Source organism: Coleofasciculus sp. E1-EBD-02, assembly GCF_040218245.1.
Lineage (GTDB): Bacteria > Cyanobacteriota > Cyanobacteriia > Cyanobacteriales > Coleofasciculaceae > Coleofasciculus.
Genome location: NZ_JAVJQN010000040.1, coordinates 1 through 115343, shown reverse-complemented (window position 1 = coordinate 115343; position 115343 = coordinate 1). Strand labels below are relative to the sequence as shown.

Sequence of the window (115343 nt, the reverse complement as noted above, 5' to 3'; positions counted from 1 at the left end):
GATGTAAGACGTCAACCCGATAGGCGGCGAGCAAACCATAAGTTTCCCAGACCAAAACCTCCCACACCAGAAGACCTTCATCAACATGCTCAAGATGTTTCTCAAGGTATAACTGAGGCAGTTCAACAAATATCTCAAGTTCGTCAAGGTTGTGGAATAGAGCCTTCCAAACTTTTCGTTTTAGAGTTCAATAGTGTCAATCTTGATCTGCGAGAGATTTTTGAGCAGCGTTTTAAGGCTTGGGTTGTTAGCGAATATAAGGATAAGGTTGGAAACCAAGAACGATATCGGTTTCTTGTTCAATTTCCTACTGAAACGTCTCGTCAGCATTTACGAGAAGAGATTCGACTCTATAGAACAGAAGCTAATAATATTGAAGTTTTGCCTTTAAAGAAGAGGCAAGAATTTTGTGACGCTCTACAAGCCGTGCGTTCTGTATCGCGAGATGAAAGAATTGGAGTGCGTCTCCGTGAAGAGGGATTTCCTGATGTTGAGTCATTCTATGTAGATGTTGATCTTTGGCATCCTGGAGATCCCTCAGATGCTCGCCAAGTGCTAAATGATATCCGCTCAATGTGTGCCAAGTATGGCGGTGCATTAACAGAGGAAGTACGCACATCCAGTTTGCTGCTAATTAAAGTTTATGGTTCTAGACAATTAGCTGAAGTTCTTCTGGAGTTAGACTGGGTTGCTCGTGTTGATCTTCCTCCTAAATTGTCACAAGCTTACTCGCAAATCTTTGGTGAGATTACACTTCCTGACCCTGTACCAATTCCTTTGGATGACGACCCTCTTGTCTGTGTAGTAGATAGTGGTGTGATATCAGGACATCCATTACTGGCAAATTGGGTGATTGAAGAGCGGGATTTTGATACTGGAGAAAACACGACAACTGACTTGAATGGTCATGGAACCTCGGTTGCAGGTTTAGTTGTCCACGGTGATATTACCAAGTGTATCGAAAGTCACCAATGGCAACCTAGAGTTAGGATTTGTAGTGCGAAAGTGCTATGCCATAATCGTATTTCAAAAGAAGTTGATATCCCAGCAAACCGCCGTGCAGAGTTGATTATCGAAGATGCTATTCGATACTTTGTTCATGAAAGGCAGTGTTCAATATTTAATCTTTCAATTGCTTCAAGAGATGAAGTATACCGTCGAGGGGGGCAGTTTCAGTGGGCAGAGAAACTCGATGAATTAGCGAGAGAACTAGATATTGTTATCGTTCAAGCTACTGGGAACCGTCCAGACCCTCCGATACCAGAAGCCGTTTATACAAGAGAGGAAGCTCAGAAAGCTATCCGAGAAAATTTATTAAATGATGAGAATCAAAGAATTTGTAATCCTAGTACAGCCGCTCTTGTTCTTACCGTTGGTGCAATAGCTAGATCAGATGCACTGGGGCATCACCAACAGAATACAGGTCCTCGGTTAAAAGATGCTTTCGCAGGTGTGCCAGCTAATGCACCAGCACCCTTCACGAGAACTGGTCCGGGGCTTGTTTATGGAGTCACAAATTTTGCAGTTAAACCCGAAATTGTAGCCTATGGAGGAAATTGGGCAATTCAGACAATGGCTGGAGGTAGTCCCCGTTGGAATCGGTCTTTCATATTTTTAGGAGAGCCAACCCTGCAAAGAGAGAGCAATGGACGATTTATTACCGCAAGAAATGGCACTTCTTTTGCCTGTCCCCACGTTGCTCATGCTGCTGCCATTGCTGCTGTTAGCTTAAAGGCAACTCTTGGTCAAAAACCATCTGCGAATTTAATTCGTGCGTTGGTGGGTAGCGCAACTATTGCCCCTCCATGTCCTCCAGATTGGTTAGATGATGAGAAAGAAACACTTCGTTTAGTGGGTTACGGAATGTGTTCAGTAGACGACTTAACTTGGTCTAAAAAAAATCAAGTTCGTTTAATTGCGATGGATGAGGTTGAGTTAGATAAACTTCACATCTATCGTGTAGCTGTTCCTCAAGTGTTTCTTTTCACCAAAGGAAAGAGAGGTATCACGGTTGCACTTGCTTATGACCCTCCAGTTCAATCCAGTCGAAAAGAGTATCTTGCCAATACAATGTGGATTGAGGCATTGCATGGACTAACGACTGAAGAGGTGGAAATATATCGAGCTAAAAATGCCGTACAAGATGTTGATCTTCTTCCTCCTGGCAAGGAAATAAAACTACGACCTCCCAAAACTGACGTTCAGTGGTCAACACTGCAAGTTAGAAGGATAAAGTGGTCAAGAAAACCGAAACTAATAATACCTGATGGTGAGACGGAACCAGTTATTCATTTTGTTGTCGGTTGTCAGCAAAGATTCTCGACAGGATTTGACGATAAACAACGATATGGTTTAGTTGTTCTCTTTTGGCATGAATCCGAGGAGATAGAGTTATACCAAGCGTTACGAAATCGAGTAACTCTCAAAGCGGCTCGTGTACGAGTGGGGGCTTGATATAAATGATTTAATGTGATAGTTTTGAGTCAAGAATTTTAGCTAAATCATATCGTAATCCTTGACCCATATAAAACTTTAATAGAGCATCCAATGACATATCTCGACTAGCCGCTACTTTTTTAAGTGACTCCACTGTGTCTGCGGGAATCTTGAGTGATATTGTCTCAGTCACCCGTGGATGCAAGCGCAATTCAAAGGTTTCTTCAGGCTGGTTCATAGAATTTTCGGTTAATACAAGTATCAATACAAGCAGAATTGTCTACACTCTACCTATTCTCTATGATGACGATTCGGTGCAGTTAATCCGACTCACTCAAAAGCCGTGATAGGTATTTCTACTCAGAACCTATAAGGATTTCTGATAAAGCCCCTAGGGTTGATCGTGTAAAAATGAAGAAAATATAAATCGTTTTAATAAACGTTGCTGATACAGGAGTCAACATCAATGGTAGTACTCACCGATCGCACCCAGAAGCGCCTAACCATGCAGACGGGGGAAATCGCGCCAGATACAACGGCGATCCGTTCCTTAGACTGGGATCGCGATCGCTTCGATATTGAGTTTGGGCTGCAAAACGGCACCACCTATAACTCGTTCCTGATTCGGGGTGAGAAAATTGCCCTGGTGGATACCTCCCATGAAAAGTTTCGTGAACTTTACTTAGATACCCTCAAGGGGTTGATTGACCCCAGCCAGATTGATTATCTGATTATTAGCCACACAGAACCCGATCACAGTGGCTTAGTCAAGGATATCGTCCAACTCGCACCAGAGATTACCGTCGTGGGATCAAAAGTGGCGATTCAATTCCTGGAAGACTTGGTGCATCACCCCTTCAAACGGCAAATTGTCAAAAACGGTGATCAACTGGACTTAGGTAAAGGGCATGTCTTGAAATTTGTCAATGCCCCCAACCTCCATTGGCCCGACACGATCTTCAGCTACGATGCTGGAACCCAAGTGATGTTTACCTGTGATGCCTTTGGTATGCATTACTGTTCCGACAGCACCTACGACGAAGACATGAGTGCCATAGAAGCCGACTTTCGCTTCTACTACGACTGCTTAATGGCACCCAATGCCCGTTCCGTTCTCTCCGCCCTAAAACGGATGGATAAACTAGGAGACGTAACCACCGTTGCCACGGGTCATGGTCCCCTATTATTGCATCATGTCGGCGAATGGGTAGATCGGTATCGGCGCTGGAGTAAAGCCCAGGCAAAAGCAGAAACCTCCGTCGTCGTCTTTTATGTGTCCGATTACGGCTATAGCGATCGCCTTTCCCAAGCCATTGCCCGAGGCATTACCAAAACTGGGGTGGGTGTGGAAATGATGGACTTAAAATCGGCTGATCCACAAGAAGTCCAAGAAACCGTCAGTCGCGCCGGGGGAATTGCCATCGCCATGCCTCCCGCCTCGAATAAAGCCGCCACCGCCGCCGTGAGTACCATCCTCGCTGCCGTAAAATCCAAGCAAACGGTGGGTTTGTTTGAATCCTATGGCGGAGATGACGAACCCATTGACCCCCTACTGGGTCAATTCCGCAACCTGGGACTCAAAGAAGGATTTGCCGCGATTCGGGTCAAAGAAACCCCAACCGAAGCCACCTATCAACTCTGCGAAGAAGCCGGAACTGATATGGGGCAACTGCTTACTCGCGATCGCGAAATTAAGCAACGGAAATCCCTGGATAGTGACCTCGACAAAGCCCTAGGACGGATCAGTGGCGGACTTTATATTATTACCGCCCAAAAAGGTGACATTAAGAGTGCCATGTTAGCCTCCTGGGTATCCCAAGCCAGCTTCAAACCCCTGGGCTTAACCATTGCGGTGGCGAAGGATCGGGCGATTGAGTCATTAATGCAAGTTAGCGATCGCTTTGTGCTAAATATTCTAGAAGAGGGGAATTATCAGGCATTAATGAAGCACTTCCTCAAACGGTTTCCCCCAGGTGCCGATCGGTTTGAAGGGGTGAAAACGCAAACAGCGACGAATGGATCGCCGATTCTCACCGATGCGTTGGCTTATGTGGAATGTAAGGTGGAAAGTCGGATGGAGTTGAGTGACCATTGGATTGTCTACGCCTCTATTGACGCCGGACGAGTGTCTAAGGCAGATGCATTAACGGCGGTTCACCATCGCAAAGTGGGGAATTATTATTAAACGCAGAGGAACGCAGAGGTCAACGCAGAGGTTCGCAGAGGATGACTGAGAATGAGGTGTCGGGAAAAGTTATTGGGTTGGCGATGAAGGTACACACGGCGTTAGGACCGGGTTTATTGGAGTCAGCCTACGAAGCCTGTTTGAGGTATGAACTCAACAAAGCAGGCTTAAACTTTGAACCCCAGAAACCATTACCGTTAGTTTATGAAGAGATTCGTCTTGAATGTGGATATCGAGTCGATCTCCTCGTCGAAAACAAAGTCATGGTTGAACTCAAAGCCGTTGACGCCCTGCATCCCATCCATACCGCCCAACTCCTAACCTACCTCAAACTCTCCCACCATAAACTCGGACTCCTAATCAACTTCAACGTCATCCATCTCAAAGACGGCATCAAACGAGTCGTCAATCACCTCTAACCCCCTCTGCGAACCTCTGCGCTTCCCTCTGCGCCCCTCTGCGTTAAAAAAAACCATTCATCCCTAACTCAACCATGAACCTCAAACGAGTCGTCAATCACCTCTAACCCCCTCTGCGAACCTCTGCGCTTCCCTCTGCGTCCCTCTGCGTTAAAAAAAACCATTCACCAATCTACCACGCACTAAACCATGAACTCTCCTACCCCTCGCGACGTTCAAGTTCTCCCCATTGCCTCCGACACCACCGTTCTCCGTTCCCGGACGTGGGATAGACTCAAATTTGAAATCGAATATGCCCTGCAACGCGGCACCACCGCCAATTCCTATCTGATTCAAGCGGATAAAATCGCCTTGATTGACCCTCCGGGCGAATCCTTCACCGAAATCTTTTTAACCGAACTCCAACGCCGGATTGACCCCAAACAAATCGATTATGTCATCCTCGGTCATGTTAATCCTAACCGAGGCGTTACCCTAAAAGCCTTACTCAAACTCGCCCCCCAGATACAATTCGTCTGTTCCAATCCTGGTGCGATCGCGCTGCGTGGTATCTTAGATGCACCGGATTTAAAAATAACGGTGGTACGGGGGGATGAAACCCTAGATTTAGGTAAGGGTCATCACCTGCAATTTATCCCCACGCCTAATCCCCGTTGGCCCGACGCCCTGTGTACCTACGACCCACACACTGAAGTTCTATTTACCGATAAGTTATTTGGTGCCCATCTGTGTGGTGACCAAGTAATGGATGAAGGCTGGACAACAATTAGCGAACACCGCCGCTATTATTTTGATTGCGTTATGGCACCCCATGCGCGACAGGTGGAAAAGGCGCTGGATAAGATAGAGGAGGTGCAAGCAAGGCTTTACGCCACAGGTCATGGGCAATTGGTACGCTATAGCTTAATTCCCCTGACCCAATCCTATCGCCAATGGTGTGAACGTCAAAAAACCCAAGACATAAGCGTTGCTCTGTTGTATGCTTCAGCTTATGGGAATACTGGCACGGTTGCCCAGGCGATCGCACGGGGGATTACTAAGGCTGGAGTTGGTGTAGAATCGATTAACTGCGAAATTGCTGACCCGGAAGAAATTCGCACCGCTGTGGAGAAAGCCGAGGGGTTTGTCATGGGTTCTCCGACGTTAGGGGGTCATGCACCGACCCAGATTCAAACCGCTTTGGGGATTGTTTTATCCACGGCGACGAAAACTAAACTGGCGGGGGTTTTTGGGTCGTTTGGCTGGAGTGGTGAAGCGATTGACCTGATTGAAAATAAGTTTAAGGATGCGGGGTATAAGTTTGGCTTTGAGACAATTCGGGTTAAGTTTAAGCCCACGGAAACCACACTAAAATACGCCGAAGAAGCGGGAACAGATTTTGCCCAAGCCTTGAAGAAAGCCAAGAAATCCCGCACATCCCGCCAACCTGTCAGTGATGCCCAAGTTGCCCGCACCGAACAGGCTGTGGGGCGGTTAATTGGGTCACTTTGTATTATTACGGCGAAGCAGGGAGAACTAACAGGGGCGATGTTGGCAGATTGGATTTCCCAAGCCACGTTTAATCCACCGGGGCTAACCATTGCGGTGGCGAAAGATCGGGCGATTGAGTCGTTAATGTACCAGGGTGATCAATTTGTGGTGAATATTTTAGAGGAAGGGAAGCATTTGGGGTTAATGAAGCATTTCCTCAAACCCTTTTCCCCAGGGGAAGACCGATTTGCGGGGGTGGCGACGGAGGATGCTGACAATGGTTGTCCGATTCTTAGCGATGCTTTGGCGTATGTAGAATGTACGGTGGATAATCGGATGGAATGTGGGGATCATTGGTTGATTTATGGGGTGGTGACGAATGGCAAGGTGTTATCGGAAGGGGTAACGGCGGTGCATCATCGTAAGTCGGGGACACATTATTAGTGCAGGGGGATGGGGGGATAGGGTATTTTTTTAACGCAGAGGAACGCAGAGGGAAAGCGCAGAGGAACGCAGAGGGGGTTAGCGGTTGGGATGCAAGTTTTATCGGTATGGAGAAGATAAAGTTGGGTTGATAATTGAGAGGCGTTCAGGAGGAATGCCTCTATGTTTTAATCACGTCCTGACGATTGCCCATAATTGCAATGCCGTAATAACAAGGGTTTCAGGCGTTTTTATTCGGGGTGTTTGACCGGACATGATATTACTTGCCACGAATGGCTATTACTGGACATATCCTACAGGATGGCGGTTGGGTCAATGTCAAGATAGAGGTTAAGGCTATGGGATAGGAGACTGATGGGATGGAATTGATTACCGGGTTAGGGGAGATGAAGAGTCAGACGGATGGGGCGAATGTTCTCTATCTCCCCCAGTCTTTACCCAATGGCGTTTATTTTATCTTGACAAAACGCCAGACGTATGTTCCATTAACAGTGAATAAGCCCTACCTGTTTAATTTAATGGAGTATGGGGCAGAAAGTTTACAAGACGTACAGCGTTATATTAACCAACAGGTTCAGAAAAAGCCCTCATTACACCAGTAGGTAGAGAATCAGGGACAAGACACAGCCACCTTTATCACCACTCTGGCACAAAAGAGCGATCGCAACTTCATGTATTTGCGCTATGTCCTCGAAGATATCGAATCTGGCGCGTATCAGGATTTAAATCTTGCCAACTTACCCCAAGGCTTACAGCAATATTATTACCAGCATTGGCAACGCATGGGGATGACAGCTAAACCCTTACCGCGAACCAAGATTAAAATCGTCTATGTTTTAGCAGAAGCCCGGAAACCTGTCTCATCGTTACTGATTTCCCAATTTGCCGGAGAAGATGCATTAACGGTGCAGGAAGTCTTGGATGAATGGGATCAATTTTTGCGGGAGGAACGGATTGAAGGACAAACCCGCTACAGTATTTATCATGCCAGTTTCCAGGATTTTCTCCATCGTCAGGATATTGTCCAAGCGGCGGGGATAACGATTCGAGATATTAATACCTTAATTGCCGATAATTTAGCCGAGGAATTAGGATTGTAATTAAAGTTTGTAGTTGCGCTTTAGCGCCATAAACGCTCGAATCTCCCACTATAAGTTAGCGCTAAACTCAAGTCTCACCAACCGCCTTAGGTTCAAACCCAAGGAACCAAAAGCGAAAGTCTACTAAAGTGGACTAAAATCCATATTCAGTCAGCTTTAGCTGACTTGAGCTATTAGCCCGGAGTTTGAACTCCGGGCGGGTGTTCAATAAGCTTTTTAGGAGACACAGCAATCATGACCACCACATCCCAAAAAATGACGCTTGAGGAGTATCTAAACTATAACGACGGAACAGATACCCATTTGGGGGAGGTTGATGGCGTTTGAATTGCCAGGAATTCAGGCACTCTTAGCACAAGCTAAACCACAAAACCCGCCCTGGTTACGTCCTTTAACCTCGAGCTTGATGCCGCCAGGTACACCATTACGGCGTACTCTCACTGGTCATAGCGGAGTGGTAAATGCTGTAGCCGTGACACCAGATGGCAAACGAGTGGTTTCCGGTGCTGAGGATTACACTCTCAAAGTATGGAAGCTAGAAACGGGAAGGGAGCTTTTCAGTCTCCATGGTCATACGGGGATAGTCAAATCTGTGACAGTAACACCGGATGGCAAACAGATAATTTCTGTTTCAAATGATAAAATGCTCAAAGTCTGGGATTTGGAGACTAGAAAGATTGTTGCCAGTTTTAAGGGAGATGGTGCGTTAATCTGCTGTGCTGTTGCGCCCGATGGAGTAACAATTGTCGCGGGTGGTGCATCAGGACGGATACATTTTCTACAGTTAGAAAATAGCAGCGGATTTAGTAGCGAATGTAACGGATAAGTCAATTTTGAGCGATCGCCTGATTGCAGATTAGATCAGCCAAACAAAGATTATCAAACACCGTCTCTACACCTGCCGATCGCGGTATAATATATTCAAACTAAACAGTCGTGGCAGTAATGTCACAAAGAAATGAGCAGGCTGAATTAAATATTACCACCTAATAGTTGTTCAGCCGTAAGTTCGAGGCGAGGAAATATCCCCGATTGAATCAAATCGCTGCAAACAAACTCCACCGCGTCATACCAACCTTCGACTAACGTGAGAACCGTGACTTTAGCATTTAGAGGATCAACAATCCAATATTCAGGAATATCTAAAACGCTATATTCGGCTCGTTTTGCACGATAGTCGGTGCTTTTCGTCGATTCGCTGACGACTTCAACAACGAGTAGAGGTGGGGGTTCATTTAACTCAATAACGGCTTCGCGATTTTGCAGGTTACGCCACTGTTCTAGGGAAATCACAACGACATCGGGAATACGAACGGTATCCCATCGACCAGCGCGGGGAGAACGCACACCGACGACTCCAGCCAAGGCTGTCCATTCTTGTCCTATTTGAGCGCATTGGTTATCAAAGGTGCGTTCCAAGAATTTTAAAATGGCTCCATGTTTTCCAGTACCCAAACTCATCGGGACTAGCTCTCCATTAACCAATTCATAGCAAGTGTCTGTCCCGTCGTCATACTTCAAGTATTCTTCAAGAGTCAGGCGGTTGGTGGTTGTCAGCATGGCAGGTTGGGGAAGAGTATACCAAATAAACTACCCAGACCTGCTATCGCAGAGGTCTGGGTTTTCAGTAGCCCTGAAGTCATCAAACAAGTTAAGCTGAACGTATCTGGGAGTTCTGTTTAACTTGCACGATAACCCCGTGCCTCCAGGCTGGTTTATAGACAGCCCCACAAGTGCAATATTATTGGCTCCATTAAAGTCGGCATCCCCATGCCAACCACAATGACCACACCTGAAAGTCTTGCCACTGCGATAAGACTTTCCCTTTACAGGGTGAATGTGTAGGCAGTTGTGACATATTTGGGAGGTATAGGCAGGGGGGATTGGGGTAACTCGAATCCCAGCACCAAGAGCTTTGTACTCAATAAACATTCGCAGTTGATAAAATGCCCACGAATTTGAGCGTCGCCGCTGTGTCTTGTTTCTCGGCTGCTGGTTAGTTCTGTCCCTGATGCCTGTTAGGTCTTCTATGGCAATTGATGCACTCAATTCAACTGCCCGTTTGACCACTGACTTAGAAATATTGTGATTGAGCCATTGCTGATAGCGCTTTTCCCTCCCCGACAGCCGTTTCAAGATTTCTCGACATCTACGCCGAGTCGTCCTCGTGCCTTTCGGAGCTTTCTTCTGGAGAGACGCTCTAACTCTGGAAAACTTGTCTGTGATTGCACCGATACCAGTACCGTCCCACTTCTCGCCCTCAGATGTTACCGCAATGTCGCGGCGTCCTAGGTCGATGCCCAATACTTTACTGGTATCTTTTGGGTCAGGGGCGTCATCCTTAATCTGAATATGCAGGTAGAACTGACCGTCACGGTGCTTGCACAGTTGAGCTGAGGTAGGGTTCCTTCCTTTAAGTTTTCCTCTTTGGTAGTTGCCTACCTTCAACTTAATCCGTTCTCTACCGTGAATGGTCGCAAGGTTTACCGTCGAGTCTTGTTCTCTGAACCGAAACAAGTCCTTATCACAGTCGATGCTGCTTGGGACAAACCCTTTAACAGGCTTGCCTTTTTGTTTAGCCACCTTTCGGTTAGCCGCTACTCTTGCACAAGCTCGGACTGCCATGTTTGCCACCAAATTAAATTCGCTTTTGATGGTTTGATAAGTCAGAGATTGGATAGCAATTTTGTTGGTCAGCTTTGGGTCTGTGTGTGTGTTCACATAGTTGCAAGCATCCGCAAACGCCTGAAGGGTTGCCTCTAATTTGGCAACTTGTTCAGGAGAGGGTTGAAGCTTTACAACTATCGTGAGAACTTGTTTCATGACTATCATTATACTACCCACCTAGCGGGAAATAATTGGAAATACGAAAGGACATTGAGTCCTCGTATTTCCTGCTCTCCCCCTACCGCTTACCTCCACTTCGGGAAGGTTGAAGCCGTAGCCCCTCGCAATCCCGGTGGCGGTCAACTATAACAACTAGAGCAGTGGGCAAATAACTGGGGACAAGAGACGTTGCATGCAACGTCTCTACTAAATTCTGATACTGCTATTCAAAATTAGATGGTAATTGCTGTACCATCAAACTTAGTCAGCGAGAAACAGCTATCTTCGTTATAGGTCAGCTTTTGCTCCTGCAAAATTCCGATCGCGATCGCTTCTCCTAATTTTACCGATTCGGTGTAGTCTGTCCGCCAGTGTACACCTGCCATATTGCGACCAATGGAAATATTTGCCGCTAGCTTATTCAACTCACCGCCTACGGTGAGAACCTCTGTACCGGGTCCACTATAGGGAATGTAAGACACCAACTGCGTCCCATCTTGATTCGGCACCATTGGCTTTGGTATCTGATAAGACTCATCAAACCACGCCTTTAACATCGTCACACACGCCCCCGCCACTGTCGCATGTCCCGCACCGTAAGCCGGATGAGTCGGTGATCCTTCTGGAAACACTTGCGGTAGCAGATAATTACCATTCTTATCAAACATCGCTTTAAGTGCCTGAGAATTAAGAATCTCTGGATGAATTGGATACTCCGCCCGTCCCGTCATAAGATTGTGAATCAGTCCACCAAAGGCTTCAGGGCGCAACCGCCGATGCACAAACCATTTTTGATACCAAACTGCTTTTAAGGCTCGCGTCGCCACTTCTGTAACTAAACTGAGGATATGCGGTCCACCAAACGTACCAAACCCATCCTGATTGTCTGAGGTAAGATAGAAATTCCCCCGATCAAACGGTGCGCCCATATCCAATAAAATCAAACAAGCATTCAAATAGGCTTGATAGAGGGCATCGAAATGCACATAATTGCCTAAATCCCGCATATTCCGGATATAGCGCGGCACTTTATCAAATTTATACTGACCACTGAAATCAAAGCCATTTTGCACCGCCAACCACATTTTATAATCGGTCATAAAGTCGCTGTTGGGAACAACCGTCCGTTGGCGTTGGTTAATGGTCAGCGTGCCGAATTGGATATCTTTGAGCAGAAATTGTGAGATAAAAGGACCCACAACATCTCCCCGTGTAGACCCTCGGAAAATCACATCCGGTGTCACCTTACCCTCTTCTTTTGGTCCCCGGAAATCCGAGCAGTTTGATAGTTCTTCCGCAGCTTTTTCAATGTCGCAGTTATCGCGAAAGTCAGTAAAATTAACTTCCCGCAATAACGCCATCCAGTAAAGTTCTATGGCTTCACAAGCATTTTCTGCCCCATCGATACGGGGAGCAGGGCGAATCGTGACTGACTGAGCATCGGGTCCTTCTAAATCAAAGGCTAACGCGGCTTGTGGATTGATCAATCGACGACAACCCAGGCGTTTCTTTTCCTCGGAACTGGATTCAGATAACTCTGATTTGCCGCGAGTACAACCCCGTGGTATTGCCTCAAAATCGCCAGGATTGCCACTACACAAGGCTTTGAGCAAGAGGCGGTAAGCTTTTTGGTCTACTTCGCCTAAATCGTTATGAGGTAAACCTTTGGAATAGTTGGCAATATAACTCAGTTCGTTCTCAGCGTTCCGATACGCCGACTCCTCACCATTATTTAAATGCTCAGGATGGGGACGCAAAAAGGCAATTTCAGCCGCTTCTTCACGAACTTGGCGGGATAAGCTGCGACGGGAAAAGATTTTTTTCATATTAATCTATACCTTGGAACAAGAAGCTTTATTCTTCAACAGCAATAGCAACCCATCCGGATACCTTCTAGGTTGGGTTACCCCTAAAATTTTCCAGCTTAACTTTGTCTACCGTTGACCCACGGCAGACAAGGATACGGTTGCTCAGGTTAGAAGATTAGACCAATGGTAGAGGCTTCAATGACTCGCTGTCTATATCCCACATTTTTCTTTACGAAAACGGGATGCCACCTGATGCGATCGCTCACAAAAATATGTATAAGGATAAAGTATTAACTGTTTTAATGCCGTAATAGGGACGCACCTACGTAGTCGGACTGGCGGTAAACTGCTAAATCCAGGTGAACTCTCTCCCGTTTTGGTAGAGATCTCCTGTTTCTAACCCGGTCAGTTCATGGGCAGCAATACCCGGTGCAGCTGAGGAAGAATTCAGGAATCCGAGAAATGCCACAGCCCCCCATTCCTCCTATTCCCCGTTCCCTGTTTCCTCCCCTCACCACACTACTTATTCAGTAACCCCTAAGCTAAAATCACGCATCATCTTCTTAATCTCTATGTTGTGCATTTCCTCCTGGCCAATTTGACCACGAGCAAATTCTTCGAGATAGATGGAAGCATCTTCCACGATATCCAGAAGGTCTTTATAGAGATCTAAGGCTTTTTTCTCATGATTAAGGCTTTCCTGTAAAATATCCTGCACAGAATGTTGGTAGGTTTCCTCGATGGGCGCAATCTTTTGGCTGGGATGACCTTCTAAGCCTGTGATAATTTCTCCCACCTGTTGAGCGTGGAGCAGAGACTCACTAGCCTGTGCCTTAAAAAAGTTGACAATCGGAATTCGGTTGGGACCAATGATCATCAAGGAGTAATGAGTGTAACGCACGACACCAGCCAACTCAAACTCCATGATGGTGTTGAGTACGTCAATGGTCTTTTTCAGGTCAAGTTCTTTCATCATGTTGAGGTTACGGTATGTAGATTCACTCAGATCTGTTTTAGTTTATCCTTAAAGGACTCTAACAAATCAGCTAATCTACAACAGTTGCTAGAGAACATTTCGCAACCTCGGTAAGGGGAGCTGAGGGAGCAATGTAGAGACGTAGCATGCTACGTCTGGGAGTTGGGGGAGCAAGATGCTCCCGTTACGGCGAACCGCTTATTGTTGGGCATTATTCAAGTTCGTCCCATCTAAGTTAGCTCCCGCCATATCTGTTCGGGTGATAGTGGCGTTGTTGAGATTGGCATTTCTTAAATCAGTGTTGCTCAGGTTCGCGCTTTCTAGGTTAGCACTGTCGAGGTTGGCTCCTGCCAAATTCGCTCCCGCTAAATCTGCCCCGTTGAGATTAACGCCATTTAGATTAGCATTTTCTAAGTTAGAATGACTTAGATTTGCCCCTTCGAGATTGGCTCCTGCCAAATTCGCATTGGCTAAATCGGCATTGGTACAATCGGCACCTTTGAGATTTTTGCCACTCAAATCAGCTCCGTTGAGGGTTAAGCCCGCACATTTGAAGTTACTGGGTGCGACAGTGGCATCACTGACTGTAGTGGGCGGGGATATCGCCTCTTGTGTCTGGGCTGGCTGACTGACGGCGGCATTGGTTACACTATTTCTCTGTAACAACCATCCAGCTACACCAAGGGCGATGAGTACCGGAAGTGCGATCGCGACCCCCATAACTAAAGGTTTACCACGTTTAGCTTTGCGGAGTTGAGCTTCAGCTTGGATGTTTTCTAGCTCAATCTGATGAATCGCCTCTTCCATAAACTCTGATGGAATTTGGGCTTCGGTTCCAGCATCGATTAGCTCTTGTACCGAATAGCTTTGGTTGTGCTGGGCATAGAGTTGAGCCGCTCGCGTCAAAACGTCTTGGGCTTGCTCTTCTGGAATTCGATGGTTTTGCAGTTTCATAGGAAAGTTCGTGTGAGTACAATGAGCAATTTCCAGATAAGGTGGCTGGTTCCGAGAAACGGAGAATAAATCGTCGTTAACGGTTTCCGCGTCTGGCGCAATTGAACGGCGATAAAATTTATAAGCAGACAACCTGAAGCTAGGTTGAATGCTTATTTAAATTTAGGCGGGAGTGGTTACTCTTACTATTGAGAATAGCTTGATGTTGAAAAATTTGAAGGGGTTGAGGCGTATTTTTGAGGAAAAATGGTAAAATTTTACTGTTTGCTTAAAAAGGAATCGGTTAGTTAAAGCGTTGATAAAGAAAATCGTGATTCGGGATTAGTCAAATTTAGCGGTTGGGATTAGGGTGGGTTTTGTTGCTTGTTAATCCCTCAACCCGCCTCTCCGTCGTCTTGGGCATGCGATCGCGTATCGGTTACACTTTGAATACCCATAATTACAGTGAGGGGGAGATGGGGTGAGGGGGAGATGGAGAGAAGTTTTTATTATTGGTGATTTGCCGGACATCATATCATCGGGGAAAAAGCCATGAATATCCGTATTGGTAACGGTTACGATATCCATAAACTGGGAAACGGACGCCCTTTAATTCTGGGGGGTGTAAACATTCCCCACGAACTCGGATTGCTAGGACATAGTGATGCAGATGTCCTCACCCATGCGATTATGGATGCGATGCTAGGTGCATTAAGTCTCGGCGATATCGGTCATTATTTTCCCCCCACCGACCCAAAATGGGCAGGAGCGGATAGTCTAGAGTTATTGAGTCAGGTGAATCAGTTAGTGCGATCGCAGGGTTGGCAGATCAGCAATATTGATTCCGTTATCGTCGCCGAACGCCCCAAGCTCAAGCCTCACATCAAAACCATGCGCGATCGTATCAGCACAACTCTAGCATTACAACCCGATCAAATTGGGATTAAAGCCACCACGAATGAAAAATTAGGACCCGTGGGACGAGAAGAAGGTATAGCGGCTTATGCTGTAGCGTTATTAGTTAAAGAGCATTAGTTCTTGGTTGGAAATTATAAACTCAATGTACCTCACCAGCATGGAAAACGCTGTATGAAGCCAGTTTGGGCTTTATTTGGTGTTGATTTTTGTTTAAGTCCCAGAGGGATACTGAAATGATCTTGGGCATTCAAGGATCGGCTTGGAACCTTCTGCATTGTCTTAAAGGCTCAATTTCAAGGGAAAGTGTTAGTCTATCCTCTAGGACTATCAAGTTGATTGTTTACCAATTCTGATGAGCGCCCTTTTACCATACTCTGAAGACATTAAAAAAGCCAGACTCAACACCCAGAGTTTAGGATTCCCCAGTCAAACCCTTTCGGTCACTCCGCGACGTTTCCCTGCCAAACCATTGGGGATCAAAGGACGGTTGACCACAGCGTTAACTGTAGGTATAGCAACGGTTTTGGCGTTCACGAGTCAAGCCGCGATCGCGCTGCAAGTGCGCGTAACCCCAGAAACTCCCCAGTTAGGGGATACGCTGTCGGTGATGATTGACACAGAAACCACGACTCAACCGCCAAGCGTGTCCATCGGGCAAAAAATCTATCCCGCCTTTCCTGTCACCGCCAATCGTTATCGCGCCTTACTCCCAACCACTCCTCTGGATAAATCCGGACGTTTAGAATTTCAAGTCATTGGGGATGGTGAGGTGAGGAACCTGGCTGTATTCCTGAAAAATCGCTCGTTTCCCACCCAGCGTATCAGACTATCGGGTAGTGCCAACCGATCCGCCACAGAACTGGAACTCAATCGGGTGGCTGAGTTTAAAACATTGGTGACGCCTCAAAAGTTCTGGAATGGACCCTTAGTCAGACCTAATGTAGGTCGAGTGTCTACGGTGTTTGGCGTGCGTCGTTATTATAACGGAGTATTCGCCCAGGATTATTATCATCGGGGCGTTGATTACGCGGCTGGAACAGGTTCACCTGTCGTCGCCCCCGCCGCCGGACGAGTGGCGTTAGTGGGACGAGAATCACAGGGGTTTAATGTTCATGGCAATACAGTCGGAATTGACCATGGTCAAGGGGTGTTGAGTATTATGCTGCACCTAAATCAAATCGACGTTCAAGAAGGAGATTTTGTCCAAGCCGGTCAAAGAATTGGTACAGTGGGTTCAACGGGAGCTTCTACGGGACCGCATTTGCACTGGGGACTGTATGTTCATGGCATTGCTGTAGATCCAGTACCCTGGAGGTTTGAAGGTATTGACTAACACAGGGTTTAAGTTTTTTTGAAGTTTTTCCCCATCTTATACACTTGTGGGGTTTGTTTGAGGTAAACTCTGGTAAGTCTCCCCTAATCTGAGCGACGAATGGGCAACACAATCCAACACCATGAGTATTGAAAAAATCGTAGAACAAGCTCTGCAAGATGGTTACTTAACCCCAGTCATGGAAACTGAGGTCGGACGTATCTGTGATACAGCATCAGAGCTTTCGATCGAAGAATATATGGCGTTGGATCGCCTGATGGGAGCGCTGTTGACGGGTGAAGTCGTCGCCGTTCCGCGCAAGCAGTTTATTAATGTGATGGAGGAGTTGGTACTCACCGAAGCGATCGCGCAAGTGGCTGAAATTGAAGCAACTAGCGATCAGGTGCTGGATGTGGGCGATATTGCCGCCTATGCTCTGAATCGACTTCCCCCTCTGTACGCTACCACAGAAGAAGGGGCAAAATACCAACGTCAACGAGCCAAAGAAGAACTGCAAGAGTTGATTACTCAGCAAGTGGATACGGCGATCATGCAAAATCAGCATCGACCCGATTTTGGCTCTGAACGCCAAGCTCTTCGTAGAGGTAGCGGTAAAGATCTGTTCCAGCAGGTGAGTTCCTTACTCCAAGATTACGCGCCCAACTTTGAACCCAAATCTGATCTCAAAAATCCCTAGAGGCGTTGGGAAGATGAGGAAGATGGGGAAGACAACCAATAACGTAGCTTACTTCTCGCTTTGTGAGTGTGACGAATGACAAATGACGAATGACAAATAACGAATCACTTCCTTACCAAGATAGGCGTTCCGACTTGAATCTGTTCATACAACGCCTGAATATCAGCATTTCGCATCCGTAAGCAGCCGTGAGAAATTGGCTTGCCAACTAGATCTTCATCATTAGTGCCATGAAAGCCAATCTGATGGTGTTCGTCAGACCAAAATCCGATCCAGCGATCGCCTAAGGGGTTATCGGGTCCAGTGGGGATTAAATCACCAGTAATCGGTTGTCGCCAGATGGGGTTGCGCTGCTTGCGGAGAACCTTGAAGCGACCTGTCGGCGTTTCCCAACCGGGTTGACCTACAGCAACTGGATAGCTAGCGAGTTCTTGCTCTCCCCAGTAACTATACACCTTGGCATCACTCAAATCCACAACTAATCGCACATCCAAAGCGACTATTGCCTGATTCAGATGGGGAGTCAGGGGTGATACTTGGGCGATCGCGTTTCGCTCAGAAGAACCTGGATGAGGTAGGATTAATCCGGCTAGGGGAACAGGGGCATCTAAACCCCATCCCCAATCAAGGGTCATTCGCTCTCTTATCCATTCACCGTACTTTCCCAGTGGCTGAGGTGAATCTAACTCGCTCTGATCCTCCAATCCAGGAAATGCCCTCTGAACCGATTGGGCAATTTCAGAGGGGGGTGGTATTGATTGACGTTGTTGCCACGCCACTGACAATAGTAATCCTGCTGCTCCAAAGCAAAGCAGCATCAAGCTAGTTTTTAGTGAGAAGGTTCCACCCATAATGACTTAGGAGGCTATCACAACCAGGCTAACTCTACCCTATCTCAACCAGGGAGTCTGAGTTCACAGTTGCTTTAAGGAGAAAACCCGATGCCCGCAAGGGCAAACGTCGGGTGTCTGGGAACTTTGCCGATGCCGTATTGGTTTATCGATAGAAATATGCATATTTTCACATTAAAGTCAATTGTTGAGTTATGATCTAACTCAATCTTCATCAAAACTTCATCAAGTTGATAAATTGGGAAATTCTTATAAATCTGACTGAGCCATTAATCTACCCGCTTTGACCCCCTTAAATTCCCTCTTTAATTTTTAAAGATTCTGTGAAGTTCTCGTCTTCTATCTAGACAACAAATGAAATCTATGCAAATATTTTAGGCACAGACAGAGTTATTCCGCAGCATTCCTAATAAAATATGACTTCATTGGTCTATCTACGTACTATCAGCATCTACCGAGAGGAATCATGACAAGTAAAAAGTGCCTCAAGCTCACTGTCAGCATTGCTTGTTCCGTTGGATTAGCCGGATTAATCGCACCTTCTGAAGCATTTGCTCAAAGCACGGTAACATCAAGTACCCCTGGCGATCAAGTAGACCCAGCTATTTATGATGTGTTTCTAGATACTGGCGACCCACTCAATGTCCCGGTAACGGTGACGGTTCCAGATACCCCCTCTAAGCTTGACCTCTTTTTGAATCTGGATCTTTCCGGTTCCTTCAACAATGACCTGCCTGTTTTGCGAAATAGTGTAGCCCCAGCTTTGATCAGTGAATTCTGTGCGTCATCAGATGCCCTGTGTGGCGTTAGCTCGTTTGTCGATAAGCCTGTAACTCCGTTCGGAGACCCCTTTTCAGATGACTTTGTTTACAACACCGACTTGGCACTAACTTCTGACACGGTGGCATTCCAGAATGCCGTGAATGGACTTTCTATCAGATTTGGAAACAATGCCCCTGAATCACAACTTGAATCGTTGCTACAAATCGCCGTTCGGGCTGACGATATAGGTTTCCGTGATGACGCGCTCAGTGTGGTTGTACTAACGACAGATAACACATTCAACCAGGCTGGCGATGGTGCAGAGGCTTCTGGCGATCCTGATCAGAATGGGATAGCTGGAATCCAAACACCTAACGATGGTGATGATGTACTAGATCTGGGACTCTCTCCTGATGGATTTGGATTCCTACCAGGACTCGGTGAAGACTACCCAAGCACTGAGCAAACAAGAGCTGCCTTAATGGACGCTGGCATCGTGCCAATTTTTGCAGTCACATCGGGCTTCATTCCTACTTATCAAGACTTAGTTGATGATTTCGGATTTGGTACAGTTGTCGAACTGATGTCTGACAGCTCAAATCTGGTAGATGCAATTTCTGCAGGTCTAGAAAATGTCATTAGTGATATCACCCTGTTTGCTATGGATGATGATTTCGGCTATGTGGACAGCATTGTCCCCACTGGCTTTACTGACGTTCCAGCAGGTGAATCAAGAACTTTCGACGTAACCTTGCTATCTGACGGAACTGGTAGCGATGATACTTTGAGCCTAGTCGCTCCGGGCTTCGGTGAAACAGTGGTTAACGTTGATGTGGCAGTAGATGTACCTGAACCGACTTCGATGCTGGGTCTTTTCGCAGTGGGTGCTTTAGGAGCTGGTTCTACACTAAAGCGTAAGCACAAGCAAAAAGCGTAGCAGCACACCTGCAAATTCAGTTTGATTACAGATGTGTCTTCCTAGGGAAGGCACATCGATTTTACTGAAATATCATTTAATGAGGTTCGATTTAGTGATCGCGCTCGTATTTTGACGCGAAACTGAAGCCCAAAATTTAATTTATGCTAACTTTTTAAAATGATGGGCTTTGGTAAGTTGTCAGTACTCTATAATTTTAAAACTAACCTCAAATTGGGCTTTCAGCTTTACGTCGAACTCAAGTTAATCAGTTGGGTGCTACTGCCACAGAAAACCTTAGCAAGGAAGGATGGCGTAATTGTTACCTAAGTTACGAAGTGCAACGAAAGTCTCCTCCTGGATTTTAAATATAACAGTAGTGGCAAGCATGGCAACGGCGGCTAGTCAGGCTGATGCTGCCTGTTCCAATAAATTGGTTTACCTCAAGACCTGCCTCTCCCATGAAACTTCAGTATCTCATTTACGACAGCGGTACGATCAGTGGCAACATTACCCATCTGATCCTGAAAATCCCCATGTTTTAATCCTTACCGATACCAGTAAGCTAGACCAAGACTCCTCTAATATTGAACCCCCAGCAGCAGATTCCCCAGAAGTTCTGCGCTTTCCGATCACAGAATTCCGCCTCCAAGGTAACACCTTGCTCTCAGATGTTGTATTGCAAGCTCAACTTCAAAACTATTTAGGTGATCATCAAACCCTTGCTGATTTAATTGCAGCACGAGAATCCCTAATTGAAGCTTATCGTCAGGCTGGTTATTCCCTGGTGAGCATTAGCCCGCCTCAACGCTTAACACTCGATGGTGTGTTCCTGATTGACATCACCGAAGTTAAGGTTTCTGATATTACGATTAGTGGCAATAGCCACTTCAGCGATGAGAGTATCCGCGCTGCTTTACCGGAACTGCGAGAAAACCAGACTCCTAACCTGAATGTCCTCTCTGGTCAGTTATTTCTGGCAAACGACAACCCCTCCCGCGAACTCATCCTGGATTTTCAACCTGTAGCACCAGGACAAACTAACATCGAAATCAACGTTGAAGACCAAAACCCCCAACGTTGGTCACTACGATTAGATAATACTGGCACCGAAGAGACAGGACAGACTCGCTTGAGCCTGATCACCCAAAATAGCAACGTTTGGAACAGAGGTCATCTTGCTGCCTTCAGTGTTAGCGTATCTCCAGAAAAGTTGGACAGAGTTATACAGTTAGGACTGTTTTATCAAGCCCCTATTCCCCGTTGGGGTGATGTAATTAATTTCAGCGCTAGTTACTCCGATGTGGATAGTGGTCGCATTGCTGATATCTTTGATGTATCGGGAGAGGGATTTGCCACAGGTATTCACTTGTTACACAATATCAGCCGCACGGCATTAGACCGCCAGGTGTTAGATATTGGCTTAGACTATCGCTTGTTTGAGAATACGGTGGCGGTGGACGTTGTTGGCATAGATTTAGGCGTGGATGTTGCTGCTTTGCCGATAAGCTTAGGCTACCAATATACCGCTCGTCGAGGTCAAAACGGTTTCTCCGCAGGCGTTCGCTATGTACGGAACATTCCAGGGTTGGTGGGTAGGAATGACGATGAAACGTATCGCGAAAGTCGTTTTGGTGCAGATGCAGATTGGGACTTATGGGAAGTTAACGGCACCTATCAGTACACCTTTGCCAACGGTTGGCTGCTAAACCTTCAGGGGGAAGGTCAATATGCAGGAGAACCCCTCATTTCTGGGGAACAGTTTGGGTTAGGCGGGTTACGTTCTATTCGAGGCTTGGAGGAACGCGAGATAGCTGGGGATAACGCCCTGCGAGCAAGTCTAGAAGTTTACACGCCAAGGCTGGGAAAGGGTCACCGCTTCTTGGCTTTTACTGACATTGGGCAATACTGGCGTGAAAATGCCTTGCCGGGAGAACCGGATCAAGACAGTATTTGGACTGTTGGGTTAGGCTGGCGTTGGGATGACCAAAACCGTTTCAGTAGTGCTGTGGATTTAGGTTATGTACTGGATGGAGCTGTGATTAGCGATTCCGGTAATCTCCGCGTACATTTCAGCCTAGTGTATTCGTTTTAGGAGTAAGAATTATGACAGGCTACGCCAAATTTAAACGTGTACTCATTGCTCTAATACTTGCTAACCTCTGCACTCCAGCTCATGGGAATCCTACCAACCCCACAGTTGTCAATGGCACTGCTACTTTCGCCAATCCTAGTCCTGAGATTCTGGAGATTACGAACTCGGCTGGAACAATTATCAACTGGCAGGAATTTTCCATCAATCTGGGTGAGATTACCCGTTTCCTCCAGCCAGATTCTAGCAGTGCTATTCTCAACCGTGTTATTGGTACTGACCCATCCCAGATTTTAGGGACATTACAGTCTAATGGGCGAGTATTTCTGATTAATCCTAACGGTATCGTTTTTGGCGCTGATGCCCTGGTAGACGTGCAGGGGTTAATTGCCTCTACTCTAGACCTATCTAACCAGGATTTCCTGGACGGAAACTATCGCTTTGGGCAAATTGGTGCTGGTACTCCGATTACGGTGGAAAATGGAGCGCAAATTACCACCGCAACGGCTGGGGATGGAGGTCAGGTGTGGCTAATGGCTAAGACTATCCAGCAGGCAGGTAATATTACGACACCGGGCGGTCAGACGGTTTTAGGAGCGGGTACAGAGGTCGTCTTAGCTGAATCGCCTCTGGGCAATATGATCTTCACTGTAACCACAGACGGCACAAACGATATCCAGAGCTTAGGAACCATTGCTGCCCAACGGGGAGTCGCTGGATTATTTGCTGATAATATCACCCATAGCGGTACGATTAACGCTCAGAGTGCAGTTGGGACTCAAGGACTGGTAACCATCAATGCTGAGAATAACCTCACTATCCAGGATGGCGGTGTCATTAACGCTAATAGCAGCGATGGTAGCAATGCCAGCCGTATTAACCTGAATGCAGGTAACCAGTTAGAGGTGCAGCGTCTTGCTGAAATTTCAGCAGATGGTCATCCCAGTGGTGGAAATGGAGGGGACATAACCCTGACAGCTTGGGATTTGCAGATCTCGCCCGTAGCCAATGGTTACAGTAATTTACACGCTAGCGATCGCGATGGTAACGGTTCAGGAGTTAGCGGTACAGTTACGCTCAACCAAACAGGTGATTCCACATTACAACCCCAAGGAGAATTAACCATCACTGATGCGGTGGAAGTCCAAGAATTTGCCAGTATCACGACTCTAGCTGATGGCGGTTTTGTTGTCGTGTGGGACAGTAATCAGAATCCGCCAATTAGTAACTTTGACGTTTACGGGCAACGCTACGACGCCAATGGTAATCCAGTAGGGGCAGAATTTATGATCAGCAGTGCGACCAATCAGCAGTTGCGTCCTACCGTCACAGCTTTAGTAGATGGCAGCTTTGTGGTAACGTGGCAGAGTAATGAGAATGCTTTCCAAAATGATATATATGGGCGACTCTTCCGAGCAGACGGGACTAACTCGGAGTTGGTCGTCAGTAATGCGACTGGTAATCAGTTAAATCCCACCGTCACAGCATTAGCCGATGGCGGTTTTGTCGTGGTTTGGGAGGATCTGCAAACTGCCAGTAGAAATATTGACGGACGGCGCTATGGGGCAGATGGCATCGCAAGTCCAGAGTTTATTATCAGCAATACGGCAACTCAACAACAGTTTCCTGATGTTACGGCTTTAGCAGACGGCGGTTTTGTCGTAACCTGGGAAAATCGTGAGACTGGCGACCTGAGTAACATTAAGGCACGGCGCTATGGGGCAGATGACACCGCAGGTGAAGCGTTTGTGATCAGCGAGGCAATGGATTCTCAGCGCCATCCTACGATCACGGGTTTAGCGGATGGCGGTTTTGTCGCCACCTGGCTGAGGGATCAGGGTGGTAATCGTAGTCTTTACGGACGGCGTTATCAGGCAGATGGAACGTCAAGCTCAGAGTTTGCGATCGCTGATACACTAATTGGTGGCGTAATCAATTCCACGGATGTTACGGCTCTAGCAGACGGTGGCTTTGTGGCAGCGTGGCAGAGTGCTGGCAACGATAGTGATATTTTCGGACGGCGCTACAGGGCAGATGGAACGGCAGGCTCAGAGTTTGCCATCACCAGTGCAACGGATTTTCAGCTCAACCCGACGATCACAGGTCGATCCGACGGTGGGTTTGTCGGGGCTTGGCAAAGTGGCTTACCGCAGACTGGCAGCGCTGAGGACATCTTCGGTAGTATCTTTGCTCAAGTTCCGGCTCCTTTGACTTCACCAGACAATCGGGTTACTGGTGAAGTCGGTTCAGTAGCTAGTTTTAACACCCGTCCTGGTTTAAGTAATGGTGTATTAAATCCTCCGCCAGATGATGGTGGTATGATGCCTCCTGCCGATGATGGTGGTATGATGCCTCCTGCCGATGATGGTGGTATGATGCCTCCCCCAGATGATAGTGGTATGATGCCTCCTGCCGATGATGGTGGTATGATGCCTCCTGCCGATGATGGTGGTATGATGACTCCCCCAGATGATGGTGGTATGATGACTCCCCCAGATGATGACGGTTTTGTTTCTACTCCCCAGGAGGACAGTAACAGTAATGCAACCACTACCCAGATGTTCTTCCGCCAATCCCCGGAAATTGACCAAGAACTCACTCTGGCTAGTGGTGTATGTCAAAATCTCATCCAGGAACCGAAACGAGGACCATTGCCAGAGGATGGAGTTTATGAGCGCGTTTTGACGACAACCGCAACTGAATTAGACTGCCGAAGACAGTGGGACGATCAGATGCACCCGGAAGCCTTGGGTAAGGGATGGAACAATCTGAATCAACTGCCAGCAGAAGAGCAAGCCTACGCCCAAATGGTAGGTGAGGAGGAATATACCCTAACCCAACAAATGTCTTGGAGAGCCAGACAAGCCTACTGGAGTGAACGCGCTCACAAGCAAGCGTCCTTAAATCCAAAGGAGTTTGCCAGTTATATCAACCAGATACGCAGTCTATCTGAAACCGAGCGCGTGCAGTATTATGAAGAACTGGCTAGGTAAACCTTTTTTCTGATATCTTGCACCTTTGTCAGTCAACCCAGATGAGGGAGATAGGGGAGATGGGAAAGCAGTTAATGCAAGTGGTGCAAGATGTGAGTTTTTCCGGATAGGATGTCTTTCCTCTAGAAGAATGATGATAGGCTTTTCCAGATGCCATATTGAAACTTGACGGGAAACATTACCCGTTTGGAGGATGTACTTGGTAAGTTTGAATAGAGATAATTGAAATTTAGTTTATTCACCCCAACCAAGCCTTTGCTAATCTAAGCGGGAACTCTACGTGAAGTCAGGCGTCTGTGAAAAGTAAGGATGTTCTAGCACCCATTACCATCCATGAGCCAATCGATTTCTCTATCCTGGTCCCCGGTTGAGGTCACACCCAATAATGTGACGGTGCAACCTGAAAAACTCTCGAACTACGATTTAATTTTGCGCTGTCAGGACGGTATTACTCCTGACCGGGCTGCTTTTGCTGAACTTCTACGCCGATATCAGTCCCATGTGGAGAAGGTTTTATACCATCTGGCTCCAGATTGGCAGGACAGACCCGACTTGGCGCAAGAAGTTTGGATTAGAGTTTACCGGAATATTAAGCGCCTCAAGGAACCTGTCAAATTTAAGGGTTGGTTGAGTCGTATCACGACCAATCTTTTCTATGACGAGCTACGTAAGCGCAAGCGGGTAGCTCCGCCATTGTCCCTGGATGCACCGCGTCGGATGGATGATGGTGAGATGGATTGGGAAATTGCTGCTGATGGTCCAAGCCCGGAAGACAATATGGCAACGCGGGAATTTTACGCCCAGCTACGAGAAGCCATTAAAGACTTGCCAGAAGCATTCCGCACGACGATTGTCTTGCGAGAAATTGAAGGGATGGCTTATGAAGAGATTGCCGAAATTACAGGCGTATCCCTGGGAACCGTCAAGTCGCGTATCGCTAGAGCCCGCTCAAGACTGCAATCTCAACTGCAACCCTATCTAGATGTTTAATCGTCTCCGGATTAGAATGGGGAAATTGTTCCCCTAAACCAAAGTTCATTCTATGATGGGATATATAACATCTTGGAGCGAGTAATTCCAAACACTTGAGAGCAATGGAATGAAGGGTGTAGTCGTTCAGTCAAGTCTTGCGTTACCCTGGCTAAGGTCAACTTTCAACTATTATTTTATTTGCCAAGCTGCAAAAGCTGGCAGGTTAACGGTCAAAGTCAAACCTTATCAGCCAATACAGTTTAACAGTGGGGCTGGGCATCTCCTCACTATAAAACGCCAACAGCGTAATTGATCAGATTACGACCAAGGAAGCCCATACGCTCTCTCGAATAGAGTCAGTGTGGGATGATGTCAAAAACGATAACGATCCATAATTGAGCGCTAGTGAAGACTCGGTGGTGATCTAAAATGAACTCTAATTTTGATGCTCATAACTGTTCCGGGCAAAAAGCTGCCAGAGACATGGATAGTCTACAGCGCGATCGCTTTGAACTCATCAGTGCCTACATTGATGGTGAGGTGACAGCAGCCGAGCGCTATCAAGTGCAAGATTGGTTAGCCAATGATGCCAATAGCCAGCGCTTGTATGCTCGACTGATGAAGCTACGCCAAGGGCTGCATCAGCTCCCCGTACCTGCCACTCAGGTAACCACTCAAGAGACGGCAAATCAGGTGTTTAGCCGCATTGATCGCCGCCGCATACGGAACACCATGGTTTGGGGTGGCGCTGCGATCGCCGCGATGTTTGTCAGTGCCTTTGCTGGGATACTCCCTGGTAGTCAGTTTATGCCACGGTTGGCTCAAACTCCTGTAACCGAAGAGGCGGCGGAGCCTCTGATGATCGCCGTGAACCGTCCAGTTATCCAAATCCCCAAGGCTAAAAGTGCCTCGCCGGAAAATTTCGTTGATTCTGCCATCTTCAATCCCTAACTATCCTGTCGCTGGCAAGAAAACAGAAAAATATCTCTCTATTCAACGTAGTCGCGTGAGTCCCCACCTTCAGCGTCAGCAAGGTGGGGAGGGATAGGGGGAAATCGGAGGCACGGAGATTTCCAATATATTTAGTCTGGCAATTGTTTAATCCAGTCTTGGACAATTTCTGACATTGAGACACCCAGCCTATCAGATTCTTTCTTGATTTTTTCTTTCTCTTTGTCGGTCAGTCTGACAATTACCTTATTCGTTCTAGCCATTTTCCGGATTCAGTGTTATCCTGTGAGTGTATACATACAGGATAACTAAAAGTTCAGCCAATGCCAGTTCGACGTGTAACTTTTCGGCTATACCCCAATAAAAAGCAATCTTCAGCATTGCGGTATCACCGTAAGTTGCACAAGGACTTGTATAACGCTGCTGTTTGCAATCGATTTACTCAGTACCAAAGGTTTAACCATCGGGTTGACTATTTTGAACAGCAAAATTCTTTACCTGCTTTTAAAGAGGTTTGGATAGAGTACAAGGAATGTAACTGCATGACCTTGCAAGCCACATTAAAGCGCGTTGATTACGCTTTTAATCGGTGGTTTAAGGGGTTAGCCAAGCGACCTAAATATAAGTCGATTAAGCATTATTCTGGCTGGACATATCCGAGTAAAACGGGTTGGAAGGTACACACAACGGGTGATAATGGTTATCTAGAACTAGCTAAAATTGGTTCAATTCAGATGCGCGGGAAAGCCCGGATTTGGGGTACTCCAACAACTTGCACCCTTGTTTATCGTAATGGCAAATGGTACGCCAGCATAACTGTTAATCTAACCGAATTACAGGCAGCGACAAGGCAGACAGATTTTGGTTCAGTTGGCATTGATTTTGGGTGTAAGTCAGCATTAGCAATAACTGACGGGGAAAACCATTCTTTTATCGAAGCCCCTAAGTTTCTACGAAAAGCTGAAACTAAGATTAAACATCTGTCTAAAGGGAAGCGCCGTAAGGTAGCCCCCAACAGGAGGAAAAAACAGAAAGGCTCTAGTCGGTGGAAAAAGACCCAGGCAAAAATCAGTAAAGTAACCCGCAAGGTAGCTAATCAACGCCAAAACTGGGCACACCAAGTAGCAACAGACATTGTACGCTGTAATAGCTTCGTTGCTACGGAAAAGCTAGAAGTCTCTAAAATGACCCGCTCTTCCAAGAAAGGCAAGCGCAAAAAGCAAAAAGCTGGGCTAAACAAATCCATCTTGGACGTGGGAATGGGAATGCTGAGGTCAGCGATTGAATACAAAGTAAAAGACGTGGGCGGGGTTTTTATCGAGGTTCCTACTCGCAAAGTTAAACCATCCCAAACCTGCCCTAACTGTGGAAATCAGGAGAAAAAGACCTTAGACGAAAGAGTTCACCATTGTCATAAATGCGGATTCACAATGGATAGGGATTTAGCCGCAGCTTTGGTCATGCTTTTGTGGGCGTTAGGAATTCTACCGGGGTTTGGAACGAGCCTCGTAGACGCTGATGTCTCTAGCTCTACTTCAGAAACTCGTGAGAGAAAACGAACGGGAAGCATGAAGCAACTAGGACAAGCGAAGCGTCGGAAACACAGTCCTGCTGGTCTGGTTGTAGAAACCCAGACCTCAACGAAGTAGGTCTGGGTAGTTCATTGCCCCATTTCCTTTCAGATGGGGTATTCATCATTTAGGCTTGCTGAACAAAGCCAAAACCCTTAGCTATCAACACTTGGAGCCGTAGAGAAAGTTGTTCATCTTCAAGGAAATGTGAGACTATCTATCAACACCTCGGCTTCGCTCGGTGTTGAAAACTATGGCGATAGAATCACCGAAAATGTACCATTGCTCCCCCTGCTCCCTCTGCTCCCTCTGCTTCCCCTGCTCTCTAACCCCACCACAAGACTTATTCAGCAGACCCTAATTTATAGGACTCCACCAACCCGAAGAAATGAGTGTACCCCCTAAACGTTGCACTCGCTCAGGTTGCATCAGGTAAATCCAAGCCTCTCCTAACGATTGGTTCGCTAGATCATAAATCGTCACTTGTTGCCGATAATATTCATTGTCCTCTGGGATTCGCTGCGGATTGTAGTCTTCTAGCTTATCCAAGACGGTTAAAAGGGTTGGCTCAGTGAACGTCAGTAAAAATCCTCGCACCTGATTATTACCAGGGATCATCGCCGGATAGCCGATGGGCAAATTAAACAGTTGACCCAACGCGATCGCAGGTTGGGCGGCTATCACTTTTCCTTCACAGTAGCGTTGATAATTGACTTCCCCAGGTTTGAGAGTCCCGTAAACAAACACCCGGATGGACATGTTCCCCTCCTCATCCTTTGACCGTCCTGGACTAAGCTTTGAAAATAATTGATCAGATTTCATGGTAGAGTTTAGGGGTTGAAGTTATGAAAACCGTTCCCTGTTCCCTGTTCCCTTCTCTCACCTTTACCAAAACTAATCATTCACTTCAGAAATTCTATTCCCATAGCTAGACCCCAAGTCAACCCTAGGTCTATGCTAGTTATCAATTTTCAATATCCATCAATATTTCCACCGTGAGATTGCTGAAGGCTTCACATTTTGTTACAAATGTAAAGAGACAACTCGCGTGGATAACAGGACTACTATGCTCGGTGGCTTTGCCGGTTTTACCAACCCGTCTGGTACAGATTGGGGCGAACGGATGCTCAATACCGTCGCCAGCAATACGATTCGCCACCTCTTTACTCGCAGTGAGTCTGTCGAGGTTTCGGTGCGCTGCAATCCCTCCAGTAAACTGTTGCAGGGTAGCATTGACAGTTTTAAGATGCAGGGGCGAGGCTTGGTGATCCGTAGACAGTTTCGGACGGAGGAGATGTCCTTTGAAACAGATGCTGTGTCCTTGGACTTCAGTTCTGTCCTCAAGGGTCAGATTCACCTGAAGCAACCCACCCAAGCGATCGCCCAAGTCGTGTTGACAGAACCCGATATCAACCAGTCGTTTAAAGCTGAACTGGTGCGAAAGCGTTTAGAAAATATTTCCATTCCCGAATTGGAGGATATCACTGGGGGTAAACCAATTTCCTTCACCGACGTGCAACTCAAGCTGCTTCCCAATAACCGGATTCAGCTTTTTGCCAAAGTCAACCTTCCCGATCAGGAGTTAGTCCCGATTAGCATGACTTCAACTTTAGCTGTAGAACGGCGGCGGCGGATTCTGTTCAAAGACTCTAAATTTGAACCGGATACTATTCCAGAGGAATTGCGAGGCAAATCTGAAGCCTTGACCGATGCCCTAGATAAGATTTTGAATAATATGGTGGATCTGGATCGCTTCAATCTTGATGGCGTTACGATGCGAATCAACCGCCTAGAAACCCAAGGACAACAACTGATATTCAGTGGTTACGCCCAAATTGCTCGTATCCCCAATACTCCTTAGCCATTCAGGGGACACAGGGGTGTGGGGTGTAGGGTATAGGGTGTAGGGTGTAGGGTGTAGGGTGTAGGGTGCGGAGGAGACAAGGTGAACAAGGAAAAATTTGCCCTCTTTTCCTCTTCCCTCATCACTAATTGAGCAACTGCATGTCATTGAACGCCTTCTTTTCCTTGGGTGGGGTAGTTATGTTGCCCCTATTAGTGCTTTCTATCTTAGCGATCGCGCTAATTTTAGAACGGATAAATTTTTGGCGGCGAGTCACCCAGCGCCAGAACCGCCTGATGCGAGAGGTGCTGCACCTCTACCAACAAAATCCCCCAGAAGCCTTTCTCAAGCTAGAACAAAACAGTGATCTGCCGATCGCCCGAATTTTTCTAGCGGCGTTGGAACTCAAACGTCCCACTCCCGAACAATTTCGCCTCGCCCTCGAAAGTGCTGTGCAAGCGGAGTTACCGATTCTCAAGCGGTTCAACACAGCATTTGAGACCATCATTAGTGTCTCACCTCTACTGGGACTTTTAGGTACAATTTTAGGATTAATTGACGCCTTTGCCGCCCTACGGATTGGGGATATTGGCGGTCAAACCACGGTAGGTGTGACAGGCGGGATCAGTGAAGCCTTAATTTCCACCGTCGCCGGATTGAGTGTCGCGATCGCAACTCTGATCTTTGCTAACACTTTTCGCGGATTGTATCGGCGTCAACTTGCCTTGATTCAGGAGTATGGGGGAAAGCTGGAACTGATTTATCTCGGTTATTACGAGCGAATTAGATGAAATAGTTTTGAGTTTTGAATTTTGATCCTTCACGAGCTTCGAGGGAATCTGGTTTTGTGTAGGGGCGGGTTTAGGGAATGTCGTGCCAGATTTTGATAATAACGTTTGTGCAAAACCCGCCCTTCCCCCATGTTTCGGTCAGGACTAATTTCTCAATTTTTCAATAAAATACCAGGTTTTGACTAAATTTCCTTGCATCAGGGCAGCAATACCAGAAAGGGCTTGAACTTCTGGCAGATTTGGGCTGAGATTTAAGGCAGGCTTAAGCGCATTTTGAGCATCTTTACCCCGCCATTCATATAAATAAACGAAGGCAAGATAAGCATGAGCATAAGGATTTTGGGGATCAAGCTGGACGACTCGCTTTAATGCTGCGATCGCACTCTGAGAGTCTACTTGTAAAACCCTAGACAAAGCTTGAGCATAAGTCCAGTCTAACCGCTTTGGTTCCAATTTTAACCGATGAGTCAACGCCAAATCTGCCTGCACCAGATAATCTTGAATTGGGTCATACTGATTAATTCGTCCCGTTTGTTCAAAGATAGACTCCAGGGAATCAGAACCATTGGGCAAAGTCGCCGCTAATGTCCGCAATTGGGTGATTAAGTCTAATTCCGGTGCAGGTGTTGCAGATGCTTTTGGATCAATCTTTATCCTCACGGGGGGTACTGATATCGGATAGGTTTCCCCTGTCTCTCGATTCAAATAAATGGCTTTTAACGTATACATTCCGGCTGGAATCTCTGCTGGAGGTAACATCGCCATCCGTTCACTAACCTGGTATTTAGGCGATTGATTGGTGACGGTTGATAGCCGACGGTTGTTTGTTGACTTCGGAAACAATTTTCCCATGGCAATACCATGATCATGTAACCATTGATATTGATCTCCTGCTTCCAGCGAATGCCAGGTTAATAACACAATTCCCGATTGTAACGGTTGCCAATCCCCTGTCCATTCATACGTAACAGGTACAGGGAAACCAGGGGGCGCTGTCTCTGGGACAATCACCTGATTTAATTGAATTTTATCTAACCCTTCGACTACACTTAAGGGCAGGCTGTTGAATAAGGGCTTATTTGGTTGTTCTTTTATTGGCGAAGAGGGCGGGTTTTGTTGAACATTTATTGGTGGGTAGGGTGGGTTTCGTTGTTCATTTATTGGTGAGTATCTGAATTGAGTTCCTAAACCCACCCCTACAATTGGGTCTAAACCCACCCCTACAATTGGGTTTAAATCCGCCCCTACAATTGACTGTTTACTGTTGACTGTTGCGACCTCGAAAAATGGCTGATGTCGGTGATAAAGCTTGAGCAGACTACCATCAGGTAAATTCCAAGTCTTCTGGAGTTGAAACTCTCCCCCTTTTTCAACCTTTTCCACAATAGCCGCTTGCGCTTCAGGGACAGATCCTTGATCACCCGTTTTCGTCACAAACCAAGAGAGCGATCGCGCATCCTGTTCAATCTGCTTTTCTCGTACCCCTACCTGACGCCCATACACCTGAAAATCTCGCAACGCCCCATAATAATTTAAATTATGCTGATTAATTTCCGGCGTTGACGGTAATACGCCTAACGTTGTCTGTAAATTCGGAGAGGTTTGGATAATTTCATCAATTACCTGAACCAGCGGAACAGATTCTCCCAAATCAGGGAAATGTTGAACACGCGGCGCAAGAACCTGAGTTAAAAAAGCACCGCCCAAAGGAAACAAATTCAGCACCATTAACACAGAAGCTAAACCCACCGTTCCCCAGCGAATCGACTTACCCCAACGACCTTGCCAGACAACCAAACCCGATGCTAAAAACAACGAAAATACAGGTAACAATGGCAAAATATAACGGGCATCCTTATTCACATTTAGAGAACAAAGTAAATATCCCCCAACCAAAAACACAGCCAGCCAACCGCAAGAAAAATCCCACCGTAATCCATCTAATCCATATCGTTTCTGAAACCCTCTGCGCCCCTCTGCGTTAACCTCTGCGCCCCTCTGCGTTGAAAAAATATCGTTCCTTTGCCTACCCCAAACTCTCTCTTTTTTCCGCCAATAAAGAATCAAACCCACAATCGGCACAAGCAACAAAACCCACGACACCAAATAAGGTAAAATCTTCCCATAATAAAGCCAAGCCTCTAGAGTATTCAACGCCGGATCACCTTCTGCGATCGCGGAATCTAAAGTTGCTCGTTTCCCAGAGGTTAAAATGAGTAGCCAGTTAATGCGATACCAGGGACCAAATATCAACACAGACACCAACAATCCCGCGATTAACTGAGCCAAACCTGCCCAATCTCGCCGTCGAATTATCCCCGCGATAACCCAGACAATCGGGATAAATAGAAAAAATAGCGCTGTTTGCTTGACCATTAGCGCTAATCCCAGGGATAAGCCAAAGATGATTGCCCAGAGTAGAGATTGAAGCGATCGGCTGCCTATCAATTTTGTAGGTTGGGCTGAGATACGAAACCCAACGCCATCGTTATTGTGAACAGTATCATGTCCGCCTAAACAGTCATCATTTACTTTTACCTTGTCTCCATCCAATTTAACTGATGATATTAAACGTTGGTTTCGCCAAACCGTGAGACAGAAGAAACTAAGTGTAACAACAGCCGTTAGGGGATAATCCAGCAGGAATTCTAAACGATAGCGATAGAGTCCCGGTAAAAGCACCGTTAATCCAGCCGCCCATAATCCAACCCGACGATTGAAAAGTTGGACACCTAAACCATAAACCGAACCGATAAGAATAGCATGAAAGAGTAATAGAACCAGTGTGGCTTGATCCGTTCCCCGACCAAAAACATGTTGAATAATAGCTGTAGCGATATACGTAAACGGCGGTATTTTAGACGAAAGTTGCCATAAATTCGTCCACCATTCGCCAGATAACCACTCCGGATGTTGCAACGCTTGCCAATAGTTTAACGAACCCGTTAAATAATCCGCTTGATCCCAAGCCGGGACAGAATTGTCAAGCGCAAACCACAGGCGATCGCACAACGCGCTGGCTAGCCAAATCAGCCCCAGAATACCTAGATATTTGCGGTTTCCAGTTTTCCACCACTGTAATCGGTTGTTCATGGTTCATCGCTCATTGTCTACTTTCTTTGTCCCATAACCAGTAACTACTCACTATAGCGGAATGTCTTAAGCTAACTTAGAAAGAAAGCTGCCATCTTAACCGAGGTGTGAGGATGCTACAACGCCAAGATGTCGTGCATCAGCGCTATCAACTATTTTTCCCTGAATAAGCAATCAGGAGGCGGCTTACCGTGGTTTGGTTTCGTCCAAGATTACATTCCTGGTGCTTCCTTGCAACAATGGCTAGACCAAGGAAAGCGCTTTACGGAAGTTCAAGTGCGTCAGATTGCGACAGAGGTTCTGGAAAACACGACTGATTTGATTTCAGGAAACGAACTATGAAACGGGATGAGGTACTAGCCATTCTCGCAGCACATCGAGAACAATTACAGGACATGGGAGTAAAATCACTGAATTTGTTTGGCTCAGTCGCACGAGACGAGGCTGATGCAAATAGTGATATAGACTTTTTAGTAGAGTTTAATCGACCAGGGGGATTGTTTCAACTCTTGCAAGTGCAGTATTATTTAGAAGATATTTTAGGGTGTGCTGTGGATTTGGGAACTCAGGAAGCGTTGAAGGAACATTTGCGAGAACCTGTACTTAAGGATTCAATTCGTGCCTTCTAGAGATTGGCGGTTACGCCTTCACGATATTCTACAATCCATAACTGGAATTGAGCAACGTACAGCCAACATAACCTTTAAAGACTTTCAAAATAATGAAACCACTATTAAAGCAGTTCTCTATGATTTTGTTGTGATTGGAGAAGCCACTCGAACTGTCCCTGATGAAATCCAGAATCGCTATCCTGATATTCCTTGGCGTCTGATGGCAGGAATGCGAAATGTTGTCACTCACGAATATTTTCAAATTGATCTAGCCAGAGTTTGGGAAACCCTTCAAGATGATCTACCTCGATTAGTATCCCAACTCCAAGAGGTGCTAGAGTGTGAAGCAAGGGAAGAATAGTTAATGAGATTAGCACTCCTCCCTGGGGGCTTGTAGGGGCGACCCGCTTTTCTTTCATGAACAACTGGAATCCACTCAATTTGCTCGGGTCGCCCTATATCGGCGTGACACAGTTAAACAGGTGGAATAATTTTTACGTTTTTTTTAGGTGCAAGGCTAATCCATTTTATTAAAGGTTAAATCTAGGATTTAAGTAATTTTATCATCTTCACATGAGCAATACCCGCTTCTTCAAATAGTTCTCCCTCTGGTAAAAAGCCGAGTTTTAGATAAAGCGATTTCACATAATCTTGAGCGTGAATAACCACTGTATTGATTTGCTTGTTGGCTGCAATGTTGAGGGCTTCTTCCATCAATCGCTTACCAATTTCTTGTCCTCGGAAATCCGACAAAACAGCGAGGCGTTCAATTTTAGCCGTTTGATGATCCAGATATCTTACCCTGACTGTTCCTACAGGCTGATTCTCCACATACGCCAGAATATGATCGGCGGTTTCATCCTTGCCATCCAAATCCAAACTTGGATCAACACCTTGTTCAATGTGAAAAACCGAGCGTCTCACCCCTTGAATAGCGGCTGAATATTCTTTATAATTAACAGTCTTGAACGTGATATGGCTCATCGCGATCGCTCCATCGTTCGTAGTCAGGGATGCAAGCCTATTCACGGTAACAATTTGAGTAAAGGGCGACCCGAACAAATTGAGTGGACACCATTGTTACACCATTGTTAATTAATGCAAGCGGGTCGCCCCTACAGCAGAATAACTGCACCAGCAAATAGCTTGATCAACTGTGCAATTTACCTATTATGGCAAGGGCAAGGAAATGCGTTGATCACTTACCCTAATTCTGCAAAAATTGAATAAGTTGTTCCAATTTAGACCAAGCCGCCCCACTTTTGAGAATATCCTTTGCCTGTTCAATCCCAGCTTGGTGATCCTCCAACGCCACCACTCCAGCCACTTGCAAGGCTAACGAAGTATTTAACGCCACCACATCCTGTTGGGCGGCGGTTCCTTTCCCCTGTAAAACATTCGTTAAAATGTCCACATTGTCCGCCACATCGCCGCCACGCAACGCCCCTGTGGGTGCTGACGTTAAACCAAACTGTTGCGGATTCAGCGTAGACAGTCGCACCCCACTATCAGATAAAAGTGCCAAGTCGGTTTCGTCAGCCAATCCCGCTTCATCTAGATTTTCTCGTCCATGTAGGACAATTCCCTGATGAATTCCCATTTGTTTTAACGCATGGGCAACTGTTGATACGACGTTGGCGTCAAATACGCCAATCACTTGACCTGTGGGGCGCAATGGATTGACTAGAGGTCCTAACAGATTAAATACTGTCCGCACCTTCAGGGTTTGTCGCAATGGGGCTACCGCTTTCATCGCCGGATGCCATCCCCGGGCAAATAGAAATGTCACGCCCACCTCATCCAAGGCGGACTGGACTTGTTCTGGTGGGGCAGATAAATTGACGCCCAACGCCTCTAAAACATCGGCTGAACCCACTTTCGAGGAGGCGGAACGGTTCCCATGTTTGGCAACCCGTACACCCGCTGCCGCCGCGACAAACGCTACAGCCGTCGATATATTAAAGGTGGATGCACCATCGCCGCCTGTGCCACAGGTATCAATAACTGGCGTTTTATGGTCAATGGCGTCCTGCTGTAAGGATTGATCCTGCAACACTTGAGCCATTCCTGCCAATTCCGATGGAGAGACGCCTTTTGCCTGAATCGCAGCCAGAATCGCCCCCGATAAAACTGGTGGAATGTCCTCGTTGAGCCATCCCTGCATCAGTTGTGAGGCTTGGTCACGGGATAATGATTGTCTGTCGAGGATCTGTTGCAGCAGGTTAGACCAGTTGGTGGGAGTTTGGATCATGTTTATCTGGAAAAATAGGAGCTTGGTGAATGGCGGCTATGAAAAACTGTAATATCGTACCGGATATTATGGAGGGCGATTACTGAACTAAATAATCTAAACAAATATAAAGAAAGTTTTATTAGAGTACAAGCGTTAACATCCTCCCCCTGCCCCTCTGCTCCCCTGCTCGCCTGCTCCCCTGCACCTGTACAGGGTCAATCGAAAACGTTTCCATCTCCTGAATGTTATCATAGGCATTCAAAAACCTGACGGCACGTTAACTGAGTTGAGCGTTAACTCAAAACCCTTGCTTCATTCCCACCCCACCCGACCCAATCCAGCTAGAACCTCTGTTGTGGACACTCCACCCAGACCTGTTGAGGCACAGCTAAATGAATGTGAAGACCGCTTCCGCGCTAGCTTTGAGCAAGCGACAGTTGGCATCAAACATGTATCGACGGATGGCAAAGTCATCCAGGTCAACCCCAAATTTTGTCAGATCGTTGGTTATACCCGTGAGCAAGTTCTCACCCGCACCTGGCAAGACCTAACCCACCCTGATGACTGGGCAAGCGATCGCGCGATACTGGAGTTACTCTTAGCGGGGACTCTCGACTGTCACTGCCAACAAAAACGCTACCGACACCGAGATGGCAGCATTGTCTGGGTGCAAATTACCCTATCCTTAGTGCGAACGCCTCAAGGAGATCCGAAATACTTTTTGCTCGTCGTTCAAGATGTGAGCGCCCGTCAAACGCCTGAATTGGCATTGCAGCCAGAAGAACCCTGGCGCGAAAAAGCTCGCCGCGAAGCCTTGCTTAATCGCCTCTCGACGCAAATCCGCAACAGCTTAGACGTAGATACGATTCTGGAAACAACGGTACTGGAAATCCGCCAGCTATTGCGAATCGATCGCTGTCAGTTTATCCGATATCATACTGAGCAGACGCCGGCTTATTGGAAAGTTGTCACAGAAGATCGAGAGTCTCAGCTTCCCGATTTGACAGACTGCTATTGGGCGGACACCAATGCCGTTCTCACCCAGCAGATATTGCATCTGGACATTGTGCGGATTGATACCGTTGAAACGGTGAGCGATCCATTATTGCAGGAATTTATGCGATCGCTCGACTATCAGTCTCTCTTGCTTCTCCCCCTAGAAACCCCGTCCGGAATCACCGGGATTATCAGTTGCAGCCACTCTCAGGAGACTCGCCCTTGGACAGATAGCGAAGTTGAACTCCTGCAAGCAGTGATTAGTCAACTGCTCATGGCGCTCCAACAAGCTGAACTTTACGCCGCTAGCTGTCGAGCCACAGAACACGCCCGCAAACAAGCCGCCCAATTATCAAAAACACTCCACGACTTGCAGCGCACCCAATCCCAGTTGATCCAAAGCGAAAAAATGTCCAGTTTGGGTCAGCTTGTGGCAGGTATTGCTCACGAAATCAATAATCCTGTCAATTTTATTTATGGCAATCTCATTTATGCCCAAGAATATTACCAAGACCTCATAGCGCTGGTGCAACTTTACCGCACTGCTTATCCTAATCCTCCAGCCGTTATTAAAGAGCGGATGGATAGCATCGATTTGGACTTTATTTTAACCGACTTTGCCAAACTTCAATATTCGATGAAAGTTGGCGCTGAACGGATTCGGGAAATTGTGCAATCGTTGCGGACGTTTTCTCGTTTAGATGAGTCAGGGCGCAAGACAATAGACATTCATTCGGGTATTGAAAGTGCTTTGATGATTTTGCAATATCGACTCAAGGAGAAACCCGGGGCAGCAGGAATCTGTGTGATTAAAGAGTATGAAAAATTACCCCCAGTCGATTGTTGGCCCGGACAGTTAAATCAAGTTTTCATGAATATTTTGACGAATGCGATTGACGCGATCGAGGACAAGGAAAATTGCGATTCGTCTCAAACGGAGGCGGAGTTTTCCCAGGATACTGTCTTATTTTCACCAACGATTACGATTCGTACAGGTCTTAGTCAAACGGACTCCGCACACCCCTCAATAACGGATGGTTTAACCGAGGAACACTCCAGCGGAGAAATGGATAATTCTGAACCGGACAATCCTTATGTTTTTATCCGCATTGCGGATAATGGAATCGGGATGAGTCCGCAGACCCAAAAACGGCTATTTGACCCCTTTTTTACTACAAAACCTGTAGGCTTAGGGACGGGATTAGGGTTGGCGGTTAGTTACCAAATTATTGTTGAAAAACATGGCGGTAAGCTGTGGTGTAATTCAACTCCTGAACAAGGGGCTGAGTTTGTGGTTGAGATTCCTATACGACAACCGCCGCACAAGCGCTGATGGGGGAAAATTGATCCGGTTCCCTCCTTCTGAATCTATGCATTACTCACATTTTTCTTAACAATTCAGAAGGCTGGACATGGCTGATGGGAGAGGGGTTGGGGGTGAGGGCTGATTACTCAATTCGCTGTTACCTTCCATTACATTTTTCGCTCTATCTGAGCAAAATGTTCCAATAACAATCGGTGAATAAAAATATACCCCCCTCCCACCTTCTGTAAAAAAATCTGCTGCGTCGCATAATCCAGAAATCGCGCATAATTCCAGGGAATACAACCACTGAAATAAAGCACTAACCGTAACGTAAAATGCTGAATGCAAGCAATCCCCGCAGGTGAAAACAACCCAAACAGCAATCCAATCACCGCACCAAATAAAATCGGTAGTCCCACGATTTGCGCCAAACCTACCATAGCGACTACCCCAATTAAAGCAAAAATTAAGGTGTTTTGTGCCGATTGCCATATCCCTTGGTTGGGAACTATACTTGTCTCAATTCCGCCCCCCGTTAATCCACGCAATAAGACGAAAATCAATCCCGTTCCTATACCACTCAATCCATAAGTTATCCCCTCAATTATCGCCCCCTGACTCGGCGCAATCAGCCAGAAAATGAGTCCACTGCTGAAGCCAAATATTAATCCTACCGTTAACCCAATTCGCAACCCCGGTACTATATTTCGTTTGGCTTTTACCCATGACCATTTCAACGTTTCCACGGGTTCAATCTGATTCATAACCAACGCGACAATTAACCCCGCCATCAACCCGCCGCCGAGTCCCATAATTAATCCTGCTAATAGAGTAATTTCCCGCCAAAACATAAGCTCGACATTCAGCCCCCCACCTAACCCCATAATTAATCCACCGATTAAACCGACTCCTAGAGAATACAGCCATTTTTGCGCTTTAGTGTCTAACCAACTCGGCTGCAATCGCTCAATTAAAAATACGGTTTCTGAGTCTTGATGCATCCGTTTTGCCAGCCAAGTTAACCCGTTAATTACCTGCTCTTGGCTATACTTGGCTTGACCCCGCCTGCGCTTAAACATCCGCTGAATGTACCGATCAAATAAATGCTTCCGCCAGTCGTCTAAACCACTCCTTTGCGGTAACTCATCCAGGGATATTCCCTGATACGCCAAGGTGATAATACTTAACATTAACGGGGATTGGGCTAAGTCTTGTAAGGTGCTATCCGATCGCAGAACTTGGCGCACTACTGTAAGTTGCGTCCCAGCACTGTTTAGATAGCGATCAATTTGGGCTAAGGTAAGCGGTTGCAGACAAATCGCAGCTTGTAAATTTAGACGCTGCTGTAGGGCTTGATAATCACGAATTCGGCTACAAACCACGAGTTCAGTTGTGCCATGTTCGCTACTAAATTGATTGATGGCGGTGACACAAGCCTCTCTTAACGTAATACTTACTTCGTCTAACCCATCCAATAATAGTAACAATTCTCCGGAATCAATCCAGGTTTGACCAATATCTTTCGACACTTGATATTTGGTATGCAGTTCGTTAACTAACCAGTCAGCAATGGTTTGCTTACCTCCCGTCCAAGAGGATAAATTAAAGACCACAGGAATCGGATGATTACTATCAACATCCGCCTGATCCAATAGATCGCGAGTTAATTCTAAAAGCGTCGTGGTTTTGCCACTTCCCGGTTCCCCTAAAATTAAGAGCGATCGCCCTTCCCCCATCGCCAGAAACTTGTCACTGACTTTGATTCCCGGTAATAGGGTTTGCTGGAATTCCCCGGAACCCTCCCAAACCAATTCCCAAGGGCGTTCGACTAAATCGAGGCGTTCTTCTAAGCCTAGTTCAATTAAGACGCGACCATGCAATGAGGTTTCTAATACCCCTTTGATCCAATAGTTTCTCACTTTATTGAGTAATATGTGGCGAAACTGAACATCCTGGCGTGTCTGTTTCAGTTTGAGTTTGGACGGAGAACGTGTGGGTGAATAGGTTCTATTTTCTGAGGATACAGGTTGAATCAAATAACTCGGTACAGGTTCGGTAATATTTTTTAACGACAAATCACCTAAAAATGTGGTAGGTAACTGTAAATGATTTTTGACCAAATCATAAACAATCTGAGAAATACAAATCCCTCCCGGTTGTGCTTTTCCTTCTAAACGAGCGGCAATATTTACGCCATTCCCCATCACATCCCCTTCACTGACAAAGACATCGCCTAAGTGAATGCCAATCCGATGTAAAATAATGTCATGTTCCGATAAACTCTGGGCAGCTTGAGCCAAGGATTGCTGAATTTCGATGGCACAATCCACCGCCAGAACCGCACTGGGGAAATACATCAATAAGCCATCCCCAGTAGACTTAATCGTCTGTCCAGAAAACTGCTGACATAAACGCCGCATTAACTCTAAATCCCGATGAATTAAGTCCAGAGTATGTTCTTCATCCGCCGACATTCTGGCACTAAAACCCACACCATCCGTAAACGCGATCGCGGCTAGGGTTCGCTGAGTCTGAAGCTGAGACGGTAAGCTGTTTACAGTTCTCATGGGACGAGGTAAAGTCTGGCTGGGTAAGGGGATTGTCGCACTAGAGGGTAAGGCGGCGATCGCGTCTAACACGTCTCTCACATTGTCATAGCGATCGCGGATATCCTGACACACCATTTGCGCTAAAATGTTATGAAACAATGAAGCTTCAGCTACCTGATCTCGCCACAGTATCTCACCAGTTTTCGGATCAGTTGGCAAGTGATGGGGTAATACTCCAGTTAAGGCTTGAATCCCCAACATTCCCACCGCATGAATATCGCTACTAAAACGCGGTTTTCCCGCACATTGTTCGGGAGGCATATAACCGGGCGTACCAATAGCAATCGTCACCTCTGTTGGAGAACTTGTTGCCGTACTCACCTGTTTAACCGTGCCAAAGTCAATTAAAATAATCTTGCCATCTGCTGCCCGTCGAATTAAATTAGAGGGTTTAATATCCCGATGAATAACCTGATGTTGATGAACAATGTTTAAGATTTCTAAGATATCCCAGACTAACCGGATCGCCTGCATCTCATCCAATCGGCGTCCAGCCGCTAACTCATGACGTAAATCATCCCCTTCAATATGTTCTTGAACTAAATAAAATTGCTGATTATCTTCAAAATGGGCTAAAAGCTGGGGAATTTGGTCATGATTGCCCAATTGATACAAAACCCGTGCCTCAGTATCAAATAGGCGGCGAGACGCCTCTAACACAGAGGGATTCGCCACCTGCGGCTTCAGTTGCTTAACCACACAATAAGGATATCCAGGTAAATCGCGATCGCGTGCCAGGTAGGTTTCGCCAAACCCCCCACGCCCCAAAGGTTGGATAATTTCATAGCGCCCCCGTAGTCGTGTTCCAATCATAAGATTTGTGTAGACTCTCAGCAGGTTTTACTGACGGCACAAGTGATATAATTCTGCCATAGCCCCTCAAAAAAGCACGTTCCGTCTCAATCGTAACGCCCTGAATACAGTCCCTGTTCCTGAACCGATTAGTCTCGCGGCGCTGGGACTTGTAGGATTGGGTGCATCAACCCATGCTTGTTGGGTTTCCTTCCTCAACCCAACCTACAAAGATCAAAGATGACGAATGACAAATGACAAATGACAAATGACAAATGACAAATGACAAATCTTTGGACATCGGCTGACCATGCGCTATCTTATTTAGAGCGATCTGATAACCTCCCCCATCGCACTGAAGGTGAAGCTGTTGTCCTGGAAGAGGTTCCTAAAACAGTCAAACGTATCCTCGATTTAGGCACTGGAGACGGACGCCTTTTGGCACTGCTGAAAATTGACCGCCCCCATGTCGAAAGTATCGCGATCGATTTTTCGCCCACGATGCTTGATGCTGCCAAACAGCGCTTTGCTGGGGATGAGACGGTAAAAATCAGGGCACATGATTTAGATCATCCCTTGCCAGAGTTAGGTATATTTGACGCGATCGTTTCTAGCTTTGCCATTCATCACCTAACTCATGAACGTAAGTATTCCCTCTATGCTGAACTCTTCAACTTGCTAGAACCTGATGGTATTTTTTGTAACTTAGAACACGTTGCCTCTCCCACACCAGCACTCCATGAACATTTCCGCGCTTGCATGGGGATTGCTGACAAACCAGACGATCCCTCGAATAAATTATTGGATGTAGAAACTCAACTGAAATGGCTACGAGAAATTGGTTATACTGATGTCGATTGTTATTGGAAATGGTTGGAACTGGCGCTTCTGATTGGTAGAAAACCGAATACAACAGAAAAGCAATAGCAAATTATTGAAGTAAGGAAGGTAGAGAGACGCGCTATGGCGCGTCTTAACCCTTCTTCGCTAGTCGGACATGGTGTGTAGGGGCGGGTTTTACCAATACCGTTCAGGAGACAACCCCTACCTTAACCAAACCCGCCCTTGCTGAAGGTTAAATATCAAGTGAACTCCTCTATCTTCCTCATCTTCTACATCTCCCCTCTCTCCCTCATCAACTGTGAAAAGTTAGAAGAATTTACTGATTCCACACTTCATCAATAGGCGGTGGTTCAGGGGGTAGGGGGCGTGATGAAAGGGGCTTTTCGTTCGTCTCCGAGGACTGATTTAAAGCGTGCATCGGATTGTTACCCCGGATAGTCCCCACCCAATTATTTTGATTTTGGGGTGTCACTGTGGATAAAGCATTGCCTCGATCCAGCAAATAACTAAGATGATGTAGCCCTTCACATAACCGATGTAAATGGGCGCAACGATACTCCGCCGCTTGCCAATCTCCAGCTTCTAAGGCTTCAGCGTATCCGCGCTGTAAAGCTCTAATGAGTCTGAGTTGGGTTTCAATGATGGGATAGTTTAGAGTCATTCCTTTGGCTTATGTTCACAATTGTACTTGGTACATACCCCCTGATGCGCTAATCGCTTTGGACTAGATTTCTATACTGATCGCGGTTCTTACTCGTTATGATGAAATACACCAATTGATCCCCCATCCCTTATCTCTCATGCTTTTCCTGTGAGCGGAGTGTACCTCATCAAATCGCGAACCGCTATATCCTGACTCAATCATAACCTAATAACTATGGGTCATATCAATGATTTGATTCAATTTATCCTATGGATAAAACATCGTCATTTGATAGATTTCACCTGTTGCAGGAAAAACGAGGATTTCTGTCAATGAGTTATTGTACTTATGGGAGCATTGAGCGGTTGTCATACTCACGACGCATCAAGCAAGCTACGCTCTGGATTTCTTATCCCTGAAGATAAATCTATTAAGTTATTGCTAAGTTTAATAACTCCAAGATATAAATCAATTAGAGAATAATAATGCCATCGAAAATACTCTAGCTTGACCTGGATACGAGGTTTAGGACTATCACAAACGAGGAACATCGACTTCTGAGGGCTTGTGTTTAACTTCGATCTATTCCATCGTTCAGAACGTTATAGGTTGTAGCCGGATGATTTTTATCGATTCATCTAAAAATTAAAAACTATCTGATCTATTCTTTGCTGAGAGAGATTTAATGCGGCATAATAAAGCCAGTGGGATGGCTAATACTATACCATCTTTATCAATGTTAAACCTAACCTCTGATCTCGAATGCAGCGAGTTGTCTTTTGTGACTTCGACGGTACGATTACGGCAGTAGAAACCTTTGCCGGGATGTTAAAGGATTTTGCGCCTGAGTCATTTGCCCAAGTGATGCCCGAACTTTACGCCAGACGGCTAACACTACGGGAAGGTGTGCGTCGTGTCTTGACATCAATTCCGTCCTCTCGATACCCAGATATCCTCACCTATACCCAATCTAAACCGATTCGCCCCGGTTTAGTGGAATTACTCGATTTTCTGGACGATCGCGGCGTACCCTTTGTGGTGGTTTCCGGGGGATTGCGCGGTATGGTGGAGACGGTGTTGGGTCGAGAAAAGCGGGGAGGAACGTCGCTGCTAGAACGAGTGGCGGCTGTTTATGCTGTAGATCTGGATACGAGTGGTGACTATCTCCAGCCCTTGTCCGAGTTTGAGGGGGATAGCGAATTGGTTGCCAAAGTTCAGGTGATGGCACAACACCCAGCAGACGAACAGATTGCGATCGGGGATTCGGTAACGGATTTTAACATGGCATTGCACGCCTCTGTCGTCTTCGCCCGCGATCGCCTCAGCCAATATCTCGATGAACGTCAAAAGCCTTACTTACCCTGGAATGACTTTTTTGATGTGCGTCAACACCTATCCCAGCTTTGGGGAAAAACCTAAAGAATAGTAGGGCTGTAGGGGCGGGTTTTACCGATAACATTTTGGCACTGTCCCGATAACTTGACTAAACCCGCCCTTCTCAGGAAATAGGGGGAGAGAAGGTTAAGTTTCAAAATGTAAAGTTTTGTAAAATAAATTTTGCCAAAACTTTATTGAAAAGCTTGTTCAGCTTCATAGAATTGAAAAAATAACATTCATATAATGAAATGGTTTATTGAAAAACGTCCAACTAGGAGTTGCACCATGGTCTATCAACAAAACGATCGCGTAAAAATCATCAAAGGCTCTCTCAAAGGTCATACAGGAAAAATTGCCTCTTGTAGCCATGAAGGTAGCTATTTTATTGCCAGAGACTTGACGCATCAAACAAACGATATGTCCAACCTATACGGACCCCTGCTGGGCGACGAAATTTCACCCTTATCTTATTAAATTGAATTCACTCATACAATGCGAAAACAGGGGGAGAATAAACTTTACCCCCTTGATAATTTGGGTAGTTTTTCCTTTGAACCTTCTTTCCTTAAGCCTTCTGACTTTGGCGATACGTCCTAGCCAAGGGTTAGTAACTGGGGTTTAAATATCATCGCCAGACCAAAGAATAGCATAAATAGTCCTCCAACCAGTTTCAGCACTCTCCCTTGGTTTTCCGTGAGTCGAGTGGACTTAAACGAATAGATAAAGTTCCCCAAAATAGCCAACAGCGGAATAATGTAAATCGCGGCATATAAACCTGTCCACGAGATATGACACAAGCCAATTTCATCGGAGCAATACTGTAACAGCGCCGTCATGTAAACCGCAGGTAGAATCGCAGTACAGCCAAGTTCGACAATATTGACAAAGACAGCTAACAGAACCGTCCCCGCTAATGCCGCCATAAACATCTTGCGATCGCCTTGAGCATTCCTCAAGTTTCTGACAATTGTTCCCGCTCGTTTATTTATCGTTGACTGTTGTTTTTCCGAGAGGGATAAGGAAATCGCTTTTTTGAACCAGAAATAATCCTTGATATTGATCAAACCTGCCCCGGTAATCAGAATTCCCAGAATTTGCATAAATCGAACGCCATAGTTTTCTAGGAAGACTGAACCCGCCAAGACCATCAGCATGATAAAGATAAAATACATCACCGCTGATGTGATAATAAAGGTTGTCCCCACCAAGGTCATATCCTTGCGGCTGCGGGTATAGGTGAGTAACGACAACAGAATGACTAAAACCGTGAACGCACAGGGATTAAAGCCATCGGCAAGGGCAATGGTAGAGACAAATAGGGGGAAGGGAAGCCCTTGGGCAAAGGTTTTAATTACTGCATCAGGGGTAAGGGCAAGAAATACAAATAGACTGATGATCGTTGTTGCCAGCAACCCGCCAATCCAATAGCGTTTAGCTTGTCGTTTCTCAAGGGCTTTTTGCAAAAACGGATAACTACAGAGATACCAGAACGGGATTAAAAAGACCTGCCACGGGGGGCTGGTCTTAGTCTGTTGCTGTTGATCAGTTGTGGGTAAATTGAGTGGAGATCCGACGGCTGTTTCTATCGCTGCAATAATTTGGTTTTTGTAGCCGATATAAGCTTGATGAACTGGAGTGTATTCCAAAGGTCCTTCGGCTTCACTATAGCCAATGAACATTTTGTCCTTAACTACAGTCCTAGGAACAGCGCCGGACGAGATTCCCCGGGCTTTTTGGAATTCCTGCCATTCCCTGGGATTGTCGTTAACCTCAAGCGACGTAACCTCAACATTTTTATTGTGTTGATCAATATAAGTCATTAAGGGCTTTTGCTTGAGGCAATGGGGGCAGGTTTTGCTGTGGAAGAAATAGACATTGACGACATCATCACTAGCCTGGGCAACGGACTGAAGGGAGGTCAAGAATACCAGACCAACCATGATGATAAAGGACAGGATCAGTCGGCGGTAAGATTTAACCATCATTTTTTAGCGTCCTTTTTACTGAGGAGAAATTTAGGAGACTATACTTCTACTGTAAATCCATCACCGGGCAAGGAGCTGCCCTTAGAAAAAAGACGTAATATAGCACTACGCTTTAAGGTTAGGACAAAAGAAGAAAAATTTAAATCGCTCAACACCTCGGCTTCGCTCGGTGTTGACCCTGAATTTCGACAGGACTTCGGCGTGAGCGCGGACCCCTGAGCCTGTCGAAGTTCAGTCGAACGCTCAATTGCCGCGAAGCGACGCCCTGAGTGTGCCGAAGGGTCGAAGGGTCAATCCCTTGATAAGTCAGTGTTTTTCTTCACTATTGCCCATTGCCTAGCGCGTAGCGCTATAGTTCTACCTTGACAGGATGGGCATGATGTTTTATAGCTATGAACCCACGTTTAAAAAACTAGGGTGTCTTGTCCTTGTTTCTCTGCTCTCGATCAGGCAAATGGCACGCTCCTTGTATTCTGGTGGGCAATGCCCACCCTACGATATATCAAGGGTTTTGGCGATCCAAAAATGCACGCTTTTCAGTGCCATTGATCCCAAAGCTGTATTTCCTATAGGGGATCAACGGTGTATACCCAATCCGATGAAGTCACCCCTAGGCATGAACTGGATACCTTTTCCTGGGAACCTTCTGCCCTCTACCATCTGCTCTCTGGCTTATCCGATGGTTGCCCATCGTTCAGACCCCAGTAATACCAACGGTTTCCAGAGTTCTGCGTCATTGTAAGGCATTGCAAACCTGAAAGATTTCTAAAATCTGTCGAAAGATCGTCGCTGATGGTGTAAAACTTTTGTCAAAATACTGTATAAGTAGGAAAAGCTAATTTTTGAACAAATGTGAAACGGAGGGATCACAATGGTTTACAAGCAACATGAACTCGTGCAAATCACCAAAGGCTCTTTAAAAGGTCACACGGGAAAAATCGCGGCTTCCAGCCATGATGGAATCTACTTTATCCAAGGAAACTGGAATAGTCACGAAACGGGTGCTTCCAATCTGTACGGACCCCTGTTGGGAGACGAAATTACGCCAGTGGCGAACTATTAAGCCTCAACTGCTCCTATAGCAGCAGAGGAGTGACGAATTGGTCATAATTCCTTGATTACCTCGATTGATCTAAACGTTTTCAGACCCCTCGACTTATACAGACAACTGAAAGGGTGCAGCCTAAACCGGGTTGCACCTTTGTCATGTTGAGTTTTATCTTCTCTGGTAATAATCTATTTTAATCAGTCAACACGATTTAACAGTATAGAGTAATAAAATTAGCAATTTTAATCTTTTACCTCAATAAAACTTATGTATAGCTCGTGAACCGAGGCATTTCCTTATCGAACGTGGTAACTTCCAGAAGGGCGGGTTTAGTTAAGTTATCGGTTTGGCGCCATAAGTTATCCGTCAAACCCGCCCCTACAGCCCCTATTCCCTGTTCCCTGTTCCCTGTTCCCTGTTCCCTGTTCCCTATTCCCTGTTCCCTGTTCCCTGTTCCTTTTTCTTTATTTTTGAGGACGAAATTGCTGTTCGACAATCTGCACCAGGGTTTTCCTGGGAAAGAATCGGGGCAGATTCACGATAAAATTATTCTGCCACCGCCCTGTCACTACTGTACAATCATCAGCGTCTAGAGCCTGGAGAATTTCCTGAACCACTAGCTCTGGGGAATCGGTTTGTTGCTGTTTTAAACTATCAGGAGCATATTCGGCAAAATTCGCCGTGGTGAAAAAGTTCGTTTCCGTAGGTCCTGGACAAGCTGCCATAATTTTAACACCCGTGTGCTGATTTTCTGCCCAAAGCGCCTCACTGAAACTAATAACAAAGGCTTTAGTTGCTGAATAGATTGATAGATACGGGAGCGGTTGAAACCCAGAAATTGAGCCGATGTTTATAATACTTCCAGAACCTCGCTGTTGCATCTGCGGGAGAAAGTGATGAGTTAAGTCTACCAACGCCAGGATATTAAGCTGAATCATCTCTAGCTGTTTACGCCGAGACGTCTGACTAAAGGCTCCGTAGTCGCCAAACCCAGCATTATTAATCAGTAAATCGATGGAAATATTTTTCTGATTGACTATTTCAAAGATGTGTGGGACGGCATCAGGTGCGGTAAGATCTTGGGGAATAACCTCAACTTGAATCCCATAGGTGGCTTGTAAATCTTGGGCAAGTTGCTGTAGTTTGTCTTGGGAACGAGCCACAATCACTAAATCGGTTTGCCGTTTAGCGAGTTCCTGAGCAAATGCAGCCCCCAGTCCTGCCGACGCTCCAGTAATTAAAGCAGTGGACATTAATGTTCTGTTATTTTTAGAGGTGTTTAGGTTACCATTCTTAACCTAATGTCTAGTTTAACGCATTGCCACTAAAATGATGCCTCAAAGAAGGAAGTCAGCCTCAAGGAATAGTTTGCAATTGTTTGTGGTTAATTAAATAAATAAAGTCTATAATTTATAGTCGTACAAAAATATCGACGTTTATTTTAATTGAGAATGTCCCGATTGAACAAAAGATTTTCAGTTTTGATCGTAGTATTGCTGACGGTGATTTTTACTGTAGCCTGGGGAATTTACCGTCCAGTTACTGGAGACAATCAAACTGAGATTCTTTGGGATACCTGGGGCGTACCGCATATTTACGGCAATAATACCGAGAATCTATTCCAGGCATTTGGCTGGGCGCAAGCGGCGAGTCATGGCAATCTTATTCTAAGGTTATATGGACAGGCACGGGGTAAGGCAGCCGAGTATTGGGGTCAAGACTATTTGGACTCGGATAAGTATGTCCGCACTATGGGTATTCCCGCCAGGGCGCAGGAATGGTACGAGGCGCAAGATCTGACGATGCGGCGTTATCTGGATAGCTTTGCGGCGGGGATTAATCGGTATGCCTCCGAACATGATGACCAAATTGACGATAAGGTCAAGGTGGTTTTGCCCGTGGATGGGGTGGATGTATTGGCACATGTGCAACGGGTGACTCATTTTAACTTTGTGGTGAATCCCCAGCGCTTGGAATCGTTGAAATCGGGGGATTCCAAAGCGGGTTCTAATGGATGGGCGATCGCACCGTCTCATTCGGCGAGTGGGAATGCGATGCTACTGGCGAATCCCCATTTACCCTGGTCAGATTTTTACCTGTGGTATGAAGCCCAGTTAACTGCCCCAGGGATTGATGCGTATGGGGCGGCGTTGGTGGGAATGCCTATGTTATCCATTGGGTTTAATGATCAGTTGGGTTGGACAGCCACAGTCAATACCCATCGGGGTTGGACAGCTTATGAACTTACTTTGGCGGATGGGGGGTATGAGTTTGATGGGCAAGTTCGCCCCTTTGCAACCGAAACCCAAACCCTAAAGGTAAAGCAGGACAATGGGACATTAGCGGAACAGGAATTGGTGATTCGGCAGTCGATTCATGGTTCTGTAGTTACGCAACCAGAAGGGAATGCGATCGCGTTGCGGGTGGTGGGGTTAGATCAACCTCAATTAATGGCACAGTTGTGGGATATGATGCGATCGCTTAACCGCCAAGAGTTTGAGACAGCCGTCGCCCGTTTACAACTGCCCATGTTTACCATTCTGTATGCCGACCGAGATGGGCATATTTTACATATATTTAACGGTCAAGTGCCAGTGCGTTCTCAGGGAGATTGGCAGTATTGGCAGGGTGTGGTTCCCGGCGATACCTCTGAAACCTTATGGACAAGGTATCATCCCTATCAAGATTTACCTCGCATCCTTGACCCAGAAACGGGTTGGTTACAAAATGCCAACGATCCACCCTGGACTACCACATTCCCCCAAGCCATTAATCCTGATGATTATCCGCCCTACATGGCACCCCAATCGATGAACGTCCGCGCCCAGCGATCGGCAAAAATGTTGATGGGGGAGAATTCAATTAGTTTTGAGGAGATGATTGCCCGAAAATTCTCCTCGCGTCTAGAATTGGCAGATCGGATACTCGATGACTTAATTGCTGCAACGCGACAGTCGGGGGATGAATTAGCCAATGAAGCCGCAAATGTGTTAGCCAACTGGGATCGACAGGCAAATGCAGACAGTCGAGGAACGGTTCTATTTGCCACTTGGGTACAATTAATGCCGAATACGAATCAGTTTGCTACAGGTTGGAATCCCCAATCGCCCCTAACTACCCCTGATAGTTTGGCAGATCCGGTGGCGGCGGTGGAGGTTTTAGTAGAAGCCGCCGCTAGGGTTAAAGCAGGGTATGGGAGATTAGATGTCCCTTGGGGTGAGAGGGCGCGATTAAAGTATGGGGATGTGGATTTACCAGGAAGTGGCGCGTCTGGGCAGTTGGGCAGTTTCCAGGTGATTGATTTTGCACCCATGAATGAGACAGGGTTGCAATCAGTAGCTGGAGATAGTTATATTGCCGCGATCGAGTTTTCTGATCCGATTAAGGCAAGGGTACTCACAGTTTATGGCAATGCCACACAACCGGGTTCTAGGCATATTGGAGATCAGTTACCCTTGTATGCACGGAAGGAATTGCGATCGGTTTGGCGGACTCGTCAGGATATCGAGGCAAATTTGGAATCGCGGACGGTGTTTTGAAAGAAAAAACTTCGATCATTTAGGGATAATAGCTGGAATCGACGAGTGACATCCTCCCACACCATAATCTTTGATTTGGTGTGGGCTTCCAACATCGCTGTTAGACATTGCTGCCCTGCGCCACTTATCTAGGGTCAACGCCCCCGATAGCCCGACTTGACAGCCAATTTCTTTCCCCCAGAGTCCCTGGGTACTCAATTGTTCATAGCCTCGGTTACAGATTTCCTGTGCTGAGGCTATATCTCTATCGACTTCATATTTACATTCTGGGCAACTATGCCATCTATCAGATAGTTCTTTTCTGACTTCGATGCGACAATTCGGGCAAGTTTGAGATGTACCTCTGTGGTCAACCTCAGTAATATAAACACCTCGCTGCTTGCCCACATAATAGAGGATATCCCTGAACTGACCAAAACCCGCATCAATTGTATGTTTGCCCAGAAACCCTTTAGCCATGGTGCGGAAATCGATATCTTCTAAGAAGATGGTTCCTGCCATGTCACAGAGCTTATGAGCTAACTTGTACTGATAGTCCTTTCGCTTGAATGCAATATGATTATGCAGTCGCTCTACTTTACGTCTGGCTTTTTCGTAATTCTTGGAACGCTTCTCTTTCTTAGATAATCTGCGTTGCAGCACTTTCAGCCTACGGTGCATATCCTTGAAAAACTTGCGTCCCGGTTCTACATAACCATCACTGGTTGCCAGATAGCTATTCAATCCAACGTCTACCCCGATGAAGTGACCGTGTGGGACTGGATCGGGAATGGAAATGTTGGAGTAAATGCTGATAACTGCTTTCCCAACCTACAGCTTTTTTGATTACCCGAACCTGCTTGATTACAAAACCATCAGGGATTGGGCGATGCAGGTTGATTTGGACTTTTCCAAGCTTAGGTAATTTAATCTGCCATCCGGTCAGAGGATCTGTCTTAAACTGAGGAAAAAGTATAGACTTCATCTGTCCATACTTTTTAAACCTCGGAAACCCATATCCCCGATTCCGGAAAAAATCCCAAGCGTCATGCAATCTTCTAATGGTTGTTTGCAATACCTGAGAAGATACTGATTTTAACCGGGGGTAAACTTTTTTGGCTTCAGGTAGATTGTTCTGCTGTTGCTGATATCCTGGAAAGGGATAGTCAGCAGCCATTATGTATTCTGACTCTAAACTACACCTATCTATTGGACACTTCCTTGAAGCAATCCAATCCTTTATCTCTCTAAGAGCATAATTATAAACGCCTCTGCAAGTTTCAAGCCACTCATTTAGCAGCTCGACTTGTTCGGCGTCAGGATAGATTCGATAAGTGTAATTCAGATTCAGCATGCACTGATTATAGCTCAGTCTACCGTAAGTGGTAATTTAGAGTAGATGTCCTGTTTTGAGAGCATTTTGGGGGAACCCATGTTGTTACTGAGCTTGTCGAAGTATCCCAACGCGCTCATCACAGATTCCAGCGTGGGACTTATAGCTCCCCCAAACCCCCTCGTAAGTTAAAGGTTTATAAAGTCCTAGAAATAAGCCTTGATACGATAAAAACAAATGCACTTATTGAACTGATACAGTAGAGGTTAGAGGTAAAGTTATATAAACACCCCTCAAACCCTTACATAAGACAAATGACAAATGACGAATGACAATCTCCACCGTTAACTTGAATTGTCCCCACCTATTTAACTATTCAACCGGACATAAGGAGAAACCGAAAAATGGATCAAAATTTGCCGAAACTGCTGTGGATGAGTACAGCGATCGCGTTTTGGGTCGTGTGGGCTGGAACTGTTACGGCACAAGAGGTTGAGGTACAAGGGTGTGGGGGTGCGGGGGAGTTTTGTGGTTTAGGGGAAACCTTAGAGAGTCCAGAAACAGTAGGGAATGAGTCGAGTGATCTGACTGAGAACCATTTAGACCCAATTAATCAGTACGGAGATAATAATAGCTTAGGTCAAGTGACGAATGTTTCCCAGTTGCGGGATGTACAGCCCAGTGATTGGGCATATACCGCCTTGCGATCGCTCATTGAACGATATGGCATACTCACAGGGTATCCTGATCGTACATTCCGGGGCAATCGGTCAATGACTCGCTATGAATTTGCCGCCGGATTACGTCAGGCTTTAGATCAAATCCAATCCTTAATTGCCAGGGGAGGCGATGTTCCTTCCACAGACTTAGCCACACTAGAACAGTTAACCAATGAATTTGTTTTAGAAATATCCCTGCTACGGGGTGATGTAGACGCCTTAACCGCCCGAACTCGAGAACTGGAACTGACCCAATTTTCGACAACAACTCAACTGGATGGAGAAGTGATTATTGGCGCGGCGGGGATTGTTTCTGAGGATGATACTGTTACCACATTGGGACATCGTACCCGCTTAAATTTAGACACCAGTTTCACGGGTGAAGATTTACTGCGAACCCGACTGCAAGCGGAAGGATTAGGGCGTCTGGAACGTCGCACAGGTACACCGGAAGGGGAACTATCTTTTACTGGGGCTAGCGATAGTGACTTAGAGATTGATGCTTTATTGTACCGTTTCCCGATCGGGAATCAGACGCAAGTGGTTATCGCGGCGAATGCTGGGGCGGCGGATGACTTTACGGATACGATTAACCCTTACCTGGATGGGGATGGCGCAAGTGGGGCGGTATCTCGCTTTGCTACTCGTGCGCCGATTTATTATTTAGTTAGTGGGGCGGGTGTCGGGGTAAGACACGCAGTAAATGACAAGTTAGAAGTCAGCTTAGGCTATTTAGCTGGGAATGGCGGAAATCCGGAACCCGGTAACGGCTTATTTGATGGGGCTTATGGCGCATTAGCCCAAGTCAAATTTGAGCCAAGCGATCGCGCCACGATTGGCTTGACTTATGTTAATGCGTATAACCAAGACTGGCAAGTCGGCAGTCAGGATACTAATTTAGTCAATCAATTAGATTTGCCCGTCGTTACAAATTCCGTTAACCTCGCCGCTTCCGTACAACTTAATCCCCGATTTGTGGTTGGAGGATGGGCGGGTTATACCAAAGCCAATGTTATCGACGAAGGGGATGCTAATTTGTGGTATTGGGCGCTAACATTAGCCTTACCAGATTTCGGTAAAACTGGCAATCTCGGCGGATTTATTATCGGGATGGAACCCAAAGTTACCGGGAGCGATGGTTTGAAGAATTTAGGCATTGATGATCCGAGTACCTCCCTACATCTAGAAGCATTCTATCAGTATAAGTTAACCGATAATATTACAATTACACCAGGGATAATTTGGCTAACTGCACCGGATCATAATAGCGATAACGATGATGCCTTCATTGGCACAATACGAACCACATTGCGATTTTAAAGTGGCAGAATTGTAGGGGCGCACTGCCGTGCGCCCTAATCAAGGTATGTTGAAAATTGTATAAATGTAGGGTGGGTTAGGCGGAATTGAATTTAGGCGATAATTATTTAATCAACTATCCAACCTAACCCACCGATATTCAGGTGGGAATTGCAAGCTACGTCATACTCGCTATCGCGAGAAGCCAGCTACGTTTATGTAAGGGGTTGAGGGCTATTTACAGAACTTAATATAGGCATGTTTATGGCTATCGACCTAATTATTGGAGCCAAATCGCCATTGAATAAAGGGCGGGTTTTGTTGTTCAGTTATCGGTAACCAGCCCAATTGAGTCCCTAAACCCGCCCCTACAATGGATTAATAAAGTCTGATGATTAAAGGCGCGATCGCACTAACCCGTATAACTCGTAGCCCCTGATCAGGTGGAAGGATTTGTACAATACAATTTAAGATTGCTATAGTAAATACTTATCTATACTAACTATTCTATGCGTTTATCCATGATTAAAACCCTCCCGTTAGCCACCCGCTTTACAACTATCGCTCTAGTTATCCTGCTATGTCTCAGCAATTCCGTGCAAGCCGCCAAGGATCAAGATGTGGAAAAGCTCTTAGATGAAGGAGAATGTCCGACTTGTAATCTGCGGGGAGTGCGTTTGAGGAAGCGGAATCTCAGGGGGTTCAATATTGAAGGCGCTAACTTAGTTGAAGCCGATTTAAGAGAAGCTGACTTACGGGAAGCCCGACTTTCTGGGGCAAATTTAGAGGATGCAGATCTCCGGAATGCTAGACTCGCTAACGCTAATTTATTTCGGTCTAAACTTCTTAAAGTTAATCTACAAGAGGCGGATTTAGAAGACGCTAATCTCCAGAATGCTAATCTACAATTTGCAGATTTGCGGAAAGCGAACCTGATGAACGCTTCATTACAGAATGCTAATCTAACTCGTAGTAATTTACAGGAAACCGATTTAAGACAGGCTAAATTAGCCAATGCATCTCTAGAAGGAGCTAATCTCGGTGACGCTAATTTAGAAGGAACCTCATTAAGAGGGGTAAACCTTAAAGGCGCTAACTTAGAAAATGCCAAGTTATTTCGCACCGATTTAAGGGGAACCCAATTTAATAGTCAAACGGTTCTGAATGACAAATGGTTATTCGTTTGGGAGTTAGTTAATCAAGGAATTGCCGGACAAGCGTTAGCGGGGGCGGATTTGTCAGGTGCGAATTTAGAAGGGTTGAATTTGGAAAACGCAAATTTAGAAAATGCCAATTTAGCTGAAGCATATTTATTTATTGTCAACTTACGAGGCGCTAATCTGCAAGGTACTCAGTTGACTAATACCGAATTGCGCTATGCTGACCTGAGTAATGCCGATTTAACCAATGCCAACTTAAGAAATGCCGAACTTGGAAATGTTAATTTAGCTGGAGCTAATCTCGAAAATGCTAACCTGAGAACTGCCAAAATTAATGAAGAGACTACCCTTGACCCCAAATGGCGTTTGGTTTGGGAAATTGTGAATCAAGGGGCTGAGGAACGTGAACTACGGGGTGCTAATTTATTTAATGCTAATTTAAACGGGGCAAATTTCCGCAATGTAAATCTGAGTGGTGCGAGTCTGTACAATTCTGACCTTCAAAACACGAACTTTGAAGAAGCAACCTTATTTCAAGCCGATTTGAGTAATGCTAATTTAGCGGGGGCGAATTTGCAGAAGGCAAATCTACAAGAGGCGAATCTCAGGGGGGCTAATCTAGAGGGGGCTAATCTTAACCAAGCGAACCTCTGTAACGCCATTCTGCCCGATGGGACACAACAATCTTGTGAATAAAACCGCGATAATCTCTATGATGAATAATTGGCATTAACACAGAAAATCGGTAAGTCCCTTATGACTTTATTTTGTATCGAAAATTTACACATCGCTTATCCGAGTAATCCTGATTATTGGGCAGTGGATGATGTCTCATTTACCCTGAATCCCGGAGAACGATTGGGATTGGTGGGAGAGTCGGGGTGTGGCAAATCTACTCTGGGACGCGCCGTGATGCGGTTATTACCAACAGCAACAAAAATTGAAGGACAAATTAAGTTTAAAGGGCAGTCTGTTTTTGAGTTGAAGCCAACTCAACTGCGCCAGTTTCGCGGGGAAGTGGTGGCGCTGGTATTTCAAGATCCGATGACACGCCTTGATCCGTTGATGACGATTGGGGATCATTGTCTGGAAACCTTACAAGCGCATCAACCTCAGTTATCGCGTTCTGAGTGTAAGCAAAAGGCAATTGAAACCCTAGAAGCGGTGAAGATTCCGGCTAACCGTTGGTCTCAGTATCCCCATGAATTTAGTGGCGGAATGCGGCAACGAGTCGCGATCGCACTCGCCCTCTTACTCAATCCTAAGATGATTGTCGCGGATGAGCCAACCACGAGTCTAGATGTCACCGTCTCCGCCCAGATATTACAGGAACTGACGCGACTTTGCCAAGAACGGGAGATGGCGCTGTTGTTAATTTCCCATGACTTAGCCATGGTAGGGGAATACTGCGATCGCGTGGCGGTGATGTATGGGGGCAAACTGGTAGAAATGGGGGCAGTTGGGGACATTTTGCACCACCCTCAGCATGAGTATACGCGATCGCTCCTGCAAGCGGCGCTGCTTATGCAAACGGTGAATGATGGGGAACAGGGAACGCACAGAGACGGGGTTGTAGGGGCGGGTTTTACCGATAACGATAGCCAAAAAACCGATAACCTAACTAAACCCGCCCTGATGGAGAAACAGGGGGAGAACAATCTCCCAACACCTATTCTCCGAGTGCAACAGTTAAAGCAGTATTTCACCTTAGAACAAAATTTTATTGCCCAATTCTTGTCCCGCGAACCTCAACTGATCAAAGCCGTGGATGAGGTTAGCTTTGATCTGTATCCGGGTCAAGTTTTGGGATTGGTGGGAGAATCAGGATGTGGAAAAAGTACACTATCGCGCACAATTTTGCAACTGATTTCACCGACCTCTGGGATTGTCGAATTCCAAGGTATTAATTTAACCCAACTGAACCGGAAATCCCTACGGGATATGCGGCGACATATTCAAATGATTTTTCAAGATCCGTTGGCTTGTTTAAATCCCTTAATGACAGTGGGTGATAGTATTGCTGATCCTCTATTTATCCACCACCTAGCGACAGCAACAGAAGCGAAACATCAGGTGATGGAAATGCTGGAACGGGTGGGATTAACGCCTCCAGACGACTACTACCACCGCTATCCCAGAGACTTATCTGGAGGACAGCAGCAACGAGTCGCGATCGCACGGGCGTTGATTACTCGTCCCCGTTTGATTATCTGTGATGAACCCGTGAGTATGTTAGATGCGAGTGTGCAGACGCAGGTACTGGAATTAATGCGATCGCTAAAACAGGAGTTTGAGTTAACCTATTTATTTATTACCCATGATCTCTGGGTAGCCCGGTTTTTCTGTGACGCGATCGCGGTGATGAATCGGGGTCAGATTGTGGAAATGGCAGACACGGAAGACTTGTTTACGAATCCCCAGCATCCGTATACCCAAACCCTGTTAAAAGCCGCACCCTTATTGACAGTGTAGGGGCGGGTTTCACTACTATCGTTTCGGTTACACCCAGATATAACTAAACCCGCCCCGATGCAGGTTGCTAGATTTCCCGTGAAAATTGGGAATTCAAAGTGACAGAAGAGTCACGGCGATACTACCGCTAAAACAAATATCAACATCTGTACCTGGGGCGCGATCGCGTTTGGCATATTCTCCTTTATAGTAATAATGGTCTCCCTCTACCACATAGTTAACGGGTAAGGGCTGAATACTCGGTTTACAGAATACGATATCGGGTTCTGGAGAACCGGGTTCTAGGTGCGGTAAATTAACATTCCAAAACATACCGGGAGGAGTGGGACGTTGAAATAATTCCCCTAACACTCGTGTAGTCCAACGACTAGCCACTTGCCAATCAATTACCAAAGGGCGTTTAATCCAGTGGGAAATCGCAATCCCTGGAATTCCCAGAATTGCCGCTTCCCGCACCGCCGCTACTGTCCCGGAAATATGGATATCAACCCCTAGATTACCGCCTGCATTAATCCCAGAGAGTACCCATTGCGGGTTTTGCACCAGTTGATTCAGGGCGAGACGGGTACAATCGACAGGCGTTCCGGCTACCGCGTAGGCAAATTCTGAGCGCTGTTGAACCTGGATCGGCTTATGGGTGGTAACTTGATGACTACAACCGGATAAATGGGTTTGAGGCGCAACGATAACGCTCTTACCCTTAACCGCTTGCTGGAGTGCTTGAATTCCTGGAGCATCTATTCCATCATCATTGGTGAGAATTAAAGTCATCTTATGGGCGCAACTGATAACACCAATGTTCTAGCATAGCGGTAAATTGTTAATTGTTGATTGTCGATTGCTGACAAAACTGTGGCGGGTATATCCCTATCGTTGAGAAAAAATAAATTAATAATCTGTAGGGTGGGTTAGGCGGGTATTTCCTTAAGCCAATAACCTTTTAATCCCGTATCCGCCGTAACCCACCAATAAATATATTGAGATTCATTTTATATTTTTGCTATGTTAAAATTCCATAAGTTAATTATTTAATTATAGATTAAAGTTTGCCAAAAATGATACCATCATCAAAGTCGCTAAATTTCGATGTAGACCCTAAATTAGACTTTATTGTGCCAGATATACCTGGACTAAACTATATCCCCGATTATATCAATACTCAGGAGCAAAATCAATTACTGGAGATTATCGACCAACAGGAATGGTCAACCCAATTAAAACGCCGAGTGCAACATTATGGGTATCGCTATGAGTATAAAAAACGGACATTAGCCTCCGCCAGCTACTTAGGAGAATTGCCAAATTGGGCAAACCAACTGGGACAACGACTGGTTCGCGATCGCGTAACCCCAATTTCCCCCGATCAACTGATTGTTAATGAATACTTACCCGGTCAAGGCATTACCAATCATGTTGACTGTGTTCCCTGTTTTGGCAATACGATTATCTCCCTAAGTTTAGGGGGTCGTTGTGTGATGAACTTGACCCACGCACCAACGAAAACCCAGATTCCTGTTCTTTTATTACCTGGAAGTTTAGTGATTTTGCAAGGGGTTGCTCGCTATCAGTGGCAACATGGCATTCCTGCTCGCAAAACGGATCAGTATCAGGGAAAAAAGTTAATTAGAAGTCGCCGAGTTTCGCTCACATTTCGAGAGGTTTTATTTCCCTATAAGTAATTGTGACAATGCACCCCTTTAAAAGTTTTACCAAGCTTGAGTTGAGCGCGATCGCCGAACGTTTTGACCGCTTGTCGCTTTCAGTTCGAGTTGGATAGTTGCCGTTTGTAATAATCCCAACTCCTCAGCAAGGCGTTCTAATAACTCCCGCCAACGTTTTGAGACAGCACCTTGACTTTTTAATCCCAAATCAGCAATTAGTTCGACTTGGGTTTTACCTTGTACTTTACCCTGCCATAGTTTCTGATACCCTCGATTAGGATAACGTTGATCGAGTGCTGAAATAGCGGCGATGGCTCGGTTGATTAAATCAGTACGCTCCACAGCATCTAACACGTCAAATTCATCCTGGATGGTTTCCAATAACGATAAATTTGTGCCGGGAATCCTTTGGTCTAAACTTGTACAGTGTCTTTGCTTTTCGTGACGCATCAGATCAATAATTGCCAAGCGAGCTACTTTTCTTGACCAGCGGTAAAATTGATTGATTTCTCCGGTACGGAACTTGCCAGCCATTACAGCTTGAAATAATTTAATATGGGCAGTTTGGGCGGCATCTTCCCAGTCAATCGCCGTTCCTCTGGTATTTTTTCGGGCAATTTTATCGATCATCTGGCGATAGTCTGGATGATTTAAAAGTTGGGCAAAAAACTGAGCTGTTCGGTGAGAGGCATAATTCTTGGGTTTAGATTGAGTAATCCTAACTGAAAAAGCATAGGTCATATAAAGCTAGGTTGAATTAGAATTATGTTAGGTTTTGATAGTTTTAGTTTAATCGGCAAAATCAAAATTTAATTTATAAGAATTGAGGATTAAAAGGAAAACGATACCATTAAAACTTGAGTAAAATTCAGGAAAATTCAGTTACAGCAGATTTCAGGTTGATGAGGTACAGCCTTAAGCAAGATCCCCCAGATCCCAGACGTGCCATGGCACGTCTCTACATTGGCTTCCCCAGCTTCAAGAGCTCCCCCTCACCACAAGACTTATTCAGCAGCCCCTAAGGTAGCGGTACCAGGCACTCTATCCCGATAGCGCTGATGAAAGCTGTATCACTATATAAGACTGAAACATACTCTCACAGGGTTCTCTATCCATAATCTCAGCCCTGACTATCATGTATAGCCATTAGTCATGGGTCGTTGACACAAGGGGTTTTACAGAAATGAATTATCAAGACAAGTTGAGTCCGTGGAAAATTGTCCGCTTGCAGTCGAATTTGCAACATGTCATTGTGGGTCGCTTCCGTCGTCGTGGCGATGCTGAAGGTCATTTGCGTATTCTGAAGCGAATGATGCCTGACTTACAATTCGCGATTATGTTTGATGTGGGTCACGCGGAGGAGTCTATTTCTTCCGTTTCTACAACTGAAGCAGAAAATTAATCGTGTAGAGACGTTGCATGCAACGTCTCTACGTTAACATTATCGGTAAAACTTGCCCCTACGCCCATTTCTGTCGTCTGCCTTTTTACGACAAGCGGCTAGGTTCAGGTTGAGCGGAATTTAAGCGCAAACGTTTTACCGCTTGCTGAACAAATCCCTGTAAAAATGCCGTCCGTTGATTTTGTTGGAAAACCGTTTGCAATTTCTCTTTCAAGCGATCAAGATTTAAGGGCTGATCGGCTGCTGTCGGTTCGCTAATCTCTTGGTCTTGGAAATATTCGATTAAACTCAACCCCGCTAATCGAGTAAGATAAGCCGCACTAACGCCTTGAACCGCACCGCCAGCGATATAGGTAAACGCATTGCTTTTGAGAATACCGCCAATGGTTTGGGTGGAGAGTTCAACCAGACCGAGTTTAACCATTAAGCTACCCAAGGTTTTGGCTGCAGATTGGGCTTGGGATAGGGAAAATTTTTGTTGGTAAATGCCTGCTAATTCAATCACTAATTGGCTACTAATTGCAGCCGTGGCGAGTAAATCTAAAGCGGGAACCGGATTCGCAAACGCAGTGGCGGCGGTAATCCATTGATACTGTTCAATCAGGGGTAAAGCGCGATCGCGTCTGGCTTGATTTAAGGCGGTTTTGGCTTCAGCTTTGAGGCTAATCGCGGATCGGAGAGTGGTTCCCCAGATTAACTGTTGGGCGTCTTCAGTTAAGATGGGCTGCAATCGTTGCGTCAAAGCAGTGACATCAGGTGTTTGCGCCTCTAACCATTCTTTGACTGATCCATCAGATTGATGCTGGCGCACTTTTACAGGAGTGGGGGAAGCCGCGATCGCAATGATATCCTCTGGGGGGAAAAGTTGGGCGAGTCGGTGTCGCAGTTGTTGCAATACTAGCACTCGTTCTGGGGGTAAATACTGGTCTTGTTTATTAAAGATAAGCAGAAGTCGCTGATTCTGCGCTTTCAGATGCTGCAAAAGCTGAAACTCGGAATCGGTTAAATCACTGGTAATCACGAACAGGATTAAATCCGAGTTCGGGATCATCTCCTGAGTGCGATCGCCTGGGAATAAGGCGGTAGTTTCGTTTACGCTAACCGTGGGGAATTGTTCGGATAACCTGTTCGAGTTTAAGACGTGTACTAAACAGGATTTTCCGACGCCTTTACCGCCAGTGACAAGCAGTTGCAATTCTTGTCGATCCAATTGGCTGGTTAATTGGTTAACCTGCTGTCGTAATGATGTGCTACTGTCAGACTTCTCGACTTCTGTTTCTAGGCTGGAGATAGCGACTTCAGCTTGAGCGATCGCCTCCTCTACCGTAGCTCGATCTAGAGGCGAGGATATCACAGATAACTCCGCCGAACTTGACCCTCGCTTCTGAAACAACCATACCCCACTACCGAGTGCGATCGCGCCGAGGAGTCCAACTTCTCCCCACTCCGCCACTGACTGATGCACCGTCTCTAGCAGCCATAATCCAAAGGATAAAGCAATACCGCCCACTAAAATAGGTCGCCGTAACTGAACCGCCATATCTTTTTTCTAACCTTACTTTCACTACGATAACGTTTTCGGGGGATTTACAGAATCCCTACAGGCGGATTTTAGAGTTGAGATTGAGCAAGATGCAGTGGTGTCGGAGAGACATTGCAGGCAAAGCCTCTATCGTTCCTGAGCTTTAATTTCTCTGAACAAAGAAAAATATTAACTCCAAGAATCCCCATTCCTCTCCATCAACGGCGGACTCTAAATCCAAACTATCCCGCCCAAAATTTATCTATTTAGGAAGAGTACAGTCTAAGCGCTTGATAGCTAAAATAAAAAGTATAATTATTGTCGTGCTTTATCCGTCTGCCCATGTTAATCAATGAACGAAATTACGAGTGGGATTCCCTCCCTCACTCTCAAGAATATTCTAGCCCAACTTTAACGATTCAAAGCCCGTTACCATCCAATCAGAAAACCGCTAAAAATAAAGCTGATTCAAAAGTTGAAAAAGCAGATAGTCTAGCCGAAGAAGGAGACTATGAAAGTGCTATAAATTATTATGATGAAGCGATAACCATTAAAACCGATTGCACCTCTGCTTGGTATCATCAGGGGGTGGCGTTGCAGCATTTAGACCGTGATGAAGAAGCATTAGCCAGTTTTGATAAAGCGTTAAAATTTAATTCAGATAATTCCAAAATCTGGAACTACCGGGGAATTACGCTCAAGAATTTAAACCGTTATGACCAAGCGATCGCCTCCTACGATAAAGCATTAAACTTAAATTCAGATGATGTTAAAGTATGGTACAACCGGGGCGTAGCGCTGCGGAAGTTAAAGCAGTACGAGGAAGCGATTGACTCATACAATCACGCCTTAGCGCTTAATCCTAACTATGGGAAAGCCTGGATTGATCGGGGGAACACATTACGGAAATTAAATCGCCTACAGGAGGCGATCGCATCTTATGATCACGCCTTGGCAATTCAACCGGATGATGATAGAACCTGCTGTAATCACGGTTTCCTGTTGTATCAGTTACATCGTTATCAAGAAGCGCTGGCATCCTTTGATCAAGCGATCAAGGTGAATCCCAACTCTGATAAAGCTTGGCATAATCGGGCGATGGTTTTAAATCACCTCGAACGTTACGAAGAGGCGGTTGAGAGTTGCGATCGCGCTTTGGCGATTAATCCTGATTATGAATTAGCTTGGAACACTAAAGCTGTTGTACTTTTAAACTTAAACCGCTACGAATCGATGATTGAGTGTTATGATCACTCATTACAGATTCACCCCCAAAATTATTACACTTGGTATTTGCGCGGCAAAACCTTATTTAGGTTAGGGCGCTATGAAGACGCGATTGACAGTTATGATCAAGCCTTAGAACGTAAACAAGATTATCACTACTGGACAGAACGTGGAAATGCGCTTCAGGAATTATACCGATATCAGGAAGCTATTACCGCTTACAATCAGGCGTTAAACTTAAACCCCAATGATGATGAACTGTGGATGCTACAAAACCTGGCGACTAATCGTAGGCGTTGGCAAAAATGGCATCAAAAGCTAGTGAAATTGTGGCAGAGAATTAAAGCCTTGTTTTAGCAACGTCAAAGGAATAATGCCTGTTTAAGCTGACCTGATATGACAAATGACGTAGCTTGCTTCTCGCGAAGCGAGTATGACAAATGACGAATGACGAATGACGAATGACAAATGACAAATGACGAATGACGAATGACAAATTACCACGGACTACCAATCATTATAAATCCCGACCAATAAAAAGGATGGGATAAATCAACCTGTCCCAACTCAGCTAATTGTGGCGGTAACGATACCCCTCCTCGCGTTCCACTTCCGCGCAATTGTCCCCCTTCAATCACGACACTTCCCCGCAACATCGATAACTGGGCTTCTCTTAGCGCCTCTGCCTTAATTTGAGTCTGACCTAATTGGTTATACAACTCAGTCATTAAAGCCAATGTGCCTTGGTCACTCACCTGCCAAATACTACCTAAAGCCGTCTTCACGCCCGACGCCACAGCTAATCCAGCAAAGCCTAACTCCGCCTGATTGTCTCCCACCGCCGTGCGACAAGCCGATAATACTAATAATTCTACAGGCGGATCATCCCAATTCATCTGTTGCATTTGGGCTAAAGTTAGCTTGTCATTCCATAACTGCACATAGGAATTACTCGGTCCGCCAGTATTGAAATCAGCATGAGTTCCTAGGTGAATAATTTCGTAAGGATAACGCTGGCGTTCTTGAATTAAATTTTCTAACGTAAACTCCTGATTGAGAAAAACTTGACCACCCACTTCTTGGGCAATCGTTGATAACTCAACGGGAACCGCTGGTAACGGATTAAGTTCCGTAAATTCTGATGCCCCCATCGCTAAGATTTGCGGATTTGTCATCGGCTGATAATTACTATTCATCAGGCTGAATGTGGGAATCATGCTGAGGCTGTAGTTTTCAATCAAAAACTGTTCACCATCATGCAAGACTGGCATGGGTATTGTCCGCAATCCCGCATCCATGGAAAAGAGTAACGTATCAATTTCAGCCGCTTCCAGTTCCGATGCAATTGGTGCAATTAACCACTGATAAAGTTGTTGCGCGGGTTTCAAATAACCATTCCCCCGACGGCGAAATGCATCCGTCAGTTGGACTCGCAGTTCATTCGTAACTCCTAGAAGTTGGTCGCGATTAACCGGGATAACTTTAGTGACAGGTTCGGCGGCGGCAGTAAAGAGGACTAATTTCACGCCATCCGGTTGGGTTACTGCATAAACCACGGCAGAACGATTCCCGGTTTGACGTTCAATTTCTGCCAACGTCTGTTCAATACTGGCTAAGGAAATTGAATACTGAGAGAAATCTTGCCCAAAGTAATCCGCAAATTCTTTCAGTCGGGCTTGTTCTAAGGATTCAATATAGCGATTCGTCGCCCCTGATGCATCCTGTAGGGTCAAAAGTGCGGTTAATGCGTCTATAATCGGCAGCGCTTGAGTCACATTTTCTGTGGTATCTATAAAGGGCAGAGACTCTCTAAGATTGTCTGAATCAATCCCCTCATAAAGATTGTAAATGTCATTCGGGGCAAGAATTGGGTTTTGGGAAACAGGCATCTGTGGAGGTACAGGCGTCTGTGGAGAACCTGCACTAATAATCTGAATATTTCCTGTCGTTTGAGTTGAGGGGAATGATTCCACCGGAGAAATTGTCGTACTACCCGTGGTAAGGGCAGCAGCTATGCCATTCGTCGTTGCATCACCGATTTCAAAGGGTGTTTCATTTTCTCCGCCATGGCTAATTGTAATATTGCCCCCTTCATTCCCCCCAATGGTGGAGATACTCGCAGGTATGCCATTGGCGGCGGTAAAGATATCGGTGGCACGGAACAAGCTGTCAGTGTTAATATCAACTGCGCCGCCTGTCGTACCCCCTTCTGTATTAATCCAGCTAACTTGAATATCATTAGGGGCATTAAGGCTAACATTACCCCCTCCTCCAGAACCACCAGTGGTGTTAATTTTCCCAGTGGTAATTTCCCGGTTGGCTTCGATGACAAGATTCCCGCCATTCGTATCGCCAGAGGTATTAATATCACCCGTCGTAATCGCCCCATTTTGGCTAGTTAGCGCAATCGTTCCACCATTCGTCGGTGAACTACTATTCAGGATGCCACTACTAGCATCAATACTACCTTCACTGGTTAGTGTAATATTTCCTATCCCTTGAGTTTCAACCGTACCACTTCCCAGCAGAGAAATACCGATATTATCTGAGGCGGTTGTATCTTGACCTATACTGCTAAGAAGAATATCCCCTGTATTAGAACTTACCGTTGTCCCCGAATCCTGAATCTGAATTCCGCGACTGGAAGCCTCTGTTCCCCCTGTACCCTCTAGGGTAATATTCCCTGAACCTGTGGATTCAACCACACCGCCACTCAGCATAAAAATACCAAAGTTATTGTTTCCCGTGGCATTTCCGGCTTCACCACTTAGGAGAATATCACCATTGTTTGAACTTACGGTTCCTGAATTTTGAATCTGAATACCTCGATTCCCATCTGTTCCCGTTCCCGCTGTACCATCTAGAGTAATATTGCCGATTCCTGTGGATTCAACCACCCCACCCAACATAAAAATACCAAAGTTATCGTTTCCGGTTAAGTCTCCACCAATGCCGTTAATTAAAATATCGCCATTTTCAGAACTTACCCTTGTTCCAGGATTTTGAATCTCGATACCGCGAGTCGCACTTGTACCTGAACCCCCTGTACCATTCAGGTTAATAGTACCTGTCCCCGTTGATTCCACAACCGCACCATTACTCAGAAAAATCCCCGTTTTCGCTGCACCGTCAAGACTTCCTCTGCCAGTAATCTCAATCGCACCATCTCCAGAATTGAGAGTTCCACCATTAAGCTGTACCGTTCCGATCGCATCACCGCCAAAGCTTCCCGGTTTTATGGAAATATTACCCCCATTGGTGAAAATTTGCGACCCTGAATTCATCACAAATTGGGCAACTCCGAAGTCTCGCTGGGTGGCTACTGCATTTTCATCATTAATTGTGGCGCTAAAGTTGCCCCCAGTTAAGTTAATTGCCACATTATTAATCGTGATGCTTCTTCCCGCTTGCAGCGTTAACGTGGTATTGGCATTGAAATCAATACTCTGATTAATCGTAATATCATTATTCGCTTGTAAAATAACATTCCCCGTTAGGGCATTAAGTTGAGCCGCATCAAAGGTAACAGAGTTGGCTGAATTCTCGCCAAATTCATTATTTAGATTCAAATCATCCATTCCGCCAGCACTAATCGTGATATTCTTCGGATCAAATAAGATAGTGCCTAAATTTCCGGATGTTGCCCCAACATCAACAACCCCTCGAAAAATCAACCTATCCTTCGCCGATATCTCCACCAAGCCACCATCACCGGAAATGCTGCCCCCTTTCGCACTCACACTGCCATAAAAATGGTTAATCTCATGTGCCCACGCCACAACTTGACCAGCATTTCCAGTTTCGATTCCATCAGCATAAATAACGGAATCTGAACTTACAAATGTCCGTAAAGCATTCGGTATCGTACCTTGTCCTTGAAACCCGCCACCAATCAAAACCGTGCCACCGCCATCACCACCGGACGCATTAATTGTGGCATTGATGACTCCCACTTGTTCGCCCACTAGATAGACATTACCCCCCACTTGTTCACTAGCGGTATCAACCACACCAGATAAAATTGTTGTTCCTGATATAGTGGGAATTACCACATCTGAACCGATGAGTCGCACCGTATTTGCGGAGTCAACAATAACGCCTGTACTCTCTTCATCTTGTCCGGTGAGTAACTCAGCTAATTGTAATGGTGAAATTCCCTCTACTGTTGGCAGGGAATCTTCCGCCGTTGCTGCTTCAATTTCTAAAGACAGTAACATCCCCGCTTGAGAAATCCGGACTAAGTTTTCTCCAGGAACCGCCGTCATTGTAATAGTACCCCCAGGGGCGGAAAGGGTTCCCGTATTAATAACTTGACCCGCCAGCAGGGTTAAATGTTCTCCCTCACTTACTGCCAATTCACCCGCATTAATAATGCTTCCGGGCTGATCCATCGTAAACGCAAACCGATTGGGAGAACCGACCAACGATTGATAGTCCGTCTCGCCACTGAAATTAAACCAACCATTCTCAAACCCAATTCCATTTGCCGTCGTTGCCATAAAACTTCCTGGCACATTCAGACGGGCATCTGACCCAAAAATAAACCCCGATGGGTTCATCAGAAATAGATTCGAGTTACCCCCACTAACCTGAATTAACCCATTAATAATTGACGCTTCGTTCCCAGATACTCTACCCAAAATATTGTGAATCTGTGGATTCGATAAAAAGTTAGCAACTTGATTCGCATCGAGTCCAAACTGCTGGAAACTATGGAACAAATTCGCGCCATCTCCGGAAAGCGTTCCGCCTGTAATATTAAACTGGTTCCCGTCTGCATTAATAATGGTATTCGTTCCATCATCAGCCACCGTTATCGACTCGGCTTGTAGCGGTTCCTGCTTCAGACATACCAATGGGATGAACAATACTATCCCTAACCAACGGCTGAACTGAATCGGTGTAGACATGAGTTTTCCCTGATTTTGAGGTAGAAATGCACTGGACTGGTTTAATGGGTTATATCGATCAAAAATCACCCTATCGGGGGTAGTGAATCGACTAAGAAGAGGTTGTTATTGATAACCTATCAACCCAAGCTATCCTTGGTTTCGCTTTAGTGAGGTTGCAGGGTTACTACATTTATGCCTGATTTTGTCGCATTTTTCTCTAGTATAAAGAAATAAATGTCAAGTGTCAGCGTGCTAGAAAAAAATTTAGCTAAAATGAGTTGAAATTACAAAACTATGCTATAGCTTCAGAACTGAACGTTTGATGAGGTTTTATATTATAGAGTATGTCTCATGGATTTGTAAAATCTTGGGTTCCCTCTTTTCTCGTCCTGGATTGAGTTAGGGCGATCGCAGATTCAACTCCTGAAAGGGTTCTGCATCTTCATCCAGGGTGATTGTCCCCGGTTGGGCGGGTTCCTGATTGATTTTCAAGGTAAATGTCCCCTGGGGTAACTGTTCCAGATAATAAACACCCGCCCCATTGGTGACGGAAAATCGTCGTTGTTCGCCATCGGCGCTAATCGCTTCTACCCTCGCCCCAGCAACTACATTCCCTTGGGCGTCAGTCACCACTCCAGAGAGAGTATAGGATAACACTAAGGGAACTTGGACTACCGTATAACTTCCCGCCACCACTTCAACCGCATAAGCATCATTGACGGTTTGCCAATCTAGGGGAAATCCAGACGGATCAAAGTCGAGACGATAGGTTTCCGGTGGTAAGCGTAGCCGAATTCCATTGGCTTGGACTTGGGGACGAAAGGATTGAATCGGTTGGTTATTCAGAATTAATAATAACTCTGGGTTTTCGGTGTAGATGTTTTCACCGCTATCTAACTTACTATTATTGTTACGATCAAAAAACGGCTGAATTAATATCCCGCCGCGATCGCGAAACCGATCTGATTGGCGATCGCCTGGAGTTACCCCTTCCTGTACATTTAAACTGGCAACCAGTTCTAGGCTATAATTTGCCTCATTTGAGGTTAGCGATACCCCATCATAACGCCCCCGCAGCAGCAAACCCGGTATAATCGTCGTTTGTACCTGGGCAATCCAGCCCGAACCCTGAGAACCAACCCCATAACCCAACTGAGTGTCCCACAAATAACTCCCATCGGGCGATCGCGCTTTGGATTGATAGCGCCAGCCAACCGTCGCTAAATTATCTCGACGCTGAAGGTTACGGGTTTCATAACTCAGCAGTACAGAATAGCCATCACCGAGAAAACGGCGCGATAGATTATAATTCAAATCTGACCGAAACCCCAACTCATTCCCCTGATGATTCAGTTGTAAAAATCCTAACCGTTGCGTCGCATTCCAGCGCCAGCGATTTTGGTCATCAATTGTCGCCCGGGCAAAGGTAAAAAAACCACGACGACTGAATCCTGTTTGCATCCCCACCGCCGTACCCTCGCGACTATTATAGGTTCCCAATACCGTTAAACGCGGAAAGATACGCCAATTCAGATTAAGCCGTTGGGCAAAGCGATCGCTGTTAAACTGTAAACTAATCGTAGAGGTTGGTTCATAACGCAGATTCGCATTACTATCCCAATCCCCTTCTTGATCTGGACTCAACACCGACGCCGCCACTTCCAAGGGTATCCCGTTGGGGCGAAAAAACACATCCGCTAATCCCCTCACGCTTTCCTCATAAATTCCACCCACACCCACTGTCAAATCTTCCGATATCCCCCACCGTTGGGCAATTCCCCCCTGAAAATTCTGCCATTCTCCAATAAAGTTTTGATTGTTCAATCCAGAGGGTTGATGAGTCCAACCTACCGAAACAATCGTCGCCGCAGCCCCCTCCGGAATTTGTCCCGGAACCGTCGAAAACGTCGCCTCCCGCACCTCCGGTTGAGCCGAAAGGCGTCCTTGAGGGTACAATAAAATGCGATAATTCCCCAACCTTTGACCCCCAATCGGTACATCTTCAAACCGATAAACACCCGACGAATCCACCAGAACTTCAGCCAAAACGCGATCGCTAAATCCTTGCGTTAGCCGTACCAACGTCCCCGGTTCCGCTTCACCCACAATCGTCTGTCCCACCTGCGACGCTTGCAACCGTTGTCCTGGACTAAATCCTCCCCCACCAAACGTCACGGGAGGTGTAAATCCTTGTCTCTGAATCGTAGTGACTCCCCAATACTCCCCCCTCCCCTGACTCCGCCAAAACGTCGGCTGAGAACCCACCCCATAATCCGCCCCATCGGTTTGTCGCAAATACTGGGCTTCCGTCAGACTCCACGTCGGTGAGTCTAAGAAATCCGGTTGATTCACCCGAACATACCAACTTCCTGATAACAACGTCCCCACCGCCGCCAATTCCCCCCGATAACTCAGAGACGAAGACTCACCCAAACCCGATGTTGACTCTGATCCTGTCGCCGTAATCCGTTCCTCAATCGCCGTTAGAGTAAAATCCGTCGGGGTAATCCGGGGTAAACCCTCCAGTTGCACTGGGGGTTCTGTCGCCGCAATCCCCCCAGTTTTCTGTCCCAACCAAGGGGGATTAAGAATAATCGCGTATTCATTAATATCAAATTCTGCGGGAACCCCAAGTAACCTTTCCACCTCTTCAATCGACAACACCAACCCCAACTCCGGGTCATTCTGTAATTCCTGGGGGTTGAGTCGAGTAATCAATCCAGGCGATCGCACATCTAATTGCCCATCCGCTAACGGCGTCACCTCCAGCTTCAACGCCTGAACCACCGCATCATAAGGAATCAGCCAATTCTCAAACGCAACCGCTTGGCTACCATCTTCTTGTCCCCGCACCAAGACACTAAAAATTACTGGACGCCCCCCAACATTCACCCCCACCGGAAACACCGTAAAGTTATCGGAATTGTCGATAACTGAAGATTCCGAATCCTCCATCTCCGTTTGACTAATCCTAGTCTCATGAAAACCGGAATGGCTTTGAGAACAAGCCTTAGCCGCCATTCCCACAACCAAACCAACAATTATCGCGATTTGCCACAAAACAGAATCCACACGTAGGGGCGCACCGACGTGCATCCGTGTCAACTTAAGGTAGAAAACCAATGGTGGCAAGGTTTTAAGCTGTGTCTATCTACTCCTTGACATTTTCCCCCTCATCCCCTAACCCCAACTCCGGACCTGGGGAGAAGGGGAACCGGATTCTCTTGCTCCCCTCTCCCAAATTTGGGAGAGGGGCTGGGGGTGAGGGGTTGAGCTTAAGTTGACACCAATGACCGACGTGCGCCCGGAAAACCGACAATATCTAATCCGCTATTTTAGCTATCTCACGCCAGTCACAATTCCCCTCAAAACCCGCACAACTTAGAGGCATATATTTCTGTAAAAAACACAGACTTTTTTTGACATAAACCCCTTTTATTGGTATAGCGAACAAAGCCAAATCAACAGCAAGAACAAAGCCCATCGCCTCGCCGACTCAAACCATCAACAACCCTCTGCGAACCTCTGCGCCAACCTCTGCGTTCCTCTGCGTTAAAAACGATCAACATAGACGCGATCGCCCTTAATCTAGAAAGTAGAGTGTCAAAATGATTTAATTGGTGGCGCTAGCCGGAATCATCAAATCAACACTAAACGGCTGTGTCCGTCGCTGATCATCTTCAGCCCAGATCAACTCACCCGTAAGCTGATATTGACCCGTAGCCAATTGCCCTTCATCAGGATAATTTAATAGAAACTGACGCTCACTCTCAGCCACAATTCCCGTCGGTTTCAAACTCCCCGTCTCTATAACCGTTTCCCCCTGCTTTAACGTCCAACTCACCGCTGCTCTAGCTGATGCCATTCCGGTATTTTCAACGAGTAATTGAATTTGGTCTTGTTCTGAATTCCAACTGGCACTCTCCACTGCCAAAATTGGCGACAACTCTCCCTGACGCACATAAATTGTTGTACCAATTCGTGCCGTCAACGCGACAGAATTGCCACCACTATCCGTCGTTTCCTGAAGCGTTTCGGTAAACACAACGGCTCGATATTCCCCGTCTGGCAAACTCGGTGGAAAGCGAGTAATTAAACGGATGCGTCGCTGCACTCCCGGTGGTACGGTTAATTCCCTGGGTGAAAATTGCAGATAAGGCGTTAAATCGCTGGGGCTAGAGTCTAAGATTTGAAACCCATTATCCCCATAGGTAAAAGATTCAGCATAAACTCGTCCCCGAAAGGGTTGATTACTGGTATTGGTAACATTAATAATTGCTTGAGCTTGACCGCGATTGGCTTGTGCTTCAATCACTAAGGGTGAAACACTCATCTGGGCTTGCGCCGTACCTGCACAGAGTAAAGCCGCAGATAATGCCCAGCGACTGATGCGAGTAACGGTTGGCAAGACGGAATTAAACGCTAAAGTCATAGCTGTATCAGGGAAGGGTAGGAGTAGGGGGTAGGGGCGAGTCGCTGCACTAGCGTAAAGGGGACAACCGATTAATGAACTCGACTCGCCCTGCTAAGGTAAACGGGACAACTGATTAATGAACGACTCGCCCTGTTTGAGATTCTGCTTAACTAACCCGGATTTGGCTAGTGTTGGGGTCTTTTGGCGGAATTTGATAAAGGCTAAAGCCCTTACTACAAACCTCCTACGGCACAATTGTCAAAGTGACCGTATATTGGTAAATACCTGCTAAAGGAACTCCTGAGTCTATTGCCAAATCAACTTCTACAGTTTGGTTAGTCGGATCTAAGACTAACGAGCCACCTGGAAGTCCTCCACCTTCAGAGGGACCGCTGTAAGTAGCTGTTGATGGATTAAAGCTACCTGCTACTGTTGCTATCGCATCCAATTGTTGACTGGGGAAAGAGGTAATAGGAGGAGCATTCGGATCAGCGGGAGTAAAGGACACGAAGCGTGCATCAGTAATTTCTAGATCTGCTGTTGTATTACAGGAAACTTCAACCGTACCTGAGATACCTCCAGGCGCATCAGAGGTGATAAAAGGTTGTCCTGGTTCGTACACTAGCGTTCCTGGAACTGGAGTAGCAAAACTACAACGCTCACCAATATTCCCTTCAAATGGAACATCGACGGATTGCGCCAACACGTTCGGACTAAACGCCACCGCACCCGCTACAACGAGTCCGGATGTTACAACTAAACGACTAATCATAGAAACCTCCTCAAAGGTATATGCACATAAAAACCAATTATCGATAAGCGAATTAAGGGATAACCGTCAGCGTCACCGCATAATTGTACGTTCCCGCCGGAAAGGGCACAGGTCTTTCCACACGCATATCGACTTCTAAATCACTAATTCCCACCGGAAGATTCACCGTCACATCCGCCGTATCCGCCGTCACCTGTTGTGTACCGACACTAACAAACGTGACATAAGTTGTCCCATCCGGATCAGGTGTTGACCCAGAGATGAGACGAGGCGGTGAAACCGTTAGGGTAGCAGGAGTGTTAGAGTTTAAATTTACCGTTGCTGGATTGACGGATTCTATCACATTGGGCAGTTGAGCTGAACCACTGCTAGCCGTTGTTTCAACCGTACCCAGGACAACCTGGTCAAAGGTTACCTCAATGGGAACACTAGCTGTAAATGGAATATCAACGGATTGAGCCAGTGTCTCAGAACTCAACCCCATAGCACTGGCTAGGGTTAACGCTGATGCAACGGCATAAAAACGAAACATTTAAAGCTCCTCTAGGGTAGCTGTTTCAAGTCTATCTTAAGGTGTGCTAGGAGAAAAATATAATCTATCCTCTGGATAATAATTCGTCAATTTCTTTTAAATTTTGAAATCTTCCCCAATCCGGGGATTGAGTAAAGGGTGACCCGATCCTCTGTAGGGGCAGGTTTTACGACTATCTTTCCGGTTGCACCTCGATGTGACTCGCGCCCGCCCTGTTTCTAGAGTTGTTGATTGATGCAAGCGGGTCGCCCCTACAGGAGGATTAAAGGTGATAGGTTTCCCTCTAATTCCCTTTTGATGGATAGGATTATCAACGATTGGGGAAATCCTGCGATCGCGCCAGCGTGTCCTGTAACATATCGCTCTCAATAGGGTTAAGTTTTGAAGTGATGATGATCGAGTCTATAGGTCGGCACATTTTCCCATGATAAAAGTATACCAAAAAAAAGCGATCGCATACAATATGCTGTTAATTTTTTAAGGTTGAAAGAAAATGATGCCTCTCTGCCTCTCTGCCTCCCTGAACCTCGGTAAACTTAACCGAAAATGTTTCAGTCTACTCAACTTAAACCATCTGTTCCATGCGGCGAAAATCGAGTTCGACTTCCGCCCAAAGAGAACGATTATGGGGGTCAGTTTTTAACGCTTTCTTCAAATAAATTCGGGCTTTATCCAATTGCCCATCCTTCACCAAATATCGTCCCCAACATTGATAGGTAATCGCTTGCCACTGTCGCACCTCTGGATCATGGGGAATCCGTTGCGCCAATCCCTCAACCAGCGCGATCGCACGGGCAAATCGTTGTTCTTTAAGTAATTGCTGTAAACGCTCATAGAATGTCCATTTGAGCTGATATTCAATCTCCGATAGGGGAGGAATGGAGGGAGGTTTGGCTGGCGGTTGCTTGGTTACCGTAACCGTCTGGGAATCCTCAGCCGAGTGAGTTGTCCCAGACGGTTTAATCGCATTCAGCAGCAGCTTATACGCCTGTGTCAACTCAATAAACTTAGTTTGAGCCAGCCCGTCACCGACATTGACATCCGGATGACACTGGCGTGCTAAACGCCGATACGATGCCTTAATCTCAGACTGAGAGGCGCCATCGCTTAAACCTAACAATCGATAACAATCCGCCAGATTCATCTCAAGGACAAGCACTGATAGAGGTAGAGGCAGTATTTTAGAACTGCCCCACCGATTCTGTCTATCTTAGCCTGCTCTGTCTTCAATCACCCGGTCAATCAGTCCGTATTCCTTCGCCTCTTGCGCGGACATGAAAAAGTCGCGATCGATATCTTTTTCAATCTTCTCAACCGTTTGACCCGTCTTATCCGCGTAGATTTGGTTGAGTTGACGCCGGATTCGCAAAATCTCCCTGGCTTCAATCTCAATATCTGTCGCTTGTCCCCGCACACCGCCAGAGGGTTGGTGAATCATAATCCGCGAGTGGGGTAACGCCAACCGTTTCCCCTGCTTCCCAGCCGCCAGCAGGAAGGAACCCATCGAGGCGGCTAAACCGACACAGATGGTCACCACATCCGACTTAATATGCTGCATGGTGTCATAAATCGCCATACCTGCGGTAACTGAACCACCTGGAGAATTGATGTACAGATAGATATCTTTGTTGTTGTCTTCAGAATCCAGGTAAAGCATCACCGCGATGATCTGGTTAGTAATCTCATCATCGACTTCTTTACCCAGAAAAATAATCCGTTCCCGGTAGAGACGATTGTAGATGTCAATCCAATCGCTGTAAGGAGAACCAGGAAGTTGATAAGGGACTTTAGGAACGCCAATAGGCATAATTTACTCCGAATTCTAGAAAACGTTTTGAATACTGTGTAGGGAGGGGTTTGACAACTATCGTTTCTTCCCTCACCCAACCAAATTCGACTAAACCTGCCTCAGTACGTGTCATGGTTCGTCTGGTAGGATGGCAATGGTTTAGGCATTAATCAGGAGGGTTGTCTCGAAGGAGAACAGCAAAACTGCCTGACTGTCGTTGAAAGAGTCGCGATTAAGACGCACTGGCGGCGATAGCAGCCGGAACCTCATCACTCTCTAACACCCGATCAATCAAGCCATACTCTTTTGCCTCATAAGGCGTCATGTACAACATCCGCTCCATATCCTTGGTAATCTTTTCGGCAGATTGACCCGTATTTTTTGCCAAAATCCCCATCATGGTGATCTTATTGGCTAGCACTTCCTTCGCCCGAATTTGGATATCCGTGGCTTGACCCCTTGCATAACTCTTGGGTTGGTGCAGCACAATTGAGGCATTGGGTAAACTTGCCCGACAGCCTTTTGTACCCGCTGACAGCAGCATCGCCGCCATCCCCATTGCCGAACCAATACAAATGGTATGGATCGGGGGTTGAATGTAATTCATCGTGTCACAGATGGCAAAGGCTTCGGTTTCAAAGCCAATCGGTTCACCATCGTAACGGGAGGTTCCTGTGGAATTAATGTAGATTTTAATCGGCTTGTCGGGATTGTCGTACTGCAAATACAAAAGTTCTGCCACAATCAATTCAGTGACCTGTGGCACCAAGGGTAAACCCAGATAGACAATCCGCTCATTAAGTAGCAGTGACGGTAAATCAGGTGGCGGGGTGCGGTAGTTTTGCCGACCATAGTAGGTTGATTGAACTGCCTGAATCGGTTGTTTCATGTTTTCCGTGTACACGACTGCATATTTGTAGAGTTAGGCATAACGTAGACCGCGTAGGTCTTAGGCTGGTCAGGTATGGACAATTTCGGTACTCCCGGCTTAAGCCGTGGGGTTCCTGACTGGGGAATGCAATAATGGCGCTATCTTTAAAACATAGTAGCGTGCTTGTGAAGTTGCCTGGGGTAGTTCTTTCGATTGATGGCGATTCGGGGTGTATCCGGAACAACCTCAACCCTTCGCTAGTACCTATGTATTACGACAAGGTTACTATAGTTACATCTTTTTACTGGCTTAGGAGTTTTAGACATGAAAGTTGGTTTACACCCTGCCCTCAACGATACTAATCTGGATGCCAATCAACCCAGTTCCCAGCGTCAGTTATCGATCGCGATTCGGGCAATTACCCAATCCCAGGATCAGTCACTGCCGCTGAATTTATGCTTAATTCTCGATCACAGCGGGTCAATGCATGGGCGTCCCCTAGAAACGGTGAAAAAAGCGGCGATGCAACTGATTGAACGACTCAAGGAAGGCGATCGCATCTGTGTGATTGCTTTTGATCATCGTGCCAACGTGTTGGTTCCCAATCAAGCGATCGATAATTTGAACACGATTAAATCCCAAATCCGCCAACTGTCTGCCGATGGGGGAACGGCGATTGATGAGGGGTTGAAACTGGGGATTGCAGAAGTAGCTAAGGGAAAAGCTGACGCCGTGTCTCAGGTGTTTCTGCTGACGGATGGCGAAAATGAACATGGGGACAATGATCGCTGCTTAAAATTAGCCCAATTCGCGGTTGAGAATAAGCTGACGATCAATACCCTAGGATTTGGGGCAAGTTGGAACCAAGATGTGCTAGAAAAAATTGCCGATTCGGGGAGTGGTACGCTTTGTTATATTGAACAGCCAGAGCAAGCGGTACAGGAGTTTGGACGCTTGTTTAACCGTATCCAAGCCGTTGGCTTGACCAATGCTTACTTATTATGTGAATTAATGGATGGTGTGCGGTTTGCCGAATTCAAACCCATTGCCCAAGTCGCCCCGGATACGATTGAACTCCCCCTGCAACCCCAAGGCGATCAATTTGTCGTCCGCTTGGGTGATTTGATGACGGATGCCGAACGGGTGATTCTGGCAAATCTGTATATGGGACAACTGTCTGTTGGGTATCAGGCGATCGCGAAGCTGCAAGTAATCTATGATGACCCGGCTACGGGGGAAGAGGGGTTAAAGTCAGAACAGGTTCCCGTCGAGATTAACGTTCAGAGTACCTATCAACCGTCTCCCAATACCAAAGTCCAACAATCGATTCTGGCACTAGCCAAATACAGGCAAACCCAAATAGCCGAAGCCAAACTGCAAACAGGCGATCGCTCTGGCGCTGCCACAATGTTACAAACGGCTGCTAATACGGCGATCCAAATGGGAGACCAAAGTGCCGCCACGGTGCTGCAAACTAACGCGACTCGTTTGCAATCTGGCGAAGAACTCTCAGACGCCGATCGCAAGAAAACTCGGATTGTGTCCAAGACTATCTTGCAGGAGTGAGACTCTAGCATCAGGCTCCAAGGCTCCAAGACTCCAAGACACCAAGCCGATAAGGTGCATGGTGTCTGTTTTTTGCCGACACCCGACACCCGACACCCAACACTCCACACTCCACACCTATTTTACAATTCTTAATATCATTTCTCATCATATCAGTTTACCCTAAGCATTTGGGACGGTTTTGATACGTTTTGGACGTAAAAATACACAAGTCGTAAACCTTAGGGATAGGAAATTTAACATGAGTACCAATTTAGCCACTCAGTTGCGTGAGGGAACCAAAAAAGCCCACACCATGGCAGAAAACGTGGGATTTGTCAAATGTTTTTTGAAAGGCGTCGTTGAAAAGAACTCCTACCGGAAACTCGTCGCCAATCTCTACTTCGTCTATAGTGCGATGGAAGAAGAAATGGAGCGCCATCGCCAACATCCAATTCTCTCAAAACTCTACTTTCCCCAACTCAATCGCCAGAAAAGTCTAGAGCAAGACTTGTACTATTACTACGGTGCCAACTGGCGCGAACAAGTAGCGCCTTCATCTGCGGGTAAAGACTACGTGCAGCGAATTCGCGACGTGTCCGCCTCTGAACCCGAACTATTAGTCGCCCATTGCTACACGCGCTATCTGGGCGATTTATCCGGGGGACAAATCCTGAAAAAGATTGCTCAACGGGCGATGAATTTATCTGAGGGTGAAGGTACAGCGTTTTACGAGTTTAACGAAATTCCTGACGAAAAGGCATTCAAAGCCGAGTATCGCCAAGCCTTGAATGAACTCCCCATTGATGATGCCACAGCCGAACGGATTGTTGATGAGGCAAATGCGGCATTTGGCATGAATATGAAGCTGTTCCAGGAATTAGAAGGGAATCTGATTAAAGCGATTGGTCAGATGCTCTTCAACACCTTAACCCGTCGTCGGAGTGGTGGTAGCACAGAACTGGCTACGGCTGAATAAACCCTGGTTAAAAACCTTGTAGAGACGTTGCATGCAACGTCTCTACAATCGGGAAAAAAATGATTTTATATTTCGTTGTTTTCCTTTTGGACTTTACGCCGAGCAAATGCCAATATACTTTGTTTTTCTTTGACAATATTTTCCTGGGGATGATAAATAAATTTACCCTTATTTGAGAAGAGCATTCCATATCCAGTTTTGCCTAAATTTAGCGAACTCATTAATTTTTTTATCTGCTTAAAGGAATAAGTTGCCAGGACGACACCTCTGGGAAGTTTTTCCTGAGTTTCCTGATCAATTTGATAGAAAAGAGTCGAGAAATCGATGACAAATGTTGGGTTGTTTCTGCAATATAACAAAGACTTTATGAGATGTCATTAAGTTTACAAACTTTTCTAATCAAGCCGCCTGCTGGATCGCCTCCCCTGTAGTAGGAAGCATCCTATTTTGGTTTTGGCAAATATATTTCTCTGTAGAAATTTAAATCGTGGTTTCCTCCAGCTCGCGCAGCAGTTCGGCTTTTCGGCGGCTTCTGCTGGCTGCTAGCGCCTTTTTACTTTCCTCAATCCGTGCCTTTGCCAAAGTAAACCCAGTTAATCTTGCCAGTGCATATAGCGCTTTCCCAGGGTGTGAGGTACACCTAAATGTAGGGACAATTTAGGGGTGCAAAGCTTGCGCCCTTAACGATGTATCGCATCAAACCGGAAATTGCTATATCTATATATGATATGGATGCTGCTGTGCTTCTTAATGAATCTTTACAAAATAAGCCAAAATTAATCCAGTCAAGTGGTTGCCAACGTTAGCTGATTGCAATATTATTCAACATAGTGTAACAACGTCATACGCCAGTATGACAGAAACTGGATTTCAGAACCTGAGACACGGTGGCTAGACCCTAGCAGTCTGTGACTTCAGTTCTATTTTGTGATCACGAGCAAGAATGTTACACCGATATCCTGCCAAAAGCCACCTCAATTGCACAAGTATTATCGAGTAGAACAAAGTTCCTGACTGGCTTCTACTATCGAGGAGAAGCGGGTTATAGAAACCTGGCTTGTCGGTACTTGGTTGAAAATGACTAGAGTTTGCTGTGGCTGGGATAGGGGATTTTCTAATGTCAAGAGAAAGTATACTTAATTAATTGTCAAAAAATTTTTGAGCGGATAATGCAACAAATCTTTACTGAAAAACAACTAAATTTACAAAATGAAGCTTTAAGCTTAACACTCTTAAGCATGGTGAGTTCAAAATTTATAATCAGACCTTCGGGAAGCGTGTATTTAAGTTTTTTCCAGAGCTTCGCGGATGAATTACGAATTTTTTTGAAAAAGATTTTTAATCTCTCGTCAGAGATTAATTAAAGCTATAGAGGATGTGATTTTATATTAAATTCACATAAACATCGGGACAACAACGTTGACGACTTAAGGCTGAATCGCTGATCAGGCAAGGAATACAGAAAATCGATATATCAGTTTAGTATCCATTAAATTGTTTTTTTTCAGTAAAGATCCCCAGAAGGACTAGATAGAAACGCCAAACTAATGCCATTATTAATTAAGAGGAGAGTATTGAATGGTCGCGAAATTAGAAAAAATCAAGGGTGCATTAAGAGTGCGTAACAAAGCGCAATTTTTCTTAATATTATGAGTTCGCGATCGCTAGCGGAGTTTTACCTTTTGTCAACTTAATCATGTTTTGGAGTTATAACCTATGTCAAAGCTAATGAACCGTACCTCAACTGCCACTGTAGACGCTAAAATTGCCACATCTGCGAACTCCACCTATTGCGGTGGTGGTGGCAGCATTCCCGATGGAGTGGCTAGTTTCCAAGATGAGATTGTGGTGACTGAAAATATCGCAATTAGCAACGTCACCGTCACGCTGAAGAATTTAGAACATACTTGGGTAGGCGACTTGATTGCCCAGTTACGTCATCTCGAAAGCGGGGTTGTGGTTGACTTGTTCCGACGCCCCGGACAACCGCAATTTTCGTCCAGTGGCTATAGTAATGACCTGAATGGGGATTACAGCTTTAACGATAACTTTTCCCGTAGTTTTGACTCAGTAGCGGCGTCTCATGGGGTGATTCCCAGTGGTAACTATTGTGCAAGTCAGACTTTGTCTGTGTTTGAAGGACGCTCATCTGCTGGTACTTGGCAATTGATTATTAATGATTGCTCTGCGGGTGACTCAGGTTCTCTGGAGTCTTGGACTCTAAATTTAGAATAAATACAAAAGCTGACTAAACCTGCATTCTCAGGGAGAAAAGCAGAAATCGTTCATCAGTGCAAAAGGTTCTCCAAAGCATAAGTGTGTTGAGTTAGCACTTGAGAATACAGGTTAATTGGTTTCATCGAAGTGTAGAACCTTGACAGGGAAAAGGACTGTTGGCTCTGGCATAAAAAACAATCAACATTCCTTGGTCAATCGCTCCAATATAAAAATCCTCTGCTCTCTGGCTTATGTCTAGGGTGAGTAGAGGATTTTTATCTTAAAATAAACGGGTGGCGAAGTTTTGCGATCGCGTCGGCGAGATTGCCCTGGCTTTGAGAATGGCAGCGGCTAAACAGGTATAAGACAAAATCCCTACCACCGCCAACAATAAACTACTGACAAACCCACTAGCATTCCACAAGGCGTGGAGAATCGCCGCACACAGATAACCCGTTGCCAGAATTTGCCAAGCTTTTCGCGGTTTGAGAACACTTAAGCCGATAAAATAGCCAAAATAGCCACTATAAGCTATATGTCCAGCAACTGAACCCAGTAGACGGGGGATGAGTAATTGCAATCCCATCAGTTGAGCCGATCCTTGACCCGCTTGAAAGGTTAAGTTATCGATAATATCAGGAACATACTGTCCTAACGTTTCCAACAGGGTAAAACCCACCCCTGATGCCGTACCTAAGAGAATCCCATCCAGAGGTTCCCAGACGCCAATCTGTTCTCGCCATGGCGAACGTAGCAGTTTACCCAAGAAAAACGCCCCAATAATTGGCAGGGCTTTGAGTAATTCCTCCATCAAACCCGCCCCGAAAAACATGCGGATTAGCAGAGACGTGAAACTGATCAGTTCTCCTTCTTCCGGTAAGCTTCCCGGTAAGATGTCGCGAAAAACGATAATCGATAGAGGTAACAATGGACTGGTTAAAATTAAACCCGTCGCGATCGCACATCCCAAGAATACCCACCACGGTTTCGGTTTACCACAGAGTTGGTAGACAAAATAAGAAGCCGCACCCGTTAAATAGGTTGCCAAGAGTAGATTAAACACCATTGCCTGACCGACCGCCATAAACATTAACACCACAAACACCACCGTGAGAATGGCGGGTCTCAGAAACGCCTTTTGGGTTAAATCTTGTCCCGTTGAAGCGAGGGGAAACAGTTGACTAAAGGTAACCGTATCGGGAGTTTTATGTCCGATTACACTGACAGATGTCAGCGATGAAGCCGAAGAAACGGGTGAGACTGGGGACGAAGATGAACTGAACTGGCACTCAAAAATAAACTGAGGACCATCTTGACCCAATTCAATGCGATCGCCCGCATGTAATTGACAGCATCCCCGTAACGGATACCCATTAACATACGTCCCATTAATACTATTGAGATCACAAATTTCCCAGCCCTGCTTCCAGGGTGAACAGGGACGAATCGTAGCATGACGCCGCGATACAATTAAATACTGATTCGGGTTTAAGGCAATTTGGCAGCTTGGATCACGACCAATCACCGTCTCCTCATCCTCAGACAAAGGATAGGGAGATAAATGGCTAGCTGTACCTCTGCCAGCAAGAGGTCGTAAAAATCCACGGCAATGTTGACCAGTCATCAGTAATGTCCGTGAGCTTGGAAACCGTGTTTTAGCAAGGGGTTTGCTTCCTCCGTCGGAGTTTACCAAAGACCTCGTAGGGGCTCTTATGTGCCGTGCCCCTACAATTAAAATTCTAAAGGACAACAGAAAACGGACGCCAAACCCCAGGGAGAAATAATTCTACTGATTTGCCCTCGCATCACGAACAGCCACGTAGAACAAAAAGCCACTCAAGGGAATACTACCCGCGAGGATAATTTCCGTGACGGATGCACCTAACTGGGGTGTTCCTGAAGAGAGTTCAAAAATTGAACCCACAGCCGCAATTGCGGTAATACAGGAACCCATCAAAAATAAACCGCTTTTTGGTGTCATTCAATTAAACCTAACGAAAAATATTAAAAAACCGAGCCAGTTGTAAAATGTCCATGGAGCAATCCATGGACAAAACATTGGCACGGTTAGGCTGAGACTGCCTAAGAATTAAATGGTTTAACCGCTTGGGTAGAAAAGCCATACTTTTGCAGTTCTTCTGCCAAAACCAGTCCATTTTCCACCCGATCCACAAACATAACCCCAGTCAGGTGATCCATTTCATGTTGAATGGCGCGAGATAGTAAACCATCTGCCTTTAATCTTTGCGGACGTCCATTCTCATCTTTGTAGGCAACTTCCACCTCTACCGGACGTTTGACATCTAAGTAGACACCAGGAACACTTAAACACCCTTCTTGAGCATCACATATACTCTGACCAAAACGTTTAATCGTGGGGTTGATCAGAATCAAGGGGGGATTTTCTGGGTTATCCGGTTCGCAGTCGATGACAATGATTTGTTTATTTACCCCAACCTGCGGTGCTGCCAAGCCGATACCATCTGCGCTATACATGGTTTGCAGCATCTGATGAGCTAACTGTCGGATGCTTTGGTCTACTTTAGCCACCCGTTTCGCTGGTTGACGCAGAACGCGATCGCCCAGATAGTGAATCTCTAGGGGGGGGTTGTCTAGTTTTTTCTTTTCGACAATAACTTGAGCAGTCATGGGCATGGGAAACTTCTAAATCCAGCAATCTTATTGACACTTCCTTTTTTTTATCCTAGCAGTTATCACTCTGGGTGGAATTCGGTTCATCCACCCTTGAGCCACAGCCACTCTTTAGGATTAATGTCAAAGATATATTGTAGGGTGGGTTTCGGCTTCGCAAGGGCCCACCAGCATACCAGTCAGTTTAATGCTCAAAGATATCTCGATAGAGGAGTAAATCCAAAGACACCATCACGGATAACGCCTCAAAGCACTCTTGGGCAAGTTGCCAGCGCTCTTCTCGTTGCAACATGGTAATCAGTTTCTGCCGCACAGACAACAAATAACGGACATCATTTGCTGCATAGCGAAGTTGTTCATCCGACAGGTTATTAGGATTCCCCCAATCTGAACTCTGGGAACTTTTATCCAGTTCCACCTGTTCGAGATCCATGACTAAATCCTTCAGCCCATGGCGGTTGGTATAGGTACGGGCAAGTTTACTGGCAATTTTTGTACAAAATACAGGTTGGACATAGATGTCCAGATTTTGGCGTAAGATGGCGAGATCGAAACGGGCAAAGTGAAAGACTTTTAAGACAGTTTGGGCTTCCAGCAACTGCTTCAGATTGGGGGCTTCGGTTTGTTTTTTATCTATGCGGATCACCGTAACTCGGTCTTGGGGGTCGCACAGTTGCACCAGACACAAGCGATCGCGCTGATAGATTAGCCCCATGGTTTCTGTATCAACAGCAATCGCTTCGGCGTTGAGATAGGTCTTCAGCAGGGCGTCGGGAAGGTCGCGATCGCACACTTGAAATTCTGCCACGTCTTTCTCGATGGGTGGATGAGTCATCAGATATCTCGATTAGGAATTATCAATAATGAACATAGGACAAACTACTGCTGCTTGATGAAAATCTGGGTAAAGTAATAGTCCCCCTTGGCATTTTTACTGACGCCGATCCCAGTTACATCAAAATCCCCTTCAATATTTTGGCGATGTCCAGGGCTTTTTAACCAACCTTGTACTGCCTGTGTCGCCGGGTCAGAATAGCCCTGATTATAGGCGACATTTTCCGCCGCTTGGCGATAGGACATGGATTGGGCGATCGCCCGGACTCGTTGTTCAAATCCCCCATGACCCAACGGGACACGCCCGGTTGCCATTGCCTGACTGTGGCGTCTGGCTTCCTTGCTAATGCTTGCGTCTAAGGTTAATGGGGGCAGGTTTTGGGACTGGCGATATTGATTAATCTGTTGATGCACCAACCTTTCCCAATTCGTAAAATTACCGTCCTTGGACTGTGGAGACACAGTTGCAGGAGATTCGGATTGACTCACCGGGGTTTGATTGACACTCAACGCCAAATCACAACTACTGAGTCCTAACTTTAGTAGCAGGAATCCACTCATCACAAAAACAGATCTTGACCGCACCGTTTAATCCTGGGAGTCTAACTGAATAAACTTACCAACTGTTTGTACATCTTTATCACCGCGACCCGAACAATTGATCACAATTTTCGGACTACCCTGAAGTTGAGGACAGAGGGTTTCTAGATACGCGATCGCGTGGGCGGTTTCTAGGGCGGGAATAATCCCTTCGAGTTCCGATAACTGGCGAAACGCTGCGATCGCGTCTTGGTCGCTGACGCTATAGTATTCGGCTCGACCACTATCTTTCAAATAACTGTGTTCGGGTCCAACACCCGGATAATCGAGTCCCGCACTAACGGAATGAGCTTCCACCACTTGACCATCGGTATCTTGGAGTAAATAGCTCATTGCCCCATGCAGTACACCGGGACGCCCTAAGGTTAGGGTAGCGGCGTGCTTGGTAGACGTAACACCTTCCCCAGCCGCTTCAACACCAATTAACCGCACGCTGGATTCGTTAATAAATTCGTGGAAGAGTCCCATTGCATTGGAACCGCCACCGACACAAGCTAACAAGATATCCGGTAAGCCACCCCATTTCTCTTGACATTGGGTGCGGGTTTCTTGACCAATAATCGCCTGAAAGTCACGCACGAGCAAGGGATAGGGATGGGGACCGGCGACTGAACCGAGGATGTAATGGGTGGTTTCCACATTGGTTACCCAGTCGCGAATCGCTTCCGAGGTGGCATCTTTGAGCGTACCCGTTCCCGCCGCAACAGGTTGAACTTTTGCACCCATGAGCCGCATCCGAAACACGTTCAGGGCTTGGCGTTCCATATCCTGAACACCCATATAGATAATGCATTCCAAGCCGAACCGCGCACAAACCGTTGCCGTTGCCACACCATGTTGACCTGCCCCGGTTTCTGCTATAATCCGCTTTTTGCCCATCCGCTTGGCTAATAAGACCTGGGCTAAGGCATTATTGATCTTATGAGCGCCAGTATGATTTAAGTCTTCCCGTTTCAAATAAATTTGCGCTCCACCGCCATCGGGTCTGGCATAGTGGGCGGTTAAACGCTCAGCAAAATATAGAGGACTAGGACGCCCGACATAATCGCGTAATAACTGTTGCAATTCCTGCTGAAAATCGGGGTGGTTGCGGTACTGTTTAAACGACTGCTCTAACTCGAACAGCGCTGGCATTAGAGTTTCCGGCACATACTTGCCGCCAAATTTGCCAAAACGCCCTAAGGCATCCGGTTGTTCGTTTACCACATCGGTAGAGGAGCGGGAATTAGGAAGGGGAGTTTGGGTCACAGAGCAAGATCGCCAACAACAACACCCACTCATTATAAATCGCGACCTGACCGAATCTGGCGATCGCGATTGAGTTTAACGGTTAATCGAGACAATAGTTGTAGGGGTTCAATTCACCAGCCATGTCCATTACAGGGTTTCTTTCGGATTTTTCTCTGTCGGAAATTTTTCGATTTATCGATCAGGGAAACAAAAGCGGCGTACTGATGCTGCGATCGCGATCGGAGTCAAGAGATGCGTCGTCTTATTATATTTGGGTAGAGAATGGCAATGTTATCACCGCCGCCAACCAATTGAACGATGAAGGGTTACTCTCGCTGATCCAGCAATACGAATGGGTGAGTAACCGTGTTGTCACGAAACTGGCTCAGTTGTGTCCAGAAGATCAACCTCTGGGATTGTATCTGAAACAGCAAGGAGCGTTGCGAGTTGAACAACTAGAACATTTGTTCCAAGTCCAAGTCGTACAGCAACTGTGTTTAATTTTTCAACTCAAAGATGCTCACTTTAGATTTGAACAGAATACGCCGAGTCCAGCACGAGAGATGACGGGGTTGCAGTCGCCCGCCAGGATTATCGAGGTTGTGTTCCAAAAACTCATTGTTTTAAGACAACTGTTTGTCGCTCGGCATCTGCGGCATAAAAGTAATGGAAGTAGACTCTCAGAAAACTTTTGTCAGCAATTAGGATTGACGATGGATATTGCTTTTTTTCATTGTCTAAAATTATCCTTATTTGACCCGAATTATACCTTAGCGGATTTAGCTAAAATTGTTGATATATACTATCGTCCTTATGACATTCCTAAATCAAAGTTTTCAGCAGCAAAAGCTTTGGTTTAATGTTTTTTTGATTGCACTCATATCAATATCACTGACATAAGTTAGGGACTGCTGAATAAGTGTTGTGGTGGGGAGAGGCAACACCTCGACTTCGCTCGGTGTGTCACAGGGAACAGGCAATAGGGTAATTCCTGTGCCTGTTTTGGTTCCATATCATACCTCATCGGGATGTTGGAGCATCATCTTCATAATTATCTCGTTCCAAGGATGGGATTACTGTGCCTTGAGAATGATGCTGCTTTTGTTGACTCACGTAGGCAATCGCTTGATCAAGTTGTTTGCCTCCCAGGGAAAAAACACCATATCCGCGCTGCCAACCAAACTTGGCTGATGTGGGAGGCGAATCTTGGTTAAACTGATGGGCGCTACTTCCTTTAATGTATTTGACAAAATCCGCGATCGCAAGGCTGGGCGGGATAGATGTCACTAAATGGATATGATCTTCTATACCCCCAATGGCGTGAATAATGCAACCTCGCGAATCAGCTTTACCGATAATATAGCTATATAATTTCGGCTCTCGTGCAGGAACAATCAACGGTTGGCGTTCTTTTGTCGCCCAGACGAGATGATAGTAAAGCCGCCAAAGCGCCATAACTTTATATCTTGATAATTGGGATTAACTGTCACACCGCCTTGGAATCAATTTCAAGGCTTATAGCAAAAGTCCGTTAAAACGGACTAACTAATACATAATTGCTCCTCTGAATAGAATCATGTTCTGATAATCAGGATGAGCCTTTATTTTTACTGAGTCGTCTTCAGACGACTTCGGCTATGAGGCTGGGAATTGATTCCCAGGCGGATGAGCGGGTTACTTTAGAGGTTATCGATCAATACTCACATTAAATAATGTAGTATCTTCACGGGTACTCCAATAATCCTTACCTTGGAGCTGCCTCAGGTTATCGTCTAACGCTTGAACTACCTGATTCAAAGACATTTGTTTGTAATAGCGGAAATTCTCGATAAATATTTTGTCATCCAAACTAAGTTGACTATAGCTTTGATATAATAAAGCGTGATATCTGGCGGTAGCCGCTTGGAGTAATTGTTGGTAGGTATCTTCAGGCATAAGTCTAGAGGGGTAGACAAACTTTGAATTCTCAGTAATTTTTATTTTGACTGATCACAATTAACAATCGCCTCAGTCTTCATACGGATTTTTGAGTCAGCATAATTTCCCAAAATAAGGGAATTACGCGATTCCACGGAATCAAGGTGTCTCAAATGTCAAGCAATCGAAAGAAAAATCCTGGCAGCGAGAGATAGCTACCAGGGAACTGCATCTACAACTGAGAGTTTGCTTCCTTGTCCTTGCTTTTTAAGCATAGTTCCTTACTCTAGGAGTTAGAATCAGTGAAATTGCGGAATTTTCGCGATCGCTTCTGCCCAGATTACCGAGAAGTACATAAGGGCTTGGGCTTCTCGTTGTGTTATGGAGGATGGGAGAGATGGAGGAGTCGGGGCGGGTTGCGAAGAATTCCCCAGTCACTAATCCCTAATCACCAATCACTATATGAAACTTAATATTCTGGCTATCCTCTTACTTTTCACACCCTTTTGGTCAGCCACTCCTCTAAACGCGGAAAATCCTGACCATCTGAAACAGTTACAAGACACTGGCGAATGTTCTACCTGTGACTTAACCAATGCCAATTTGAGTAATACTAACCTGAGTCATAGTATCTTGACGTATACCGACCTGAGTCAAGCCAATCTCACTCAAGCGATTCTCAGTGATGCTAACCTCAAATATGCTGACCTGATTAATGCCAACCTCAGTAACGCTGACTTAAAAAATGCTGATCTAACTCGCGCCTTTCTCGGTGGTGCAGATCTCAGGGGTGCAGATCTCAGAGAAGCTAACTTCAAAGCGGCTAACCTAAGTAATGCTATTCTCATTGGTGCTAACTTAACCCAAACGCTGTTAAGTTTAGCCAACTTGAGTGAAGCCAATCTGTCTCAATCGATTCTCACTCTAGCGGAACTCAGAGGCGCTGATCTCAGACGTGCCAATCTAGATAAAGCTAGACTCAATGGTGCTAATTTGAAAGCCGCCAATCTTAGAGAAGCGAACCTGAGTAATGCCAGACTTAATAACGCGAATTTAAATGGTGCTTACCTCAGAGGTGCTGATTTAAGTAATAGTTTCTTAACCAATGCTGATTTGCGCGAAGCGAACCTCTGGGAGGTTGACCTGAGTCGTGCTAATTTACAAGATGCTGATTTAACTGGTGCAGTATTTTGTAATACCACTCTACCCGATAGAACTATTTCTAATCGCGATTGTCCCTAACTTGGCGCAGGGCAATCCTAATTTTCAACGAGGGTGTCCCTGCTTCCCCTGCTCCCCCTGCTCCCCCTGCTCCCCCTGCTCCCCCTGCTCCCCCTGCTCCCCCTGCTCCCCCTGCTTCCCCTGCTCCCCCTGCTCCCCCTGCTTCCCCTGCTTCCCCTGCTCCCCCTGCTCCCCCTGCTCTCCCTGCTTCCCCGGCTCCCCCTGCTCCCCCTGCTCCCCCTGCTTCCCCTGCTCCTCCTGCTTTGCAGCGTAAGTTAACCCCCTTACCCCTATTTCCCGAATCACCACTAAACTTTATCCTGATAGAGATAAGCATCAAATAACAGGAGACAGTTTTGGTTACCACCTCGTCCTGGACAACTACGAAATCAGAAGAAATTTTCCAAACTGCCCAAAACCTGATGCCGGGGGGTGTCAGTTCACCGGTTCGGGCATTTAAGTCTGTTGGCGGACAACCCATTGTATTTGACCGGGTTAAGGGTGCCTACATCTGGGATGTCGATGGCAATCAGTACATTGACTATGTTGGCACTTGGGGACCCGCCATTTGCGGTCATGCCCACCCAGAGGTCATTTCCGCCCTGCACGACGCTCTAGAAAAAGGCACAAGCTTTGGTGCCCCTTCTGCGCTAGAGAACGTTTTAGCCTCCATGGTGATTGAAGCCGTTCCCAGTATCGACATGGTGCGGTTTGTCAATTCCGGTACGGAAGCTTGTATGGCAGTCATTCGCCTGATGCGTGCCTTTACAGGCAGAGATAAAATTATCAAATTCTCTGGCTGTTACCATGGTCACGCCGATATGCTCCTGGTGCAAGCCGGTTCTGGGGTGGCTACCCTTGGCTTACCTGACTCTCCCGGTGTCCCGAAATCGGCAACAAGCAGTACCCTGACTGCCATTTACAACGATTTGGAATCCGTCAAATCTCTGTTTGAAGCCAATCCAGATAGTATTGCTGGGGTGATTCTTGAACCCGTAGTTGGTAACTCTGGCTTTGTTCCCCCTGATACCGGATTTCTGGAAGGCTTACGCCTGATTACTCAGGAACATGGTTCCCTGTTAGTCTTTGATGAAGTGATGACGGGGTTCCGGATTGCCTACGGCGGCGCTCAAGAAAAATTTGGCGTCACTCCCGATTTAACCACATTGGGTAAAGTGATTGGTGGGGGTTTACCCGTGGGTGCTTATGGGGGACGTCAAGATATTATGTCCATGGTTGCACCCGCCGGTCCCATGTACCAAGCAGGCACTCTTTCCGGTAATCCCTTGGCGATGACGGCTGGGATTAAAACCCTGGAGTTACTGCAAAAACCTGGAACTTACGAACAGCTTGACAAAATCACCAAAAAGCTGTCCGAGGGGTTATTACAAATTGCCAAAGAAACCGGACATCCTGCCTGCGGTGGACAAATTAGTGCTATGTTTGGCATGTTCTTCACCGTAGGTCCCGTGCGTAATTACGACGATGCCAAAAAGTCGGATTTAGCCAAGTTCAGCCGCTTCCATCGGGGCATGTTAGAACGGGGAATTTATTTAGCACCGTCCCAGTTTGAGGCAGGGTTTACCTCATTGGCGCACACCGATGAGGATATTGACCGCACGCTAGAAGCCGCGCGGGAGGTTATGTCGAGTCTGTAGGGATTCGGTAGGATACTGTTACCGTTTCACGATTAGTATTCTAGGAATAAGGGGAATTTACAAATTCCCCTTACTTATTCTTTAAAAATAAGGATTGCCTAAATTTTTAGGGAAAAAAGGTACAAAAATCACTCTAATTAACTTAACGTCTAAAAAGTTGTATAACCGGTGAAGGCTTAAACGATTAAAATGTATAGAATTTTATTAACCTTAACACTCCTGGCTATTCTAGAACTATGGGGTTACTGCATAGACTTGCCAAAACTCGCAATAGCTGCCGACTTTCAAACCCAGCAAATCGAATCCTTAGAACCGTCTGTTCCTCTGTTCGATAACCTGGGCGACTACCATCATCCCATTTCCACCGACTCAGACTTAGCACAACGCTATTTTGATCAAGGATTAATCCTCACCTACGGATTTAACCACGCTGAAGCCGCCCGTTCTTTCCGAGAAGCTACCCGACTTGATCCGAACTGTGCGATGTGTTATTGGGGAGTTGCACTGGTTCTGGGACCGAATATTAATGCGGCAATGGATACCGATGCTGTACCCGAATCTTGGCAAGCATTGCAAAATGCCTTAGAACGTAGCCAAAATGCCAGCAATCAAGAACAAGCCTATATCCAAGCTTTGGCAAAGCGCTACTCTTTAGATCCACGGGCTGATCGCCCATCTCTAGATATTGCCTATGTTCAGGCAATGCGAGACGTCAGCCAACGTTATCCAGACGATTTAGATGCAGCCACTCTATTTGCCGAAGCCTTAATGGATACAATGCCTTGGGATTATTGGATAGACGGTAAACCTAAACCGAAAACCCAAGAAATCCTAGCGACGTTAGACTCGGTTCTCGATCGCAACCCTAATCATCCCGGTGCAAACCATCTCTATATCCATACCGTTGAAGCCTCACCTGAACCCGATCGCGCTATCCCTTGTGCGGATCGCCTGCGTAACCTGGTTCCGGGTTCTGGACATCTCGTTCACATGCCATCCCACATTTATATCCGTGTTGGGCGCTATCATGATGCGGCAATTGCCAATCAACGAGCGATCGCGGTTGACCAAAACTATATCACCCAGTCCTCCACACCCGGATTATATCGATCGGCTTACGTTCCCCATAACCCTCATTTTCTCTGGGCAAGCGCATCGATGGAAGGGCGGAGTGAAGTGGCGATGCAAGCCGCACGCCATACAGCCGCTATGGTGGATCAGCATAAGATGCGCCAGCCAGAGTATGACACACTCCAGCACTACTATCTGATTCCCCTTTACACACTAGCTCGGTTTGGCAAGTGGGATGAAATTCTGGCAGAACCCTCGCCAGGACAGGAACTCAAATATCCAACAGGAGTTTGGCATTATGCTCGTGGCATGGCATTTTTAAGTAAAGGTCAGTTAGACCCAGCTACAGAGGAACTGAACCAGTTAAACGCGATCGCGGCTGATCCAGAGTTGGCTAAAATGCTCATCTGGGATATCAATTCTACAGCGAATTTGTTGCACATTGCCTCTGAAGTTTTAGCCGGAGAATTGGCAGCTAAACAGGCAGATTATGAATCCGCGATCGCCCACTTACAAATGGCAGTCCGTCTTCAAGATGAACTACGCTACGATGAGCCAGAAACCTGGTATTATCCTGTGCGACAATCCTTAGGTGCTGTCTTATTAGACGCGGATCAAACGGCTACAGCCGAACAAGTCTACCGCCAAGACTTAGAAATTCATCCCAATAACGGCTGGTCATTGTTTGGACTTGCTCAAAGCTTACAGGCACAAGGAAAAATACAGGAAGCTAGGGCGGTACAAGAACGGTTTCAAGAGGCTTGGAAATATGCCGATGTAATACTAACAGCTTCGCGATTTTAAGATTTTAATCAAGTTGTAGAGACCTAGCACGCTAAGTCTCTACAAATATTATGTCTTCTATCGATAATTCGTAAATTGCAGCGCCACGGGCAATTCCTCTTGTTTCAAGCGCTGGATAATTTGTTGTAAATCATCTTTGGATTTACTTGACACTCTAACCGCATCGCCTTGAATCGAGGCTTGTACTTTTTTGAATTCATCCCGAATCAGTTTGGCGATTTTTTTGCCAATATCTTGGCTAATTCCTTTTTGCAGTTTAATTTCTTGGCGTACTCGATTGCCACTCGCTGATTCAACTTTGCCGTAGTCGAAAATTTTCGGAGAGAGGTTGCGTTTAGTGGCTTTGGTCAACAGAATGTTATGTACAGTATCTAGGGTGAATTCGCTATCGGTGTTCACAGTAATTGTCTCATCACCCAAGTCAACGGTTGTCTTGGTGTCTTTCAAGTCATAACGGTTACTAATTTCGCGATTGGTTTGGTCTAAGGCATTCACCAACTCTTGTCGGTCAAAATCACTGACGATATCAAATGAATAGGTTGAAGCCATAATCTAAAGATGTGAGCGCATTAAGATGGTACAGTTATCTCCTTATACCGCTAAACCTAGCCGCTTTCAATATCGAATGCGACTGATGATTATTTTGTCATTCCCTAAAACCGTGAAAGTGGAGGGTAAGGACACGACAATGCCGTGTCCCGACGATGCAACTGGCGGCAGATGAGGAAACAGGGGTATGCCCCCTGTCACGATTGACAAGCTTACAGTTTCTTATCCCGATCGCGACGACGGCGATCGCGCCATTCAACAGCGGTTAAGTAAACGACACCCCCCGTCACTAGGACTAAGAGTCCCGCTGCCGCGACAAACACTACGGTAAAAACAGAACCTTCCACAATCTCTCTAGAACCCGTTACGAGCCCAGACTACCATCGCAATTGACCAAGTGAACAGAACCAGAGTGGCGACCCAGCCTAATGACAAAATATCCATCGTGCTTTATGAGTAGTGATTAAGAAATGACTCCAAGGTTTATGATAATTCAATTTGAACCGTCTTTGACCACCAGGAGCGAAAGTCGTGAACTCTTCCTTTGACCCAACTGACGCTGAACGGATCGAATCCCTGAAAGCGGCTATCCTGGGGGGATTATCCCTAGCCTTAACCTATTGTGCGATCGCGCTGTTGCACTTGCTGCTGCTACCCACCCAGTCCCCTGCCCTCAGTTTACTAGATGTCCAGGTTAACATTACCCTATTGATCAAAGTCGCGATCGCGTTTTTGTCTGGCTTCTTATTCGGTGTCACCTACCGCTACGCCATCCGGGATGACCAAAATCCCCAACTGAAAGCGGGAGTCGTGTTCGCGTTTGGTTTGGTGCGGGGTTTGGCGGTAATAGAGGGACAACCGGATATCACCGATACCTTTTGGGTTTGGGGTATCTTAGTCAGCGAGAGTCTCATCGAATTTGCGATCGCCCGTTTTACTCTCGACTGGGCAATTCAGCGCCGTTGGATCAAACCCTTCACGTCAAACTGAGTTCCTCAAACTCCGGATAGCCATACATCTGCGCCCGATCAATCGCCGCCAGAACTTTATTATTCGCCGCATCTGAAAATAGGCATTGACACACCAACTGGGCGACATCGGCGCGATGAATTGTTCCCGCCACCTTTTGATTTTCTGTCACCACACCCGTTCCGGTTGCAGGTTCTGACTTCAACCCACCGGGTCGAATCACAGTATATGTTAGTCCGCTATCCTTCAAATAGTTCTCCGCTTGTTCTTTTTCAATGAGTACAGGCTTCAACGTGGTCAACGCTTGGGGGGGTAAGGCGATCGCACTCTCACCACTCCCAATCGAGGAAATCAGGATAAACTTTTGTACCTTAGCCTTGACAGCCGCATCAATTAAATGCTTGTTGCCCAAAAAATCCGCTCGTTGACCATCCTTGGGTAAGCCGCCTATCGTACTGATCACCGCCTGAATCGGTTGATCTCCCAGCATGGTTTGTTCAACCGTTGCCGCATCTAGGGCATCTCCCATTACCACCTGAATCCCCATCGCTTCTAACTCTGGGCGAGAGTTTGGGGAACGCAACAGGGCTTTAACCTTCTGGTTTTGCTCAACCAGGTGTTTGGCGATTTCTAGACCCACCCCGCGACTAGCGCCTGCGAGAAAAATATAAGACTTATCTGTTTCAATCATCTGTCCTTCCTTAGAGAAAATTTGTTCTCTGTTTTCACCTTAATTTCACAATTACCCACTATCTTAAAAATAACTGTGACCAAGTAGAGACGTTGCATGCAACGTCTCTACATAAATGATGCCGCAATTCCTAATCGATGTGTCTACTGCTATATCGGGTGTAACTAGCGCTTTGATCTAAGCAAAATCTTGACAAAATTAGGCTCTGCCCTAAAATTTAGGTAAATTCCGGCAATTTTCGTGGACATTCTCACGAAAACTTCGGTAAAGTGAAGATTCAAGAAAAAGCGCCACTGAATTAAGCCGTTAATTCAGCAACGCCTGACAAATTGAGTTTTCTAGTCCTGGCAAAAATTATAACAAATTGTGACGGCAAAGGCTTAACTGTCCTTTTGCCGTCATAATGCTTATTTGTCTGTTGTCTGACGTTTTCTGGTTAACACTACATCCAGGTTAACTACCCCCTTTTTGGTGGAGTAAGGGTTTGGTTACCAAACCCCTACTAAGTAGTCGGACAAAAGAAAACAGCACCATACTAAGTTGTGTGAACAAACCTCAAACCCTTACTGTTCCCTGTTCCCTGTTCCCTGTTCCCTAATCTCAACCGTTCACGTTAATTGTTTCCACCTACTTAAGCACCATACCCTGTGCAGCCGCCCATTGTGTAATATCTTGACGCTGAATTGCAGCTGCGATTAAATCAGGAAACTGGTCAGGCGTGCAAGCCATGGCTGGGATACCCAATCCGGCAAGTTTTTCGGCTATCCAATGATCATACATGGGCGCACCTTCATCATTGAGGGCAAGCAGCGTGATCAACTGAACTCCTAATCCCACCAATGCCGCCACGCGCTTAAGCATTTCTTCCCGGTTTCCCCCTTCATATAGGTCACTAATTAACACTAAAATAGTGTCCTGAGGACGACGCACCAGTCCTTGGCAGTAGGTGAGGGCGCGGTTAATATCGGTTCCGCCTCCCAGTTGAGTACCAAAGAGTAAGTCTACGGGATCTTGCGCGGCGTCGGTTAAGTCTACGACCGACGTATCAAATACAACAATTCGGGTTTGCACTGCCCTGAGAGAGGCTAGCACCGCCCCAAAGATTCCCGCATAGACGACAGACGTTGCCATGGAACCACTTTGGTCGATGCAGAGGATAATATCGTGTAAAGAACTGCGTTTGCGTCCGTAGCCGATTAGGGTTTCAGGGATAATTGTGCCGTATTTAGGTTGATAATGTTTGAGGTTAGCGCGGATAGTGCGGTTCCAGTCGATTTCGTTATGGCGGGGACGGCGGTTGCGAATGGCACGGTTGAGGCTACCGATTATGGCTTGGCGGGTGGGGTTGGTTAATTTACGCTGCAATTGTTCAACCACTTGACGCACCACACGGCGGGCGGTTTCTTGGGTTTTGCTGGGCATAATGCTACTAAGGGATAGTAGATTTGCCACGAGATGAACATCCGGTTCAACGGCTTCTAGCAGTTCCGGTTCCAGCAGCATCTGTTGCAGGTTAAGGCGTGCCATTGCATCTTTTTGCATCACCTGCACGACTGATGAGGGGAAATAGCTGCGAATGTCGCCTAACCAACGGGCAATATTGGGAGAAGAACTCCCAAGTCCACCACGGCGGTCAGAATCGTAGAGGGCGCTGAGGGCATTATCAATGGCTTGATCCGTTGGATTAAGGGTAAAGGAATCTGCGGCTTCTCCCTCACCATTCTCCTGACAAATACCATCGGCGTCTCCACCCCCTAAGAGAAGTCGCCAACGGCGTAGGCGTTCTGGCTGGGTCATCGTTTCTAGTAGCAATTACCGGATGTTGATTGAGTTATTGTATCGGATTGGGTGGAGAAAAGCTGTCTAATCGGTAAATCACCCTCTAATCATTAACTCAGTTGCTGCGCTTGTTAGTCATTCTCTCCTTCCTCATCGCCAACCTTGTCTTCATCATCAAGGTTTCTACCACTCTTAGTTTGCAACTCGGCATAAAGACGTTCCAGCCTTGCCTTTCTATTGCTTAGCTGTTTGAGTCGGTTGTTATGGAATTCAATTTGCGAACTGTGATATGTCGTTAACTTGTCATTTTCATCGAGCAGTTCGCGGATGATTCCCCCAGCAGTAGTTCCTCTGTGAGTATCGCCGAATCGATCCGTATTTCTCCTCTGGCTAGTCTCTGCACTAACTGAGATCTCGACATTCCCAGAGCTTTGGCTTTCTGACGAAATAATTCCCAGTCCCTCGGTTCGAGCCTCAAGGTCACTGTCTTGGTGTTCCGGTCTGATTTGGGTCTACCGCGTTTGTTTGTCATTGTCCTTCCTCATCGCCAACCTTGTCTTCCTCGTCGAAGTCTTCAGGAGTTTTTTGCTGCAAATCCCGGTATAGCTGTTGAAGACAGCTAAGCCGCGCCCTCAATCGAGGTAACTTTTGTTCCAGATATGCCAATTCCTCTTGGGTTTCCAAGATTAATTGGCTGAGGATTCCCCCAGATATTTCGCCTTTTGAAATTCTTGTAAGTCTTGTGGATTTTGGACTCTGGATATTTGGGTGATCAGTTCCGTGCGGGTCATTCCCAGACTGGCTGCTAGGTGATTGAGGTTTTCCCAATCCTGGGGTTCGAGCCGTATCCCCACGCTGATCGTCTTCCGGTCTGATTTCGGTCTACCACGTTTGTTTGTCATTCTCCTTCCTCGTCGCTAACCTTGTCCTCTTCATCAAGGTTTTCGCCCGTCTTTACCCTTAACTGGTCAAACAGTTCTTCAAGCTGGCGCTGCCTTTTTTCCAGCCGTTCCACTTCTGAGCGATAATGAGCCAACTGAATCGCGTTCTCCTCTATCAGTTGGCGAAGGATTCCCCCAGAAATCGTTCTTCGGCTAGTTGCGAAAGGTTCTCCTGAATTTCCCCTCTGGCAAATCGCTCCACCAGTTCTGACCTGGTTATTCCCAGTTGCTGCGCTTGAGATTGCAGAAGCTTCCACCCTTTCGGCGTAATCATCAGCGATACGTTTTTTGCGTTTTCTCTGGCTGACTTGGGTCTGCCGCGCTTGCTCGTCATACTTTTTTGAATGTGCCATAACCTGTCTGTGCATTATCTCATATATACAAATAAGATATTGACTTTTGATTATTACATACATAAAATAGAAATGCCGATTTTTACATACGTCGGTCAAACAAGTTCAGGCGATCGCGTAACAGAGCGCTGCGATTTCACAAGGCGCACACTGCGGATCGCTCTTCCGTGACAACCTTATCCAGCTTTCGACGATGAAACACTCCGACTGGCTACGCCTTCAATCCGAAGGCGAGAGCATCTGTGCTATCTTGCGCCAACAAGGTTATGTCTGCCGCAAACAGACTCGACGCCTATCCTGGAAACTTTCTAAAACGGGTCAAAACGATTACATTCTCAGATGGCTACCAGCACCCATCAACGAATGGAATTTGATGCCCAACGATACCAGCCCACAATGGGAACAGCTTTGGCAACTCATTGAACGCACCTTAAGCACTATCAGAGGGGAAGCCAGGAAAACTCTGCCCAAACCCACTTCACAACTGGAAAATAACTCCCGCCCTTGGGCAATTATCCGACTCCTACCTGATGCCAGACGGCATACAGTGGCGAGATTTTTCAACCGTCAAGATGCAGAAGATTACCGACGCTTTCTCAAGCGTTTTATACCGGATGCTGAATTTGAAGTTTTTTTCGATGTTCCCAACGAACAGCTTTAAGGCACAACTAATTAAACAAACGATTAAACCAGGAATAAAGCGCTCATGACTGCCTTATTTCGCCGCATCAAACCTGCCCAAAACTTCCGCATCACTAAGCATCAAGTTGCCAGATTCTTAAATATTCCGGCTTCCCTAATCGTAAAAGTCGAATCATGGCTTTACGTAATCTTTGTCCATCGTCTCGACAAAGGAGGACAATTCATCAGCTATCGCCAGATGGAACAATGGAAAAATGCCATTGCCTGTCACCTACAAAAATGTTCGACGCATCAACAATTACACAGTTTATGGAATGCGATTAAATATGATCAGAACAAGCACCGCAAACAATACGCTGATTCCATCTTGCCTTTCCTCAAGACAATCTGGGAAAAATGTCTGCTCATCGAGTAGGTTTGTAGCGAAATCACCCCATGCAAGAGGAGGCGATTGAAATCGCAGCTAAACAAATGTATGCGAAGCCTTCCCGAAGGGTAGTCCGCCTGCGCGGACTAGGTTAAGAGCGATCGCGCTTATTTTGCATTGATGTTGGATGGGAGTGGATGTTGGGTTTCGGCGCGTCAACCCAACCGACAGTGATAGGCGATCACATTATCCTGCAATCGTTAGATAAACAGCGCTGGCGAAACCTGGAAGTAATCGCCATTTTTCTATTTGCCCTTCGTCAGGCTTGAATTGGTAGTGCGATCGCCTTAGACTTGAGTGAACAGCGATCGCTCAATTTGGCGTTGATGTTGGCTTTCGGCGCGTCAACCCAACCTACAGCGATGGGCGATCGCACTTAGTACCGCTAGAATAATTATAAATAAATCACGAACGGCTCAAACCCAAAATCTTAAATAGAGATTTTTATCGTTAAACCTATACTACAATCGATAAAGTTATGATGAATAGAGCAATTAATTTTCAAACAGTTTCTTGGTTTTGGGATCTTTACACAAGGAAGCTGCTCGATCTCGATCCACCCTATCAAAGACGCAGTGTTTGGAATCAAGATTACAAGGATTTTTTCATAGATACTGTTCTCAATAATTATCCTGCACCGGCAATTTTTTTGTATCAAGACATTACGGCTGAAGGCATTTCTAAATACAGTGTGGTTGATGGAAAACAAAGGCTATCTACTTTGTTTGAATTTGCTCAAAACCAATTTCCTGTCAGCGAAACAGCAACTATTACAAACCTTAGAGGTAAATATTTTAAGGATTTAGATACTGAGGTTAAACAAAATTTTTGGAAATATCAGTTTGCAGTTGAATACGTTCCATCTTCAGATGAAGCTATTATTAATAATATATTTGACCGGATTAACCGAAATGTTAGTAAATTAACCCCTCAAGAGCTTCGCCATGCAAAGTTTAATGGAGTATTTATTAATGCAGTGGAAGATCTAACTCAATGGATGAGTAGTGTTCTTTCACCCAACTCCAAATTACCCAACTTTCCTTCAATTAATACAAAATCAAGAAAGCAAATGAAGGATGTAGAATTAGTTGCTCAACTTTTACTTTTTTTAGAGGAAGGAGTCAAATCTTATCGTCAAGAAGACTTGGATAAATCTTTTAGTGATAGAGAATTTAATTGGGACGATCAAGACGAGATAGAAAATGAATTCAAACACGTCATTCAATTGATAAAAAAGCTTATAGAAAAATCCCCTGATCATATAGATTTACGGAAAACTAGGCTAAAAAATCAAACTGATTTTTATTCGCTTTTTGCAGCTATTTCAGAATTAAATCGTGATAATTATGATTTTTCAAACAGGTTGCCTGAAGTATCTAGCAAGATAAATGATTTTCTAAAAATCGTTAGTTCTCCAGAAGAAAGAACTCGTATTCAAGAAGCGCAAGATTATCATGATGCTATTACAAGTTCACCACTTTACTCTAGCGTTGAAAAAACTAAAGTTAGAACTGATATTTTAAAATCTTTAATACAAGGAAATATTATTGAATTTTAATTTATTAATGATTTATCCTTCAATTTTAGAACGTCGCTATCTAGAATACCTTCCTTTTGTAGAGCAAGTGGCAAGTCGAGTTAAGGACACTATAATTAATTTTTGTGAAAAAAATGGATATGCCTCAACTTATCGAATTAAAACCATTGAATCTTTGGCAGAAAAGATTGAAACAGGTAGGTTTGAAAAATGGTCTGATTTAGATGATTTATTTGGATGTACAGTTATTATACCAACCTTATACAAAGAAAAAAACGTGATCCAATTTTGCCAAAATACTTTTGAAGTGGTCAAAATCATTAAAAGAGGACAAAACAAAAAATCTCCCGATACTTTTCGGTTCGATACAACTAGAATATATGCTCATTTAAAAAGACCAGAAGATGCAATTGCAAATAAACAATTAAACATTTTTGATATTATATTTGAGATTCAAATCAAAAGTGCTTTTGAACATGCCTGGACAGTTTCAACTCATGAATTGGTTTATAAAAGCTCTACAATTGATTGGAAACGACTTCGTTTAGCCGCCCAAATTAAAGCTACAGTTGAACAATTAGATACACTGATTTTGGCATTTGAACAAGCCTATCCTAGTATAGAAGATAATGACTATCCTGAAATTAAAAGAAAGCGCCAACTAGCTATCGCGACCCAAGAGCTTTTTGATCAAGGTAAAATTCCCCAAGAACTGAAGCCAAAAGACATGACCCGTTTTTGCGATAACGTATATCGTATTCTTTCTAGTGCTGAGAAAGAGAAGAATATGCAAGACGTTATTACATGTATTAAACAAAAAATTAATTCAACACCAAGCAAGCAAATTCCTCTGAGTCTATCTTTGTTGCAATATTTCATAGCAATTTTAGTAGAAAATCAAGTTATTAAATTCCCCTTGCCAAAGTATTACTTTCACGTAACCGATGAATTAATTACGCTTTATCCAAAATGTTTTGAAAAAAATGCTAATTCAACTTTCCAATATCATAGCTAACTTCTCTACAAACCTTGCATATTCCTCCGAAGCTAAACCTTCTTGCAAAACTGACAACACCCTCGCCATATTCCCTGCCAACAAATCACCTGTAGCTAGCCACAATCCGGGAAACACTCGACTCCGGATCACATTCCCTTCATCCACGGGTAACGATACATACTCACCCTGCTGCAAGTAAAACCAATCGAGTCTCCGTTCACACACTTGCCAAACAATATATTCTTGCACCCCATTGCGACGATACGCTCGTTTCTTGTCATGCAAGTCTATCGCCACACTACTTGCTGCAATTTCTGCTACTAATTCCGGCGCACCTTCAATATAATCATCTTCGCTGAGTCTCGTCTGTCCACCTGCATTTTCATCAATTAACAGTACAGCATCGGGTTGGGGTTCGTTGTCTAAATCTAAACGAACAGTTGGGTTATCTCCTAACTCAACTCCAGGCGTAGAAATCTTGTAAGTCCATAGCCAACCTACGAGATTCCCATGGGGTTCAGCGTGACGGTGAAACCGTAAAGCAGCAGGCAAGTAAACAACTCCTTCAATTAGTTCGGCTTTCTTGAGAGAATGCATCGCATTATAACGACGCTCAAATTCATAGCGATTCAAGCGATCGCCACTTTCAAGCGCTGGAGGTAAAGACTCTTGCTGGAAGGGAGTTTGAACCATTGATTGCTGTTGTCGCTAGTGTTGATGTCTCTATCCCTAGATCCTATCTGCTATCATCCGATATTCCCACAACTCGACTAAGCCCGATCGCATGGCTGATGGCGAAGACAGCGCTACGACGAAATAAGTGCGATCGCGCTTATTTGGCATTGATGTTGGATGGGAGTGGATGTTGGGTTTCCTACGTCAACCCAACCTACCGTGATAGGCGATCGCATTATCCTGCAATCGTTAGATAAACAGCGCTGGCGAAACCTGGAAGTAATCGCCAAGTGCCTTAGCTTGTGCTTTACTAATGAATCGCTTGCCATTTACCACCTCAGACACTACACCACTCGATCCAATAACACCTACCAAGTCAGCTTGACGAGTACCACTGGATTCCATGATGTGTTGGAGAATTTCATGAGGTGCAGCTTGATCCATCGGATAGTTCTGTTCCTCATAGGTTTCAATCAGCGTTACGAGCAACTTGTATAACGCTTTCTCCTCTGGAGTTCGGTTTTTGGCAAAGGTTAGCCGTTCTGCCTCTGCTAGAGCGCGATCATACTCCTGTTCTGTCTCAATCACTTTGGGCGCGACTTGTGCGAGTAGATAGCGATAAGCGTCTTGGTCAAAAGTAAGGATCATTTTTCCACTTGCCCTTGTCATATTCGGCATGAGTTAAAAAATATTTGTAGTAAATTGTTTGAGTTTCGTAGTCGATACCAACAATCAGACGATAGTCATTGCCTTTGAGATTAAAGACGGTAAAGTTCCCAACAGCTTCAGCGTCTCGGTAAATTTTCCGAACGTCCTCCAAGTTTTTCCATTGTGCCTTCTTGATTGTTGCGTACCATGCGTCAATTTGGTTTTTGACATCGGGGTACTGGGCAGCATCAGCACGGAGGTTACTAATTGCAATTAGGTGCATGTATCTTTACTTTAGTTTCTAGTGTCATAGGCAGGAAGAGATCGTATTTAGTATCATTCGGTTCATGCGAGACATGTCACTTTTTAGGTTGAGTTTGAGGTACGGAACCCAACTCAGCGGGTTAGTGTGAACATTATTTGCTTTCTATAACATGCTCCTTTCTGCTAATTCTCTCATTTTGAGAGGGTTTTGTCAAGATTGGATAGCTCTGCGCCACTACGAAATAAGCGCGATCGCGCTTATCTGGTGTTGATGTTGGAGGAGAGTGGATGTTGGGTTTCCTACGTCAACCCAACCTACAGTGATAGGCGATCGCACCGACTGATGATTTCATTCAAAAAACTGTACCATCACTCTCAATCTGAATCGGCGGAACTCCTCCTTCTCTTAATTGTGCTGCAATCTTTCGTCCGGCTGTCCAAGTCCCACCTTGTAAAACCTTAACTAATGGTAATTGGGTTGCTGTTAAGTTTAGCTGTTTTCGGATAGCTTCGGCAATTCTATCCAACAGACTTACCGTCAGCGCCCGCCATTCGACAATTACTTCAGAACCCGGTAAGTGGCGCTGCTGCAAAATAGCCGGATCTTTAACCACAATCAGTCCTAAATCAAGGCATAAACCGCCATTGCGATACTCGGCTAATCCGGTGAGTTCGTCTAATCCAGTAATTTCTAAACCTAATTCTTGTAAAGGTTCTAATAGGGAGTAGGTTAACCACTGGGAAAGTTTGTGAAACGGGATATAGTGATCACTCGGCTTTTCCCCAGACAGGGCAGAATGACGCCAGACATCGCCTAAATTCACTCCCGCGATCGCAAGTCGTCCTGACCAAATATCACCTAACCCCTCTAACACAGCCGATAGTACGACTTTCGCGGGTAGCTTGCCGATAACGTTGGGTTTAGATAAGTTATCGGTTGTTTCCATAACCTTATCTATCAAATTCCCTTCTATCGCTTCTCCCTCACGGCTTGAAAGACTCAACAAATACTTGACCAAATTACCCGGACGGGGATTTTGATCACCAAACAATTTCGGATGAGTCTGTAGGGATTCTCCCAAGCGCTGTAAAAGTTTTACCCTACCCTCTAAACCTAAAAGGGGATTCGTTGAACTCACCTGAAATCCTGCGGCTAACTGCTCAACCGTTAAGTTTTGTAATCCTTTTGTATCGGCTTGTAAGGGGTATTCTGGATTACTCGAAAACATACCCTGGCAGAACAGGCGGAAACTGGCAACGGCTAACCCTTCAGAACGGCGAAACACTTGTCCCGTTTCGGCTTCAACATACTGCCAATCAGCACCCGCACCCGCATCTAATAAAACACTAACAATAGCTAAATCAAATTTAGTTTGGGCTTTTTGTAGGGGAGTGAGTCCGGCTAATTTTTGTGATAATTCAGCAAGGCGTGGCACATTTCCGACTTCAAAATGCCGCCAGCGACTGTGGAATGGGATATTAAAATCAGGATAGTCATCCTGCATGACTTGAATTACATAACGTGCCACGTTCTCTAGCTGGGTTAAATCGCCGCCGAAGTAATGCAACTGGTTTGCTTCAGCCAGATCCAAGACGCGATCGCACCGTTCTCGAATCGCTTGTGGTGTTCTTAGATATGCAATGGTTTGTTGGTCATTTGTCATTTTTCAGGGAACAGGGAACGGGGAACGGGGAACAGGGAACAGGGAATACGGGAATGTAGAGACGTAGCATGCTACGTCTCTACGTCGGGGCTTGGGTTGGTAGCCGTTATATTTATTGTGAGGTCATAAATAATAGTAGTGAAACTCGCCCCTACACAAAACTCGAAACTTTTTCATAATTCATAATTTTATTTTATAGTGTGTACCCCTGAATAACTGTCTGTCGGTATAGGTTACTACAGACGCCAGCGCGGGAGTACACACTCTACTTGTGATTAGACACACTTACTGTTCTGAATTGAAGGAAACACTGCTGACTATGAGGAAGCTAAGTCACTAGATCAAGAATAACAAAGAAGTTGCCTGAAATCAAATCTGCAATCATCTTTTGTTTTTGGCATTTCATTCGTCATTGGTTTTGCTGAACTTCCCAAGTTCCAATAACGAACCAAAAATTATCACAGGAGACTACGCCCTTTAATCGCCGCTAATTTTACTGCATCGGGTGCGGTTGTTTCCGTGTAATAACCAGCCGCTTGTTTGGCAGCAATTTCGACCATGGCATCTTCGGGAATTAAATCGTCGGGAATCGGGATGCGTTTGACAATCTCAATACCCGAACTGGTGATCGCATTGTATTTCATGTCGCTCATGGAGACAAAACTGTCAATGCGAGTAATTCCCAACCAGTGTAGTACATCGGGCATTAGTTCTTGGAACCGCATATCGGGGGCACCCGCCACACATTCGGTGCGGTTGAAATAGGCATCCGCGCTATCGCCGCCTTCTTGTCGCTTACGGGCATTATAAACCAGGAATTTAGTGACTTCACCTAATGCCCGCCCTTCTTTGCGGAAGTAAACCAAAACCCCTGCACCTCCGGCTTGCGCGGTTTGCACACAAACTTCCAAACCATGTACTAAATAAGGACGACAAGTGCAGATATCGGAACCAAAGACATCGGAACCGTTGCATTCGTCATGAACGCGCACGGCAAGTTGGCGATTGGGATCAGTAATCGCGTCCACATCGCCGATTAAGTAGGCGGTAATCCCACCAATGGGAGGTAAGAAAACCTGTAAATCGGGGCGAGTTACCAGTTCAGGGAACATTCCTCCGGTTTGCTGGAAGAGGGCGCGGCGTAATTCTCCTTCCTCGACGTTGAGTCGGTGGGCAATTCCTGGAAGATACCACACGGGGTCAATGGCGACTTTGGTGACCACTAGACTGCCGTTTGGCTTGACAATTTTACCGTCAACTGATAAGCGATTTTTCTGGATCGCCTCTTGGATTTCCGGCAAATTGACATGGGCTTGGGTGACTGCGATCGTGGGTCGAATGTCGTATCCTTGCTCATAGAGATCGGCGTAAACATCCCCCACCATTCCCCCAAAGGGGTCAAGAGACACAATGCGATTAGGGTCAGCCCAACTGGGATGGGAACCAATCTCCACCACTGGAGCCGTATTGGTCAAATCCGCTCGGTGATTGGGATGAAGCGCTCCACTGGCAACGGCTAATGCCCGATAGACGGAATAGGAACCAGAGTGAGTGCCAATCACGTTACGATGAGCAAGGTTTGTCACCGTACCAATAATCGGTCCTCGCTTGAGGGGATCAATTTCTCCCCAATGCAGGCGAGGGGGTTGTTTCCCGGAACGCCCTGGATGAGAGGTCAAAACAATATGTTTTGGTTTCGACTTCGACAACGGTTGTGATAGTTGCATAATGGCTCCTATGTAGAATGCACCTCAAATTGACGTATGAGTCGTTTAATTGAAGCAAGCTCTGATCATAGCAAGTAGAATGGGTTCTGCGTGAACCTGATAGAGCTAAGTGTCAACACCCTGTTATTTTTTCTTAAAATACACCGGAATGACTCAGAGGCTATGGTACGAGGAACACAGTGACTGGGGCATAGGGTTCCGAGTCACTGATATAGTGATATAGCGCTACGCGCCGGGGAATAGGGAATAGGGAATGGGCAATAGTGAAGACAAAGCCCACAGCCCGTAAAATTACCCGCAGGGTAATAAAAATGGCGGGTTATTCAGGGAGTCCTGCTTGTTGGAAAACCTGTTGAGGAGTCAGTTGCAGTCCTTCTAAAAGGGTATCCGTTAATGTTGCATCTCCTCGTTTCGTCTGAGGTGGGGCATCGGGATAAAATACCGTAATTGTCCTAGCGTGAATATCAACAATCCATACTCTTAATACTCCTGCTTGCAGGTAATCGACTGCTTTTTCGGCTAAATTCCCAAACGATTGTCCGGGTGAGATGATTTCCACTGCCAGTTCGGGTGCAGTAGGACAGGCTTGATCTTGCAACCAATCTTCACCTAAGCGTTCAAAAGAAATATAGAGTACATCGGGGATAGGAACCCAATCTTTACCCTGGCGCTTGAGAATAACTGCCCATTCTTGACAGGCAATGCCTCTATCTTGATGCCATTCTTTGAGTAAGTTAACTAGAGCGAATTGTATCAGGGAATGGAAAAGTTTAGGAGACATTTTGGGGACAGCTTGACCGTCAATGAGTTCATGGGCAATACCCGTTTCTGGCAGTGCCATAAATTCTGGCAGTGTTAATTTATTTTTGGCTTGAATCATGGTTGAACGTCTTCAAGACAATGAGGTTGTTAATGTTATCGACGGTTTAATCACTTCAATATCTTAGCGAGTGCAGGGGAATCACAATTTCTGGGAAGAGGGTGGGTTTTGTTGAGAGGTTGTCTGTTGGTGGGAAACGTTATCGGCTAAACCAGCCCCTACAGCACTCATTAGGCATTCAAAAAACTGCTGCCGTTCCTGATCATCTTCACACAGGGTAAAGGCTTCCTCAAATGATCCCTCGACTACGCCAATTGTATTTGATCCGCCAGAGAGATTTTTTGGAGCCGTTCGTCAGGGAATGCCAGATGGCGAGCATCCTTGTAGTGCGAGCATCTTGCTCGCTACTAATACCCAATTTAAATGCATGACAGCTTATCTTCAGTAGGATGTGATCTCCGTGTCTGGCTGCTCAGTTCCCTGGTGGATAATGACTTGAGCGGTGTTAGCGATCGCGATTATCAAATTCTGATCAAGGGGTTTTCGCCGCCATAGTGATTTGGCTGGTCATTCGCATCAAGCAGCGATCGCGTTAGACCCCCCATTCGGCACTTGAAAATGTAATTCAGTAATCTTTTGAACTAATCCCATGTACAAATCTATAGCTACAGATAGAAACAATCATTTTTTAGTGATTGTAGGATAAAAATGATGAAAATTATTGGAGCAGGAGATGAAAATTTTAACCACAGCATTGGGCGTAATGTTACTCACAGTAGGACTATCTCCCTTAAGTCAAGCCACAACACGCGATCGCGACAATTTATCGACTCAACTTTTGCCTCAGTCTTATCCCATTGAATATGCGATTAATATCCCTGCCGAAGAAAACGTTAATTATGACACCTATTACAACAACCGCTTTGAATATGTGGTTAGGTATCCGGAAGATCTTCTCAATCAACAACCACCACCCCAAAATAATGATGGTCGTTCCTTTGTTTCGCCCCAAGGCAGCATTAATATGACAGTCAGTGGTTCTCACAATGTTCCCCAGCGAAGTTTAAATGAAGTGTATCAAAATCAATTACAAGCGTATCAAGAAGCGGGTCGGGTGACTTATAAAACCCAGCAGGATAATTGGTTCGTCATTTCTGGGTATCAAGATGGGAATGTTTTTTACACGAAAACCTTTCTGTACAACAATGATATTCTTGAATTAAGGCTAAACTATGATCGCTCCCTACAACCTGAATTTGATGCGATCGTTTCCCAGATTTCTAATTCATTTATGCCTGTTGGCGATTATCAGTGGTAGTTAACCGAAAAAGAAGGTGGGCAAGATAAAATACGATAGCATCAGCGTTTCCCCGCTTTATCACTCTTGCCCACCCTACGTCTACATTTAGAAGCATCTTACGCTTGATCAAAAGCTGACTTGACATTCGGGCGATTCAAATAGTAGATAATCACCGCCGAAATAACAATGCTAAAAATAGCACCCCCGACATTTTCTCCCATAAATATATTCACGACATTAACAACAATGCTAATGGCTTGAAGGACATAGGTTAAAGTCCAAGCCCAGCCTTTGAGAGTAAACAGTCCAAAACTGACAATCAACGCCAGGATACTCAAGACTAAAGAAATAATCGTAATGATGATCAGTGCCCCGCCAGCGCCCGCTGTCTGAGCATCACCGGATACAGCACCTCCAGCCGCTATTAACCCGCCGAAAAAGAGAGCAATAGCACTGAATAAAGTACCCAGCAGACCAGAAATCAGTTGCAGCACGGCAAGAATCGTAACACCTGTTAGTCAGGGCGGGTTTTGTTACATCTAGGTGGAGGAAGAAACGATAGTTGTGAAACCCGCCCCTACACAAGAATAAAAAAAGAGCATAATTTAGACTATGAGTGTATTAACCAGAACAGAAAATTATTACAAAATCGGCGGCAGCTTAAAGTATCAACACCCCACTTATGTGAAACGCCAAGCTGATGATGAACTCTATGATGGCTTGAAACAGGGGGAATATTGCTACGTGTTGAACTCGCGGCAGATGGGCAAGTCGAGTTTGCGAGTTCGGATGATGAAAATTCTTAAAAGTGAAGGCATAAAATGTGCGTCGATTGATATGACGCGGCTGGGAAGTCAAACGACGCCAGAGGCATGGTATCTGGGTATTGTTTCTGAGTTGGTGAGGAATTTTGGTCTATCGACTAGGTTTGATGATATTGGCTGGTGGAAGCAACATGAAATATTATCACCGTTACAACGATTGAATTGGTTTATCGAGGATGTGTTGCTGACTCAGTTTGATCAAAATCTAGTTGTTTTTCTGGATGAAATAGATAGTATTATTAAACTCGATTTTAAAGACGACTTTTTTGCCTTCATTCGTGCCTGTTATAACCAACGAGCCGATAATCCAGATTATAATCGCCTCACGTTTTGTTTATTGGGAGTTGCTACGCCGTCTAATTTAATTGATGATAAAAAACGCACCCCCTTTAATATCGGGCGTTCAATTCAGCTTGGTGGTTTTCAATTTGAGGATGCTAAAGCTTCGTTAATTCCTGGGTTTGCCGATAAGGTTGATGATCCGGAAACGGTGTTAAAAGAGGTATTGAACTGGACAGGCGGACAACCCTTTCTCACCCAAAAATTATGCTATCTGATTGGTAAGCATACTCAAAGCCGTACCCCCGATATTGCCCAAATTGTTCACACTTATATTCTGGAAAACTGGCAATCTCAGGATGAACCGGAGCATTTACGAACGATTCGCGATCGCCTGCTGAGTAATGAACAACGAGCAGAGCGTTTGCTGGGGCTGTATCAGCAACTTTTGCAACAGGGACAAGTGGCGGTAAATGATCATCCAGAACAGATGGAATTGCGCCTAAGTGGGTTAGTCGTTAAACAGCGGCAAACCTTAAGGGTTTATAATCGCATTTATCAGACTGTATTTAACCTGGAATGGGTTAATGAAAAACTCGCCAACTTGCGACCCTATTCAGAAGCCATAACTGCCTGGTTTGCATCCAAGGGTCAGGATAATTCCCGACTGTTGCGGGGTCAGGCGTTACAGGAGGCAAGACAATGGGCGGCTAATCAATGCTTAAGTGATCAGGATTATCAATTTTTAGCCAAAAGTGAGCAATGGGAAAAATGGGAAGTTGAACGCGCTTTAGATGCTGAAAAGAAAGAGCGCAAATTAGTCATATTAGAGATGCAAATTGCTCAAGAGAAAATTAAACAGGCACAGGAGCAAGCGCGGCGGGAAAAATGCCAAAATCGGCTTAAATTTGCCGTGACTTGGGCTTTGGTTCTGGCGGTTGCCACAGGGACTGGTTTTTACGTCCGCCAACAACTGAAACAGGCTTATACTGAATCGCTGGAGGAGCAAATAAAAAAAGCAGGGGATAGCGCTTTGCTTACGTTTGAGTTGGGGCAACTTGAGGCATTATTGCAAGCCATGAAAGCGGGGCATACCTTGGCAACGTCATTTGGTGAGCGTCCCTTAGCCAACTATCCCACAACTCGTCCAGTTTTAGCGTTGCAGGAAATTCTGAACAATATTCAGGAACGGAATCAACTGCATCATCAAGCCAGTGTAGAAAGCCTCGTCTTTAGCCGCGATGGGCAAACCATTGTCACGGCTTCCCTGGATGGCATAATTCTTATGTGGAACCGACAAGGAAAAATCATCAAACAATTGCCGGGACATCAAGCCAGAGTCACCAGTATTGCCATTAGTCAAGATGGACAACGGATTGCCAGCGCCTCAATTGAGGGTACAGTTCGCTTGTGGCATCGGCAAGAAAATGGAATGCAAGAATTGCCAAAACAGCAGGGTTGGGTGAGAAGCATTGCCTTTAGTCCCGATGGAGAGTTAATTGCCACGGCGTCATCGGATCACACGGCGCGTTTGTGGGATATTCAGGGTAATTTGTTGCAAGAATTTACCGGGCATGAAGATGGAGTAACCCGTGTTGCTTTTAGTCCCAATGGACAGTTGATTGCCACAGCGTCATCGGATCACACGGCACGTCTGTGGGATATTCAGGGCAATTTGTTGCAGGAGTTTAAAGGACATCAGGGATGGGTGAGAAGCGTTGCCTTTAGTCCCGATGGCAAGTTTATTGCTACGGCGTCATCGGATCACACGGCGCGTTTATGGGATATTCAGGGCAATCTGTTGCAGGAATTCAAAGGACATCAAGGACGAGTGACGCAGGTGATGTTTAACTCTGATGGGCAGTTTTTGGGAACAGCTTCTATGGATGGTACGGCTCGCCTGTGGGATTGGCAAGGAAATGTGGTACAAAACTTAAAAGGACATCAAGGTATTGTGACAGATCTCGCCATGAGTCCCGATGGTCAAATCATTGTCACGGCGACATCTGACGCCATTGCCCACCTGTGGACGCGATCGCACAATCAGCCGTTGCAAGGACATCAAGATGGCGTTACTCATGTCACCTTTAGCCCCGATGGGCAGTTGTTGGGGACAGCTTCATCTGATGGTACAGCTCGCCTCTGGAATCGGCAAGGGAAATCCATCCTGGAATTCAAGGGACATCAAGGGAGTGTCACATACATCACCTTTCGTCCGGATCAGCAAATGATTGCTACTGCCTCATCTGATGGCACTGTTCACTTATGGGACATCCAGGGTAAATTACAAAGACGCTTACCCAACCATTCCGGCGGCGTGGCACAAGTGGCATTTAGCCCCGATGGACAACTGATTGCCACGGCTTCCTCCGATGGTATTGCCCGCTTATGGGATATTCAAGGGAATCTACTGCAAGACTTGATCGGACATCAAGGGTGGGTAAGAAGCCTCGCCTTTAGTCCCGATGGAACGCAGATTGCCACCGCTTCATCGGATCGCACGGTTCGCCTTTGGGACTTGCAAGGTAATCTGCGACAGGAATTGAAAGGACATCAGGGATGGGTTAAAAGTGTCGCCTTTAGTGCCAATGGAGACTATATCGCTACGGCTTCCATTGATGGCATAGTTCGTCTCTGGGATACTGACGGAAACCTAGTCAAAGAACTCAACCAGCATCCCAGTGGCATAACCCATATTGCCTTTAGTCCAGATGGAACCCGGATTGCCACCGCCTCATTTGAGGGTATCGCCCGTTTATGGGATTTACAGGGAAATCTAGTACAAGAAATTAAAGGACATCAAGGCGCTGTGGTTAGTGTTGCTTTTAGTCCAGATGGAACCCAAATTGCCACGGCTTCATCGGATGGCACCGCCCGGATTTGGCACGTTGAAGGGTTAGGGGAATTACTCTCCAGAGGGTGTATCTGGTTGCAAGATTACTTAGTTACTCATCCCGAAGCACGAGAGGAACTCCAAGTTTGTGATTTTAGGGAATAGGGAATTAGGGTCTGCTGAATAAGCCTTGTGGTGAGGGGGAGCTGGGGAAGCTGGGGAAGCTGGGGGAGCTGGGGGAGCAAGGGTACATTTTCCCTGAGCAAGGTGATGTCATACTTATGAGGGATGCTACCCCATTTCCTTGCACT

Annotated in this window: 104 protein-coding genes and 1 pseudogene (1 of these 105 running past the window's edge); 52 read left to right on the top strand and 53 right to left on the bottom strand. The window is 45.9% G+C overall.

The window, feature by feature from the left end:
- On the top strand, positions 1-2454 hold the 3' portion of the coding sequence (locus tag RIC07_RS07585; RefSeq protein ID WP_446393990.1) for a S8 family peptidase. The gene continues 54 nt to the left of window position 1, outside the view; 2454 of the gene's 2508 nt are visible here — the last part of the coding sequence; the start codon falls outside the window, past its left edge; the stop codon is at positions 2452-2454.
- 10 nt (positions 2455-2464) lie between these two features.
- Here the strand turns inward: RIC07_RS07585 and RIC07_RS07580 are convergent, their stop codons facing one another.
- Positions 2465-2674: a hypothetical protein gene (locus RIC07_RS07580; protein ID WP_446393989.1), complete on the bottom strand. Its 210-nt coding sequence runs from the start codon at positions 2672-2674 to the stop codon at positions 2465-2467.
- 228 nt (positions 2675-2902) lie between these two features.
- Here RIC07_RS07580 and RIC07_RS07575 point away from each other — a divergent pair, with 228 nt between their 5' ends.
- The 6 genes from RIC07_RS07575 to RIC07_RS07550 all read left to right on the top strand — a co-directional run bounded on the left by RIC07_RS07575 (position 2903) and on the right by RIC07_RS07550 (position 8880).
- Positions 2903-4621 carry a diflavin flavoprotein gene (locus RIC07_RS07575; protein ID WP_446393988.1) on the top strand — a complete coding sequence of 573 codons (1719 nt, stop codon included), beginning with the start codon at positions 2903-2905 and terminating at the stop codon, positions 4619-4621.
- 41 nt (positions 4622-4662) lie between these two features.
- Positions 4663-5040, top strand: coding sequence for a GxxExxY protein (locus RIC07_RS07570; protein WP_446347174.1), 378 nt, complete (start codon positions 4663-4665; stop codon positions 5038-5040).
- A gap of 189 nt (positions 5041-5229) precedes the next feature.
- Complete coding sequence (locus RIC07_RS07565; RefSeq protein ID WP_446393987.1) at positions 5230-6954, top strand: flavin reductase; 1725 nt, start codon at positions 5230-5232, stop codon at positions 6952-6954.
- A gap of 359 nt (positions 6955-7313) precedes the next feature.
- Positions 7314-7556 (top strand): hypothetical protein, encoded by a 243-nt coding sequence (locus RIC07_RS07560; protein ID WP_446393986.1) that lies wholly within the window; start codon positions 7314-7316, stop codon positions 7554-7556.
- 69 nt (positions 7557-7625) lie between these two features.
- Positions 7626-8054 (top strand): hypothetical protein, encoded by a 429-nt coding sequence (locus RIC07_RS07555; protein ID WP_446393985.1) that lies wholly within the window; start codon positions 7626-7628, stop codon positions 8052-8054.
- A 316-nt stretch (positions 8055-8370) separates the two neighbouring features.
- Positions 8371-8880 (top strand): WD40 repeat domain-containing protein, encoded by a 510-nt coding sequence (locus tag RIC07_RS07550; protein ID WP_446393984.1) that lies wholly within the window; start codon positions 8371-8373, stop codon positions 8878-8880.
- A gap of 146 nt (positions 8881-9026) precedes the next feature.
- On the opposite strand, the gene RIC07_RS07545 is transcribed toward RIC07_RS07550, so the two are convergent.
- The 5 genes from RIC07_RS07545 to RIC07_RS07525 all read right to left on the bottom strand — a co-directional run bounded on the left by RIC07_RS07545 (position 9027) and on the right by RIC07_RS07525 (position 14750).
- A complete protein-coding gene (locus tag RIC07_RS07545) occupies positions 9027-9614 on the bottom strand; it encodes a Uma2 family endonuclease (RefSeq protein WP_446393983.1) in 588 nt (195 codons plus the stop codon).
- A 30-nt stretch (positions 9615-9644) separates the two neighbouring features.
- Positions 9645-10877: an RNA-guided endonuclease InsQ/TnpB family protein gene (locus RIC07_RS07540; protein ID WP_446393982.1), complete on the bottom strand. Its 1233-nt coding sequence runs from the start codon at positions 10875-10877 to the stop codon at positions 9645-9647.
- Between the two features lie 236 nt (positions 10878-11113).
- Positions 11114-12706 (bottom strand): vanadium-dependent haloperoxidase, encoded by a 1593-nt coding sequence (locus RIC07_RS07535; RefSeq protein ID WP_446393981.1) that lies wholly within the window; start codon positions 12704-12706, stop codon positions 11114-11116.
- A 505-nt stretch (positions 12707-13211) separates the two neighbouring features.
- A complete protein-coding gene (locus RIC07_RS07530; RefSeq protein ID WP_446346311.1) occupies positions 13212-13661 on the bottom strand; it encodes a ferritin-like domain-containing protein in 450 nt (149 codons plus the stop codon).
- 201 nt (positions 13662-13862) lie between these two features.
- Positions 13863-14750: a pentapeptide repeat-containing protein gene (locus RIC07_RS07525; RefSeq protein ID WP_446393980.1), complete on the bottom strand. Its 888-nt coding sequence runs from the start codon at positions 14748-14750 to the stop codon at positions 13863-13865.
- 399 nt (positions 14751-15149) lie between these two features.
- Between RIC07_RS07525 and ispF the strand changes: the two genes are divergently transcribed.
- The 3 genes from ispF (at position 15150) to RIC07_RS07510 (ending at position 17524) form a co-directional block, all read left to right on the top strand.
- Entirely contained in the window at positions 15150-15632 is a 483-nt protein-coding gene (gene ispF, locus RIC07_RS07520; protein ID WP_446352374.1) for a 2-C-methyl-D-erythritol 2,4-cyclodiphosphate synthase, read from the top strand.
- A gap of 235 nt (positions 15633-15867) precedes the next feature.
- A complete protein-coding gene (locus tag RIC07_RS07515; RefSeq protein ID WP_446393979.1) occupies positions 15868-16848 on the top strand; it encodes a M23 family metallopeptidase in 981 nt (326 codons plus the stop codon).
- Positions 16849-16969: 121 nt separating this feature from the next.
- Positions 16970-17524, top strand: a complete 555-nt coding sequence (locus RIC07_RS07510; protein WP_446393978.1) for a late competence development ComFB family protein — start codon at positions 16970-16972, stop codon at positions 17522-17524.
- A gap of 104 nt (positions 17525-17628) precedes the next feature.
- On the opposite strand, the gene RIC07_RS07505 is transcribed toward RIC07_RS07510, so the two are convergent.
- Complete coding sequence (locus RIC07_RS07505) at positions 17629-18375, bottom strand: L,D-transpeptidase (RefSeq protein ID WP_446393977.1); 747 nt, start codon at positions 18373-18375, stop codon at positions 17629-17631.
- Positions 18376-18841: 466 nt separating this feature from the next.
- Between RIC07_RS07505 and RIC07_RS07500 the strand changes: the two genes are divergently transcribed.
- From RIC07_RS07500 to RIC07_RS07480, 5 genes are all read left to right on the top strand, one after another.
- A complete protein-coding gene (locus RIC07_RS07500) occupies positions 18842-20074 on the top strand; it encodes a PEP-CTERM sorting domain-containing protein (RefSeq protein WP_446393976.1) in 1233 nt (410 codons plus the stop codon).
- 298 nt (positions 20075-20372) lie between these two features.
- Positions 20373-22148 carry a ShlB/FhaC/HecB family hemolysin secretion/activation protein gene (locus tag RIC07_RS07495; protein WP_446393975.1) on the top strand — a complete coding sequence of 592 codons (1776 nt, stop codon included), beginning with the start codon at positions 20373-20375 and terminating at the stop codon, positions 22146-22148.
- 11 nt (positions 22149-22159) lie between these two features.
- A complete protein-coding gene (locus RIC07_RS07490) occupies positions 22160-25138 on the top strand; it encodes a two-partner secretion domain-containing protein (protein WP_446393974.1) in 2979 nt (992 codons plus the stop codon).
- 333 nt (positions 25139-25471) lie between these two features.
- Positions 25472-26128 (top strand): sigma-70 family RNA polymerase sigma factor, encoded by a 657-nt coding sequence (locus tag RIC07_RS07485; RefSeq protein ID WP_044204213.1) that lies wholly within the window; start codon positions 25472-25474, stop codon positions 26126-26128.
- A gap of 411 nt (positions 26129-26539) precedes the next feature.
- Positions 26540-27061: an anti-sigma factor family protein gene (locus RIC07_RS07480; protein ID WP_446380381.1), complete on the top strand. Its 522-nt coding sequence runs from the start codon at positions 26540-26542 to the stop codon at positions 27059-27061.
- A gap of 131 nt (positions 27062-27192) precedes the next feature.
- Here the strand turns inward: RIC07_RS07480 and RIC07_RS07475 are convergent, their stop codons facing one another.
- Entirely contained in the window at positions 27193-27324 is a 132-nt protein-coding gene (locus RIC07_RS07475; protein ID WP_446337852.1) for a ribbon-helix-helix protein, CopG family, read from the bottom strand.
- Between the two features lie 60 nt (positions 27325-27384).
- On the opposite strand from RIC07_RS07475, the gene RIC07_RS07470 reads away from it, so the two are divergent.
- Positions 27385-28710: an RNA-guided endonuclease InsQ/TnpB family protein gene (locus tag RIC07_RS07470; protein ID WP_446393973.1), complete on the top strand. Its 1326-nt coding sequence runs from the start codon at positions 27385-27387 to the stop codon at positions 28708-28710.
- A 279-nt stretch (positions 28711-28989) separates the two neighbouring features.
- On the opposite strand, the gene RIC07_RS07465 is transcribed toward RIC07_RS07470, so the two are convergent.
- Complete coding sequence (locus tag RIC07_RS07465; RefSeq protein WP_446393972.1) at positions 28990-29391, bottom strand: gamma-glutamylcyclotransferase family protein; 402 nt, start codon at positions 29389-29391, stop codon at positions 28990-28992.
- A gap of 307 nt (positions 29392-29698) precedes the next feature.
- Here RIC07_RS07465 and RIC07_RS07460 point away from each other — a divergent pair, with 307 nt between their 5' ends.
- The gene (locus tag RIC07_RS07460) at positions 29699-30493 is read left to right on the top strand and encodes an LmeA family phospholipid-binding protein (protein ID WP_446394050.1); all 795 of its coding nucleotides are present in this window, start codon (positions 29699-29701) and stop codon (positions 30491-30493) included.
- A 143-nt stretch (positions 30494-30636) separates the two neighbouring features.
- Complete coding sequence (locus tag RIC07_RS07455; protein ID WP_446393971.1) at positions 30637-31266, top strand: MotA/TolQ/ExbB proton channel family protein; 630 nt, start codon at positions 30637-30639, stop codon at positions 31264-31266.
- A 144-nt stretch (positions 31267-31410) separates the two neighbouring features.
- On the opposite strand, the gene RIC07_RS07450 is transcribed toward RIC07_RS07455, so the two are convergent.
- Entirely contained in the window at positions 31411-34359 is a 2949-nt protein-coding gene (locus RIC07_RS07450) for a tetratricopeptide repeat protein (RefSeq protein ID WP_446393970.1), read from the bottom strand.
- Positions 34360-34488: 129 nt separating this feature from the next.
- Here RIC07_RS07450 and RIC07_RS07445 point away from each other — a divergent pair, with 129 nt between their 5' ends.
- The 3 genes from RIC07_RS07445 to RIC07_RS07435 are packed head-to-tail and all read left to right on the top strand — an operon-like array spanning position 34489 to position 35331.
- Entirely contained in the window at positions 34489-34701 is a 213-nt protein-coding gene (locus tag RIC07_RS07445; protein WP_446393969.1) for a hypothetical protein, read from the top strand.
- The gene (locus tag RIC07_RS07440) at positions 34698-34988 is read left to right on the top strand and encodes a nucleotidyltransferase family protein (protein WP_446393968.1); all 291 of its coding nucleotides are present in this window, start codon (positions 34698-34700) and stop codon (positions 34986-34988) included. Before RIC07_RS07445 ends, RIC07_RS07440 begins: the two co-directional genes overlap by 4 nt.
- Positions 34978-35331 carry a HepT-like ribonuclease domain-containing protein gene (locus RIC07_RS07435; protein ID WP_446393967.1) on the top strand — a complete coding sequence of 118 codons (354 nt, stop codon included), beginning with the start codon at positions 34978-34980 and terminating at the stop codon, positions 35329-35331. The genes RIC07_RS07440 and RIC07_RS07435 overlap by 11 nt, the downstream gene beginning before the upstream one ends.
- A 182-nt stretch (positions 35332-35513) precedes the next feature.
- Here the strand turns inward: RIC07_RS07435 and RIC07_RS07430 are convergent, their stop codons facing one another.
- A complete protein-coding gene (locus RIC07_RS07430; protein ID WP_446394049.1) occupies positions 35514-35954 on the bottom strand; it encodes a GNAT family N-acetyltransferase in 441 nt (146 codons plus the stop codon).
- A 223-nt stretch (positions 35955-36177) separates the two neighbouring features.
- Complete coding sequence (gene trpD, locus RIC07_RS07425; RefSeq protein WP_446393966.1) at positions 36178-37221, bottom strand: anthranilate phosphoribosyltransferase; 1044 nt, start codon at positions 37219-37221, stop codon at positions 36178-36180.
- Between the two features lie 268 nt (positions 37222-37489).
- On the opposite strand from trpD, the gene RIC07_RS07420 reads away from it, so the two are divergent.
- Positions 37490-39532 (top strand): PAS domain S-box protein, encoded by a 2043-nt coding sequence (locus RIC07_RS07420; protein WP_446393965.1) that lies wholly within the window; start codon positions 37490-37492, stop codon positions 39530-39532.
- Positions 39533-39672: 140 nt separating this feature from the next.
- Here RIC07_RS07420 and RIC07_RS07415 read toward each other — a convergent pair whose 3' ends face one another.
- Positions 39673-42927, bottom strand: a complete 3255-nt coding sequence (locus tag RIC07_RS07415) for a protein kinase domain-containing protein (RefSeq protein ID WP_446393964.1) — start codon at positions 42925-42927, stop codon at positions 39673-39675.
- Between the two features lie 58 nt (positions 42928-42985).
- Between RIC07_RS07415 and RIC07_RS07410 the strand changes: the two genes are divergently transcribed.
- Together RIC07_RS07410 and RIC07_RS07405 are read left to right on the top strand one after the other, a co-directional pair.
- A complete protein-coding gene (locus tag RIC07_RS07410; protein WP_446394048.1) occupies positions 42986-43150 on the top strand; it encodes a PEP-CTERM sorting domain-containing protein in 165 nt (54 codons plus the stop codon).
- 38 nt (positions 43151-43188) lie between these two features.
- The gene (locus tag RIC07_RS07405) at positions 43189-43833 is read left to right on the top strand and encodes a class I SAM-dependent methyltransferase (RefSeq protein WP_446393963.1); all 645 of its coding nucleotides are present in this window, start codon (positions 43189-43191) and stop codon (positions 43831-43833) included.
- 232 nt (positions 43834-44065) lie between these two features.
- Here RIC07_RS07405 and RIC07_RS07400 read toward each other — a convergent pair whose 3' ends face one another.
- On the bottom strand, positions 44066-44410 hold the full coding sequence (locus tag RIC07_RS07400) for a hypothetical protein (RefSeq protein ID WP_006098037.1): 345 nt from the start codon (positions 44408-44410) through the stop codon (positions 44066-44068).
- Between the two features lie 744 nt (positions 44411-45154).
- Here RIC07_RS07400 and RIC07_RS07395 point away from each other — a divergent pair.
- Both RIC07_RS07395 and RIC07_RS07390 read left to right on the top strand, forming a co-directional pair.
- Complete coding sequence (locus RIC07_RS07395) at positions 45155-45811, top strand: HAD-IB family phosphatase (RefSeq protein ID WP_446393962.1); 657 nt, start codon at positions 45155-45157, stop codon at positions 45809-45811.
- A 243-nt stretch (positions 45812-46054) separates the two neighbouring features.
- On the top strand, positions 46055-46243 hold the full coding sequence (locus tag RIC07_RS07390) for a hypothetical protein (protein ID WP_006098250.1): 189 nt from the start codon (positions 46055-46057) through the stop codon (positions 46241-46243).
- Positions 46244-46362: 119 nt separating this feature from the next.
- Here RIC07_RS07390 and RIC07_RS07385 read toward each other — a convergent pair whose 3' ends face one another.
- Entirely contained in the window at positions 46363-47589 is a 1227-nt protein-coding gene (locus RIC07_RS07385; protein ID WP_446393961.1) for a glutaredoxin family protein, read from the bottom strand.
- A gap of 9 nt (positions 47590-47598) precedes the next feature.
- Between RIC07_RS07385 and RIC07_RS07380 the strand changes: the two genes are divergently transcribed.
- A complete protein-coding gene (locus RIC07_RS07380) occupies positions 47599-47973 on the top strand; it encodes a hypothetical protein (protein WP_446393960.1) in 375 nt (124 codons plus the stop codon).
- Positions 47974-48625: 652 nt separating this feature from the next.
- Complete coding sequence (locus tag RIC07_RS07375; RefSeq protein WP_006098246.1) at positions 48626-48817, top strand: hypothetical protein; 192 nt, start codon at positions 48626-48628, stop codon at positions 48815-48817.
- A gap of 449 nt (positions 48818-49266) precedes the next feature.
- On the opposite strand, the gene RIC07_RS07370 is transcribed toward RIC07_RS07375, so the two are convergent.
- A complete protein-coding gene (locus RIC07_RS07370; RefSeq protein WP_446393959.1) occupies positions 49267-50055 on the bottom strand; it encodes an SDR family NAD(P)-dependent oxidoreductase in 789 nt (262 codons plus the stop codon).
- A 198-nt stretch (positions 50056-50253) separates the two neighbouring features.
- Here RIC07_RS07370 and RIC07_RS07365 point away from each other — a divergent pair, with 198 nt between their 5' ends.
- On the top strand, positions 50254-52341 hold the full coding sequence (locus tag RIC07_RS07365) for an acylase (RefSeq protein ID WP_446393958.1): 2088 nt from the start codon (positions 50254-50256) through the stop codon (positions 52339-52341).
- Positions 52342-52356: 15 nt separating this feature from the next.
- Here RIC07_RS07365 and RIC07_RS07360 read toward each other — a convergent pair.
- Positions 52357-53674: pseudogene (locus RIC07_RS07360) on the bottom strand (RNA-guided endonuclease InsQ/TnpB family protein).
- 307 nt (positions 53675-53981) lie between these two features.
- On the opposite strand from RIC07_RS07360, the gene RIC07_RS07355 reads away from it, so the two are divergent.
- The 4 genes from RIC07_RS07355 (at position 53982) to RIC07_RS07340 (ending at position 59303) form a co-directional block, all read left to right on the top strand.
- Positions 53982-54149, top strand: coding sequence for a hypothetical protein (locus RIC07_RS07355; protein ID WP_446393957.1), 168 nt, complete (start codon positions 53982-53984; stop codon positions 54147-54149).
- On the top strand, positions 54088-55692 hold the full coding sequence (locus tag RIC07_RS07350; RefSeq protein WP_446394047.1) for an iron uptake porin: 1605 nt from the start codon (positions 54088-54090) through the stop codon (positions 55690-55692). The genes RIC07_RS07355 and RIC07_RS07350 overlap by 62 nt, the downstream gene beginning before the upstream one ends.
- Before the next feature lie 500 nt (positions 55693-56192).
- Positions 56193-57527 carry a pentapeptide repeat-containing protein gene (locus RIC07_RS07345; protein ID WP_446393956.1) on the top strand — a complete coding sequence of 445 codons (1335 nt, stop codon included), beginning with the start codon at positions 56193-56195 and terminating at the stop codon, positions 57525-57527.
- Positions 57528-57587: 60 nt separating this feature from the next.
- Entirely contained in the window at positions 57588-59303 is a 1716-nt protein-coding gene (locus tag RIC07_RS07340) for a dipeptide ABC transporter ATP-binding protein (RefSeq protein WP_446393955.1), read from the top strand.
- Positions 59304-59396: 93 nt separating this feature from the next.
- Here the strand turns inward: RIC07_RS07340 and surE are convergent, their stop codons facing one another.
- Complete coding sequence (gene surE / locus RIC07_RS07335) at positions 59397-60074, bottom strand: 5'/3'-nucleotidase SurE (RefSeq protein WP_446393954.1); 678 nt, start codon at positions 60072-60074, stop codon at positions 59397-59399.
- A gap of 284 nt (positions 60075-60358) precedes the next feature.
- On the opposite strand from surE, the gene RIC07_RS07330 reads away from it, so the two are divergent.
- Positions 60359-60982, top strand: coding sequence for an alpha-ketoglutarate-dependent dioxygenase AlkB (locus RIC07_RS07330; protein WP_446393953.1), 624 nt, complete (start codon positions 60359-60361; stop codon positions 60980-60982).
- A gap of 27 nt (positions 60983-61009) precedes the next feature.
- Here RIC07_RS07330 and RIC07_RS07325 read toward each other — a convergent pair whose 3' ends face one another.
- Positions 61010-61705 (bottom strand): sigma-70 family RNA polymerase sigma factor, encoded by a 696-nt coding sequence (locus tag RIC07_RS07325; RefSeq protein WP_446393952.1) that lies wholly within the window; start codon positions 61703-61705, stop codon positions 61010-61012.
- A 442-nt stretch (positions 61706-62147) separates the two neighbouring features.
- Here RIC07_RS07325 and RIC07_RS07320 point away from each other — a divergent pair, with 442 nt between their 5' ends.
- The gene (locus tag RIC07_RS07320; protein WP_446393951.1) at positions 62148-62366 is read left to right on the top strand and encodes a hypothetical protein; all 219 of its coding nucleotides are present in this window, start codon (positions 62148-62150) and stop codon (positions 62364-62366) included.
- An 85-nt stretch (positions 62367-62451) separates the two neighbouring features.
- On the opposite strand, the gene RIC07_RS07315 is transcribed toward RIC07_RS07320, so the two are convergent.
- Positions 62452-63906 carry a YcjF family protein gene (locus RIC07_RS07315; RefSeq protein WP_446393950.1) on the bottom strand — a complete coding sequence of 485 codons (1455 nt, stop codon included), beginning with the start codon at positions 63904-63906 and terminating at the stop codon, positions 62452-62454.
- 324 nt (positions 63907-64230) lie between these two features.
- Here RIC07_RS07315 and RIC07_RS07310 point away from each other — a divergent pair, with 324 nt between their 5' ends.
- Entirely contained in the window at positions 64231-65472 is a 1242-nt protein-coding gene (locus RIC07_RS07310) for a tetratricopeptide repeat protein (RefSeq protein WP_446393949.1), read from the top strand.
- A 140-nt stretch (positions 65473-65612) separates the two neighbouring features.
- Here the strand turns inward: RIC07_RS07310 and RIC07_RS07305 are convergent, their stop codons facing one another.
- The 8 genes from RIC07_RS07305 to RIC07_RS07270 all read right to left on the bottom strand — a co-directional run bounded on the left by RIC07_RS07305 (position 65613) and on the right by RIC07_RS07270 (position 78403).
- Positions 65613-70025, bottom strand: coding sequence for a CHAT domain-containing protein (locus RIC07_RS07305; protein ID WP_446393948.1), 4413 nt, complete (start codon positions 70023-70025; stop codon positions 65613-65615).
- 381 nt (positions 70026-70406) lie between these two features.
- On the bottom strand, positions 70407-73139 hold the full coding sequence (locus tag RIC07_RS07300; RefSeq protein WP_446393947.1) for a carboxypeptidase-like regulatory domain-containing protein: 2733 nt from the start codon (positions 73137-73139) through the stop codon (positions 70407-70409).
- A 481-nt stretch (positions 73140-73620) separates the two neighbouring features.
- On the bottom strand, positions 73621-74439 hold the full coding sequence (locus tag RIC07_RS07295) for a P pilus assembly protein, chaperone PapD (protein WP_446393946.1): 819 nt from the start codon (positions 74437-74439) through the stop codon (positions 73621-73623).
- A gap of 226 nt (positions 74440-74665) precedes the next feature.
- Entirely contained in the window at positions 74666-75193 is a 528-nt protein-coding gene (locus RIC07_RS07290; RefSeq protein ID WP_446393945.1) for a hypothetical protein, read from the bottom strand.
- 52 nt (positions 75194-75245) lie between these two features.
- A complete protein-coding gene (locus RIC07_RS07285) occupies positions 75246-75725 on the bottom strand; it encodes a hypothetical protein (protein WP_446393944.1) in 480 nt (159 codons plus the stop codon).
- Between the two features lie 565 nt (positions 75726-76290).
- Positions 76291-76869, bottom strand: coding sequence for a J domain-containing protein (locus RIC07_RS07280; RefSeq protein WP_446394046.1), 579 nt, complete (start codon positions 76867-76869; stop codon positions 76291-76293).
- Positions 76870-76935: 66 nt separating this feature from the next.
- Positions 76936-77532, bottom strand: coding sequence for an ATP-dependent Clp protease proteolytic subunit (locus RIC07_RS07275; RefSeq protein WP_446375273.1), 597 nt, complete (start codon positions 77530-77532; stop codon positions 76936-76938).
- A gap of 214 nt (positions 77533-77746) precedes the next feature.
- Positions 77747-78403, bottom strand: a complete 657-nt coding sequence (locus RIC07_RS07270) for an ATP-dependent Clp protease proteolytic subunit (protein WP_044204190.1) — start codon at positions 78401-78403, stop codon at positions 77747-77749.
- Positions 78404-78709: 306 nt separating this feature from the next.
- On the opposite strand from RIC07_RS07270, the gene RIC07_RS07265 reads away from it, so the two are divergent.
- Positions 78710-79951 (top strand): vWA domain-containing protein, encoded by a 1242-nt coding sequence (locus RIC07_RS07265; RefSeq protein ID WP_446393943.1) that lies wholly within the window; start codon positions 78710-78712, stop codon positions 79949-79951.
- A 241-nt stretch (positions 79952-80192) separates the two neighbouring features.
- Positions 80193-80909, top strand: a complete 717-nt coding sequence (locus tag RIC07_RS07260) for a biliverdin-producing heme oxygenase (protein WP_446393942.1) — start codon at positions 80193-80195, stop codon at positions 80907-80909.
- A gap of 65 nt (positions 80910-80974) precedes the next feature.
- Here the strand turns inward: RIC07_RS07260 and RIC07_RS07255 are convergent, their stop codons facing one another.
- Positions 80975-81268, bottom strand: coding sequence for a hypothetical protein (locus RIC07_RS07255; protein WP_446393941.1), 294 nt, complete (start codon positions 81266-81268; stop codon positions 80975-80977).
- A gap of 1357 nt (positions 81269-82625) precedes the next feature.
- Between RIC07_RS07255 and RIC07_RS07250 the strand changes: the two genes are divergently transcribed.
- Positions 82626-83144: a proprotein convertase P-domain-containing protein gene (locus RIC07_RS07250; RefSeq protein WP_446393940.1), complete on the top strand. Its 519-nt coding sequence runs from the start codon at positions 82626-82628 to the stop codon at positions 83142-83144.
- Positions 83145-83406: 262 nt separating this feature from the next.
- On the opposite strand, the gene RIC07_RS07245 is transcribed toward RIC07_RS07250, so the two are convergent.
- The 6 genes from RIC07_RS07245 to trpB form a co-directional block, all read right to left on the bottom strand.
- Complete coding sequence (locus RIC07_RS07245) at positions 83407-84750, bottom strand: PrsW family glutamic-type intramembrane protease (protein WP_446393939.1); 1344 nt, start codon at positions 84748-84750, stop codon at positions 83407-83409.
- A gap of 162 nt (positions 84751-84912) precedes the next feature.
- A complete protein-coding gene (locus tag RIC07_RS07240) occupies positions 84913-85107 on the bottom strand; it encodes a hypothetical protein (protein ID WP_446393938.1) in 195 nt (64 codons plus the stop codon).
- Between the two features lie 101 nt (positions 85108-85208).
- Complete coding sequence (gene def / locus RIC07_RS07235) at positions 85209-85775, bottom strand: peptide deformylase (RefSeq protein ID WP_446375285.1); 567 nt, start codon at positions 85773-85775, stop codon at positions 85209-85211.
- A gap of 187 nt (positions 85776-85962) precedes the next feature.
- Positions 85963-86613: a ribonuclease H-like domain-containing protein gene (locus tag RIC07_RS07230; protein ID WP_446375287.1), complete on the bottom strand. Its 651-nt coding sequence runs from the start codon at positions 86611-86613 to the stop codon at positions 85963-85965.
- A gap of 44 nt (positions 86614-86657) precedes the next feature.
- Entirely contained in the window at positions 86658-87173 is a 516-nt protein-coding gene (locus tag RIC07_RS07225; RefSeq protein WP_446393937.1) for a CAP domain-containing protein, read from the bottom strand.
- Between the two features lie 27 nt (positions 87174-87200).
- Positions 87201-88460, bottom strand: coding sequence for a tryptophan synthase subunit beta (trpB, locus tag RIC07_RS07220; protein WP_446393936.1), 1260 nt, complete (start codon positions 88458-88460; stop codon positions 87201-87203).
- Between the two features lie 122 nt (positions 88461-88582).
- Here trpB and RIC07_RS07215 point away from each other — a divergent pair, with 122 nt between their 5' ends.
- Complete coding sequence (locus tag RIC07_RS07215) at positions 88583-89302, top strand: DUF4388 domain-containing protein (protein WP_446393935.1); 720 nt, start codon at positions 88583-88585, stop codon at positions 89300-89302.
- 160 nt (positions 89303-89462) lie between these two features.
- On the opposite strand, the gene tnpA is transcribed toward RIC07_RS07215, so the two are convergent.
- Entirely contained in the window at positions 89463-89897 is a 435-nt protein-coding gene (gene tnpA / locus RIC07_RS07210) for an IS200/IS605 family transposase (protein WP_446393934.1), read from the bottom strand.
- A gap of 231 nt (positions 89898-90128) precedes the next feature.
- Complete coding sequence (locus RIC07_RS07205; RefSeq protein ID WP_446393933.1) at positions 90129-90377, bottom strand: hypothetical protein; 249 nt, start codon at positions 90375-90377, stop codon at positions 90129-90131.
- Between the two features lie 444 nt (positions 90378-90821).
- Between RIC07_RS07205 and RIC07_RS07200 the strand changes: the two genes are divergently transcribed.
- The gene (locus RIC07_RS07200) at positions 90822-91601 is read left to right on the top strand and encodes a pentapeptide repeat-containing protein (RefSeq protein WP_446393932.1); all 780 of its coding nucleotides are present in this window, start codon (positions 90822-90824) and stop codon (positions 91599-91601) included.
- Here RIC07_RS07200 and RIC07_RS07195 read toward each other — a convergent pair.
- Positions 91582-91917, bottom strand: a complete 336-nt coding sequence (locus tag RIC07_RS07195) for a hypothetical protein (RefSeq protein WP_446393931.1) — start codon at positions 91915-91917, stop codon at positions 91582-91584. The genes RIC07_RS07200 and RIC07_RS07195 overlap by 20 nt on opposite strands.
- 19 nt (positions 91918-91936) lie before the next feature.
- Here RIC07_RS07195 and hemL point away from each other — a divergent pair, with 19 nt between their 5' ends.
- Together hemL and RIC07_RS07185 are read left to right on the top strand one after the other, a co-directional pair.
- Entirely contained in the window at positions 91937-93238 is a 1302-nt protein-coding gene (gene hemL / locus RIC07_RS07190; protein ID WP_446393930.1) for a glutamate-1-semialdehyde 2,1-aminomutase, read from the top strand.
- Between the two features lie 189 nt (positions 93239-93427).
- Positions 93428-95113 carry a hypothetical protein gene (locus RIC07_RS07185; RefSeq protein ID WP_446393929.1) on the top strand — a complete coding sequence of 562 codons (1686 nt, stop codon included), beginning with the start codon at positions 93428-93430 and terminating at the stop codon, positions 95111-95113.
- 57 nt (positions 95114-95170) lie between these two features.
- Here the strand turns inward: RIC07_RS07185 and RIC07_RS07180 are convergent, their stop codons facing one another.
- The 3 genes from RIC07_RS07180 to petN all read right to left on the bottom strand — a co-directional run bounded on the left by RIC07_RS07180 (position 95171) and on the right by petN (position 96106).
- Entirely contained in the window at positions 95171-95662 is a 492-nt protein-coding gene (locus RIC07_RS07180; RefSeq protein WP_446347017.1) for a YajQ family cyclic di-GMP-binding protein, read from the bottom strand.
- 212 nt (positions 95663-95874) lie between these two features.
- Complete coding sequence (locus RIC07_RS07175; protein WP_446376893.1) at positions 95875-96009, bottom strand: hypothetical protein; 135 nt, start codon at positions 96007-96009, stop codon at positions 95875-95877.
- 7 nt (positions 96010-96016) lie between these two features.
- Positions 96017-96106, bottom strand: a complete 90-nt coding sequence (gene petN, locus RIC07_RS07170; RefSeq protein ID WP_071777176.1) for a cytochrome b6-f complex subunit PetN — start codon at positions 96104-96106, stop codon at positions 96017-96019.
- 87 nt (positions 96107-96193) lie between these two features.
- Here petN and RIC07_RS07165 point away from each other — a divergent pair, with 87 nt between their 5' ends.
- Positions 96194-96652, top strand: a complete 459-nt coding sequence (locus RIC07_RS07165) for a hypothetical protein (protein WP_446393928.1) — start codon at positions 96194-96196, stop codon at positions 96650-96652.
- Here RIC07_RS07165 and RIC07_RS07160 read toward each other — a convergent pair.
- From RIC07_RS07160 to RIC07_RS07140, 5 genes are all read right to left on the bottom strand, one after another.
- Positions 96639-97322 carry an SDR family oxidoreductase gene (locus RIC07_RS07160; RefSeq protein WP_446393927.1) on the bottom strand — a complete coding sequence of 228 codons (684 nt, stop codon included), beginning with the start codon at positions 97320-97322 and terminating at the stop codon, positions 96639-96641. The two genes, RIC07_RS07165 and RIC07_RS07160, sit on opposite strands and share 14 nt — an antisense overlap.
- Positions 97323-97949: 627 nt before the next feature.
- Entirely contained in the window at positions 97950-99119 is a 1170-nt protein-coding gene (locus RIC07_RS07155) for a VWA domain-containing protein (RefSeq protein WP_446393926.1), read from the bottom strand.
- A gap of 510 nt (positions 99120-99629) precedes the next feature.
- On the bottom strand, positions 99630-99785 hold the full coding sequence (locus RIC07_RS07150) for a hypothetical protein (protein ID WP_446393925.1): 156 nt from the start codon (positions 99783-99785) through the stop codon (positions 99630-99632).
- Between the two features lie 2 nt (positions 99786-99787).
- Positions 99788-100003 (bottom strand): hypothetical protein, encoded by a 216-nt coding sequence (locus tag RIC07_RS07145; protein WP_446393924.1) that lies wholly within the window; start codon positions 100001-100003, stop codon positions 99788-99790.
- Positions 100000-100395, bottom strand: a complete 396-nt coding sequence (locus RIC07_RS07140) for a hypothetical protein (protein WP_157452972.1) — start codon at positions 100393-100395, stop codon at positions 100000-100002. Before RIC07_RS07140 ends, RIC07_RS07145 begins: the two co-directional genes overlap by 4 nt.
- Before the next feature lie 193 nt (positions 100396-100588).
- On the opposite strand from RIC07_RS07140, the gene RIC07_RS07135 reads away from it, so the two are divergent.
- The 4 genes from RIC07_RS07135 (at position 100589) to RIC07_RS07120 (ending at position 104016) form a co-directional block, all read left to right on the top strand.
- Entirely contained in the window at positions 100589-101056 is a 468-nt protein-coding gene (locus RIC07_RS07135) for a hypothetical protein (RefSeq protein ID WP_446393923.1), read from the top strand.
- A 45-nt stretch (positions 101057-101101) separates the two neighbouring features.
- Positions 101102-101452, top strand: a complete 351-nt coding sequence (locus RIC07_RS07130; RefSeq protein ID WP_446393922.1) for a hypothetical protein — start codon at positions 101102-101104, stop codon at positions 101450-101452.
- Between the two features lie 490 nt (positions 101453-101942).
- Positions 101943-103022, top strand: coding sequence for a DUF262 domain-containing protein (locus RIC07_RS07125; protein ID WP_446393921.1), 1080 nt, complete (start codon positions 101943-101945; stop codon positions 103020-103022).
- Positions 103012-104016: a hypothetical protein gene (locus RIC07_RS07120; RefSeq protein ID WP_446393920.1), complete on the top strand. Its 1005-nt coding sequence runs from the start codon at positions 103012-103014 to the stop codon at positions 104014-104016. The genes RIC07_RS07125 and RIC07_RS07120 overlap by 11 nt, the downstream gene beginning before the upstream one ends.
- Here the strand turns inward: RIC07_RS07120 and RIC07_RS07115 are convergent.
- Positions 103993-104691 (bottom strand): Uma2 family endonuclease, encoded by a 699-nt coding sequence (locus RIC07_RS07115; RefSeq protein ID WP_446393919.1) that lies wholly within the window; start codon positions 104689-104691, stop codon positions 103993-103995. The genes RIC07_RS07120 and RIC07_RS07115 overlap by 24 nt on opposite strands.
- On the opposite strand from RIC07_RS07115, the gene RIC07_RS07110 reads away from it, so the two are divergent.
- Positions 104691-104930, top strand: coding sequence for a hypothetical protein (locus tag RIC07_RS07110; RefSeq protein ID WP_446393918.1), 240 nt, complete (start codon positions 104691-104693; stop codon positions 104928-104930). The two genes, RIC07_RS07115 and RIC07_RS07110, sit on opposite strands and share 1 nt — an antisense overlap.
- On the opposite strand, the gene RIC07_RS07105 is transcribed toward RIC07_RS07110, so the two are convergent.
- The 5 genes from RIC07_RS07105 to RIC07_RS07085 form a co-directional block, all read right to left on the bottom strand.
- Positions 104923-105321 carry a helix-turn-helix domain-containing protein gene (locus tag RIC07_RS07105; protein ID WP_446393917.1) on the bottom strand — a complete coding sequence of 133 codons (399 nt, stop codon included), beginning with the start codon at positions 105319-105321 and terminating at the stop codon, positions 104923-104925. The genes RIC07_RS07110 and RIC07_RS07105 overlap by 8 nt on opposite strands.
- Positions 105305-105604, bottom strand: coding sequence for a type II toxin-antitoxin system HigB family toxin (locus RIC07_RS07100; RefSeq protein ID WP_446393916.1), 300 nt, complete (start codon positions 105602-105604; stop codon positions 105305-105307). The genes RIC07_RS07105 and RIC07_RS07100 overlap by 17 nt, the downstream gene beginning before the upstream one ends.
- Positions 105605-105938: 334 nt before the next feature.
- Positions 105939-107249, bottom strand: coding sequence for a URC4/urg3 family protein (locus RIC07_RS07095; protein WP_446393915.1), 1311 nt, complete (start codon positions 107247-107249; stop codon positions 105939-105941).
- A gap of 458 nt (positions 107250-107707) precedes the next feature.
- On the bottom strand, positions 107708-108976 hold the full coding sequence (locus RIC07_RS07090; protein ID WP_446382925.1) for a GTP cyclohydrolase II: 1269 nt from the start codon (positions 108974-108976) through the stop codon (positions 107708-107710).
- A 319-nt stretch (positions 108977-109295) separates the two neighbouring features.
- Positions 109296-109856, bottom strand: coding sequence for a Uma2 family endonuclease (locus tag RIC07_RS07085; RefSeq protein ID WP_446393914.1), 561 nt, complete (start codon positions 109854-109856; stop codon positions 109296-109298).
- Positions 109857-110219: 363 nt separating this feature from the next.
- Here RIC07_RS07085 and RIC07_RS07080 point away from each other — a divergent pair, with 363 nt between their 5' ends.
- Both RIC07_RS07080 and RIC07_RS07075 read left to right on the top strand, forming a co-directional pair.
- Positions 110220-110351 (top strand): hypothetical protein, encoded by a 132-nt coding sequence (locus RIC07_RS07080; RefSeq protein WP_446393913.1) that lies wholly within the window; start codon positions 110220-110222, stop codon positions 110349-110351.
- 178 nt (positions 110352-110529) lie between these two features.
- Complete coding sequence (locus tag RIC07_RS07075; protein WP_446393912.1) at positions 110530-111114, top strand: hypothetical protein; 585 nt, start codon at positions 110530-110532, stop codon at positions 111112-111114.
- 98 nt (positions 111115-111212) lie between these two features.
- Here RIC07_RS07075 and RIC07_RS07070 read toward each other — a convergent pair whose 3' ends face one another.
- Complete coding sequence (locus RIC07_RS07070) at positions 111213-111590, bottom strand: hypothetical protein (RefSeq protein WP_446393911.1); 378 nt, start codon at positions 111588-111590, stop codon at positions 111213-111215.
- A gap of 118 nt (positions 111591-111708) precedes the next feature.
- Here RIC07_RS07070 and RIC07_RS07065 point away from each other — a divergent pair, with 118 nt between their 5' ends.
- Complete coding sequence (locus tag RIC07_RS07065; RefSeq protein ID WP_446393910.1) at positions 111709-115197, top strand: WD40 domain-containing protein; 3489 nt, start codon at positions 111709-111711, stop codon at positions 115195-115197.
- The last annotated feature ends 146 nt before the right edge of the window (positions 115198-115343 follow it).

Excerpts from the sequence above, each read along its gene's own strand:
- RIC07_RS07480 (WP_446380381.1), top strand. The coding sequence starts at position 26,540 with ATGAACTCTAATTTTGATGCTCATAACTGTTCCGGGCAAAAAGCTGCC.
- RIC07_RS07325 (WP_446393952.1), bottom strand. The coding sequence starts at position 61,705 with ATGACCTATGCTTTTTCAGTTAGGATTACTCAATCTAAACCCAAGAAT.
- RIC07_RS07510 (WP_446393978.1), top strand. The coding sequence starts at position 16,970 with ATGAGTATTGAAAAAATCGTAGAACAAGCTCTGCAAGATGGTTACTTA.
- RIC07_RS07540 (WP_446393982.1), bottom strand. The coding sequence starts at position 10,877 with ATGAAACAAGTTCTCACGATAGTTGTAAAGCTTCAACCCTCTCCTGAA.
- RIC07_RS07405 (WP_446393963.1), top strand. The coding sequence starts at position 43,189 with ATGACAAATCTTTGGACATCGGCTGACCATGCGCTATCTTATTTAGAG.
- RIC07_RS07105 (WP_446393917.1), bottom strand. The coding sequence starts at position 105,321 with ATGATCCTTACTTTTGACCAAGACGCTTATCGCTATCTACTCGCACAA.
- RIC07_RS07245 (WP_446393939.1), bottom strand. The coding sequence starts at position 84,750 with ATGACTGGTCAACATTGCCGTGGATTTTTACGACCTCTTGCTGGCAGA.
- RIC07_RS07400 (WP_006098037.1), bottom strand. The coding sequence starts at position 44,410 with ATGACTCTAAACTATCCCATCATTGAAACCCAACTCAGACTCATTAGA.
- RIC07_RS07575 (WP_446393988.1), top strand. The coding sequence starts at position 2,903 with ATGGTAGTACTCACCGATCGCACCCAGAAGCGCCTAACCATGCAGACG.
- RIC07_RS07125 (WP_446393921.1), top strand. The coding sequence starts at position 101,943 with ATGATGAATAGAGCAATTAATTTTCAAACAGTTTCTTGGTTTTGGGAT.
- RIC07_RS07285 (WP_446393944.1), bottom strand. The coding sequence starts at position 75,725 with ATGTTTCGTTTTTATGCCGTTGCATCAGCGTTAACCCTAGCCAGTGCT.
- RIC07_RS07130 (WP_446393922.1), top strand. The coding sequence starts at position 101,102 with ATGACTGCCTTATTTCGCCGCATCAAACCTGCCCAAAACTTCCGCATC.
- RIC07_RS07470 (WP_446393973.1), top strand. The coding sequence starts at position 27,385 with ATGCCAGTTCGACGTGTAACTTTTCGGCTATACCCCAATAAAAAGCAA.
- RIC07_RS07370 (WP_446393959.1), bottom strand. The coding sequence starts at position 50,055 with ATGTCCACTGCTTTAATTACTGGAGCGTCGGCAGGACTGGGGGCTGCA.
- RIC07_RS07570 (WP_446347174.1), top strand. The coding sequence starts at position 4,663 with ATGACTGAGAATGAGGTGTCGGGAAAAGTTATTGGGTTGGCGATGAAG.
- RIC07_RS07500 (WP_446393976.1), top strand. The coding sequence starts at position 18,842 with ATGACAAGTAAAAAGTGCCTCAAGCTCACTGTCAGCATTGCTTGTTCC.
- RIC07_RS07135 (WP_446393923.1), top strand. The coding sequence starts at position 100,589 with ATGAAACACTCCGACTGGCTACGCCTTCAATCCGAAGGCGAGAGCATC.
- RIC07_RS07580 (WP_446393989.1), bottom strand. The coding sequence starts at position 2,674 with ATGAACCAGCCTGAAGAAACCTTTGAATTGCGCTTGCATCCACGGGTG.
- RIC07_RS07140 (WP_157452972.1), bottom strand. The coding sequence starts at position 100,395 with ATGGCACATTCAAAAAAGTATGACGAGCAAGCGCGGCAGACCCAAGTC.
- RIC07_RS07460 (WP_446394050.1), top strand. The coding sequence starts at position 29,699 with ATGCTCGGTGGCTTTGCCGGTTTTACCAACCCGTCTGGTACAGATTGG.
- def (WP_446375285.1), bottom strand. The coding sequence starts at position 85,775 with ATGACTGCTCAAGTTATTGTCGAAAAGAAAAAACTAGACAACCCCCCC.
- RIC07_RS07310 (WP_446393949.1), top strand. The coding sequence starts at position 64,231 with ATGTTAATCAATGAACGAAATTACGAGTGGGATTCCCTCCCTCACTCT.
- RIC07_RS07505 (WP_446393977.1), bottom strand. The coding sequence starts at position 18,375 with ATGGGTGGAACCTTCTCACTAAAAACTAGCTTGATGCTGCTTTGCTTT.
- petN (WP_071777176.1), bottom strand. The coding sequence starts at position 96,106 with ATGGATATTTTGTCATTAGGCTGGGTCGCCACTCTGGTTCTGTTCACT.
- RIC07_RS07225 (WP_446393937.1), bottom strand. The coding sequence starts at position 87,173 with ATGAGTGGATTCCTGCTACTAAAGTTAGGACTCAGTAGTTGTGATTTG.
- RIC07_RS07185 (WP_446393929.1), top strand. The coding sequence starts at position 93,428 with ATGTATAGAATTTTATTAACCTTAACACTCCTGGCTATTCTAGAACTA.
- RIC07_RS07390 (WP_006098250.1), top strand. The coding sequence starts at position 46,055 with ATGGTCTATCAACAAAACGATCGCGTAAAAATCATCAAAGGCTCTCTC.
- RIC07_RS07535 (WP_446393981.1), bottom strand. The coding sequence starts at position 12,706 with ATGAAAAAAATCTTTTCCCGTCGCAGCTTATCCCGCCAAGTTCGTGAA.
- RIC07_RS07265 (WP_446393943.1), top strand. The coding sequence starts at position 78,710 with ATGAAAGTTGGTTTACACCCTGCCCTCAACGATACTAATCTGGATGCC.
- RIC07_RS07345 (WP_446393956.1), top strand. The coding sequence starts at position 56,193 with ATGATTAAAACCCTCCCGTTAGCCACCCGCTTTACAACTATCGCTCTA.
- RIC07_RS07485 (WP_044204213.1), top strand. The coding sequence starts at position 25,472 with ATGAGCCAATCGATTTCTCTATCCTGGTCCCCGGTTGAGGTCACACCC.
- RIC07_RS07250 (WP_446393940.1), top strand. The coding sequence starts at position 82,626 with ATGTCAAAGCTAATGAACCGTACCTCAACTGCCACTGTAGACGCTAAA.
- RIC07_RS07270 (WP_044204190.1), bottom strand. The coding sequence starts at position 78,403 with ATGAAACAACCGATTCAGGCAGTTCAATCAACCTACTATGGTCGGCAA.
- RIC07_RS07240 (WP_446393938.1), bottom strand. The coding sequence starts at position 85,107 with ATGACACCAAAAAGCGGTTTATTTTTGATGGGTTCCTGTATTACCGCA.
- RIC07_RS07260 (WP_446393942.1), top strand. The coding sequence starts at position 80,193 with ATGAGTACCAATTTAGCCACTCAGTTGCGTGAGGGAACCAAAAAAGCC.
- RIC07_RS07340 (WP_446393955.1), top strand. The coding sequence starts at position 57,588 with ATGACTTTATTTTGTATCGAAAATTTACACATCGCTTATCCGAGTAAT.
- RIC07_RS07385 (WP_446393961.1), bottom strand. The coding sequence starts at position 47,589 with ATGACTTATATTGATCAACACAATAAAAATGTTGAGGTTACGTCGCTT.
- RIC07_RS07205 (WP_446393933.1), bottom strand. The coding sequence starts at position 90,377 with ATGCCTGAAGATACCTACCAACAATTACTCCAAGCGGCTACCGCCAGA.
- RIC07_RS07365 (WP_446393958.1), top strand. The coding sequence starts at position 50,254 with ATGTCCCGATTGAACAAAAGATTTTCAGTTTTGATCGTAGTATTGCTG.
- RIC07_RS07095 (WP_446393915.1), bottom strand. The coding sequence starts at position 107,249 with ATGACAAATGACCAACAAACCATTGCATATCTAAGAACACCACAAGCG.
- RIC07_RS07530 (WP_446346311.1), bottom strand. The coding sequence starts at position 13,661 with ATGAAAGAACTTGACCTGAAAAAGACCATTGACGTACTCAACACCATC.
- RIC07_RS07215 (WP_446393935.1), top strand. The coding sequence starts at position 88,583 with ATGTCCATTACAGGGTTTCTTTCGGATTTTTCTCTGTCGGAAATTTTT.
- RIC07_RS07350 (WP_446394047.1), top strand. The coding sequence starts at position 54,088 with ATGAGTACAGCGATCGCGTTTTGGGTCGTGTGGGCTGGAACTGTTACG.
- RIC07_RS07330 (WP_446393953.1), top strand. The coding sequence starts at position 60,359 with ATGATACCATCATCAAAGTCGCTAAATTTCGATGTAGACCCTAAATTA.
- RIC07_RS07315 (WP_446393950.1), bottom strand. The coding sequence starts at position 63,906 with ATGGCGGTTCAGTTACGGCGACCTATTTTAGTGGGCGGTATTGCTTTA.
- RIC07_RS07445 (WP_446393969.1), top strand. The coding sequence starts at position 34,489 with ATGTCGTGCATCAGCGCTATCAACTATTTTTCCCTGAATAAGCAATCA.
- RIC07_RS07320 (WP_446393951.1), top strand. The coding sequence starts at position 62,148 with ATGAATTATCAAGACAAGTTGAGTCCGTGGAAAATTGTCCGCTTGCAG.
- RIC07_RS07155 (WP_446393926.1), bottom strand. The coding sequence starts at position 99,119 with ATGACCCAGCCAGAACGCCTACGCCGTTGGCGACTTCTCTTAGGGGGT.
- RIC07_RS07355 (WP_446393957.1), top strand. The coding sequence starts at position 53,982 with ATGACAATCTCCACCGTTAACTTGAATTGTCCCCACCTATTTAACTAT.
- RIC07_RS07305 (WP_446393948.1), bottom strand. The coding sequence starts at position 70,025 with ATGTCTACACCGATTCAGTTCAGCCGTTGGTTAGGGATAGTATTGTTC.
- RIC07_RS07375 (WP_006098246.1), top strand. The coding sequence starts at position 48,626 with ATGGTTTACAAGCAACATGAACTCGTGCAAATCACCAAAGGCTCTTTA.
- RIC07_RS07490 (WP_446393974.1), top strand. The coding sequence starts at position 22,160 with ATGACAGGCTACGCCAAATTTAAACGTGTACTCATTGCTCTAATACTT.
- RIC07_RS07200 (WP_446393932.1), top strand. The coding sequence starts at position 90,822 with ATGAAACTTAATATTCTGGCTATCCTCTTACTTTTCACACCCTTTTGG.
- RIC07_RS07100 (WP_446393916.1), bottom strand. The coding sequence starts at position 105,604 with ATGCACCTAATTGCAATTAGTAACCTCCGTGCTGATGCTGCCCAGTAC.
- trpD (WP_446393966.1), bottom strand. The coding sequence starts at position 37,221 with ATGATCCAAACTCCCACCAACTGGTCTAACCTGCTGCAACAGATCCTC.
- RIC07_RS07565 (WP_446393987.1), top strand. The coding sequence starts at position 5,230 with ATGAACTCTCCTACCCCTCGCGACGTTCAAGTTCTCCCCATTGCCTCC.
- RIC07_RS07230 (WP_446375287.1), bottom strand. The coding sequence starts at position 86,613 with ATGACTCATCCACCCATCGAGAAAGACGTGGCAGAATTTCAAGTGTGC.
- RIC07_RS07145 (WP_446393924.1), bottom strand. The coding sequence starts at position 100,003 with ATGACAAACAAACGTGGTAGACCGAAATCAGACCGGAAGACGATCAGC.
- RIC07_RS07280 (WP_446394046.1), bottom strand. The coding sequence starts at position 76,869 with ATGAATCTGGCGGATTGTTATCGATTGTTAGGTTTAAGCGATGGCGCC.
- RIC07_RS07450 (WP_446393970.1), bottom strand. The coding sequence starts at position 34,359 with ATGAACAACCGATTACAGTGGTGGAAAACTGGAAACCGCAAATATCTA.
- RIC07_RS07555 (WP_446393985.1), top strand. The coding sequence starts at position 7,626 with ATGTATTTGCGCTATGTCCTCGAAGATATCGAATCTGGCGCGTATCAG.
- RIC07_RS07475 (WP_446337852.1), bottom strand. The coding sequence starts at position 27,324 with ATGGCTAGAACGAATAAGGTAATTGTCAGACTGACCGACAAAGAGAAA.
- RIC07_RS07275 (WP_446375273.1), bottom strand. The coding sequence starts at position 77,532 with ATGCCTATTGGCGTTCCTAAAGTCCCTTATCAACTTCCTGGTTCTCCT.
- RIC07_RS07455 (WP_446393971.1), top strand. The coding sequence starts at position 30,637 with ATGTCATTGAACGCCTTCTTTTCCTTGGGTGGGGTAGTTATGTTGCCC.
- RIC07_RS07075 (WP_446393912.1), top strand. The coding sequence starts at position 110,530 with ATGAAAATTTTAACCACAGCATTGGGCGTAATGTTACTCACAGTAGGA.
- surE (WP_446393954.1), bottom strand. The coding sequence starts at position 60,074 with ATGACTTTAATTCTCACCAATGATGATGGAATAGATGCTCCAGGAATT.
- RIC07_RS07080 (WP_446393913.1), top strand. The coding sequence starts at position 110,220 with ATGCATGACAGCTTATCTTCAGTAGGATGTGATCTCCGTGTCTGGCTG.
- RIC07_RS07395 (WP_446393962.1), top strand. The coding sequence starts at position 45,155 with ATGCAGCGAGTTGTCTTTTGTGACTTCGACGGTACGATTACGGCAGTA.
- RIC07_RS07465 (WP_446393972.1), bottom strand. The coding sequence starts at position 29,391 with ATGTCCATCCGGGTGTTTGTTTACGGGACTCTCAAACCTGGGGAAGTC.
- RIC07_RS07440 (WP_446393968.1), top strand. The coding sequence starts at position 34,698 with ATGAAACGGGATGAGGTACTAGCCATTCTCGCAGCACATCGAGAACAA.
- RIC07_RS07515 (WP_446393979.1), top strand. The coding sequence starts at position 15,868 with ATGAGCGCCCTTTTACCATACTCTGAAGACATTAAAAAAGCCAGACTC.
- RIC07_RS07160 (WP_446393927.1), bottom strand. The coding sequence starts at position 97,322 with ATGATTGAAACAGATAAGTCTTATATTTTTCTCGCAGGCGCTAGTCGC.
- tnpA (WP_446393934.1), bottom strand. The coding sequence starts at position 89,897 with ATGGCGCTTTGGCGGCTTTACTATCATCTCGTCTGGGCGACAAAAGAA.
- RIC07_RS07545 (WP_446393983.1), bottom strand. The coding sequence starts at position 9,614 with ATGCTGACAACCACCAACCGCCTGACTCTTGAAGAATACTTGAAGTAT.
- RIC07_RS07090 (WP_446382925.1), bottom strand. The coding sequence starts at position 108,976 with ATGCAACTATCACAACCGTTGTCGAAGTCGAAACCAAAACATATTGTT.
- RIC07_RS07430 (WP_446394049.1), bottom strand. The coding sequence starts at position 35,954 with ATGAGCCATATCACGTTCAAGACTGTTAATTATAAAGAATATTCAGCC.
- RIC07_RS07290 (WP_446393945.1), bottom strand. The coding sequence starts at position 75,193 with ATGATTAGTCGTTTAGTTGTAACATCCGGACTCGTTGTAGCGGGTGCG.
- RIC07_RS07295 (WP_446393946.1), bottom strand. The coding sequence starts at position 74,439 with ATGACTTTAGCGTTTAATTCCGTCTTGCCAACCGTTACTCGCATCAGT.
- RIC07_RS07550 (WP_446393984.1), top strand. The coding sequence starts at position 8,371 with ATGGCGTTTGAATTGCCAGGAATTCAGGCACTCTTAGCACAAGCTAAA.
- RIC07_RS07560 (WP_446393986.1), top strand. The coding sequence starts at position 7,314 with ATGGAATTGATTACCGGGTTAGGGGAGATGAAGAGTCAGACGGATGGG.
- ispF (WP_446352374.1), top strand. The coding sequence starts at position 15,150 with ATGAATATCCGTATTGGTAACGGTTACGATATCCATAAACTGGGAAAC.
- RIC07_RS07195 (WP_446393931.1), bottom strand. The coding sequence starts at position 91,917 with ATGCTTATCTCTATCAGGATAAAGTTTAGTGGTGATTCGGGAAATAGG.
- RIC07_RS07115 (WP_446393919.1), bottom strand. The coding sequence starts at position 104,691 with ATGGTTCAAACTCCCTTCCAGCAAGAGTCTTTACCTCCAGCGCTTGAA.
- RIC07_RS07415 (WP_446393964.1), bottom strand. The coding sequence starts at position 42,927 with ATGATTGGAACACGACTACGGGGGCGCTATGAAATTATCCAACCTTTG.
- RIC07_RS07065 (WP_446393910.1), top strand. The coding sequence starts at position 111,709 with ATGAGTGTATTAACCAGAACAGAAAATTATTACAAAATCGGCGGCAGC.
- RIC07_RS07085 (WP_446393914.1), bottom strand. The coding sequence starts at position 109,856 with ATGATTCAAGCCAAAAATAAATTAACACTGCCAGAATTTATGGCACTG.
- RIC07_RS07180 (WP_446347017.1), bottom strand. The coding sequence starts at position 95,662 with ATGGCTTCAACCTATTCATTTGATATCGTCAGTGATTTTGACCGACAA.